Genomic DNA, 115,343 nt, shown 5'->3' with positions numbered 1-115,343 from the left:
ATTTTTTTCAGAGTATCCTCTAGATCATCAGAATCTATGGGTTTAACCAGATAATCTATAGCCTCATGCTTTAAGGCTTTTATCGCATATTCATTGTAGGCAGTAGTAATAACAATAGCAAACTCGGTATTATAGAGTTTGTCCAAAAACTGAAATCCGTCCATTGTCGGCATCTGAATATCAAGAAACAAACAATCTGGAGTGTTGGAGTTGAGATAGGTAATAGCTTCGTGAGGATCAGAAAACGTTTCCACAACCTGTATCTGGTCGCTAAAATTATTTAACTCCCAAGACAAGCTTTGAATAGCTTTAGGCTCATCGTCTACAATTACTGCTTTAATCATCGTATTTCAAATATACTAATAACTCCAACAAGCCTAGCTAAGCAGATGTATAGATTGTTGGGTTTATTGTGTAGAAAGTAAGGCGATTGCCTTTTTGGCTCGTGCCATTTATACATTTTTTTGAGCCATTTATACATCCGCATAAATATATAGTATATGGTTTTAGATATTTGTAATAATAGTGCTGACCTTAACATAAAATATAGAGTGATCGTGGGGATTCACTTTAAGTTAGATTAAATGCTATTAATCACAAAAGTCAGGGTTGATCTCTGACTTTTTACTAACTCTAGAATTTCAACTGAAAAGTGTTTTTTAAATAGTTTTAGTTAGTTTAGTTAATTATTAGGGAAAAGAGAACCGACTTCGGTTCTCTTTTATTTTTTGAACTCACCAAGCCATTTTTATAAAGGCAAAAATCTAGAAAAAATCTAAGCTGGTCGCGGTTTTCATGTGCTTTTTCTTACGCTAATTTCGTTTTGTTTAACGTTTGTTAAATTATTGAAAATCAGTAATTTATATGAATTTGAAATAAAAAATGAGTTTGCTACAAATCTTAAATTTTGTTAAAAACTTGTTGACAATGTTCATAACTAAGTCTTTCATTATTAGAGACATTTTTCAATCTTTGTTAGTCCCAAATCACACGAAAATTTACATCCATTTTTTAACATTTAATGAAGAAGATATGTCTCAACAGGTAGAACCAATTTTGCAAGAAAACAAAGACCGATTTGTAATTTTTCCAATCCAACATCATGATATTTGGGAATGGTACAAAAAGTCTGAGGCAAGTTTTTGGACTGCAGAAGAGATAGATCTTCATCAAGATTTGACAGATTGGGCAACTAAGCTAAATGATGATGAGCGTTATTTCATTAAACACATTTTAGCATTTTTTGCTGCTAGTGATGGTATTGTAAATGAAAACTTAGCCGAGAATTTCGTAAATGAAGTTCAATATAGTGAGGCAAAGTTCTTCTATGGATTCCAGATTATGATGGAAAACATCCACAGTGAGACCTATTCTTTGCTTATTGATACTTATGTGAAGGATGAAAAAGAAAAGGATACTTTATTCAATGCCATTGAGAATTTCCCAGCGATTAAGAAAAAAGCAGATTGGGCTTTAAAATGGATAGATTCTCCAAGCTTTGCTGAGCGCCTTATTGCTTTTGCAGCTGTAGAAGGAATTTTCTTTTCAGGAGCATTTTGCTCAATTTTCTGGTTGAAGAAGCGTGGTTTAATGCCAGGATTAACCTTCTCTAATGAATTAATCTCAAGAGACGAAGGTGTGCATTGCGATTTTGCTGTGCATTTGCATAACAACCACCTGGTAAACAAAGTACCAAAAGAACGTATCAGAGAGATTATTGTTGACGCCCTTAATATAGAACGCGAGTTCATTACCGAATCCCTTCCTGTTAGTTTAATAGGAATGAACGCAAACCTAATGACGCAGTATTTAGAATTTGTTACCGATCGTCTTTTAGGCGAATTGGGTTGCGAAAAAGAATACAATACGGCTAATCCATTTGATTTTATGGACATGATATCGCTTCAAGGAAAAACCAACTTCTTTGAAAAGCGTGTGTCCGAATATCAAAAAGCAGGAGTCCTAAACAAAGAGGAAGAAGAAGACAAGTTCAGCTTCGACGCCGATTTCTAGGAGTCCATTCAACATTAATTAATCCAGAATAATAATTCGAAGTTGTCTTACAGACAGCCTCGCAGAATCTAACTAACTAATTTTCCGAAGGTGTATCGGAAACTAAAAAACTAAGTAAAGTATGTATGTAGTAAAAAGAGACGGTCGCAAAGAACCAATGATGTTCGACAAGATCACCTCAAGGGTGAGAAAATTATGCTATGGATTGAACGAGCTAGTAGATCCAGTAAAAGTAGCAATGCGTGTAATAGAAGGGTTATACGATGGTGTAACCACTAGCGAATTAGATAATCTTGCAGCAGAAATTGCAGCAACGATGACCACAGCGCATCCAGATTATGCAAAGCTAGCAGCACGTATTTCGGTCTCAAACCTACATAAGAATACCAAGAAAACTTTCTCAGAAGTAATGGAAGATTTATATACCTATGTAAATCCTCGTACTGGCAAAAAAGCACCGTTGCTATCTGATGAAGTCTATAAAGTCATTATGGATAATAAGGAGAAACTAGACTCTACTATTATCTATAACCGTGACTTCGGATACGATTATTTTGGATTCAAAACTTTAGAACGTTCATACTTATTGAAACTTAATGGACAAATTGCTGAACGACCACAGCACATGCTCATGAGAGTTTCTGTAGGAATTCATTTAGACGATATCGATGCGGCAGTGGAGACTTACGAACTCATGTCCAAAAAATACTTTACTCACGCGACACCAACTTTATTTAACTCAGGTACACCAAAACCACAAATGTCTTCTTGTTTCTTACTAACAATGAAAGAAGATAGTATTGATGGTATTTATGATACATTAAAACAAACTGCTAAGATTTCGCAATCTGCAGGAGGAATAGGATTATCTATTCACAACATTAGAGCAACAGGAAGTTATATCGCAGGTACCAATGGAACATCCAATGGTATTGTGCCAATGCTCAGAGTATTCAACGATACAGCGAGATATGTAGACCAAGGAGGAGGGAAGCGTAAAGGAAGCTTTGCCATATACCTAGAGACTTGGCATGCAGATATTTTTGATTTCTTAGACCTTAAGAAAAACCATGGTAAAGAAGAAATGCGTGCACGCGATTTATTCTATGCAATGTGGATTTCGGATTTATTCATGAAACGTGTACAGGAAGATGGCGAGTGGACCTTAATGTGTCCTAATGAATGCCCTGGATTGGCTGATACACATAGCGAAGAGTTTGAAGCCTTGTATACAAAGTATGAAGCTGAAGGAAAAGGAAGAAAGAAGATCAAAGCAAGAGAATTATGGGAGAAAATCCTTGAATCTCAAATAGAAACAGGAACACCTTATATGCTGTATAAAGATGCAGCAAACCGTAAGTCTAACCAAAAGAATCTCGGAACCATTAAGTCTTCGAACTTATGTACTGAGATTATGGAGTACACATCTCCAGATGAAGTAGCGGTTTGTAACCTAGCATCAATTGCGTTACCAATGTTCGTTAAGAATGGCGCGTTTGATCACAAGGAGTTATTCCGAATTACTAAGCGTGTGACTAAGAACCTTAACAAGGTTATCGATAGAAACTACTATCCAGTAAAAGAAGCAGAAAATTCTAACTTCCGTCACAGGCCAATAGGACTTGGCGTACAAGGTTTAGCAGATACATTCATTAAGCTGAGATTACCATTTACAAGTGATGAAGCCAAAGCGCTTAACCAAGATATTTTCGAGACCCTATACTTTGCAGCTGTAACGGCTTCTATGGAAGAAGCAAAAGCAGATGGAGCATACCAAACATATAAAGGTTCACCTATTAGCAAAGGAGAGTTCCAACACAACCTTTGGGGAATTAAAGACGAAGAATTGAGTGGTAATTGGGACTGGGCAAAGCTGCGTAAAGATGTAAAGAAACACGGAGTGCGTAACTCGCTATTAGTGGCGCCAATGCCAACCGCATCAACGTCTCAAATCCTAGGAAATAATGAGTGTTTTGAGCCTTATACATCAAACATTTATACAAGACGTGTACTTTCAGGTGAGTTTATTGTAGTAAACAAGCACTTACTAGAAGACTTAGTACAACTTGGATTATGGAACGAAGGCTTAAAGCAAGATATCATGAGAGCTAATGGTTCTATTCAGAATATAGACATCATTCCTCAAGATATAAAAGAGCTTTACAAGACTGTTTGGGAACTAAGTATGAAAGACATTATAGATATGTCTCGCCATAGAGGATATTTCATTGACCAATCCCAGTCACTTAACCTATTTATGGAAGGTGCTACTATGGCCAAGCTTACATCAATGCATTTCTATGCATGGAAGAGTGGCTTAAAAACAGGAATGTATTATCTACGTACTAAGAGTGCTGTAGATGCAATTAAGTTCACCTTAGATACCAAGAAAAAAGAACAACCAGTTGCTGAAACTGTTGAGGTAGACGAAACCGTTATTGCTCAACAACGTCAGCAAGCAGCTAAGAACGCAGAGAAATTTGCTAAGCAACAACAACAGGAATCTGTTGAAGTAGAACCAATGTCGGCAGAAGAAATGAAAGCCCTAATTGCTCAGGCTAAAGAAGCTGAAGGCGATGATTGCTTGATGTGTGGTTCTTAAATTTTTTTAAGTGTAATTTTAAAAGCCCGGCTCGTAGAGCTGGGCTTTTTTTATAGTGAAGACCTATAGAAAAACTTTAATAAATTACTCAATTTTTATTCCGTTGTAGTCTTTAAATCTTCCAGTAATCAACCAGCCGCCAAAATCTTCTGAAACTGCCATGAGCAGTGTGTTTTCACCTTTCTTAAGGTTTAAATAAACACTGTCAAAAAGCCCAACGGTACCCAAATAACGATAGTCTCTGGAGCGCCATCTGTTAGTGCCTTTGTAGATAGGATTTCCATTTAAAATTGCAATGACACGATCGCTATATCCAAACTCAAATAACTTGGTTTGGTCCCTGTCAGAATTTATAGTGATTTTGGCAAAAACCGTGTTACCTTTAGAACCATCTCGCAGGACAATCTTTTTAGAAATATTGGCAGCTGTACCTTCTTCAACAGTAATAGTACCTTGCCAAGTTCTGGAGTTTATTAAAGAATCAATCTTAGAAGGAACATTCACTAAGGTTTCTTCAAACTTATTGGAAATCTCCCAACTATTTACCAAACCTTCAATAGCTTCACGTTCAATAGGACTGAAGTCAACTAGTGTGGATGTAGTGTCATCAACCTTAACATTTGCGATATGAAAACCAGATTGGTTACCACCTCTAATAATTACTTGACCTTCCTGAGGAGGAAAGAATAAGTTCCAAGATAGGTTAGGGGTTTCAGAATAATCTAAAAATACCTGCGCTTTATTCTCATTAACAACAATCTTTACATGCGTCCAATCGTCGTATTTATAGTTATAAGGAAACGAATATTTTGGTCCAAAATACAATTGCCATGGTGTAATTCCATTGGTCAGAGCCGCCGCTTGGTTAGCATCTGGTTTTCCAGGCAAATGAGGTCTTATATACCATTGCTCGCTGTCTAGCCCTTTAGCCCTAAAATACACACCTGGAAACGCTTGTGTTTCTTTCAGGAAAATATCAAACTCTATTGTGCCATTTTTGAACGTTCTGTTTTTCAACGTCATGGCGCCAGCTTGTAAGTAGATAGCATCTTGTCCTTTGTAGTTTTCGAGAACATAAGATCTAGCATTAATAGTCCAATGCGTCGTGTCAATAGGAATACTATTTTGCGAAATGCTAAACTGAAATACTAATAGTAAAACTAATGATGGTAATGTGTATATAATTTTCATGTCCGTTTTGTTTGATGAGTATAAAGCTCAATGATAATGTTCTAATTGGCGAAACAAGTTGGTTCAAAACTGTTCAATGTTGTACAAATCACAATTTTTAGAGACTTTTGTTTAATATCATGAAGACATACAAAGAATACGAACTGGTTCAGGAGTGCCTAAGAGAAATCGAAGCGAAATTAGGTTGGGGCTCTGCTACACAATGGCATAGCGATGTGTTTGTTGAACTTAGCGAAGCGATTCAAAAAGAAACTAATGTGCTTTTGAGCCCTACGACATTAAAGCGCGTTTGGGGGAAAGTTAATTACGACAGTGCACCGAGCATTAGCACCTTAAATACTCTGGCTCAATTTGCTGGCTATTTGAATTGGAGAGCATTCAAGAACAAATCGAATACCGATGAGGTCAATGAACCTGAAGATAAATCTGGAAAAGGACAAACAAAGGTGTTTGTATATGCATCCATAATTGCGGTGCTTTTTATTTCGTTGTTTTCCGTGATTGGAAGCATTACCGATAAGAACAAAGACTTTGACTTCTCTAAGATGGAATTTGAAAGCAGACCGATTGCTAAGGGTTTGCCGAATTCTGTTGTCTTCGATTTAGATTTAAAAGGAGTAGATTCCGATAGTATATATATACAGCAGTATTGGGATGTTACTAAAACCATCAAACTGAAACGGAATCAATCACAAGCAACAGGACAATATTATTTTCCGGGTTACTTTAGAGCGAAGCTATTAGTTGATGGCGACATTAAGAAAGAGCATGACTTGTTTATAAAAAGTGAAGGCTGGCTTGGCACGATAGATTATAGTCCTATTCCAAAGTATTTTGATGAAAGCAATATTAAAAGTGAAAGCTTAAAACTTTCTGACGAAGCTATAACTGAAATTGCGTCGAGTGAAAAGCCATTGGTCTCTACGTTTCATCTCGTAGATGAATTTGATCATCTTTCAGCAGATAATTTTGTATTAAAAACGGCTTTTAAAAACGTGTATAATGACAAATGGGCTGTTTGTGAAACTTCGAGAGTTGTAATATTAGGGACTAAAGGCGCTATGATTGTTCCGTTTTCAATTCCAGGTTGTGTTTCAGAACTAAGAGTCCTATTGAATGATGTGTTTTTGAAAGGTAAAGAACACGATCTATCAGCTTTTGGTGTTGAGCTATCGGATTTCAAGGATATTGAGATTCATGTAGAAAACAAGAATGTAAAGGTCTCAGTTGATGACGAAGTAATTTTTATGAAGCGTTATAACGAATCTATTGGTAAGGTTGTTGGTGTTCGGTACCGGTTTTTGGGTGCTGGTGAAGTTGATTATATAAAGCTGATGGATTTAAACGACAAGATGCTTATAGATACTGACTTCAACTAGTTACCTCTCGAATGCACTCGAGGAGACAAAAGTGCAGCAACACGTCTAATTAGAAATGGTAACCTTTCTTTTTGCCTCATTTCCTAGAGCATCTACAACTGTGATATAATGTTCGCCCACACTAGGTAGAACAGCCATATCATGAATATCCTTAGTACTTCCTAGATATCGATCATCCAAGTACCAATAGACAGTCGTTTCGGGTTTGGAGTGTGCCAGTTTTAGAACAAGCTCATTCGTAGTGCCGTCTAAATCTTTAGGTAAAAAGATGTTGCTACTTTCCTTAGGATAGATAAAAGCTAGATTAGTAGTTTCTTCTGGACTGCAATCCATCCTAAACTTTGGCAACGGTTGATAAAACGGATTTTTGGTTTTGTAATAATGTGCCATCAAAGGCGGAAGCACAAACCATGACTTTTGATGTATACTATTCATAGATTCGCAAGACGTGTTCACGCGATACTGGCCACTAATATCCAAATGCACCAAGACATGATAAGGACAAGGTTTGGTCTTTAAACCACTTTGCTGAATGTATTTCGATTCGGAAGCATCACAATTTGGAGATGCTCTGTAGCCACTCAATGCACAAATACTAACTTCTTGCATTTCGTCATAAGGTTTACTGAACCACTCACTATTTGGGAGTAAATCAAAAACATCAAATAGTATAGGCGCAGCAGTTTGTACACCAACCAATCCAGGACGTCCTTCGCCATCAGCATTTCCAACCCAAACGCCAACGGTATAGTCTTTTGTAGTGCCAATAGCCCAAGCATCTCTAAACCCAAAGCTGGTTCCTGTTTTCCAGGCTATCTGCTTGGAGCCATCATAAAACTCCCAATTATCTTCCCCTTCAGGGCGATTTACTTCTTTCAGGCTTTCGAAGGTGAGGTAAATTGAAGCAGCATCAAATAGTGGTTTTTCTTGCGTTTTGTTGCCAAGATCTATACGTTCGGAAGCAATAAGTTTTGGCTCACAGAATTCATTAGTATAGTATTCGCTAGAGGTTTCACTAAAATGATTTAAGGTTGAAGACATTGCAGAGTAGCTTTTGCATAAGTCCCATAGATTACTTTCGGCACCACCGAGAATGAGTGACAAACCGTAATGATTTGCATTTTTCGTAATGTCTTTGAGTTGAAGTTTTTTGAGGTAATGGTGAAAACGATCCAGACCAAATCGTTGAAGCATCCGTACAGAGGGCACATTCAGTGAACGCGATAATGCTTTACTGGCTGGTATAGCACCATCAAATTCTTTATTGAAATTTTCTGGAGCATAGCTGCCAAATTGCGTTGGTACGTCTGGCACCAAAGTATTAGGTAAAATATCTCCAGCATCAAGCATAGCAGTATATAAGAAAGGCTTCAGAATACTGCCAGTACTTCTAGGTTTATTAATAATGTCCACATGATTTTGATGTGCTTTATCTGTTGGGGAATTACCAATATAGGTAAGCACTTCTTTGGTGTTGTTATCTAAAACTAAAACGGCAATGTTGTAAATTTCATTTTGCTTCAGAAGGTTGTAGTGATTTTGAACAATGGTATTGGCTTGATGTTGTAATTGTTTATCTACAGTGGTCTGTACGTAGTTGCCACGATTTGTCTTAGCAATTCTTTGTAATAGGTGAGGTGCTATCTGAGGCAAAGGATAAGGCTTTTGAGGAAGACTCTCTACGATAGACAAATCGTAAGTTAGCGAATCGATGATTCCTTTGGCGAGCAACTTGCTCAATAATCGGTCTCGTTTCTTTAAAAGCCGCTCCTGATTTTTACCAGGATAAATAAGACTTGGTGCATTTGGCAGTACAGCCAATGTAGCACTTTCTGCCCAAGACAAATCATTGGGATGCCTGTTGAAATAGCGCCAGGACGCAGCATCTAGCCCAACGACATTGCCACCAAAAGGTGCATTACTAGCGTAGAATGCCAATATATCTTCTTTTGATTCTCTAAACTCTAATCGAGTAGCAAGAACTATTTCCTTCGCTTTTTCCAGGTAGGTTCTAGATTGTCCTTTTCTAGATAGTCTGATAACTTGCTGGGTAAGTGTGCTACCACCACGTTTTACACTACCAGAACTAAGATTTTGTTTCAGTGCTTTGAATATGGATATTGGGTTAAAGCCAGGATGCTTGTAAAAGTATTCATCTTCAAAATGGACAATACATTGCCTGAATTTTTCTGGAATACTGTCATTGTGCGGAAAACGCCATTGCCCATCATTAGCAATCAAAGCACCTAAAAGTTCATCATTATTACTCGTAATGACAGTAGCCGTTGGATCTTTAAAAAGTTGTTTGGGTAAACAGAAATAATAGGCAATCAAAAGTACAGCTATAACAGCCGACTTTACCTTATTGCGCTTTATGTAGTTTATAATCTTTTTCAACGGTTAAATTCGTACTCTCGTTCCACCTTGCAAATCCTAACATTGTAGTACTTGTACCATTCAGTGATGCCTCTGTGCTGAGCTTCTCTATGCTCCGCATTACGTTTCCAATGTTCTATGGCTTCAAGAGATTCCCAATAACAGATGGTTATACCAACATCACTTCTTGCGCTATCCATACTAATAAAACCCGGTTGTTGTTTTGAGAGTTCTGCCATACGTTGTGCCATGGCATTATACACTTCGCTAGGTTTTACTAATGTCGATGTGAATATTACTGCGTAATACGGTTTGAAATCAGTATTCATATTTATTTTTCTACGGTTATCCATTGTCCTTTTCCTCTAACTAGGAACTCATTATCATACATAGCTTCAGCCTGAACTCCTGGGAGGTAATATGTTCCTAAATAGGCAGCATTGAGCATTACATTAAAGGTTCTGTCATCACCAGGTTTACCTTTCTTTCTTAAGTCGAAATAAAAGTTTACACGATCGTCTCTGATATCTGTATATCTGGCTTGACTAGTGGTACTACTTCCAAAATCTGTAAATCGTGTGTTCACAATTTCCCAACCCGATGGGAATATTTGAGTGAGTGCGACATCATTAACATTTTCATACTTCAAATTAGAGACCTTTACAGTAGCAACAAAATCCTGTCCTTGTTGTAATTTACGGATGTCAATGTTGTTTCCTTGCAAATCTTTGTAGACTACAGATACACTAAGACCTCTTTGTTCGCTCACTTCTTTACCTAGAGCCAGTTTTCCAGAGTTAAGCACTCTAACAAACACAACGTTATTCTCTTGATTGGTAATACTTATGGTATTCTTTCCGTTGTTTACCGTCAAGTCTCGTTGCGCAATAGCACTTTGGGTATCGATAGTTTGGGATTGTCCATCATTAGTGAATTGAATCTTTAAAGCTTTTCCACCATTAGCATTTACCATTTTTGCCATAGCCAAAAGACTATAAGCAGTGGTCTGTGTGCTCATCCATCGACTACTTGATAATTCCTTAGCAATGGTTTTAGCCATCTCTCGGGAGCGATTATCTTTAGTAATGACCATGGTTTCTAGTGCCATTGCTCTATTTCTGTTTACGGAACCATAGGTGTAATAATTAGATCTAGGGGGTTCGAACTCAATATTTGCTGTAGCCGCAATTGCATCACTAGCTTCTTTTTGTCCAGCTAAAGCATAAGCTGCAGCCAATCGCCATTTGGCTTCGTTGGAGATTTCGGAGAATTCTCGTAGTCTGTTCATTGATGCTAAGTCTGGACTACCTGCCAAGGCAAGAGTATACAAACGATAGGCTTGCGCTAAATCTGAATTGTAATGGCGATAACTAGGACGCCATTGCCTTGAGACTTCTTTCTGATAACGAATCCAGTTGCTTTTAAAGGTCAGTGGTAATACAAAGCCTTTTTTCTCAGCTTCAATCATAAAATGTCCAGCATAACTTGTTCCCCAATCATTGGCACTGTGCTCTCCAATCCAATAACTCATTCCACCATTTGGTCTTTGGAAATTACCTAGACGCTTTATGCCATTTTCAATATTAGATTGGATTTCTTTCTTCTTATCGAAAGGCAAATCAAAAATATCTGCTAGGAATAATTGCGGGAACACACTCGATGTGGTTTGCTCCACACAACCATGGGGATATCGAATCAAATACTGTAGACGACGAGAAAAATCCATCGGTGGCATGGTAGAAAACTCTATAGTTGCAGAATTAGTACCATCCACACCAAATGTATCAAAAGAGAACTCCTGGGTTGCGTTAGGCTCTAACGTAATTTCATGAACTTTTGAAGTATAAGGATTTGGGTTAACTACATCTAGCTCTACTTTATATTTTGAAGTTTCACCATGTCCTTTTGCTATGACTTCTACTGTATTAATGCCTTTAGCTTTGCTGACATCGAGTTCGAAGAACGCCATTTTTTCATCAGGTTTAGCAAAATTTAATCGTTGAGAAGAGTTACCGACTACAGAAATACCGTCGCTCATTTTTAAGCTGATGTCTACATTTTTAATGTTGTTTTTAGTAGCAAAGACCGTTACAGGCAGTGTTACTTTTTCACCTGGGCTTAACTTACGAGGTAAAGTCGCCAATACCATCAACGGTTTATTGACTTTTACAGTTTTGTCTGTGCTTCCATAGGCTTCTGCTCCAACGTTACCTGCAACCACCATAGTTCTTACAGAACCAATGTAGTTAGGCATTTTTATCTTGTGAGTTTTACTATTGCCAGGACTTATTGAGAAAGGACCTAAGAACTTCACTACAGGTTTAAAGCGATTGGCTTTTTTGTTTTTACCACCTGCTGCGCTGCCATCACCACCAATTGCAAAGACCTGGTCAATACTTCCGCCATAAGCTCCAATGACATCATCGTAGATGTCCCAAGTTTTTACACCTAGGGCTTCACGCTTATAAAACTCATCCCAAGCATTTGGTGTCTTAAATCTGGTAAGATCCAGCAATCCTTCTTCAACCATGGCAATAGTGTAGGTCATGGCTTTGTTGTTTTTTTCAGAAACTGTTACTTCAAACTCCTGTTCTGGCCTTAATTCATTAGGCATTTGTATTTCAGGTTCTAGCTTGGTTACAGGGTCTTCAACCATAATAGGAATAACACCATATAGGCGTATTGGTAAATCATTTGCCGTAATCGCATGAGGTTGTAGCAATGAAATATTCGCAAATACATTTGGAGCCATTTCAGAAGTAATAGGAATGGTAACTTTAGTTTCACCTGGAACTGTTTTTACCCATTGTTGCTGTAAGATTTCGGTGCCGTTTTCAATACTTACTAAGGCTCGTCCTTCGCTGCCAGAAGGGAACGTTAATACCGCATTATCTCCTACATTGTATTGCTCTTTATCTGCAGAGAATATCAGCATTTTAGCATTTTCCTGATTCTGATTAGAAGCGTTTTGCCACCAGTTTCTGTAGAAATAGGCAATACGTCCTGTCGCATGACCACTCTTTGGATCGACAACTCTGATGAGGTAACGACCACGTTCGTTTTCTGGAATATTAATTGTGAAACTTGTTTTGCCTTTGCCGTTGGTATTCAACGTCATGTTTTTGTAAGGCTTATGATATGAATTAGCTACGTATGATGCTAAATTATCGTATGAAGAATTCCACCACCAACGCCAATTGATTTTGTAAACCTTTACCTCGAGCCCATCTCGTTTTATAGGCTTTCCTTGAGGGTCAACAACTACAATATCGAATGTTTGATCTTCATTAGTGAAGAATGAACCATAGGCTCTACCTTTAGGGGACTTGAGACCGACAAAAGCATCATAAGGTGCATAGGTTTTTGAGAATGCATCCATCGAGAAATCACCTCCATTTTCAAAAGCTCTTACCAAGAATTGTGCATTCAATAACCCCGGTGCACTTTTTCCAATACTGAGTTGTTTGTTGATTTTGGCTAAACCATCTTCATTGACATTGCCTTCGAAAATGATAGTCTCTTCAGTTTGAAATTTTCTCGCAGGATCACGGAAGACATAATTTTTGTAATCTTTAAAACCTTTATAAGAGTTGCTAAACTTAGCTTTGATTTCCGTCTTAACGTTTTTAGCAGGCGCACCATGAAGCCATTTTACATCCAAATCACCTTGAAACGGTTTGTTGCCCGATAGAATGTCTTCGTCGAAATCGAATTTTATTTTTAAGCGATTAGGCTTTACGGTTTCAACTTTGAGGGCTTTGTAGAACTTAGCGCCACCAACAGAAATCTTAGCATTCCAATTCCCTGTTTTACTTTCTGTAGAAGTAGGGACAGAGAAGGTATATAGATTGTTGAGGTTATCTGGTGTTACTTTTTTATAGGCTAGTTTTCCATTTGGGTCTGTGATTTCAAGTTTTATAGGATGCCCTTTAGGTAATTTGTTACCACTGTCATTCAGCATAAAGGATAAGTGCAATGTATCACCTGGTCTCCAGACACCTCTTTCGCCATAAATATATCCTTTAAGACCGCGTTGCAAACGATGACCAGAAACGTCGAACTTACTTAAGGATAATGACTTGCCATCTCTAAGCTTAATATATGTGGCATTTTCACCTTTGGTAACTACAGCAAAGGCTGCACGATTATTAGTTTGCAGTTGTGCTAAACCATCGGTATCTGTTTTAGCAGACGTTAGTTCTTGCTGTTGGTAATTGTAAAGCCTGATTGTAGCATTACTTTCTGGATTAGTATTTAAGATATTGGTTACAGCAAAGTAATAATCCTTATTGGCACCATGCTTTACAATAACACCAAGGTTAGACGATAATAGATTTTGCGATACTATTTTGTTTTCGTTGAAATAGGCCTGATGGCATGGGTTATCTCGTTGTCTCCAGTTATAATATCTGTTGCGTCTATAATTGTAAGTAAGATTATCCCAATACTCTTCTTCTCTTATGTCATCTTCTTCAGGTGTTGTTTCAGCATAATCATTGTAATCATCTTCATAATAGTCTTCTTCGTAATAATCCTCATTATCTTCAGAATTGGTAATGTTTGGATTGCTCTCGCAATTGTATAGTGAGTAAGCTTTTTTATAGCTTAATTCTACGCGATAAATAGACCCTGGATTTGCTTTAAAATATTTGGAAAGATCTATACCGTAAGATTTCCACTTTCCATTATTTTCTGCTTCGGTTTGTAATTGTATTGTTTGTTTGGCAATACGACGACCAACTCTTCGAATTTCGTGACGATTGTTACTATTTAGATCATTTTCCTGTAGAAATTGAAGCACATTGTTTTCGAATATTTTTATGATTCTGACATCTACAGCACTAAGATTTACGGCTTCAAAATTGAAAGTAAGCTCTTTGGAGTTTGGTAAAATAACACCACTGTTTAAGAGTCTTACCTGAGGTTTTATATCTTCAAAAGTGATAAGTTCTGAAAAAGGGTTTCTTAGTTTATAGTCATCAGTATTCTTGATGCCTTGAAAGACATCTACCTGAATGTTCCCAACTAATTTATTGCTAGGATAGACATTAAGTACATTACCCACTACAACAAATCTTGGATTTTGACTGTTTTGAATAGTGACCAATCCATCAAAGTTTTGTTGAGGTTTTATAGGGTCTGAAAAGTTGATGCTCAGCAATTGCTCTGGAAATTGTACAACATCGACCTTTGTTATCGTGAAGTTGTTTTTGCCAGGGATAACGATTTCATTTTCACCAGAATGATCTGCATCAATAGGTTTGCCATCCCAAACCACTTTAATTTTTGAATCTTCTACAAGACGATGTATGCTGTCTATTTTAAAACCAAAATTTCTCTCATAAGTTGCAGATTCATCCCATACCAGATTAAGTTCCTTTCCATCTTGAGTGACTTTAACTAGCTTTTTGGCATCTCCAAGTTTTATAACATCAGCAGATTTTATAGTTGCGCCAATGTATTGCCATTCTTTAGAATAGGACTGCAAACTGTTAGTCACAATATTGAAGTTTGGCGTTATGGTTTTGAATTGAAACGTATAGTTTTTGAATTCTGAAGGAATGTCGTTATAGATCTTCCCGAGCTTTACAGTCACAGTATATTCTGTATCTGAATCTAATGACTCATCTGGTATAAAATGTAGCTTACGCTTGCCTTTAGTGATAAGTTTACCAGAAACATGTGGCTTTATGGATAGAATATTGTCGTCAATTTCTTGATCGAGTTCCCAACCCGCTACACTATTGGCTAAATTTACTTCTATTGGTGCTGTAACAGAGACTTGTCCTGAAGTTGTGTAGCTAATGAAATCTTTGAATCGGAAAAGATTATCTGTTTCTGTGTCTTTCTTTTTGCACGAAGCGGCTAAAGCAATGATGAGTGCTAAAACCAAAAATTTCTTGATTTGCATAGGGTTGATGGATTTAAAATGAACTTAGATTTAAAAGAAAGGTAGGTCTTTTCTTGTTAAATAGATACGTCCAGTTTTTTGGGTTCAGATTTTGGGTTGATGTTAAATTGTTCTTAAAGTTCTAGAGTGTTGACATCATCTTTTTTAGCAGCTTTATCAACACGTTCTATGCCTGACTTTTCAAAAGCACTAGGATGCTCTAAAATACCAAGTTGAGAGTCTGGATTTTCATCAGTATTGAACGCTAGCTTTATGATTATAAAAGCGATGATAAAAACAATGACTATTCCAATTAACCAATACATAATCTAGACTAAAACCCTCGTTCTTGTTGAATGGTTTCATAGGCTTGCTGCACTTGCCTAAACTTCTCTTCGGCACCATCTTGATGTTCTTTCCCAAGATGTGCAACTTTATCTGGATGATATTTTTTAGCCATTTTTCTATACGCACGCTTCACTTCATCATCTGTAGCGGACTTGGAAATTTCAAGAATTTTATAGGCTTGCTCTCTGCTGTTGTAGAACATGGCTTTGATGCTTTCAAAATCTTTGTTGCTAATTCCTAAGTATCCAGATATAGTATAGATCTGCTTAATCTCACTCTCTGCAACGACTTCATCAGCCTTGGCAATTCCAAATAAGAAGTGCATAAGTTGCAATCGAGATGGATGGTCCATCATATCTCTAATCTGCAAACACACTTGACGCGTTGAAATATTCTGTTTGCTTATGTTTTTGAATAGCTTAAAGGCATTGTTAGCACGTTCCTTACCATACATGTTTGTAAACTGTCGGCGTACAAAATCTAACTCTCTTTGATCCTGTTTGCCATCCGCTTTTATAACTATAGATGCCAAGATTAGAAGACTCACTTCAAAATCTCCAGAACGTGTCTGAGCTCTTTGCCGTTGTGTTCTGGTTCGTTGAGTTGTTCTGTGCTGTGGTCTTCTTTTGGTTCGTTGAGAGTAATCACTCTCTCCCAAAAGCGGATTATTTTGACTAGATGCCATGGCATCTACAACACTTCCAATTGCTAAACCAATAATGGCTCCAATTGGTCCTCCAAAAGACCATCCTATCGATGCGCCAATCCACTTAGAAATACTCATGTAAGCTATAGATTTTATTTATGACCAAATATAATATTTGTAAGGCGATAAAAACCAAGATTTGTTACACAATTGGTATCTTTGCAATTCATTAAAAAGAAATTAATTTAAATAAGAGATATGTATCCAGCAGAATTAGTAAAACCAATGCGCGAAGATTTAACCAATATTGGTTTTGAAGAATTACATACAACAGAAGCAGTAGATGCAGCAATAGCGAAAACGGGTACTACATTAGTGGTTGTAAATTCGGTTTGTGGTTGTGCAGCAGCAAATGCTAGACCAGGAGCCAGATTGAGTTTGCAAAATGCAAAGCATCCAGATCATTTAGTTACTGTTTTTGCAGGTGTAGACAAAGAAGCTACAGATAAAGCAAGAGAATATATGATTCCTTTTCCGCCAAGCTCACCAAGCATGGCATTGTTTAAGGATGGAGAATTAGTACACATGTTGGAGCGTCACCACATTGAAGGACGTCCTGCTGAAATGATTGCAGAGAATCTTATGGACGCTTATAACGATCATTGCTAAGAAGAGAAGATTTTTAAATATTTAAACCACGCTTTTGCAGCGTGGTTTTTTGTTTTGTGGCGCAACCATTTTTGTTGATTTGCATCTTATGAATATATCGTTAAAAATATTCGCCTTGAGAAATACTATTATTTGTTTATTGACTCTTATAGCGTTGACATCTTGTGACTACTATTATGGATATAATTTAAACGTTACTAATGCAACGGATGATGACCTTTTGGTACAGGTTTATAGATTAAATGAAGAAGAAGATTATGAGTTAATTGAAGAGGTTTTGATATTGCCAGAGTTGAAAAGTGAAATAGTTTATTTAGGTGGAGGCAATTGTGGAAAATGTTGTCCAGTAGATCCGTTTAGTTATGATTTTTTCTCTGAGCATTGGAGAATTGACAGTCTTTCTGTGCTTAAAAATAGCATACCAATTGATTATGAATACATTAATAAAATCTCTAATTGGGATTTTAGCACAGAATGTCAGACAGGAATTTATGAAATTGAAATTTTAAACTCTGATTTCGAATAAGCTTTTCTAAATTTGCTTCATGCAAAAGCTATTAGCCTACCCTTTGACTGTACTTTATTTCTTATGCTTCGGATTGACCTTAGTTGTTTTTCATCCGATTCAGTGGTTTTGCAAAAACGTTTTTGGGTACAAAGCACATAAAATAAGTGTTGACTGGTTACAGTTTTTTATCATGCGCAGTCTTAATGTTTTGGGTACTCGGTTTTCGTTTCAGAATGAATTCAAAATAGATACAGATAAACCTTTGATTATGGTGTCTAATCATCAGAGTATGTACGATATTCCACCATTGATTTGGTACATGCGAAAGCATCACCCAAAGTTTATTAGTAAGATAGAATTGGGTAAAGGCATACCAAGTGTGTCTTACAATTTGAGACATGGAGGCTCCGCATTAATCGATAGAAAGAACCCTGTTCAATCCATAAAGGCGATAGAAGAGTTTGGAGAACGCGTTAAGACCAATAATTGGGCAGCAGTTATTTTTCCTGAAGGAACCAGAAGCAGGACTGGCGTTCCGAAGCCTTTCAAGAAAAAGGGATTGATAACCTTATTTGAATCTGTACCCAATGCGTTGATTGTTCCGATAACTGTAAATAATTCATGGAAGACCTTGCGTTATGGAAAGTTTCCGATGGGAATAGGAGCACATTTAAAGTTCACAGTTCACAAGCCTTTGGAAATTGATTTAGAAAACAAAGAAGGATTAATACAACAGATTGAAAGCACAATAACAGAAGCAATTATTAATGAGTGATTCTAAGCTAATAGAGACTACAAAAGATTTTGTAAAAACTACTTTAGAAAATGCTGAAGGCGGACACGATTGGTTTCATGTACTTCGTGTTTATAACAATACGATGCTGATTGCTAAAACTGAAAATGTAGACGCAACTGTTGTTGCTCTCGCTGCGCTATTGCATGATATTGCTGATTCTAAATTTCATGATGGAGATGAAGCAATTGGCCCAATGAAAGCACGCGAGTTTTTGTTTTCTCAAAACGTAGATTCTACTGTTATTGAGCATGTGGTAAAAATTATTGAAAACATATCTTTTAGTAAGTCTCTAGATAAAAAAAACCAATGGACTTCAGATGAATTGAAAGTGGTTCAGGATGCAGATCGTTTGGATGCTCTAGGTGCAATTGGTATTGCCAGAGCATTTAACTATGGAGGTTTCAAAAACAGGAAAATGTTCGACCCTGGAATTCCTCCTAACCTAAATATGACAAAGGAAGAATATAAAAAATCGACTGCGCCAACCATCAATCATTTTTATGAAAAGCTATTGCTCCTGAAATCAAAGATGAATACCAAAACTGGTAAAAAAATAGCTGAACAACGTCATAAGTATATGGAGGAGTATTTGGAACAGTTTTATGCCGAATGGGATGGGAAACGATAACTATTCATATAAGGTTTTGGAAGGCATTCCACAACAAGATGCTCTTCAAGATTTAAAAAATATTTATACATCTATTTTTGAAGATGCCGATCTTCATTTTTTTGAAGAACGACTCAACACTAAGCAGAACGTTCTTATTGTATTAGCTTATGATGGAACGAATCTAATTGGTTTCAAGATTGGGTATCGCTATGATGAGTATACTTTTTATAGCTGGGTTGGAGGCGTGAGAGAATCTCATAGGCAAAAAGGAATTGGACAGTATCTGGCAGAGCTTCAGGAAGAAAAGGCGAGAGAGCAAGGTTACACTAAATTAAGAACAAAGTCCATGAATCGATTCAAGCCAATGATAATTTTGAACTTGAAGAGAGGCTTTGATATCATCTCAGTTTATACCAACGAAAAAGAACAAACCAAGATTATCTTCGAAAAGGATATAACATAAAAGAGCAGCCATTTGGCTGCTCTTTCTATATAGAATATAAATGTTTCTTACTGTCTGTAAGTGTATGTTGCAGTGTAGATGCTAGTTGAATTGTCCATTACATCAGTAGCTGTAACTGAAGCTGAAGTTGGATAATCATCAGCATTGTAAACATAGTCAAAGTTTACAGTATGCGTAGTTACATTATCAGCATCTTTAATTGTGATCATGCTTGGATTGTTAGCTGGCAACAACATTCTAGCTTGAACCAATTGAGGGTTCTGAACATCTGAGCTAAAGTTTAACTCAATGTTGTCTAAAGCATCTATAATCCCAGCAGCATCTAAAGTATAGAAGTAAGGATTTGGCTTGTTGTCATAAGAAATCTCAGCAGTATAAACTACTGTAGTATATGAGTTTGTATTCCAGTCGTATTCTTCGTCTAAAAGTGTAAGTTGTACTGGGTTTCCATTGTTATCGTATTGAGTAACTTCTCCAAACTCGAAAGCATCTTGAGGTGTGTCATATAATTCTAAAACATTAAGGTTGTCACCACCACCAGTAATGTTAGATAATGCGCCATTATCGTATATGAATAAGTTTGTGTCTACACCATCAGTAACACTAGTTACTTTACCATCTGTATCGTAAGTTACGTTTATAGTTGTATTTTCAGCTGGATCTTGAGCAGATACTACAGTAATACTTTCAATAAATCTTTGGATTTCAGTTGGAGGATCTGAAGGATCATTTGACGAGTCGTCACTACTACAACTAAAAGAAAATAAAGTGATTAATCCAAGGATAAACGGGGTGAGGTTGAATTTCATAAAAATTTGTATTTGAATAAATTAAATTGATTAAAGAGCCGCAAATATAGAAATTTCGTACAATAATCAAAACAGTTTCATTTGCCCATTTTTGTATTGCTCATGAAGCTCAGTATTTAATTTTGGCATGGACTTATTTTTGAAGTATTTAAGCCTTGCCAATCGCATTAAACTATTAATTTGTTCTGCAATTTTTCCTTCGCCTCGCATGCGAGTGCCAAATCGACTATCGTTAAGGTTTCCGTTGTGACAGCTTTCAATTTGATGAAGGACTTTATCTGCTCGTTCGGGGAGTTTCTTTTTAATCCAGTCGGTAAAAATTTCACCTATTGCTCCATTAAGTCTTACAATAGTATGCGCAATCGATGAGGCGCCAACTTCTGAAACTGCTTTTGCTAAAGGGAGTATTTCATGACTGTTTATTGAGGGTATTATAGGAGCGAGCATCACATTAACTGGGATTCCATTTTTGCTTAAAGACTCAACGGTTTGCAAACGTCTTTTTATAGTTGCAGTTCTAGGTTCCAAGATACGTCTTGTGTCTTCTTTTAGAGAAGTAATAGAGACATTGACACTTATAAGTTGGTCTTTTGTGAGTTCTGTTAAAACATCTAGGTCCCGAAGTATCAAGGCGTTTTTTGTAATAATACTAACAGGATGTTTGAATTTGAGAAACACCTCAAGACATTGCCTTGTTAGTTCAAACTTTTTTTCCGCAGGTTGATAGCAATCTGTATTTCCGGAAAGTACAATAGGGCAGGCTTTCCAGCTTTTCTTTTTGAGTAAAGTCTCTAATAACTTGGCAGCATCTTTTTTAATAAGAATTCTACGTTCAAAATCTAGACCAGCACTATAGCCCCAATACTCGTGACTATTCCTTGCATAACAATAGATGCAACCATGTTCGCAGCCTTGATAAGGATTCATGGAGTACATCATCCCGATGTCTGGGCTTGTCACTTTATTGACTATGGTTTTTGGGAATACTTCTAAGTACAGTGTTTTGTTATGCTCGGCTAGGTCACCTTCGCGCTCACAATATTCTAGAAAATCATCTCGTATTTCGTGACTGTGTTCAAAGAATCGATTATGAACATTTTGCTGAGCGCCACGGCCTTTTATGGTAGATTTGTTTAACATATTTGTAATTTATTGTAAAATTACAAATAAAATTAATCAAATGTGAAACAATAATTTTGTGTTATTAACAAATTAGAATATTAGAACTTCAAATATTACAGAAACGACTATAATGACAACAATAACCAATACTGTCAATAGGTATATTCTAGCCATCTTTTTTTCATCACTGAAGTTACCAATTGGGTTAGATTCAATATTGGCAAATATCTGATTATCAATTAAGATTTTATCAACTCTTTGAGAGTCTGAATCTAGCAAAAAATATTTTTCACTATTATCCTCAGATGTAATACAATAGTATTTAATTCCCTGCTTTTCCAGCTCAGATTCAAAAACAATTTTGTCTTTAAAAGGAATATAAAGTTTATAGTGATTTTGGTATTTTATTTCAAAATTCTTGTCCAATAATTAGATTATTTCCCAGGAAAATCAGCCTTGCGTTTTTCTAAGAATGCAGAAGTACCTTCTTTGAAATCTTCAGTCCCAAAGCAGTTTCCAAATTCTTTGATTTCTACATCAAAACCGTTGACTCCATCTTTGTAGTTAGCATTTACAGCTTTAATTGCTGCACCAATAGCCACAGATGAATTTCGCATAATCTTGCCCGCAATTTTGTAGCACAATGGCAACAATTCCTCTTGAGAGGTAACATGGTTTACAAGCCCATAATTAAGTGCTTGGTTAGCATCAATCATACCAGCTGTCATAACCATTTCCATAGCTCTGCCTTTCCCTACAAGCTGTGGCAAACGTTGTGTGCCGCCATAACCAGGGATAACGCCTAGAGATACTTCTGGCAATCCCATTCTTGCATTATCGCTAGCCACTCTAAAGTGGGCAGACATGGCTAATTCTAATCCACCTCCAAGTGCAAAACCATTTACTGCAGCAATTACAGGCGTCGATAGATTTTCAACAAAATCAAATAAAACGTTTTGACCATTAGCTGCTAATTGCTCACCTTCAGGAACAGAAAAATCTGCAAATTCACTGATGTCAGCACCAGCTACAAATGCTTTTTCACCACTACCAGTAATGACAATAACTTTGGTATCTGGATCATTGTTTTCAGCTTCAAAAGCATCGTGAAGCTCATTAATAGTTTCCTGATTTAAGGCATTTAATTTATCTGGTCTATTGATAGTTATGGTACAGATTCCATCACGGAAATCCGTTAAGATGTTTTTATACGACATGAGATTGTTGATTTATTCTTTTGGGAAAGACACCGTAAATGTGGTACCTTCTCCAAATTCTGATGTAAAGGTAATACTTCCGTCATAAGTTTCCACAATGTTTTTTACCATCGCTAGACCTAATCCCATTCCACTGGTTTTGGTTGTAAACTTAGGTTCAAACACTTTGGGCTTGTTTTCTTCGGTAATCCCAGCACCATTATCTTCAACGATAATTTTTACTAATTCATTGTCTAAAAGAACAGAAACATCAACCCTTGGACTTTGATGATCATTAGGAATAGCTTGGATACCATTCTTAACAAGGTTAGTGACTACTCGGATAAGTTGTGTTCTGTCGAACTTGGCGATGATTTCTTTTTCGTCACAATTGAAAGAGATGAAAGATTCATTAAAAATGTCTAAAGCAAGTCGCGTGATTTCAACAACATTGAGCATTTCGTTTTGTTGTGCAGGCATTTTAGCAAAGTTTGAAAATGCAGATGCTATGGAGCTCATGGTATCAATTTGTTGAATAAGCGTTTTAGAATATTCATCTACTTTTTGATGAATATTTGGATCTTCCGGATCAAACTTTCTTTGGAAACTCTGTACGCTCAATCGCATTGGTGTCAATGGGTTTTTGATCTCATGCGCAACTTGTTTTGCCATTTCTCGCCAGGCTTGTTCACGTTCGCTAGTAGCTAATTTTACAGCACTCTCTTCAAGCTCATCGATCATGCTATTATACGATTCAATAAGTGCTGAAATTTCTTCACTGGTTTCTCCAACTTCAATCTTTTCATTACGTCTCTCGAGGCGTGTTGCTTTAATTCTATCGCCTATAGATTGAATCGATTTGGTTATATATTTTGAAAGGAAATAAGCCAGAACAACGGCAATAATCAACATCAATATGTAGGCGTAGCCCAAACGTTCTAGAAATTCATTCAACTCTTTTGCCAGAAAATCATCATTCTCTAAATAGGGAAGGTTTACTATTGCCAAATTCTTAGACTTGTTATCAAGCAAATAACTATATGAGGATTGAAAGGTTTCGTTATCTTCCTGTCGCTTGTTTACAAAACGGTGTTCGGCAGTATGAGAAAGGGTGTTTAGTATTTCGGCATCGATACATTTCTCAGCGAGCTCTGGTTTCAAGTTAGCTTCAGAAGTGATAAGCAAAGCACCATCGAGATCATATAGAATAATCGGAAGGTTGTGGATATTTGCAACTTCGAAGATTTTTTCCTTAAAAATTAAAGGGACTTTTTCAGTCTCAATAGGATAAGTCGTTTCATCTAAAACAAAACCAAGATGTGTTTTTATGTTTTGCTCCTTACGTTCTAGACGTTGTTTATGGTAATCTTGTGTCTCTTCACTATACTGATATATAGCTACAGCTGCAATAAGTACGGAAGCCAATAGTATGAGCACTATCATGGCTATAAAGATGCGTACGCGAAGGGACAATTTTTTTAATTTCATCTAGAAAACTAAGATTGTTCTAAATATAGCAATAATCAAACCAAACATATAAATTCCATTGTTCAAAAAATTAAACCCCAAAAAGAGATCTTGGAATTTGACTTTTGGAATTTCTTATTTACTCATGCATTTGGGTTTTTCTCTCTAATCCTTTTATAGAGTTTGAACCCAAGCATCAATAAAATACCAAGGACTATAATTCCGATAACACCAAAAATCCAATTGATAGCATTCTTTAAAATAACCAGAAATACAACTGCAAATAGTATGAATGTGGCGCCTTCATTCCATATTCTCATAAAGTTTGAAGAGACTTTTACAGTATCTTTTTGTAGTTGTTTGAAATATTGGTGGGTTTTAAAGTGATATATAATGAGTAACAGTACAAAAGTCAATTTCACGTGCATCCAACCTTGCTCCAGCCAAGAGGGGATAAGAATAATCAACCAGATGGCAAATAGTGTAGCTAGTATTGCCGAAGGCCAGGTAATGATGTACCATAGTCGTTTTGCCATAAGCTTAAGTTGATCTCCAAGGATTTCCTTATCTGGAGATGGTTTGTGAAACGCTTCGATTTGATATACAAATAGCCTTGGTATGTAAAATAGCCCAGCAAACCATGTGATTACAAAGATGAGGTGCAGCGCTTTTATATAATTGTAGTATTCCATTTAGTCCTTAACAAAAAGATAGTTTAAGTTTTTACTATTGAAGGCATTATTAAATGCTTTGATTTCTTCATCAACAAGCTTATCGAAAGCATTTAGCTGTTCATTTATTTTTTTGGTCAAATCATTTTTTACAGCAATGTCTTGATCTGTTGGTGGAAAATCTCCCATAGATACCAATGAGTTCAAATGTCCCAGTTTGTTGGTCAATCGTATTGGGAAATTCAATGGATCTTGACGGCTTTTATTTTTAGTTTGATAAAGCGCTTCTTCAATTTCGGTGAATTGTTCTTTTAAGGTTTTCGCCTTATCCAATAAATCTTTTACGGAATCGTCTCTCTTGTATTGCGTTTGAAACGCAGACAGTTGCTTATTAATATTCCTGATTTTTTTGATGGACTTATGTGCTTTATCCATGGTAGTATTGACATCTTTTACAAAAGCAAATTGTTTTTGCATGCCTTCAAGAGAGCTTTCTGCTCTTGGGTCAGCCAGAATATTGAAGTCTTGTGAAAGCGTTTCACCATTAATATTTAAAACAACTTTATAGGTTCCTGGAATTGCCCTAGGACCATTCAAGCTTGCCCACCAAAGGATCATTCCTTTGAGACGTTCTGCACCTTTGTACGTCATATTCCAGACAAATTGATTCGATCCTTTTTTGACTGTAAGTTTGTTTTCCTTTTTGTTTTTTGTGTTGAATGATTGAATAGTATCTCCTTTGGAATCAAAATAGGTTAATGATATTTCATCTTTTTCATCATAATCTTTGAGGTAGAAATAGGTCATTACGCCGTTAGGGTGATTGGTTCCAGCAGTTTTACTGCCTTTTCTACTTCCACCTCTCATTCTGTAAGAGTCTTTTGGTTTAAATAAGATATGAGCATCTTTTTTAGCGTCATACAATTGATGAATAAGCGTCAAATCATCAATAACCCAAACACTCCTTCCTTGAGTAGCCACAACCAGGTTATTATTTTTAAGGGTTAAATCCGTAATGGGTACAATTGGTAAATTTAACTGAAACGATTCCCAGTTTTTACCATCATCAAATGATACATACATACCTGTTTCTGTTCCTGCATACAGAAGGCCTTTACGCTTAGGGTCTTCTCTCAATGCTCTTGTAAAATGTTCCGCATTAATACCATTAGTGATTTTTGTCCAGGACTTGCCATAATCAGTAGTTTTATAGAGGTAAGGTGCGAAGTCGCCAGTCTTATACTTTGTTCCAGCGATATAGCATGTGCCAGCATCAAAAGCACTTGGTTCTATGCTATTTATCATGATCCATTCTGGCATTCCTTTTGGTGTAATGTTTTCCCAGGTTTGTCCTCCGTCTTTTGTAATATGAACTAAACCATCATCACTTCCAACCCATAACAAACCTTCTTGCAAAGGTGATTCTTGAGCTGCAAATATGGTACAGTAGTATTCTACAGAAGTGTTGTCCTGAGTTATTGGGCCGCCAGATGATTTTAGTTTCTCAGGATCATTTCGTGTCAAGTCTGGACTGATAATTTCCCAGGATTGCCCTTCATTTTCAGTAACATGCACATGCTGAGAAAATGTGTATAATCGATCGGGATTGTGCTTAGAGAAAATAATAGGGAAATTCCACTGGAAACGATACTTCATGCCTTCTGCACCATGACCCATCGGGTTGTCTGGCCAAACATTTATAGCACGAACAGTTCCTTTTTTATGATTAACTCTGGTCAGATATCCATCATAGCTTCCGCCATATACTATGTCATTATCTTCTGGATCTACAGCAATATGAGCAGATTCACCACCTGCAGTGCTTTCCCAATCGTCTTCATCAATTTGAAAACCATTAGTTCTATGAGGAATTCTTATAGTTGAATTGTCTTGCTGAGCGACATATATACGATAAGGAAAATGATCATCAGTAGTTACTCTATAAAACTGTGAGGTTGGTTGATTGTGGTAAGTGCTCCAGGTTTCGCCTCCATCATAAGTTACTTGAGCGCCACCATCGTCACCAATAACCATACGATCTGGATTTTCTGGAGCAATCCAAAGATCATGGTGGTCTCCATGAGGTGCATTATGCGTGCTGAATGTTTTTCCACCATCTGTACTTTTGTGATATCTTACATTGAGTACGTAGACCTTGTCAATATTTTTAGTGTCAGCATAGACTCTAGTATAATACCATGCACGTTGTCTTAGCTTACGTTCACTATTTACTTGTGTCCATGTTTCACCACCATCATCACTTCTGTACAAGCCGCCTTTGTCTTGGTTTTCGACCATTGCCCAAACGCGTTGGTTATTTACTGGAGATACTGTTACACCAATAATACCTAACGTATCTGTTGGGAAGCCTTTGTTTTTTGAAATCTCTTTCCAAGTTTCTCCTTCATCTGTACTTTTCCAGAGGGCAGAACCAACACCTCCAGAGCTTAGACTATATGGCGTCCGTTGAACACGCCATGTAGAAGCGTAAATGATTCTAGGGTTTGTAGGGTCAATAATCAAATCTACGACTCCAGATTGGTCGTTTGAGAACAATATTTTTTTCCAAGTGTTTCCACCGTCTGTACTTTTATAAAGACCTCTATCATTCGTTGGTTTATATATGTTGCCTAAAACACCTGCATACACTGTATTGTAGTCAGTAGGATGAATAGCAATCCTTGGTACATGTCTAGAGTTTTTCAAACCAGATTCTGTCCAAGTCTTTCCAGCATCGACGCTTTTCCAAATTCCATAACCAGAAGACACATTGCCGCGAACCGTTTTTTCGCCACCGCCAACATAGATGACATTAGGGTCACTTTTGGCAACAGCTATTGCACCAATACTTCCACCAAAAAAGCCATCGGAAATATTTTCCCATTCTCTACCGCCATTTGTGGTTTTCCAAATACCACCTCCTGTGGCTCCAAAATAAAATAGATTTGGTTGGTTTGGTACTCCAGTAACGGCGGCACTTCGACCACCTCTAAAAGGACCAACTAATCTATATTCTAAGGCTGAATACAGTTCTTTATCAAAATTTTGAGCAGTACTTTCTAGGTTGAAAAGAGATAGGACAATAAGAACAGTGAGAGAAAACGATAATCTCATAGTGATTTTTTTGAATTGGTTATGAAGCTTAAAAATACTAATAAATTACAGGAGATTAATCTGATCGTTTGTTTAAAGCTCTTGTAAAACCTCTGAGGTTGCCCATTCGTTAATCCAATTTGAAAGCAAATTCACAAAAGGTTGATCGTCATTCAAACATGGTACTACAAAGAAGTCGTTACCACCAACCTCGTGGAATAGTTCTTTTCCTTCCATGGCTATTTCTTCGAGTGTTTCCAAACAATCACTAACAAATGCTGGAGTCACTATTGCCATATTTTTTACACCATCCAAGCCTAATCGTTCTATGGTTCTATCAGTATATGGTTGCAGCCAAGGATCAAACCCCAAACGAGATTGGAAACTTGTTGAGTAGCTGCCCTCTTTTAGTTGAAGTTGTTCGGCAACGAGTCTAGTAACCTCATAGCATTGATGGCGATAGCAAAACTCGTGCGCTTTGGAAGGTGTTGCACAGCAACTACCATCTATCTTACAATGCGATTTGGTGACATCGCGTTTCCGGATATGTCGTTCTGGGACACCATGGTAAGAAAACAGTAAATGGTCGATGTCCCTATCTTTTAAAGATGCAGCGATAGAATCGCTTAGTACTTTGATGTAATCAGATTTGTTGTAAAAAGCAGGAACGGATTCTATGTTTAGATTTGGAAAATGTTCTTTTCTTATATCTTCAGCTAGTACTAAAATCGTTTCCGTAGTAGCCATTGCAAATTGAGGATAGAGTGGAAACAGTAAGACGTCTTCAACACCTTTGTCCGCTAACTCTTGCAATCCTTTTTTTATCGTCATGCTACCATAACGCATTGCTAAGGCAATCGGTGCATCAACTTGTTCTTGAATTTTGCTTTTCAGGTTTTCAGAAATAACGATAAGTGGAGAACCTTCTTCCCACCAAATTTTCTGATAAGCTTCAGCCGATTTTTTTGGACGTGTATTCAATATGATACCTCTGACTATAAAACTGCGTAACCAGTAAGGAACATCAATAACACGTTCGTCCATTAAAAACTCATCCAAATATTTTTTTACATCTTTTGGATTTGGGCTATCTGGTGAGCCCAGATTCACTAATAAAATTCCTTTTCTTTTCATTTAGATTAGTTCAATGACATCAAATATTTTTTGGGTGTAGTGCCGTATTTCTTTTTGAAAGCTGAAATAAAATGACTGGCAGTGCTATAGCCCACTTTTAATCCAACTTCGTTAACATTGTGTTTGCCACCTTCGAGAAGTTTTCTGGCTACTTCCATTTTGTAATCAAAAAGGAAACTATAGACTGAATCGCCATAGATTTGTTTAAAGCCTTCCTTTAGCTTTTTCAAACTCAAATCGATTTCATCTGCCAATTCTTGAAGACTTGGTGGTTCTACCATACGTGCTATGATAATATCTTTGGCCTTCCTAATTTTTATGACGTTAGATTCATCAACCAAAAAAGGACACTGCTCAATATCAGCTTCTTTATTCTTATTGAAAAATAAGCTCAGGAGCTCATAAACTTTTCCTTTAGTATATAGATGCTGAACAGAAGGATTGAGGTTGTAGTTAATGATTTGATTAAGAACAATAGTCATCGATGGTGTTATCTTGGCATCTGAATAGTACTTCTTGTCCTTATTATCATCACTCAAAAAGGTAATATAGTTGGCTTCTTGCGAAAACAATCCATGAAATTTTTCAATAGAAATTAATGCAGACACCAACCAAGTTTTTGGCTTTGCGTCCAAATGGATAGGGAGTTCTCGTTGAGGATTATAAAGCAACAAGGATTGTTCTTCGGCAATTCCGAATGTGTAATTTCCATTATTGAATTGAAAATCTATACTGCCTCTGAGGCAAAAATGGAACTGAATGAAACGACTATCAATGTGTCGTTCAAGCGTTTGAACAGCATTGGATTGATTCTGAAAGGTGAGCACTAAAAAACCATCTTCGATAGCAATTTCGTTGAAAGACCCTTTAGCGATACTTTTTTCTAACAAATTTTTGAGATTTTATAATTTCTTATTTAGAATGATTCCAAACAAAATCATTCTAAAAGCGCAATTTTGCTGTAAAAATACCGCATTTTTTTGATTTAGGTCAAAAAAGCATTCGAAATACCGCAAACGATATTTAAAGTTCTTCTAGCGTTATTTTTTAATAAAGAAGCCTTATATTTTTGTTTGCTGAAAATTGCTACCCTATTGATGCAGTCTTATAACATATCTAAAAGTAACTCGTTCTATGCGATTGGCTTAAGCTATAAAAAAGCCGATGCCGAAGTTAGAGGCCATTTTAGTTTGGATAATGATGCTAAAGCGCAGCTAATAGAGCAGGCGAAAAGTGATGGCATAGAGAGTCTGTTGGTCACTTCTACATGTAACAGAACTGAGATTTATGGTTTTGCGCAACATCCCTTTCAGCTTATAAAGCTTCTATGTGACAACACTAAAGGTACTGTTGAAGCATTTCAGAAAGTCGCTTATGTTTATAAGAATAAGGATGCAATTTCTCACATGTTTAGAGTTGGTTCTGGTCTCGATAGTCAGATATTGGGAGATTTCGAAATCATAAGCCAGCTGAAAACGAGTGCAAGAGTTTCAAAAAAAGAAGGATTATTGAATCCATTTTTAGAACGCTTGATAAATGCCGTGATTCAAGCTAGCAAGCGAATAAAAACTGAAACCGAAATTTCTTCTGGCGCGACATCTGTTTCTTTTGCTTCTGTACAATACATTATGAATACAGTTGAAAAGGTTTCAGAAAAAAACATTTTACTTTTTGGAACAGGAAAGATTGGTAGAAATACTTGCGAAAATTTAGTAAAACATACCAAAAACAAGCATATAACACTTATCAATAGAACGAAAGATAAAGCTGAAGCAATTGCCGGAAAGTTTAATCTTGTGGTTAAAGACCATGTTGAGTTAAAAGAAGAAGTAAACACTTCAGATATTATTATAGTTGCTACTGGAGCTAATAAGCCAACAATAGATAAGTCGTTATTCAATTCTGATAAGAAGCATTTGATTTTGGATCTTTCGATTCCTAAAAATGTGCACAATAATGTAGAGGAGCTAGATAATGTAACGTTAGTTCACTTGGATCATTTATCTCAAATTACGGATGAAACCGTTGAGAAAAGAAAAGCACATATTCCATTAGCAGAGCGTATTATTGAAGAGGTGAAGCTAGAATTCAACACGTGGTTAGAGACTAGAAAATTTGCTCCAACAATAAAAGCACTTAAGCATAAGCTTCAGGATTTTGCTTCTACTGAATTGGAAGCACAGCGCAAAAAACATACAGACTTTAACGAAACACAAGCAGAAGTCATTAGCAATAATATTATTCAAAAGATTACCAATCATTTCGCACATCACCTAAAGGATGATAGTTCTACTGATGAAAGTCTAGAGCTTATAAAAAAGGTGTTTCAGCTAGAAACTTCAGCATCCAATGTCTAAGATCATTCGTATTGGCACACGCGATAGTGAACTCGCACTATGGCAAGCAAAAACCGTTCAACAAAACTTAGAGCGTTTAGGCTATAAAACTGAATTAGTTCCTGTAAAATCAACTGGAGATATCGTCTTGGATAAACCTTTGTACGAATTGGGAATTACAGGGATTTTTACAAGAACTCTAGATATAGCAATGCTCAATAATGATATTGATATTGCTGTTCACTCTCTAAAAGATGTTCCAACAGTATTGCCAAAAGGGATTGTACAAGCTGCAGTTCTAAAGCGTGGAAATGTCAATGATATCTTAGTATTCAAAAATAACGAGGAGTTTTTATCTCAACGAGATGCAGTTATTGCTACAGGAAGCTTAAGACGAAGAGCACAATGGCTGAATCGTTACCCTACACACCGTACGGAAGATTTAAGAGGAAATGTGAATACGCGCCTCCAAAAGCTTGAAGATAATGAACATTGGAATGGCGCTATATTCGCTGCTGCTGGTTTGGGTCGTATAGGATTGACTCCAAAGAATACTGTAAAGCTAGATTGGATGGTTCCGGCACCAGCACAAGGTGCGGTTGTAATTACAGCCTTGGAAGAAGATAAAGAAATGCTGACTGTTTGTGCTGAAATAAATCATCAAGAAACTGAGATTTGTACAACAATAGAGCGTAAATTCCTAAACCTACTTGAGGGAGGATGTACAGCTCCAATAGGTGCATTAGCCTATATAAAGAATGATGAGGTCAATTTTAAAGGTGTCCTACTGAGTAATGATGGTTCTAAGAAAATAGAGGTTAATAAGGTAGCCAAAGTAGGAGAACATCATGATATCGCTAACTTTTGCGCAAGTTATGTTATAGAGCGAGGCGGTAAGCGTTTAATGGATACTTTCATAAGAGAGAAGAAAACGACCAATGTATATTCTACTAAGCTTTTAACAGAAGCACAGAGACAGCTTTTTAATGAAACTATTGGAGCCGAAAGCTCTGATTTTATTAAGATAACACTCAATAGAATTAAAGCAAGTATCCTTAAAGCACCACACGATAATGTAGTTATTACAAGCAAAAATGGTGTTGAGGCTATTACATCTATTGTTCCAAAAGAAGAATTAAAGTTTAAGAAGATTTATTGTGTAGGAAGGCGAACAAAAAAACTTATTGAGCAAAAAATAGGACCTGTTACTCATGTGGAGAGGAATGCTAAGCGATTAGCGGAATATTTGGTTGAGAATATAGAAGGTGGTAGTGTTACGTATTTTTGTAGCAATTTGAGATTAGATGATTTGCCAAATATCCTTTCTCAAAACAATATTAATGTCAATGAAGTTGAAGCATATCAGACACGTTTCGATGCCCTTAAAATTGAGCATGAAATAGATGGTGCTTTATTTTACAGCCCATCGACTGTTCAAAGTTTTGTCTCTCGAAACAGAGCAAAAGGAATAGCTTTTTGTATTGGAGAAAGTACGGCGAAAGCAGCAAGGCAATACTTTACTAATGTAGAGATAGCTAAAGTACCTACTGTAGAAAGCGTTATAGAACTGGTTAATGATTATTACATAAAATGATGATTAAAAACGATTTATTTTTAAAAGCATTAAGAGGAGAAACTGTTGATAGGCCACCTGTGTGGATGATGCGCCAAGCTGGGCGATATCTACCTGAGTTTATGGCTATCCGCGAGAAGTATGATTTTTTCACAAGATGTAGAACTCCAGAGTTAGCCAGTGAAATTACAGTACAGCCGATACGTCGTTATGGAATGGATGCTGCAATTTTGTTCTCGGATATCTTAGTGATTCCTCAAGCAATGAACATTGAGGTAGAGATGAAGCCAAACTTTGGGCCATACCTGCCTAACCCGGTGAGGACTCAGAAAGATGTAGACAATGTAGTGGTCCCAGATGTTACTGTCGAACTCGACTATGTCTACCAAGCCATAAAAGCCACTAAAGAATTACTAAATAACGAAATTCCACTAATAGGATTTGCAGGGTCACCCTGGACTATACTATGCTATTGCGTACAAGGGCAAGGCAGCAAAAACTTTGATAAGGCAAAAGCATTTTGTTTTACCAACCCTGTAGCAGCACATCAATTACTTCAAAAGATAACAGATACAACAATTGCGTATTTAAAGGAGAAAGTTAAGGCTGGAGTTAATGCAGTTCAGATTTTTGATTCTTGGGGAGGAATGTTGTCACCAACCGATTATCAAGAGTTTTCCTGGCAATATATTAATCAAATTATTGAGGCTTTAAAAGATTATGCTCCTGTTATTGCTTTTGGAAAAGGATGTTGGTTTGCACTTCATGAAATGTCTAAGTCCAATGCGTCTGCACTAGGTATAGACTGGACGTGTACTGCCAGAAACGCCAGATATCTTACTGGAGGAAATATAACACTACAAGGGAATTTTGATCCATCTCGTCTGTTATCACCACCAGATGAGATTAAAAGAATGGTTCACCAAATGATTAACGAGTTTGGTAAAGACAGATATATTGTGAACCTAGGTCATGGTATTTTACCAAACATTCCTGTAGATAATGCCAAGGCATTTATAGATGCTGTAAAAGAGTATAAGGCTTAGTCCAGATAGTAGATATATCCAAAATTTAACCAGACAAGCCAATCATTAGCTTTATTTGAAGGGAGCTGATGGTCTAGACCATCTATAAGGTTATTGCCATAATATTGCCACCTGAGGTCTAGCATTAAATCCGATAAAATAGTAAGCTTGTAGCGTACGCCAATACTACCAACTACAGACCAAGTACTGCCGCCTTCAGGATTAATTGATCCTGGTTCCCAGAACGAATAGAAGTTATTTGGGTTCTGAATATTCATATCTCCATATCTTGTTGAAGCCGAAGGATTGTAATTCACATAGTGCGCTCCAAGGCTCACAAAAGGTGCAAAAGAATACATTCCTGCCTGGAAAGCTCTAATACTTTTTGGGAAATATTCTAGCTGCATACCAATATCGAGATTTTGCGCTTCACCAGAATGCTGCCTTAAACGCTCAGCATTTTCACTTGTTCTGGCCTCGTCTACCCATCTCCCAAAATGATCTAGTCTTGTTTTGTTCCAGGAGATTTCGCTACGAATTTTAAAGTGATCATTCCAATATGTATCTGTTGAGTAACAATTACAATCGGCTCTATAAGCAAAGTTTATATAATGAATGATCCCGATCCCAATACCAGTATTACCTGCATTGGTCTCAAAATCTCTACGAACTCCAAAATCTGACTGAAAAGCAACAGGTCCAGCAATGACGCCAATTTCGTGAGAAAACCCTAATTGAGAATAACCAGTGTTAAAACTTAAAGCAGCAATAACAATGAAAATCAACTTTTTAGTATGGTGCGCCATATGGTCTTTTTTTGAGGCGATTAGTGAACAAATATAAAAATTATCGATAAAATACAAAAAAAATACGCTGAAATGCATATAATTAATTTATCTTACAGATATCGTTCAAATGCATAAAAATCAGATTAAACGAATTTTAATTTAAAAAATCACCTCTTTATTTTATACATTTTAGTATAAATTAAATTTAATGAGAATATCGAAAAAAAGATATGGCATTTTTAAAGATAATGTATCTTTGTGCCGCACAATTAATAATAATTTAATACATGAAAAATAATATTGAGGCTTTTCTAGACCTTGTAAAACAGAAAAATGCTCACGAACCTGAGTTTTTACAAGCGGTTCATGAGGTCGCAGAAACGGTAATTCCATTTATTGAAGAGAATCCAAAGTATCAAGACAAGATGTTGTTGGAGCGTATGGTAGAACCAGAGCGAACAATCATTTTTAGAGTGCCTTGGATTGATGATAATGGTAACACTCAAGTCAATAGAGGTTTTAGAGTAGAGTTCAACTCTGCCATTGGACCTTATAAAGGAGGATTAAGATTCCATCCTTCGGTGAACTTAAGTATCCTTAAGTTTCTAGGATTTGAGCAAGTTTTCAAAAACTCTCTTACTACGCTTCCAATGGGTGGCGGAAAAGGAGGGTCGGATTTTAACCCAAAAGGGAAGTCTGATAATGAAGTGATGCGTTTTTGTCAATCATTCATGACAGAATTGTTTAGACATATTGGCCCTAATACTGATGTGCCTGCTGGAGATATTGGTGTTGGAGGAAGAGAAATAGGGTATATGTTTGGTCAATACAAACGCCTTCAAAATGAATTTACAGGTGTATTAACAGGAAAAGGCCTTACTTATGGAGGTTCATTAATAAGACCTGAAGCAACAGGATATGGAGCTGTATATTTTGCGAAAAACATGCTAGCTACTAAAGGCGACTCTTTTGAAGGGAAAACAGTAGTGATTTCTGGTTCTGGTAATGTTGCACAATTTGCATGTGAGAAGGCTACACAGCTTGGAGCAAAAGTTGTAACCTTATCCGATTCTTCTGGATATATCCATGATGCCGATGGTATTGATGCTGATAAACTTGCATTTGTAATGGAATTGAAGAATGTAAAACGAGGGAGAATACATGAGTATGTAGATCAATATCCAAATGCTACATTCCATAAAGGAGAGAGACCTTGGTCTGTGAATTGCGATATAGCGATGCCTTGCGCAACTCAAAACGAACTCGATAAAGAAGAAGCTAAGCAATTAATTGCAAACAATGTAATAGCTGTATCTGAAGGTGCTAACATGCCAACAACACCAGAAGCAATTACAGAATTCCAAAATGCTAGAGTTTTATTCTCACCTGGTAAGGCATCTAATGCAGGTGGTGTAGCAACTTCTGGTTTAGAGATGAGCCAAAATTCTTTACGACTTAATTGGAGTAGAGAAGAGGTTGACGAAAAGTTGAATACGATAATGAATGATATTCACGCTGCTTGTGTAGAATATGGATCTGAAGCAGATGGCTATGTAGATTACGTTAAAGGAGCAAATATAGCTGGTTTTGTCAAAGTTGCCGATGCAATGCTGGCTCAAGGAGTTGTATAATTTTCTCTATTAATATAGATTAAAGGCTTTCATAAAAACATGAAAGCCTTTTTTGTATATGATTAATCCGTTTTTCTCGTTATAACAATATATATTTGACACATCACAAATTGTGCTATGCTAAGAAAGATTACATTATTTATTACTGCCTTTACCATAACTTTTTCTACACTAGCTCAAGATTTTTCAAATTTATGGGAAGGACATTTTTCATATTTTGATATAGTTGACTTAACGCGAAGTGAGACTAAGCTTTACGCTGCAGCTGAAAATGCTATTTTTAGTTACGATTTTAATACTAATGAGATAGAAACTTTAACCACAGTTGAAGGACTTTCGGGAAGTGATATTTCAACAATATTGTTTAGCGATACATTTAACACCTTAATAATTGGCTATGAAAGTGGTTTGATTGAATTATATTTTGAATCGGATCAAGATTTATTATCTGTAGTCGATATTTTAGATAAACCCACAATTTCGCCGGAAAATAAGAGAATAAATCACTTCAATGAACATGAAGGCTTTATATATATTTCAACAAACTTTGGAGTCTCTGTTTATGATTTACAGAGGTTAGAGTTTGGAGATTCATACTTTTTAGGAAATGGAGGGGCTCAGATTACGGTCGAGCAAACGACTATATTTAATGACGCCATTTATGCTGCTTGTAGAAATGGTAACGGTATGAAAAAAGGCGCATTGGATAATCCTAACTTGATTGATTTTCAAGAATGGCAAAACTTAGTGCCAGGAAATTATGTTGCTGTAGAAAGTGTAGGTAATAGTTTGCTATCTATAAGATTGAGTAAAGATTTTTTTAATATAGAAAATGATGTTTTTTCGTTAATATCTACATTTAATACCCTACCTGTACACACGTCTACATTCAATGATCAACTAGTAGTTACAGAAGATAACTTAGTTTCAGTATTTGATGAGAACGCAAATGAATTATTTAATATAAATGCTCCCGAAGATTTAGACATTGAGTTTACATCATCTGTAGTTTTTGGTAACGAAATATATATAGGGACTAATAATCAGGGAGTGTTGAAGTTCACTACTGATAATCTATTGGAGTTTGAAGAAATAAGACCCGAAGGGCCATTGATGAATAATGCTTTTAAGATTGATGCTCAAAATGATAAGGTTTGGGTAACTTATGGAGATTTTAATGTGTTTTTCGATCCAGCTCCTGTAAGAAGACGAGGTTTAAGTTATAGAGTAGATGAGCAGTGGATTAATATTCCTTATGATAGTTTGTTCACTGCAAGAAATCTATGCTATATAGCAGTAAATCCATTTAATGATAGTCAAGTGTTTATAAGCTCATTTATTGATGGAATTGTGGAGTTAGAAAACGAAAACCCAGTAATTCTTTATAATTCAGAGAATAGTGGTTTGGATCCTTTGCTCCCAACTCTACTTCAGGAGAGAGTAGGAGGCTTGAAGTTTGACAGGAATGGGTTATTATGGTCAGTGTCTGCTTTCGTAAGAGAGCCTTTAAAATCGTATGATCCCGCAAGCGGACAATGGCAATCTTATGAATTGTCTGAAATCATACCAGATATTAATCAAATAGGGAATGTATTTGATGATGGAGAACTAGGTTTTGCAGACATTGATATTGATGAAAATGGAACAAAATGGATAGGATCCTTTTTTAATGGGTTAATAGGATTTAATGAAAATTTAGGAGGCGTTGTAATGAACAATGTTAATACACCAGATCAAAATATGCCTACAACCAAGGTACGAGCTCTGGCTGTTGACCAGAGGAACCAAATATGGATAGGAACAGATTTTGGACTGAGAGTTCTTTTTAATACGGCAAACTTTTTTGATAACCCAAATCCAACTGTAAGCGAAATTATAATACTTGAAGATGGAATTCCTAAGGAGTTATTAGATGATCAATTTATTACAGATATTAAGGTAGATGGTTCTAATAATAAATGGATTGGGACTTTATCTTCAGGGATATTTTATTTGTCTTCCGATGGTCAAGAAACTATTTATCATTTCACTAAGGATAATTCACCTTTACCATCAAACCAGATTAAAGATATATCAATCGATAACTCTAATGGTGAAGTATTTATAGCTACTTCAAAAGGATTGTTGTCATTCACAGCGGGAGGATCTAAGCCAGAAGAAACATTAGGAGATGCTTATGTCTATCCTAACCCTGTTCGCCCCGAATATAATATACTAGGTTTTGGTAATCTGAATGATATAAACAAAGGCGTAAAAATCCAAGGACTTACAGAAAATGTCAATGTAAAGATCACAGACATTGAAGGGAATTTAGTTGCCGAGGCGCAATCTGGAATTAACCTCAGAAATTCTAAAGCTAATTACAATTTTGCTATAGATGGCGGTACAGGAATATGGAATGGCAAAAACCTAAGAGGAAATATAGTTGCAACTGGTGTTTACCTCATTCTTATTTCTGATTTAGATTCTTTTGAAACAAAAACACTTAAGCTTTTAATAGTTAGATAATAGTCATGTTTATTAAGAACAACATCATTGTACTCTCCAAAATAAAGTATAGTGAAAGTGACTTGATTATTAAAGCGTATTCCAGAGAACAAGGAATAATAAGCTACATCCTAAAAGGCATTCTAAAACAAAAAAAAGGCAAGTTAAGAGCGTCTCATTTTCAGCTATTATCCCAGCTAGCAGTAGAGTCTAACCATAAACCCAATAGACAGCTACAAAGCATTAAAGATGCTCGCCTTAATTATTTTTATAAATCTATTCATACTAATGTTTTTAAGGCTTCAATCATTATATTTTTAAGTGAGATGCTATCTTCTGTCATTAAAGAGGAAGAGCCCAATGAAGCACTGTACGATTTTCTGGTTACATCATTTCAATGGTTTGACCATCAAGATGAGTTTGCAAATTTCCATCTCCTTTTTTTAGTTAAACTCACTAAGTATCTAGGATGTTATCCAGATGTTTCTAATATAGAAGCTCCTTTTTTTAGTATGAGTAAAGGTGTTTTTACAGATGAAGAACAAGACGTTTATTCTATTTCAGATAATAATTTAACAATTCTAAAACAGCTACTAGGCACAAATTTTGAGGCTATTAATTCAATTCAATTAAGCGCACAGCAAAGACAATCTTTTTTAAATATGTTTTTACTTTATTTTGAGTTACATTTGGGCGATTTTAAAAAACCAAAATCTTTGGAGGTGTTTAAACAGGTTTTTAGTTGATTTTGAATAAAAAAAATAGCAGTTTTTTACTACTCTTCTTTTTCTTTACTAGTTTTCTTTTCTCGCAAAACATACAGGTATTAGAAAGAGAAACCAATGCACCTATTTCTGGAGTTACATTATACAACTTTAACAAGAGTAAAACAGCAATTACCAATATAAATGGCGAGGTAAAAATTGATGTTTTTTCAGATGACGAAGTAATATATTTTCAGAATCTATTATACGAGAAAATATCATTAAGTAAGTCTGAAATACTAGGAGCTAATAATATTGTTTACCTTGATTTAGAAGTTAAAGGGCTTGATCAGGTTGTTATTTCGGCATCAAAATTTAGACAAGACAAAAGAGACGTACCTCAAAGAATAGTGAGTTTAGGATCGGAAGCAATCCAGTTTATCAATCCACAAACAAGCGCAGATGCTTTGGTAGGTACAGGAAATGTTTTTGTGCAAAAAAGCCAATTGGGAGGCGGTAGCCCAATTATTAGAGGCTTTTCAACAAATAGATTACTTATTACTGTAGATGGAGTGCGAATGAACAATGCTATTTTTAGAGGTGGAAACCTTCAAAATGTAATATCAATAGACCCATTTGCAATTCAGAACACAGAGATTACACTAGGTTCTGGTTCCGTGGTATATGGTAGTGATGCTATTGGAGGTGTGATGAGTTTTTATACCAAACGTCCTCAATTGTCTTACAGAGATTCGATATATTTTAATGGAAGTGCAACACTTAGATATGCATCGGCTAATCAAGAAAAAACAGAGCATGTCGATATAAATTTAGGATTCAAAAAGTGGGCATTTCTATCTAGTATTAGCTACACTGATTTTGATGATCTTAGAATGGGGAAGCATGGGCCGGACGAATATCTAAGAACAGAATATGTCTCTAGAGTTAATGGTGAAGATGTTATTGTTGAAAACTCAGATCCACTGATTCAAAACCCTACAGGATATAATCAAATCAACCTTATGCAAAAGGTTAGGTACGAACCATCAGATAACCTTAACTTCGATCTAGGACTTTATTATTCTACAACTTCAGACTACCCTAGATATGATAGATTAATAAGATATACTGATGATGTATTGAGTTCTGCAGAATGGGAATATGGTCCACAACGATGGTTTATGGGTAATTTGCAAGTTACTAAATTGAGTAGTAGGTCTAATCTGTATGATAAGATTCAAGCAACTGTTGCCTATCAAAACTTTCAAGAAAGCAGAAGCGATAGAGACTTTCAGTCAGATATAAGAGTAAATACTGAAGAGAAGGTAGATGCATTATCATTCAATTTAGATTTAGAAAAAGAACTAAGCCCAAGAACAAATTTGTTTTATGGTGTTGAGTACATATATAATTTAGTTTCATCATCTGGGTCAGAGTTTAATATAGTGTCAAATACAAGTGAGAGTGCAGTTTCCAGATATCCAGATGGAGCTAATTGGCAGTCGATAGCATTATACTCGAGTATTAAATATAAACCGAACCCAAAGTTTGTATTCCAGTCGGGATTAAGGTTTAACCATATTATCTCTAAAGCAGATTTTACTGAGAATAATCAATTTCTAAATCTACCTTTTAGTAGAACAAAGCTCAATACAGGAGCACTTACAGGTACAGCTGGGTTAACATGGATACCAAGTGAGACCATGCAATGGAAGCTCAACGCATCAACAGCATTTAGAGCGCCAAATATTGATGATATAGGAAAAGTATTTGATTCTGAACCTGGATCAGTAGTTGTGCCAAATAATGATTTAAAACCAGAATATGCTTATGGAGGTGAGCTGGGATTAAGGCTCAACTTCAATGACGTATTTATTGTTGATATGTCTTCATATTACACATTTCTAAATAATGCTCTGATAAGAAGAGACTTTACTTTGAATGGAGAATCTGAAATACTCTATAATGGAGAATTAAGTAATGTGCAAGCTATACAAAATGCTTCAAAAGCATGGATATATGGTTTTGAAGCAGGAATACAGTGGAACATTAACAAATCACTTAAGTTAACCTCTCAATACAATTTTATAGGCGGAACAGAAGAGGATGACAATAATATAGAAGTTCCTGTAAGACATGTAGCGCCAGCTTTTGGGAATACACATTTGGTGTGGCAATGGAAATGTCTTGTCATAGACGCTTTTGCAGATTATAATGGAGAGTTGTCTTTCGACCAACTGGCACCTTCAGAAGTAAGTAAAGCTTACCTCTATGCATTAGATGAAAACGGGAACCCTTATTCACCTTCTTGGTATACCCTAAACCTTAGAACCAAATATCAATTCAATTCAGAGTTTTCAGTAAACCTAGGCTTAGAAAACATAACAGACCAACGTTATAGAACTTACTCTTCGGGAATTGCAGCAGCAGGGAGAAACCTCATTATTTCTGCGAACTATAAATTTTAGAAATCACTATCTTTTTTTTGATTTTTTTTAGAAGCTTTCTAAGACATCTTTTTATTTTTGGAATAGTAATTGTAATCCATGCTATTAAACAATAAAATGTAATTAAATAAGTTACATTTGCAATTACCAAAGCGATATGAAGAAGAGACTACTTATTGTCATACTATTATTAGGCTTCCTAAACTCTTTTGCTCAAGAAAATTCTGCATTTCAAGATGGAGAATGGTTCAAGTTCAAAATGAGTTATAGTGGATTCTTAAAAGCAGGAAATGCAACCCTTAGCATTAAGGAAAAATCCTTGGATGGTAAGCAAGTTTACCATGTTGTAGGAAAAGGGTGGACTACTGGTGCTATTAAGTGGTTTTTTAAAGTGAAGGATAGATACGAAAGCTATTTCGATAAGCAGACTGGGTTGCCTTATAAGTTTATTAGAAAAATTGATGAAGGCGGTCACACAAAAGATATCGAAATAAAGTTTGATCAGGAGAATAACAAAGCCTATGTAAACAACAAAAAACATAAAACGAATACCGTCATCACCACAGAAAAAGATGTGCAAGATATGGTATCTGCCTTCTATTATCTGCGAAACAATTACGACACAAGCAGTATCAAAAAGAATGATATGGTATCTCTAAATATGTTTTTTGATGAAGAAAACTATAACTTTAAGCTCAAGTTTTTAGGAAGAGAAACGATAAAAACTGAATTTGGTAAGATAAAGACTTTGAAGTTTAGACCATACGTTATGGCAGGAAGAGTTTTTAAAGAGCAAGAAAGTCTAACGTTATGGGTGAGTGCAGATAATAACAAAATACCATTGAAGATTAAAGCGGATTTAGCAGTAGGATCATTGAGAGCAGATCTCGTAGGGTTCAAAGGCTTAAAGCATTCGCTTCCTATAATTTTCGATTAGAGCTAAAAAATGACCGACCAAAACAACTACGAATTACTAGTAAAACAGCTTAAAGAAAAGTATGCTAAAATAGATCAGGATACAGAAGATCACCTCTTAGGTCTATTATATAGCAAACCAATTACCTATTGGGATTACATCCAAACAGATGCCTTACTAAACCTTCAAATCCAAAGAACAACTTTGCCAGATGAGATGGTTTTTATAACCTATCATCAAATCAATGAGTTGATTTTTAAGATGATTCTATGGGAAATAGAGCAAGTAGCAGATAATAAAGATCTCGATGTTCAGTTTTTTGAAGCCAGAATAATGCGCATAAGTCGCTATTTTGATATGCTTACTACTTCTTTCAACATTATGAGAGAAGGAATGGAAGTAGAACAATACATGAAATTTAGGTATACCCTTACGCCAGCCAGTGGGTTTCAAAGTGCACAATATAGACTGATAGAATTTGCATCAACAGAACTTATTAATCTAATTGATTATAGATTTAGAGCAACAATAGATAGAGACACACCATATACACATGCGTTCGAGCACTTGTATTGGCAAGCAGCAGGTAAGGATCATAGCACTGGGAAAAAGTCGACACTTTTAGTTAATTTCGAATCTAGATATAAGGATGAATTCCTGAGGTTTATGGAAACCTATAATACCAAAAATCTCTGGACTCGCTTCAAAGAATTACCAGAAAAAGATCAGCAAGATCCAGATTTGGTAAAGGCCATGAGGCACTATGATTATACTGTCAACGTTACTTGGGTAATGGCGCATTATAACGCAGCAAAGCATTACATAGAAAGTGGTATTGGAGATGGAGAAGCAACAGGAGGCAGCGATTGGAAAAAATACATGCATCCTAGATATCAAAGAAGAATATTTTTTCCAGATCTATGGACAGAAGAAGAACTGGAAAATTGGGGAAAAGATGTTTAATAGCAACTAACAAATCAAAATTGAAAAAATTAGCAATCCTTATTTGTCTAAGTGTTGTTTTGACAAATTGTAAAAAGGATAAAGAGTTAGAATTAGAAGAGGTCACAGTAGAAGTTGCAGAACCAGAGGTTAAAGAATTTGGCTTTAACCTGAATGATTTTGTGGTTAAAAAAGATACGATCAGAAAAGGCGATAGTTTCGGAGAAATTTTGGAACGAAACCAAATAGGCTATCCTAAGATTTTTCAAATAGCCGAAAAAGCAAAAGACTCTTTCGATATAAGCAGGCAATTACAAGTAGGTAAACCATATACCTTACTTTGCTCTAAGGATAGTCTAGAACAAGCAAGATGTTTTATCTATCAACCGAACTTAGAAGAGTACGTTGTTATTAATTTTGAAGACTCTATTCATGCTTATACTAGTAGAAAGCCTATTAAATATGTAGAAAAAGTAGCCACTGGAGTAATTGAAAAAGGAAGTGGAATCTCTGTGCTTATGGAAAAGAAAGGACTAAGCCAGAAATTAGCTTTTAAAATGGCAGATGAGATCTATGCCTGGACTATAGATTTTAGAAGACTACAAGAAGGTGATAAGTTCAAAGTTATCTATACAGACAAGTATATTGACGATTCGGTTTACACAGGAATTCATGATATAAAAGCAGTCTATTTTGAACATAAAAACGAACCGTTCTATGCATTCGAATTCGAAACAGATTCAGTAAAAGGGATTAGAGATTATTTTAACGAAGAAGCTAAAAACCTTAGAAGAGCCTTCTTGAAAGCACCAGTTCAGTTTAGTAGAATTTCCTCTCGTTATAACCTAAAGAGACGTATTGCCTATTATGGCTACAAAGTAAGACCGCACAAAGGAACCGACTTTGCAGCACCTGTTGGTACACCAATATTAGCAACAGCTAATGGAACAGTAACTGAGTCTACAAGAAGAGGAGGTAATGGAAAGTATGTAAAGATTAGGCACAACGCTACCTATAGTACCCAATACCTTCACATGAGTAGGAGAGCAGTGAAGAGAGGAGACTACGTAAAACAAGGTGATGTTATTGGTTATGTTGGAATGACAGGAAATACAGGAGGCCCACATGTATGCTATCGTTTTTGGAAAAATGGAAGACAAGTAGATCCATTCAAACAAAAATTACCTGAAGCAGAACCAATATCAGATAGTCTTAAAGCCAGATACTTGGAATTTATAAAACCTATAAAAACTCGATTAGATAGTATTAGCTTTCCAGATCAACCTACCATTACAGACAATCCAGACGATAATATTATTCTCTAACACCATTTTTATGGCACTAAAAGCTACCAATCCAACGCTTACCAAATCTTGGCAAACGCTATCATCTTATCATGATCTAATAAAGGATAAGCATTTAAAGGAATTCTTCAAAGAAGATGAAAGCAGGGCAGATAAGCTTACCATAAAATGGCAAGATTTCTATATAGATTTTTCAAAGAATAGAATAGATTCTGAAGGATTAAACCTTTTGGTTAATCTTGCAAATGAAATGCAATTGAAAGATGCTATCGAGAAGTATTTTTCGGGAGGTGTAATCAATCAAACAGAAGGTAGAGCAGTATTGCACACAGCACTAAGAGCCCCTGAAAGCACAGAAGTTTTAGTAGATGGAGAAAACATAGTTCCCGGGATTTTCGAAGTAAAACGAAAGATCAAAACATTTACCGATGCAATTGTTTCGGGAGAACAAAAAACCTTTACTGGACAACAATTTACGGATGTTGTAAATATTGGAATAGGAGGATCGGACTTAGGTCCTGCGATGGTAGTAGATTCGCTTCAGTTCTACAAAAACCATCTCAATACACATTTTGTAAGTAATGTCGATGGAGACCATTTTAATGAAGTTATTAAAAGCTTAAACCCAGAGACTACACTATTTGTAATCGTATCCAAAACTTTCACAACACAAGAAACCTTGTCTAATGCAAACTCGATAAGAGAGTGGTTTCTAAAACATCTACCAAAAGAAGCAGTTGCAGATCACTTTGTAGCAGTCTCAACCAACATTGATAAGGTAAAAGAATTTGGGATTAATGAAGAGAATATTTTTCCAATGTGGAATTGGGTTGGTGGACGTTTCTCATTGTGGAGTGCAGTGGGACTATCCATTAGTTTAGCAGTAGGCTACAATAATTTCGAAGATTTGCTAAGTGGTGCTCACAAAATGGATGAACATTTTAAGAATGAAGATTTCAATAGTAACATTCCAGTTATAGCTGCATTGTTGAGTGTGTGGTACAACAATTTTTTTAATGCAGAAAGCCAAGCTGTAATTCCATATACGCAATACCTCAATCAATTTGCTACGTATTTACAGCAAGGTATTATGGAAAGTAATGGCAAAGGTGTTGATAGATCAGGAAACCCAGTAGACTACCAAACAGGGACTATTATTTGGGGCGAACCCGGAACCAATTCCCAGCATGCCTTTTTTCAATTAATACATCAAGGGACTAAACTTATTCCAGCTGATTTTATTGGGTTTGCCAAATCACTTCATGGAAATCAGGACCATCAAGATAAACTGATTTCAAACTTTATTGCGCAAACTGAAGCATTAATGAATGGAAAAACAGAAGCGCAAGTTGTCGAAGAATTAAAATCAGATGAAAAAGAAGAAAATGAGATAGCTTTGCTAAAGCCCTTCAAAGTATTTCAAGGAAATAAACCAACTACATCTATTTTTATAGATAAGCTCACCCCAGAAAGCTTAGGAAAATTGATAGCCTTATATGAACACAAAATATTTGTTGAAGGCATTATCTGGAATATTTACAGTTATGATCAGTTTGGAGTAGAGCTAGGAAAACAACTTGCAAAGACGATATTCGACGAAATGCACAATAAAAACGATATTGTGAATCATGATACTTCCACGTCAAATCTTTTAGAACATTACAAAAGTTTAAGAGGATAGCCTTAGAATTGCTGATAAATAAAGGAAAAATCTAAAAATCAGCAAAAACCACCTTGGCTATTAACAATGTAATGTTATCAATTCTTAACGTTCTGTTAATGAACAAAGCTTTATAAAACGTACATTTGCCAAGAAATTAAACCAATTTAAAACATGAAAAAAATTACTCAATTTTTATCTGTAGTGATGGTGATGTTGTTTACAACAGTAGCTATTGCGCAAAGTGAAGTGAAAGGTGTGGTAATCGATGGTGATTTAAATGCACCACTACCTGGAGCTAATGTCCTTGAAAAAGGAACTACAAATGGAACAACTACTGATTTTGATGGAAACTTTACGTTAAGAACCCAGGCATCTTCAGGTGAGATCGTAATCTCTTACGTTGGTTATGGTTCTGTAACTATAGCTTTCAACGGAGATCAAGATTTAGGAAACATTACATTAAATCCTGACAATACATTAGACGAGATTGTTATTATTGGTTCTGGTGTAATCGATTTAGCTGAAGACAGACAAACTCCTGTAGCCGTATCTACAATTAAGAGATCCGAAATCCAGGCAAGAGGTGTTGGTAACGTTGAAGTAGGTGAAATCATTAAGTTCACGCCTTCAGTATTTGTATCACCTGGTGGTGGTGGTTTTGGTGACAGTGCTCTATTTGTTAGAGGATTTGATGACACCAATACAGCTGTATTATTAAACGGTCAGCCTATCAACTCTCAAGAAGATGGTAGAATATTCTGGTCTAACTGGCAAGGTGTAGCTGACATTGCAAATGCTGTTCAGGTACAACGTGGTTTAGGTTCTTCTAAACTTGCAATTTCTTCAGTTGGTGGTACTGTGAATATCGTAATGAAAGCAGCCGATAAAAACAGAGGTGGTTCTGTAAGATTTTTAGCAGGTAACGATAGTTATTTCAAAACAACAGCAGAATATAACACAGGTGTTAACGATAAAGGATGGGCTTTTTCATTTTTATTAGACCATTGGCAAGCGCACAGAAGCTGGGCTAGAGGTACTTTTGGTCAAGGTCAAAACTATTTCTTTTCAGTTGGATACAAGCCAAACGAAAGACATAACTTCAACTTCTTAATTACAGGTGCACCTCAATTCCACGGACAAAGATGGTCGCAATCAGAAGAAACTATCGCTAGAGATCCAAAGTTTAACCAACACTGGGGTTATACTAACGATGGAATAGATTCAGAAAGAAGAAACTTCTACCATAAACCAGTAATGAACCTTAACTGGGACTGGACAATCAATGAAAGATCTAACCTATCAAGTGTACTATATGCTTCTTGGGGACGTGGTGGAGGAACTGGTCCTAGAGGAAATAGAATTAGAACTGATGATGGACAATTAGATTTCGCTGCTATTGAAGCATCAAATGCAGCAATCGGAGTTGGAGGTTTTGATAGTGATGAGACAGGTTACATTAGAAGAGCTTCTATGAATAACCACTCTTGGTATGGATTAGTTTCTAACTTCAACCATAACTTCAATGAAAACTTAACATTTAATGTTGGTACTGATATTAGAATCTACAGAGGTGATCACTTTAGACAAGTGGCTGACTTCCATGGCTTAACAGGATGGGCAGAAGATGGTGTTACTGTAACGGCTTCTTATGAGGCAGATCCATGGAAAGCACTTTTTGATTTTGCTGATGAAAGTGAAAGAATCGATTACGATTATTCTGAAACAATTAATTATCAAGGAGTATTCTCTCAATTAGAATATTCTAATGATAAAATTTCAGTATTCTTCCAAGGAGCAGTGTCTAATCAATCTTTCCAGAGAGAAGGAAGACATATCTCTTACTCTGGAGATGATTTAGGTAAATCAGAAAAACTTAATAAGGTTGGATATAATCTTAAAGGTGGAGCAAGTTATACTATCGATGAAAATAACAAAGTATTCTTCAATGCTGGTTACTATTCAAGACAACCTTACCTAGATAATGTATTTAGTAACATTAGACGTTCAAATGATTTAGTTAACCCAGAAGTTGATAATGAAGATATCACTGGATTTGAAGCTGGTTATGAATTCAAGATATGTGAAAACTTCACGGGAATTTTCAACTTCTACCATACTAAATGGGAAAATAGAGTACAAGCTGCTGGTGGAGGTGTTAATGATAACGGAACACCAAATGATCCATCTGATGACTTTAACTCTACTACATTCCAAAGAGGTGTAAACCAAACGCACGTTGGTGCAGAATTCGATTTCATCTATCGCCCAACAAACTGGCTTAGAGTTAATGGTTTCATTTCTGCAGGTAGCTGGAAATTTAACGGAGAAAGTAGCTTTGATGAATTTGATGATGATACAGGAGAGTTAGTAAACTCTGCAACAGGAATCAATAGAGAAGGTATTAGTGTTCCTGGAATTGCTCAGTCTACTATGGGTCTTTCTGCAAGAGCAAATATTGTTAAGTCTTTATCAATTGATGGTAATGTGAAGTATTACGGAAATAACTACCGTCATGACGGAGGAGCTCTTCAAACTATGAATGTTGGAAAGGTTGATGCTTTTACATTAGCTGATTTTGGATTAACTTATGATTTCGAATTAGGAGAAAATACTATCTCATTAAGAGGTAACGTATTTAATGCCTTCAATGAAATTACAATAAGCAACTCTGATAGATTTGGATTTTTTAACACAGATGGTAGAACATACAACGTAAGCTTACGTTATAGCTTCTAATCACTTAAAGAATATAATTCTAAAAAAAGCCTTTCGTAATGAAAGGCTTTTTTTATTTCCACTCTAGTGTTTCCATAATATGTTTTATATCATTCTTTAGATATACTGCGGCAGGATATATTGAATCATAATTCGGTTTGGCATAAAAATATAAAGAGCCGCTAACAAAATGATTTATGCTATCTGTAGCATAAAACTGGGACTGAGAGGCAGCATTACCACCGACCTCATAGAACATCCCAAAAACTCTTTTCTCTGGATTAATAAAAGGTTGTTCTGATATCTCATCAGCTTTTATAGTATGTTTCTGAGTAAGATTTTGAGCATCAGTTATAAGCTTAATAAGATTATCTTCGGATACTTTTTTGTAAGTAAGATATATGGTGCCTTTTAACGCAGGATATTCGACATCTATTCCAAATGAACCATTATCTCTATCAAACTTTATATTCTTGATAGATTTTGCCAATTTGTTTTTTCCAAAAGAAAAAGGAATATCCATCTTAGTTTTTTGATATTCTGCATTAGGATATTCTAACCTTAGCATGGCACTTGGCTTAGGTTTAGGGTCATCAGCACATGATAATACTGACGCAGCCAATAAAGGGAAAATTAATTTTCGCATTAGGACAAGATAGTAAACTTAAGTTGTTTAATACGCTTCTTTTCAAGAGCCTCAATAGTAAAAACGTAATTTTTAAAATTTATTTTACTGCCTATTCTCGGAAAGGTTCCAGAAATTTCCAATACAAAACCAGCAATAGTCTCAGCTTCTCCTTTGTTAGACTCAAAAACGGATTCATCTTCAATCTGAATAATTCTGTAGAAATCTTTGAGCTGTGTTTTACCTTCAAAGCTGTAATTGTTGTCATCAATCTTTGTGAAAATGATATCATCATCGTCAAACTCGTCACTAATATCACCAACAATTTCTTCAATAACATCTTCAAGAGAAATGATTCCCGAAGTACCACCATACTCATCAACAACGATAGCTAAATGTACTTTTTTGGTCTGAAATTCAACCATAAGATCATCGAGCTTTTTATTTTCTGGAACAAAGAAAGGCTCTCTTATGAGTTCTTTCCATTTGAACTGGTTTTTGTTTATATGAGGCAGTAAATCTTTTGCATACAAAACACCAACGATAGAATCTATACTGTCTTTGTAAACAGGAATCCTTGAATAACCATGCTTTACAATTTCGGATATTATCTTGTTATAATCATCCTCAATATCTAAAGCAAAAATATCCATTCTTGGACGCATCACTTGCTTAGTATCTGTATTTCCAAAGGACACAATACCTTCAAGGATTTTTTGTTCCTCTTCCGTAGTTTCATCACTATCTGTAAGTTCCAAAGCTTGAGACAATTGATCTACACTTAGATTGGACTTTTGCTTACCCAATCTGCGCTCTATGCCCACAGTAATATAGCGCATTGGGAGACTTAACGGAGAAAATAAAGTGTCTAGAACTTTTAAAGGTCTAGCCATAAAAGATGAGAACTTTACTTTATTTCTACTAGCATATATTTTTGGAAGAATTTCACCGAATAGTAAAATTAGAAATGTGGCTAATACCACTTCTACTAAAAACCGAACCCATCCGCTCTCTATATCATAAAATAAAAACTCACCCAAATAAGCAAAGAGCAAAACAATGGCAATATTGATGAAATTATTTGCAACTAAGATTGTTGCCAATAGCTTTTTGGGATTTGCTAGAAGACGGTTAACAATCTCCATTGCTGTAGATTCTCTCTCTAAACCATCATCTATGTCCGATCGTGTCAATGAAAATAAGGCAACTTCGGCACCAGAAATCATTGCAGAACATAATAATAGTACTGCAAGCAAAATTGTACTAGTGATAACCGATGTGTTAACGCCTATGAGAGAAATTAATAATAAACTCGGCTCAGGATCCAATAGTTAGCTAATTGGTTAAACTTTAGAATGGAAGATCATCCGGTTCATCAGCAATATTTGACTCAACACTCGAAACTGGATTTGGTTGCGATTGAGTAGGTTGTTGAGGTTGCTGAGCACGTTGAGACTCCGATTCACCTTTTGTAGTTAAGAATGTAAAATCTGTACATTGAATTTCGGTAGAATAACGATCTTGACCCTTGTCGTCTTGCCATTTTCTAGTCTTAATTTTACCTTCTATATAAACTCTATCCCCTTTAGTAAGATACTTTTCACAAATCTCAGCAGCTTTATTTCTTACTACGATATTATGCCATTCGGTATTAGAAACACGTTCGTTAGTCTGCTTGTTGGTATATGTTTCATTAGTGGCTAATGGGAAACGCCCAACACAACCACCACCTTCAAAATAGTGTAACTTCACTTCATCTCCTAAATGACCAATAAGCATAACTTTATTTAATGTACCTGACATAGTTTAAATTTTAAGAAACAAAAATAAATCTTTTGCATCTACTAATAAAGATAATAAAAAATAAAACACTCAATTGAAGTTAAAACTATCCAAAAAGTTACTTATTAAAATAGAGGTAGGGAATGTTTTTAATTTTGAAATTGGTACAGCAGCATCACCAAGATTGTCGGTTTCTATAATCCAAAACTTAGTGTACAAATGCTGGTGAGACAGCTTATGAACAATAGGATTGTTATTATAGACAGAAACACTCTTTAGCTGTAAGTCATAATTTGCCTTGAACACAGCATGAAGTGCAAGGTCCTTAACTTCTTCTTCAGATTCAATTAGAGGGAATTGATACAGATTTTGCCAAATACCTTTCGAAGTTCTTTCTTCAAAATAAGTTTTTCCATCAGATGATATAAAGACCAAAAAATTGAAATGCTTTTTAGTAATACGTGTTTTTTTAAGTTTTACTGGCAGCATTTCTATCTGTTTATTCTTTAAAGCCAAACAACTGCTATTCAATGGACATATTTCGCAGTTTGGGTTTCTTGGCTTGCATTGCCTTGCTCCAAACTCCATTATGGCTTGGTTATGATCTCCAGGGTTTTCATGATCTATCAATTCAGTAGCAAGAGCTTTAAAGGATTTAATTCCTTCAGAACTATTGATTGGTGTTTCAATACCAAAGTATCTCGATAAAATTCTATAAACATTACCATCAACCACAGCATTAGGTAAATTAAAACAAATAGAAGCTATTGCGCTGGCTGTGTAGTCCCCAACACCTTTCAATGCTTTTAGATCTTTATAATTGTCTGGGAAAACACCATTCAACTCTTCGGAGATGTATTTTGCAGTATAGTGAAGGTTACGTGCTCTAGAATAATAACCTAAGCCTTGCCAAAGCTTTAAAACTTCAGATTCCTTGGCCGCAGCTAGAAGGTGAACAGTGGGATACTTATTTACAAAAGCTTCATAATAAGGTAAACCCTGCTTAATTTGGGTCTGCTGCAATATTATTTCTGAGAGCCATATGTAATACGGATTTTTTGTTTTCCTCCAAGGGAGTTCTCTCTTGTTTGTTGAATACCAGTCACTTAAAATTTCACTAAAATTCATTTATAAGCTCAATTTGAAGCAAAAATAATCCTTTATCAGGTTAAATTTTAATTAATTACACTTGAAAAATTGAAATTAAATTACATATATTTGCATCCCTTATAATTAATAGTTAACCCTAAAATTAATAACAATGACAAAAGCAGATTTAGTGGCTAAGATTTCAGATAAATTAGGAATTGAGAAAGGTGATGTTCAAGCCACAGTTGAGACATTTATGGAAGAAGTAAAAACATCTTTAGTAAGCGGAGATAACGTTTATTTGAGAGGTTTTGGAAGTTTTATTATAAAGACAAGAGCTGAGAAGACAGGAAGAAATATTTCTAAGAATACAACAATAAAAATTCCTGCACACAATATTCCTGCATTTAAGCCTGCTAAAGTTTTTGTAGAAGGAGTAAAAACAAATGTTGAAGTTAACTAACAAGACTTTAACTAATATTAACCGAATTAAAGTATAATTTATGCCAAGTGGTAAAAAAAGAAAAAGGCACAAGGTAGCGACGCACAAGCGTAAAAAAAGAAGACGCGCTAATCGTCACAAAAAAAACAAATAAATTGAAAAAGTAGTTGTTTTAACTACTTTTTCGGTTTTTAAAAAACGTTCTTTGATATAGAATCTGTAGCTAATGATTACCACCTTGGGTAAGCGCTATAGATTTGCTGGATTTTTAATCCTGTGTCAAAAAGTAATAATCCATCTATTGCATTATTGCGATGGATATAAATTAACATTATGGATAAAGAATTGATTATTCGATCGAGTTCTGATATTGTTGATTTTGCCTTATTAAAAGATGGAAAACTTATAGAATTGCACAAAGATGAAGAAGACAACAACTTCTCTGTTGGTGATATTTTTATCGCTAAAGTTAGAAAAGTTGTACCAGGTCTTAATGCTGCATTTGTTAATGTAGGATACGAGAAAGATGCATTTTTGCATTATCACGATTTGGGACCACAACTCTCTTCACTTTTAAAATTCGTAAAACGTGTAAGCACAGGAAAACTAAGAGATTACTCTCTAAAAAGTTTCCAATTTGAGAAAGATATTGATAAACATGGAGCAATAGCTAATGTGTTAAAATCAAATCAATCCATTTTAGTACAAGTCGTAAAAGAACCCATATCTACAAAAGGACCTCGAATAAGTTCAGAGTTGTCCATTGCAGGTAGATATATAGTATTGGTTCCATTTTCCGATCGTATTTCAATTTCGCAGAAAATTGAATCGAAGGAAGAAAAAGATCGCTTAAAGCGATTGGTAAAAAGTATTACACCAAAAGGGTTTGGTGTTATTGTACGTACAGTAGCCGAAGATAAAAAAGTTGCTGAGTTAGATAAAGACTTACAAACATTGCTAAAACGATGGAATGCAATGTGTAAGAAACTCTATAGAGCACATCATCCTACAAAAGTCTTGGGAGAGATGAACAAAGCTTCATCGATCTTGAGAGATATTTTTAACGATTCCTTTTCGAGTATTATAGTAGATGATGAAGCTTTGTACGAACAAGTAAAAGACTATGTGCATCAAATTGCGCCTAAAAAAGAGAACATTGTAAAATTTTACAAAAATGGTGTTCCAGTTTTCGAAAAATTTGGAATAGAACGCCAGATTAAAACCTCTTTTGGTCGAACAGTTTCTATGGCAAAAGGAGCCTATTTGGTAATAGAACATACCGAAGCCCTACATGTCGTAGATGTAAATAGTGGTAACAGATCTAACAAAGAAAAAAACCAAGAGGATACAGCTCTAGAAGTAAACTTAATTTCTGCAACAGAAATAGCTCGTCAATTGCGCTTGCGTGATATGGGCGGAATCATAGTTGTAGATTTTATAGATATGAATAAAGCTGAAAATCGAAGGACCTTGTACAATCATCTTCGAGAAGAGATGAAAGACGACAAGGCCAAACACAAGATACTACCACCAAGTAAGTTTGGTTTGGTACAAATAACCAGACAACGTGTAAGACCAGAGCGCAATATTAAAACCAAAGAAGAAAATCCTAATGGATCAGGTGAAGTAGAAGCACCAATTGTATTAGTGCAAAAAATTACCAATGATTTAGAAAGAATTTTCAAAAGAGACTATAAAAAGGTAACCCTAAATGCACACCCTTTTATAGCTGCCTTTTTAACAAAAGGTTTCCCATCGGTACGTACTAAATGGTTTATGGAACACAAAAAGTGGGTAAAAGTTTTACCAAGAGATGCTTACACATATCTTGAATATCATTTTTTTGATAAAAATGGCAATAAAATCAAATAATATCCAAAAAAACCCTTTCAATGCAATTGAAAGGGTTTTTTGTTTTTAAAAAGCAACGTTATAACCAACACATTGCTTTTCCTTAAAATAACTAACTATAACTAAAAAAAATTAACAATAATGTTAGCCAATACAATAAGTAATGCACTAACAATAAGACTAATTATGAGAAGTCGATTTGGTTGCATGTAATTGTTCTTCATTGGTTCCATACCTAAGTTATCTATTTTAAAAGCTCCAGACCAATGACAATCCGGAGCTTTATTTCCCTATTTGGAGCGTTATTGATTAATAGCAATGTAAAATTCGTTATAAAAACAATATCAAACAATACGTAAGATTACGTATTTTTTAGCGGGTCACTTAACCTTTTTGTAAGAAAAAGCTCCAGATATAAAATCCGGAGCTTCACTCGTTCCCCTAAGAACTAATTAATTGCTAAGTTATTAATGAAAAACCCTTTAATAACTACGTAAAATTCGGCATAAAAGAAACACGACACAATACGTAAACCTACGTATTTTTTAAAGTAAAAAAATTAAAATGCTGATAATCAATTAATTATAAAAACTCTTGATTTTCTTTTGTCCAAACTAACAAGCTATTTTGCTTGTGGCTAAGTCCTAACTTCTTGATAATGTTGCTTTTATGCTTCTCAACGGTTCTAGAAGAAATTGAAAATGCTAGACCTATTTCTGCTGCAGTTTTGTTTTCTGAGATAAGTTTTAAGACTTTTTTCTCGGTAGGAGTTAATTTATTTAATTCGGAAGGAGGGTTTTTAGATTCTAGGCTAGAAATCAGTTCTGGGCTAAAATATGGCTTACCGTTTATTACAGAAGCGATACAGTTTTCTATTTCTGTAAGTGCAAATTCCTTTAAGACATAACCAAAAATATTTAATGCTTTGGCCTCATTATAAAGCTTCTCATCTTTTTCAAATGTGATAACGATGATTTTAGTTGCGTATTGACGCTCTTTACAAATTTTAGCAATCTGTATACCAGTGTAATGCGGCATTTGAATATCCAAGATTGCGATGTCTGGCTTTATGGACTCTATAAAATTCAAAGCCGACTTTCCATCACTTGCACAGGCTTCAATGGCATAGTCACGTTCCAAAAGAAACTCTCGCAGTCCTTTCAAAATTAGGGGATGATCATCTGCAATAATAATAGAGGGTTGCATTGCTATTAATTAGTTTTTGGGATTTACTAAGTTACTATTAATTAAAATATCACAATTTCAGATACAAGTACTTCTTCTCATAATCAATGATTGCCTTTCCCTTTTTAAGGATATCTGCACCGATAATACCATCAACAGGATTAGAATTATGATTTACTAATCCAGTATTTACATGAGTAAGATTAAATAGGATAAGTACCACCCTATCTTTTTTCCACTTCCCAATCTTTACTTTATTTTGCTTAGAGATTTGAGTTTGCATGTTAGAATCGCCAGCACCTACTGCTCTTATTTCAGAATCCTTAACCTTCAAATTAAAAGTGTCTATAGCTTCAAAACCAACACAAGAGCTAGAAGCACCTGTGTCCAATATAAACAGCCCTTTTCTACCATTTATTCTTGCAATGATCTCAAAATGATTTGTTTTTGTAAGGTGCAGTTTAACCTTAGTATAACCTTTAGACAAAAGATAATCCTGTAAAGTATCCATAGTGAGTATTTGTACAAATATAATGTTATAAATCAATTATTTTTGTGCCATGATTATAACAGATACTCACACCCATTTATATTCGGAGGCTTTTAATGAGGATAGGACAGAAATGATACAAAGAGCTATAGATAGTGGTGTTTCAAGATTCTTTATTCCTGCAATCGATTCTTCATATACAGAATCAATGTTAAAATTGGAGGAAGATTTCCCAGATAATGTAAACTTGATGATGGGCTTACACCCAACAAGTGTAAAGCCAGATACTTATAAAGAAGAATTGCAATTAGTATACGAGTGGTTTTCAAAAAGAAAGTTCTGTGCAGTTGGCGAAATAGGGATTGATCTATATTGGGATAAAAGTACTCTGGCAATTCAGCAAGAGGCATTTAAGATTCAAATTGAATTAGCAAAAAAATATGGCCTACCAATTGTGATTCATTGCCGAGAAGCTTTTGATGAAATCTTTGAAGTTTTAGATGACGTTAATGATGAAAAACTATTCGGAATTTTTCACTGTTTCACAGGAAACGAACAGCAGGCTGAGCGAGCAATATCCTATAATATGAAACTGGGAATAGGTGGAGTAGTCACTTTTAAGAATGGTAAAATAGATCAGTTTATTAATACTATAGACTTAAAACATATTGTGTTAGAAACAGATTCACCATATTTAGCACCAAAACCCTATAGAGGAAAACGTAACGAAAGTGCATATATAGTTTATGTTCTCGAAAAATTATCAGAACTTTATCAAATGCCAAAAGAAGAGATTGCAAGCATTACAACCCAGAATGCTTCTGAAGTATTCAATACTATTAATCAATGATTCCTAAAATACTCCTTATATATACAGGCGGAACTATAGGTATGGTCAAAGACCCAGATACTGCCGCTTTAAAAGCATTCGATTTCAAAACATTACTAGAGCGGATTCCTGAGTTAAAGCTTCTCGACTGTGATATCGATACTATCTCGTTTGATGATCCTATAGATTCTTCAAACATGAACCCAAAATATTGGAAGCAGATTGCAACAATTATAGAGGATAATTACAATGCTTTTGATGGTTTCGTTGTTTTACACGGAAGTGATACGATGAGCTATTCGGCTTCAGCATTGAGTTTTATGTTAGAAAATTTAGCAAAGCCAGTCATATTCACAGGATCACAATTGCCAATTGGAGACCTGAGAACAGATGCTAAAGAAAATCTGATAACATCAATACAAATGGCTTCACTTCAGCATTATGGGAAACCAATGATTAAGGAGGTAGGATTATATTTTGAATATAAATTATACAGAGGTAATAGAACGACAAAGATTAATGCCGAACATTTTGAAGCTTTCGAATCATTAAACTATCCGCATTTAGCAGAATCTGGTGTCCACTTAAATGTGAATAAAGAGGCATTGTTTAAACCCAATACCAGAAAGAAACTGATCATAAGAAAAGAGTTAGACGACAACATAGCTATCCTTAAACTCTTCCCAGGAATAACAGAGTCTGTATTAAAGAGTTTTTTTTCAAATCCAGAACTCAAAGGCGTTATATTAGAAACTTATGGCGCGGGCAATTGCACCACTGAAGCATGGTTTTTGAACATGCTCAAGGAAGCCGTACAAAAAGGAATACACATTATTAATGTAACACAATGCTCAGGAGGTAGTGTTATTATGGGTCAATACGACACTAGCACAAAATTAAAATCGATAGGTATTATTTCTGGAAAAGACATTACAACAGAAGCAGCTACAGCAAAACTTATGTATATGCTTGGAGAAAAAATTCAAGCTAAATCCTTCAAAACCATATTCGAAACTTCCCTTAGAGGAGAAATGACTTAAATTCCCTAGGTATTCGTTTTTAGAATTAAAGTTTTTTTTGTTATTTGACGCACTGTTTTTTTGAACAGTCAAAACTAGAGAGGTGGCCGAGTGGTCGAAGGCGCACGCCTGGAAAGTGTGTATACGTCAAAAGCGTATCGAGGGTTCGAATCCCTTCCTCTCTGCTAAAGAAAACATGTGAAAAGGGTACGATTTTTGTGCTAGTAATGCTAAGCTACCAGAACACTAATAAAGCCTAGCGATGAGCGTTAAATTTTAACTTTTGGTAACATTTTTTTTTTATCTTTAACACTTTAACTAATAAAATTAAGATTAAGAACAATGAAAAGATTATTTTCTATCCTAGCCATTGTAGGATGCATGGCTTTCGGAACAGCTAATGTTAATGCTACAACAGCATCAATGGCTACTACAACGACAACAGTAATTCAAGAAGAAGCTCCGGCTGAAGATCTAGGATTCCATCAAGAGTTGAAGAAACGTTTTATTGAAGGAGGTCCTGGCTTCATGGGTATTGTATTACTTTGTTTAATTCTTGGTTTAGCCATTGCTATCGAAAGAATTATCTTTTTAAACTTATCTACAACTAACTCTAAGAAATTAATTGCTAATGTAGAAGATGCTTTAGCTTCAGGAGGTGTAGAAGCTGCTAAGGAAGTTTGTAGAAATACTAAAGGTCCTGTTGCTTCTATTTTCTATCAAGGATTAGACAGAGCAGATGAGGATATCGATGCTGCAGAAAAAGCAGTAGTAGCCTATGGAGGCGTACAAATGGGACAATTAGAGAAGAATGTTTCTTGGATCTCATTATTTATCGCCTTAGCACCAATGTTAGGGTTCATGGGAACAGTAATTGGTATGATCCAGGCATTCGATAAAATTGAAGCAGCTGGTGATATGCAGCCTTCTCTTGTAGCTGGTGGTATTAAAGTAGCACTTCTTACAACGGTATTTGGTCTGATTGTTGCTATTATATTACAGATATTCTACAACTACATTATTGCAAAAATTGATAGCATTGTTAATGATATGGAAGATGCTTCAATCTCATTAATGGACTTGTTAGTAAAGCACAAGAAGTAATAACCTAATAATATAGTTACACTATGAATTCACAAAAAATATTAACCATAGTAGCTTTAATTATTGGTGTTATTTCAATTATACTACTAGGTATGATTATAAGCATGGGCGATACCGCTATTAAAGATGCTTTTGCCGGTGGTGAGTCAACAGGCTCTGTTGATCCACTAATGAATGTAGCCTATGTAGTACTTGGATTAGCAGTAGTTTTCACAGTAGTTTTTACACTAAAAAATATTGCTACTAACCCAGCGGCTTTAAAAAGCACACTAAGAAGCGTTGTCGTTTTCGGTGTTCTTGCTGCTATAGCCTATGTAATGGCTCAAGGTGTTGAAACACCAATGAAAGACGGCGAAGTATTGTCTGCGTCAGGATCTAAATTAGTAGGAACAGGATTGTACTTGTTCTACTTTTTAGCTGTTGTTGCTCTAGGATCAATGCTTTTATTTGGCGTTAAAAAAATGATCAGTAAATAATATAAGGTATGGCAAAAAGAGCAGCACCAGAAGTAAATGCAGGCTCAATGGCTGACATAGCTTTCTTACTCCTTATCTTCTTCCTAGTTACTACAACTATTGAAAAAGATAAAGGGATTTTGAGAAGTTTGCCACCTATTGAACCACCTAATGACGACGAGGTCGTTATTAAGGAAAAGAACTTATTTATAGTACTATTAAATAGAAACGATCAATTACTTGTAGAAGATGATCCTATGGAGATTAAAGATCTTAGACAAGCAGCTATTGAGTTTTTAGATAATGGTGGAGATGGCTCATGTAATTACTGTCAAGGTAAGAGAGATGAGGCGTCGTCTGATAATCCTGATAAAGCAATTATATCCATGCAACACGATAGAGAGACATCTTATGGAAAATATATTTCTGTACAGAACGAGCTCGTTGCGGCATATAATTTCTTAAGAAATAGAGAAGCTAAGCGACTCTATGGGAAATTCTACCCAGGAGAAGATGACGTGTACAATGCAATGTTAGCACAGAAGGAGAAAAATCAGTTTAAGAAAGATGAGGAACTTAACGGACGAATTGAAGAAATTAAGAAGATGTATCCTTTAAAACTTTCTGAAGCTGAACCTAAGAAGAATTAAATCTACAATTAGTTATGTCAAAATTTAAAAATAAAAAGAAAGGCGAACTACCAGCTATATCTACAGCATCTTTACCAGATATTGTATTTATGTTGTTATTCTTCTTTATGGTTGCAACCGTAATGCGTGACAATACTTTATTGATAAAAAATTCATTACCTAATGCGAATCAGGTAGAGAAGCTTAAAAAAGATAGAACAACGTTCATATACATCGGAGAACCTGCAGATAGATTCAACGGTAAATATGGTACAGAAGCAAGAGTTCAAATCAATGATAAGTTTTCTAGCTTAGAAGGCATAGGTCTAGCAGTACAAGAGTATGTTACTGGTCTTAATGAAGAATTTAAAGACAAGTTTGTCGTTGCACTGAAGGTTGATAAAGAAGCAAATGCTGGTTTAGTTTCTGATGTGAAACAGGAACTAAGAAAAGCTAATGCACTTAAGATAATGTATGTTACTGGAGAAGGCGAAGTAGAAGAATAGCCTTCCCAAATCAATTGTTATAGTTCTTAATTGATTTATATAAACAAAGCGTTATGATGGTAATAAATCATGACGCTTTGTTATTTTTATAAAATATGAGAGTCCTTACCTTAATATTTGTATTTCTTATTTCTATTCAGAATATATCTGGTCAAACAGACACAGATAGTACTGCAGTAGATAACAAATATAGAGAAGACCAGTTTTACATATCTACGACTTATAATCTATTGGGGAATAAACCTAGTGGTGTATCTCAACGTGGATTCTCAACAGGATTTCATTTAGGCTTTATAAGAGATATGCCTATTAACGAAAGACGAAATTTTGCCATAGGTCTTGGAATAGGAGTGTCTTCGAACTCTTACAATAACAATATTCTAGTGTCCGAAGATAATCAAGGTGTTAATTACACTTTGATTGATGATACTGATGCATCCTTCTCGCGAAACAAACTAACAACCTATTTGATAGAAGTTCCCTTGGAGTTTCGATGGCGAACTTCTACAAGTACAGTGTATAAGTTTTGGAGGATATATACAGGATTTAAGTTTGGCTATGTTGTTTACAATACTACCAAATTTAGAGGAAGTCTAGGTAATATTGATACTTCAGGAATTAGTGATGTCAATAGAATTCAATACGGTATTACACTAAGCGCAGGATATTCAACATTCAATTTTCATCTGTATTATAGCTTGAATAATATTTTCAAAGATGAAGCAAAGCTTAATGATCAAACTATCGGAATCAATGCTGTTAAAATAGGGTTGATCGTCTATATACTATAACCAAAACTGCAACAGTAGAAGCTGAGGAATAAACCCAACAGCAAACCCAATAATCAATTCAGGAAAAGTATGTGCTTTGAGATGCAATCGCGATGTAGCGATAGCTCCCAAAATAATGGCCATGAGTGCTATGGTACCATTGATGTTTACTTTAAAATGAATGCCAACTGCCAAAGCAAACATGAAGAATCCAGATGCTGCTATCATATGTATACTAGCCTTTACTTTCAGCATCGCTAGAATCAAGCAGGATAGAGACGAGAAAAGAATTCCAATAAAAAAGTAATAGAGTTCTATAATTTCATCTGGCGGCAATACTCTTTTTACGATTAACAGCGCGATGACACAATTAAGAAGCAAAGGAATAATACGTTCTTTAGTAGTCTTCAAATAAATGGTGTCTACTTTATTTATAGTCTTCAACATATAAAAGAGTAAAATAGGGAGTATAATCGTTAGAATACTTACAGAGAATAGCTTAGCATTTTGTAAAGGATCTGGGATGAAACGTGGCGTTTTGTGAAAGTAAAACATAACACCAAGAACAGGCATTATTAGCGGATGGAAAATAAATGATATGGCTTTTAGGATATGATTGGTCATATCTTTTTTCGTAATCTCGCCACAGGGATATCGAGCTGTTCTCTATATTTTGCAACCGTACGTCTAGCTATAGGATATCCTTTTTCTTTTAAAATAGTAGCTAGCTTTTCGTCCGTTAGAGGCTTTTTCTTGTCTTCGTCTTCAATAACGGTTTCCAGTATCTTTTTGATCTCTCTTGTGGAAACATCTTCACCTTGGTCATTCTTCATGGATTCAGAAAAGAACTCCTTAATAAGTTTAGTACCATAAGGTGTGTCTACATATTTACTATTGGCAACACGAGACACCGTAGAAACATCCATATCGATTTCATCGGCGATATCCTTAAGAATCATTGGTCTTAACTTACGCTCATCACCAGAAAGGAAATAGTCTTTTTGATAATGCATTATAGCACTCATCGTTACAAAAAGCGTTTGTTGTCTCTGTTTTATAGCTTCTATAAACCATTTTGCAGCATCAAGCTTTTGCTTAATAAACAACACAGCATCTTTTTGCGATTTAGACTTATCCTTTGATTCTTTGTAGCCTTTGAGCATATTGTTGTACTCTCTGGATACGTGAAGCTCAGGAGCATTTCTACCATTTAAAGTTAGCTCTAATTCACCATCAACAATCTTTATTGCGAAATCTGGAACGATATGTTCAACAATTTTGTTATTCCCAGCATAAGATCCACCTGGCTTGGGATTCAAACGTTCAATTTCCTCGATAGCATCCTTAAGCTGAATTTCAGAAACGTCAAACTTATGAAGTAACTTTTGATAGTGCTTTTTAGTAAACTGATCGAAAGCTTTATCGATAATAGCTATAGCTAGCTCAACATCTGGAGTTTTAGTTTTACGATGCAGTTGAATACTCAAACACTCTTGAAGGTTACGCGCACCAACTCCCGAAGGGTCTAATTGATGAACTACCTTTAAAACGTTTTCAATCTCATCTTCAGTAGTATAAACATTTTGAGTAAAAGCCAGATCGTCCATAATATCACTCAAGGAACGACGTATGTAGCCACTCTCATCAACACTGCCAACTAAGAAGTTAGCAATATCTTCTTCATTTTCAGAAAGACGAAAGGTGTTTAACTGATTTATGAGATGTTGCGTAAAAGACATTCCAGCCGCATATGGCACACTCTTTTCCTCATCATCACTACTGTAATTATTCGCTTGCGTTCTGTAATCTGGAATCTCATCATCACTTAGATAATCATCCACATTAATATCTTCGGCATCGATAGTTTCACTATCGTTATACTCGTCATTAGAGTTATCGAAATCGTCAAAACCATCCTCTGATGCATCTTTCTCTTTACCACTTTCTAAGGCAGGATTCTCTTCCAATTCTTGTTTTAAACGTTGCTCAAAAGCTTGCGTAGGCAATTGTATCAGTTTCATTAACTGAATTTGCTGAGGTGACAGCTTTTGAGAAAGTTTGAATTGTAAATACTGCTTTAACATAGGTTAAATCTCAATGACTAATTAAAGATAGTAAATAGAAACAGAATATATTAGAACTCTGCATTTTGAGGCGTTCTTGGATAAGGGATTACATCTCTAATGTTGCTCATACCAGTCGCAAACATTACCAAACGCTCTAGACCCAGTCCAAATCCAGAATGTACAGCTGTACCATATTTTCTTAGGTCTAGATACCACCATAATTCTTCTTCCGGAATATCTAACGCTGCCATTTTCTCTTTTAGTACCTCCAGACGTTCTTCACGTTGAGAGCCTCCAATGATTTCTCCAATCCCTGGAAACAAAATATCCATGGCTCTAACCGTTTTCCCATCTTCGTTTAAGCGCATGTAAAACGCCTTAATGTTTGCAGGATAATCAAATAAGATTACTGGACATTTAAAGTGTTTTTCTACTAAGAAACGCTCATGCTCACTCTGTAGATCAGCACCCCATTCTTCTATGATATAGTCGAATTTCTTTTTCTTGTTTGGTTTACTATTGCGTAAAATGTCAATAGCTTCCGTATAGCTTACGCGTTTGAAATGATTGTCTACTACAAACTTCAATTTCTCAATCAATCCCATTGGACTGCGTTGTGCTTGAGGTAATTTTTCTTCCTCTTTTGCTAAGCGTTCATCCAAAAACTCTAAATCTTCTTTATTATGTTCTAAAACATAGCTAATCACAGATTTCATGAAGTCTTCAGCTAAGTCCATGTTTCCTGCTAAATCCATAAAGGCAACTTCTGGCTCTATCATCCAGAATTCAGCCAAGTGACGACTCGTATTAGAATTCTCTGCTCTAAACGTCGGGCCAAAGGTATAGACCTTACCAAGAGACATAGCATAAGTCTCTGCTTCTAATTGACCAGAAACCGTTAAGTTGGTTTCTTTTCCAAAGAAATCTTCTTTATAATCTACTTCACCCTCCTCTGTAAGTGGTGGGTTTTTTGGATCTAATGTAGATACTCTAAACATTTCACCAGCACCTTCTGCATCACTGCCAGTTATAAAAGGTGTGTGCATATAATAGAACCCATTGTCATTAAAATACTTGTGTATTGCAAACGACAAAGAAGAGCGCAAACGCATTACGGCACTAAAGGTGTTGGTGCGAGTTCTTAAGTGAGCATTATCACGTAAAAATTCAAACGTATGCTTCTTAGGTTGAATAGGATACTCTTTAGGGTCAGAGTCTCCTAGAATTTCAATGTCATTAACTTGAATTTCAACTTTCTGACCTTTACCTTGGCTTTCAACCAACGCTCCTTTTATATGCACCGCAGCACCAGTAGTGATACGCTTAAGAATAGATTCGTCTGTATTTTCAAAATCTACAACACACTGAATATTATTAATCGTAGAACCATCATTTAGAGCAATAAAACGATCTGCTCTAAACGTTCTTACCCAACCTTTCACCTCAACTTCTTGCAAGCTGATATCATCCGATAATAATTGTGCGACTGTACGACTTGTCATAGTTCAAAAAATTTAAAGTGCAAAGATAAAAAAAGACCAATGCTTTAAAACTTAAATCACTAAAAACAATACTAATAAAATAATGGATTACAGCGCAAGATTTATCCCTATTCTTCCTCGTCTTCAGAAATGTCTTCAACAGCCTCAGGAATAATTTGAATCGCAGGCTTACGAAGTACTTCTTTATTGGCAATGCTTCTTTCCAATGATAGTAATAGCGAAGGCAATAAGAGTAAGTTGGACAACATTGCAAATAATAGTGTGGCAGATACCAAAGCACCCAAAGCTACCGTACCACCAAAACTTGAAATGGTAAACACGGAGAATCCAAAGAATAATACAATGGACGTATAGAACATACTCACACCAGTTTCGCGTAATGCTGCGTAAACAGACTTTCTAATTTTCCAGTGGTTAGCCTGAAGTTCTTGTCTGTATTTTGCTAAAAAGTGAATGGTGTCATCCACAGAAATACCAAAAGCAATACTAAAGACTAATATGGTCGAAGGTTTTATTGGTACACCAAGATAACCCATCAGTCCTGCAGTAACTAGTAGTGGCAATAAGTTAGGAATTAACGATACTACAATCATTCTCACAGACCTAAACATATATGCCATAAATAGCGATATAAGGAATATAGCTAGTGACAGTGAAATAATAAGATTATTTACTAAATAAGTCGTTCCTTTTTGGAAGACTAACGCTTTACCAGTTACTGTAACATCGTAACGCTCTTTTGGGAATACTTTTTCAATCTTATCATTGATATTCTCTTCGATACGTTTCATACGATCCGTACCAATGTCTTTCATGAAAGTGGTAATCCTAGCATAACGGCCAGTACTGTCCACAAAGTTTTTCAAAAGGTCAACATCTGAAGAAGACTTCTTTATGTATGAAGAGATAAATAAATTTTCCTGACTGGTTGGAAGCTGATAGTATTTCGGATTGCCATTAGTATATGCTTGCTTAGCATACTTTACCAAACTCACTACGGAGACAGGTCTAGATAGCTCTGGAGTCTCAGTGATGAGGTCTTCAAGTTGGTTCATACGCTTGAGCGTAGCGAGCTTCATTACACCTTTTTTACGCTTGGTATCAACCATGATTTCTAATGGCATGATACCATTGAACTCTTCTTCAAAAAAGCGAATGTCTTTAAAGAATTGTTTCTCCTTAGGCATGTCTTCGATAAGACTTCCGGAGATAATAATCTTATTAATGCCAATCATACTAGCCATTAGTAATACCACAGCAGTAGCATAGATGGTAATACGTTTGTGCCTTACCATACGCTCCATCCAATTTACAAAACCACCAATCCAGCGTTTGTTTAAATGCTCAAGGTGGCGTGCTTTTGGATAAGGTAAAAAGGTGTATATGATAGGAATAATAAGTAAGCATAGTATGAATATTGCCAGAATACTCAACGATGCCACAATACCAAACTCTTTGAGCAACTTACTTTGAGTCAATATAAATGTTGCAAAACCGGAAGCCGTAGTAACATTGGTCATTAAGGTTGCATTACCAATTTTGGTGATAACGCGCTGTAATGATTTTACCTTATTTCCATGAGACTTTACTTCGTGTTGATATTTATTGATCAGGAAGATACAATTTGGTATTCCTATCACAATAATTAAAGGTGGAATTAGAGCCGTTAAAACAGTGATTTCATACTTCAAGAGACCAAGAATTCCAAAGGTCCACATCACGCCAACACACACAACTATGAGCGATATAAATGTGGCTCTAAACGATCTGAAGAATAAGAAAAATATAAGTGACGTCACTAATAATGCGGCACCAATAAACCAGCTAATTTCTTCAACAATTACTTGTGAGTTAAGTGTTCTGATGTAAGGCATTCCAGAGACTTTAACATCGAGGTTGCTCTCAGTTCTAAAGTCATTTATCTTATTTTCTAAGGTGTTGAGGATGAAATCTTTTCGGGCTGGAGTATTGACAATATCCTTCCTAAGATAAATAGCTGTGCGTACTGTCTTGGTTTCAGGATTAAATAAGAAATTGTCGTAAAAAGGGTATTTTTTAAATAATTCTTCCTGAAGCGTATTGATCTGCTCAATTGAAGTTATAGAGTCCTTGATAAAAGGTTCAATGTCAAACCGTTCTTCCTTAGTGTTCTTTACAAGTTTTTGTAAATCCTTAATGGATAATACAGTTTCAACTTCATCATAAGCCTTAAAATCATTAGACAAACGATTCCATGCATTGATCTTTTCAACCGTAAATAAAGAAGAATCTTTTACGCCTATAACGATGAGGTTGCCTTCTTCACCAAATACATCCAGAAAATTATTATAGGTAAGGTTTACCTCATGATCATCCGGAAGCATATTTGCTTCGGTATAGGTAAAACGCATGTGTTTCCATTGATAACTCCAAAAAACAGTGGCTAAAATCACAAAGATTAGGATAGTAATCTTGTTGCGAAGAATTAATCTTGCAACTGCTTCCCAAAAGCCTGTAGTTAAGAGTTTGAACATTAGCGTTATTAAAGAGGCGCAAAGGTAGAAAAAACCTAAGGATTAGCTCAATAAATTAACGTATTATAATGAAAGATTAAAGGTGAACTTAAATGCGACGTTATCTTCAAAATTTGGGAGATAGTAACTGCCATATCTATAGGCGAAGCTCAGTCCAAAACCGAACACAAGTTTGTTGATTTCTATACCAGATTCTGAATAAAGCTGATCAAGGGTATTGAATAGTATACCTTGATGACGCTCTTGATTTGCCATATCGCCAAGTGCATGTCGAGTGATGAGTACTAATTGTGGTTTGAACCATTCCGATATTTTGAAAGGCTTCAGATAGTGTTTGAATTGTAGCGTGGCAAATCTATCAGAGAAGAACTCATTAAAATACATGGTTTCAAAACTGTTGAGCCCAGCTACAGAAAAACGTTGTAATATGGTTTCTTTTGTGATGTTGTTTGGATACGCATGATACAGATGCGTAAGTGGTGTGTCTCCATTGGCAAATCCTGCCGTGAGTGTAATGTTCGACCTCGAAGTATTGCCGTGCGTCATTTCGTAAATGGTTCTGAAATCAAATTTTGAAAAGTTGAAATCACTACCCAAAATGTCTGCAAAACTCTTAGTGTATTGAAGTGTAAATTTAGGAAACCCATTTTTAGTCTCGACTAAAACATCGTCTTTGAACTCGTAATTACTAAATGGACTCCATTGCAAACTTACCCTCGCTAGGCTGAGATCAAAGCTATTGAAGTTCAGACCGTTTAGTGCAAAATTATACGTGTACGTTGGGTTTACTTTACTTAAGGAAAACTGGGTTTCTGAAAGTAAATGTTTAGAGATTTGATGCTCTAATCCTATGGTTTTGGTAATATGCCTATGGAACAAATCAATGTTTAGCAATCGGGGTTCAAAAAAAGTAAAGAAGCGTTTATCCGTTAAAAACTTGGAGCTTCCCGTTTCTTGAAGATCATCCGTGTACGAAATATTAATCCAGGTATTGCGCTTAGGATTTACCCTAAGCCCACCAGAAATACTGTACTTGTCCTTATCGTCTTTAAAACCATAAACCCAATAACCGCTAATTCTATAACGCTCAGAAAAATTTTTGTTGGTAGTACCTCCAAGCCCTGTTCGAAGTCCTTCAAACTGATTGTACTTTATGAGATATCGAAGGTCGATATCAAAGTATCGAGTAGGGAAGTAGCCATTACCAAGATAACTTAAGAACTCAGCTTTTTTTATGGAATCCTGAGCAACTCTTGTAGAATCTTTGGAATTGGGATTAGTTTGCGAATGTGCACATAGGCTAAACAATAAGAATAATAATGCACAACGAAAAATCATTAAATGTGTGAGGGTTTTTGGTTAGCAAGAAAAAAGCGACTTAATGTCGCTTAAAATTATACAGTCATAATTTCCTTTTCCTTTAGGCTAAGCATATCATCAACTTTACTAACGTACTTATTGGTTAAATCTTGTACATCAACTTCAGCATTGCTTTTTACATCCTCGGAAGCATCTTCAACCTTCTTAATATCGTTATTGGCATCTTTTCGGGCATTTCTAACACCAACTTTTGCATCTTCAGCTTCAGCTTTAGCTTGTTTGGCTAAATCTCTACGACGTTCCTCTGTTAAAGGCGGTACATTAATGATGATAGATTCCCCATTGTTCATAGGATTGAATCCAAGGTTTGCTAGCATAATTCCTCTTTCAATTTCTTGAAGCATAGATTTTTCCCATGGTTGTACCGTAATGGTACGACCATCTGGAGTATTGACATTTGCAACCTGATTCAACGGAGTCTGAGAGCCATAATAATCAACCATTACACTACCCAACATAGCTGGACTTGCTTTACCAGCTCTAATATTGGACAATTGCTTCTCTAAATGCTTTACAGCATTATCCATTGCTTCTTTTGCAGTGTCTAATATAAATTGAATCTCTTCGTTCATTGTTTTAGTGTTTTAATTGATGCTCATCAAAATGTAAGCCAAATTTACAAATTCACTTTAGTTCCTATGTTTTCACCAGAAACCACCTTTAGTAGGTTGCCCTTTTTGTTCATATCGAAAACAATAATAGGCAGTTCATTTTCTTGACTTAGGGTGAAGGCTGTAGTATCCATAACTTTTAATCCTTGTTTAAGGACATCATCAAAAGAAATATGGTCAAACTTTACAGCTTCTTTGTTTTTTTCTGGGTCATCATTGTAAATACCATCTACACGAGTACCTTTTAGAATAACATCTGCTTTTATTTCAATAGCGCGTAAAACAGCAGCAGAATCTGTTGTAAAATAAGGGTTACCTGTACCACCACCAAAAATAACAACGCGTCCTTTTTCGAGATGTCTCACCGCTTTTCGCATAATGAAAGGCTCTGCAACTTCATCGATATGAATGGCAGATTGTAACCTCGTTGGGATACCTGAATCTTCTAAAGCACCTTGTAGGGCTAATCCATTAATAACGGTAGCCAACATTCCCATGTGATCTCCTTGAACTCTATCCATGCCATTGCTTGCGCCAGCAACACCTCTAAAGATGTTTCCACCACCGATGACTATTGCAACTTCAACACCTAAGTCTGTTATGGCTTTAACGTCTTCTGCATACTCTGCTAAACGCGTTGGATCAATACCATATTGTCTGCTTCCCATTAAAGCTTCACCTGATAGTTTTAGAAGTATTCTTTTGTATTTCATAAATGCTTTTGAAAGTTTAGCAAAACTAATCAAATATTGGAATCTTTAAAAGTGAAAATGATGAGAATAAAAAAAGCGCTTCGGTTACCGAAGCGCTTTTTTATGGTATTATATTTTGAATAGATTAACCTAAAGCAACACGCTTAAAGTCAACTACAGCAACATCACCAATTGACTTAACGTAATCAGCAACGCTTACTTTACTATCTTTAATGAAAGCTTGGTTTACTAAAGTGTTGTCTTTAAAGAAACGCTTTAATTTACCTTTAGCGATATTGTCTAACATAGCTTCTGGCTTACCTTCTGCACGTAATTGATCTTTAGCAATCTCAATTTCTTTTTCAACGATAGATGCATCTACACCTTCTTCGTTTAATGCAATAGGGTTCATTGCAGCAGCTTGCATAGCAACATCTTTAGCAACTACATCAGCACCATCAGCAGCAGCTGATAAACCAACTAAAGTAGCAATTTTGTTACCTGCGTGGATGTAAGATCCAACGAAAGGTGCTTCAACTTTTTCAAAAGCATTGATGTCTAGTTTTTCACCAATAACACCAGTTTGCTCAATTAATTTGTCAGCAACAGTCATTCCTCCAAAATCAGCAGCTAAAAACTCTTCTTTAGAGTTAAAGTTCAATGCTAATTCTGCCATATCGTGTGCTAATTTTACAAAGCTTTCGTTTTTACCAACGAAATCAGTTTCACAACCTAATACGATAGCCACACCAACAGTGTTACCTGCGTTTACTTTAGTAATTGCAGCACCTTCAGTAGACTCTCTGTCTGCTCTCTTAGCAGCAACCTTTTGACCTTTTTTACGTAAGATCTCAATCGCTTTATCAAAATCACCTCCAGCTTCTACTAAAGCTTTCTTGCAGTCCATCATTCCTGCACCTGTGGTTTTTCTTAGTTTGTTAACTTCTGCAGCAGTTATTTTTACTGTAGATTCCATATGATTTAAAAATTTAAAAAAGTCGTTTAAAACACTTCAACATTGAACCGCATTAAACGACTTATCAGTGTTGTGTTATTGTTATTTATTCTTCTTCTTGAGCTGCTACTGGTTCAGCTGGAGCAGCTGCTTTAGCTGGAGCTTTATCTGCTTTTGCAGCATCTTTCTCTGCACGCTCAGATTTACGCTCTGCTAATCCATCAGCTATTGCTGAGCTTACAATAGATAAGATTTTATCTATAGATTTAGAAGCATCGTCATTTGCAGGGATTAAATAATCAACCTGACGTGGATCAGAGTTGGTATCAACCATTGCAAAGATTGGAATGTTTAATTTTTGAGCTTCTTTAATTGCAATATGCTCACGCTTAATATCTACTACGAACAATGCACCAGGTAAACGTGTCATGTCACTAATAGAACCTAAGTTCTTTTCTAATTTAGCACGTTGACGGTCTACTTGTAAACGTTCTTTCTTAGATAGTGAGTTGAATGTTCCATCTTTCTTCATACGATCGATAGCAGCCATTTTCTTAACGGCTTTTCTAATCGTTACAAAGTTTGTTAACATTCCACCTGGCCAACGCTCAGTGATGTAAGGCATGTTTACAGCACCTGCTTTTTCAGCAACGATGTCTTTAGCTTGCTTTTTTGTAGCAACAAATAAGATTTTCTTTCCAGAAGCAGCAATTTTGTGAAGTGCTTGAGCAGTTTCATTGATTTTTGCTGCAGTCTTGTAAAGATTAATAATATGGATGCCATTACGCTCCATATAGATGTAAGGAGCCATGTTTGGATCCCATTTTCTGGTAAGGTGTCCAAAGTGTACACCTGCTTCAAGTAAGTCTTTAACTTCTACTTTTTCCATTTTTGTAATAGTTTACGTTCTTTAATTAGCAATGCTTAAGTGGTCATTTTTTGTTCGCCTTAAGCATTTAGATGCTAAACTAAATTTTGAGTTATTAATTGATAATGGCCAAATGTATTTGGCAATGATATTAACGCTTAGAGAACTGGAATTTCTTACGAGCTTTCTTCTGACCGAATTTCTTACGCTCTACCATTCTTGGGTCTCTAGTTAATAATCCTTCTGGCTTCAGGATACTTCTGTTTTCTTCATCAATTTCGCACATTGCGCGAGAAATTGCTAAACGTACAGCTTCAGCCTGACCTGTAATACCACCTCCATGTACATTTACAGTAATATCAAAGTTGCCATCATTGTTAGTCAAGGCTAAAGGTTGATTAACTTTATACTGCAATGGAGCAGTAGTAAAGTAATCTGCCAAGTCTTTTTTGTTTACCGTGATGTTACCTTTTCCTTTAGCAACATACACACGAGCAACAGCCGTCTTTCTACGGCCAATTTTGTGAATTACTTCCATTAGTTAAATTCGTTTAAATTAATCGTCTTTGGTTGTTGAGCTTCGTGTTTGTGCTCAGTACCAGCGACTACTGTTAAATTACGGAATAGCTCAGCACCTAATTTGTTTTTAGGGAGCATTCCTTTTACTGATCTCTCTACTAATCTTGTCGGATCTTTCTCGAACATTTCAGTAGCAGATAAACTTCTTTGACCACCTGGATATCCTGTATGACGCACGTAAGTTTTGTCAGTCCATTTCTTTCCAGTTAAGTTGATCTTCTCTGCATTAACAACAATTACGTTATCTCCGCAATCAACGTGTGGTGTGAAGTTTGGCTTGTGCTTACCTCTTAAAAGTTTTGCAACTTTAGATGCTAAGCGACCAAGAGTTTGTCCATCAGCGTCAACCAAAACCCACTCCTTGTTTACAGTGGCTTTGTTGGCAGAAACTGTTTTGTAGCTTAATGTATCCACACTTAATAATTTTACTTTCCTGTCTTACAGACAGATTTGATTAAACATTCCTCTCTAAAAAAGAGTTTGCAAATTTACGATAAATACTGTGATTACCAAATAGTATAGCCTACTATTTTCAAACAATTTTAAGGTGTAGAAATGCTATAGTCAAAATTTAGCGAAATGCGTTAATTTTTTATTAATGCGCATTGAAAACTGTAACAGTCGGTTTAGCTTTAAGTCTTTACAACCGTAAAGACTAAATCAATGCAATCAATCAAAAACTGTATATGGCTTTTTGCCATAATCTTTTCGGCTCAATTATACGCTCAGGATTCAATCATTCCTAGGCGATCTTACACAACTAAAGCGATAATAGGAGAACCACCAAGCATTGATGGTATTTTGGATGACAAAGCATGGGATTTGGTAGAGTGGACCTCGGATTATGTAGAATTTGAACCCGATGTTGGTACACCACCATCCGAGCAAACCAAGATGAAAATATTATACGATGACAAAAACCTATATCTCGCTTTCAGATGCTATCAAGCTGATCCTGCAACCATAGAAAAACGTATGGGAAGGCGTGATGATTTCCCAGGAGATTGGGTTGAAGTCAACATAGATAGTTATAATGATGATAGAACAGCCTTCTCGTTTACAGCCTCTGCTTCTGGAGTGAAGGGCGATGAATTTGTTTCTAATAATGGCAATAATTGGGATAGTAGTTGGAATCCTATTTGGTATATGGATACCAACATAGATGATGAAGGTTGGACAGCAGAGATGAGAATACCGTTAAGTCAATTGCGTTTTGGAAATGAACAAGAACAGGTTTGGGGATTGCAATCCACAAGACGTTATTTTAATAATGAAGAACGATCTACATGGCAACCACTTGAAGCCAATCCACCAGGATGGGTTAGTGAGTTTGGTGAATTAAGAGGGTTAATTGGGTTAACACCTCAAAAACAATTAGAAATTCAGCCTTATACAGTTGCCCAATTAGACACTTACGAAGCCGAAACTGGCAATCCGTTTAGAGATGGAACCGATACCAAACTTACAGGTGGATTGGATGCAAAGATTGGAATTACCAATGATCTTACGGTAGATTTAACCATCAATCCAGATTTTGGTCAGGTTGATGCAGATCCTGGAGCTATAGCGCTAGATGGGTTTGAAATCTTCTTTCAAGAGCGACGTCCATTTTTTGTTGAGAATAAGAATGTATTCGATTTTAGAGTCGGTGGTGGTGCAGATAATTTATTCTTCTCTAGAAGAATTGGGAGAACACCTCAAGGGTTTACCAGTGCAGATGGTAGTGTTGGTGAGTATGAAGATATTCCGAATTTCACGACCATACTTGGAGCAGCTAAGTTTAGTGGAAAAACAAAAAACGGTTGGGCTATTGGTCTTTTAGAGAGCATTACCTCAAAAGAATATGGACAAGTGCGACTTGACACTCGTGGTGATGTGTTGAATAACCTTCCGGAAGTTGGTACGCCTCGAGAAGAACTCGTAGAACCATTCACGAATTATTTAGTCGCTAGAACTCAGAAAGATTTTAACGACAGAAACTCTTATATAGGCGCAATTTTTACGGCAACGAATAGGAAGATAGAAGACAACGTAAGCTTTCTTAGAAAGAGTGCTTATACAGGAGGAGTAGATTTTAGACACAATTGGAAAGAGAGAACATATTATATTTTGGGGAATTTCAATTTTAGTACAGTTAATGGTAGTAAAGAGGCAATCGAAATTACGCAAAGATCATTAACGCATTTATTTCAACGAACAGATGCAAGTCATGTTGATGTTGATCCTAATAGAACATCTTTAACGGGTTCTGGAGGACGATTAGAGTTTGGTAAAGGTGGAGGAGGTAATTGGCGTTATACTTTTGGTGGTAACTGGAAGTCTCCAGAATTTGAGTTGAACGATATAGGATTTTTGAGGCAAGCTGATATCATATCACAATATTTTAATGTAAGGCGATTATTCAACAAACCTACAAGTTGGTATCGACGCGCTAGTTTACGGTTTGAGCAGTTTACACAATTTGATTTTGAAGGGAATTACAATCGTATTCAATACGAGATCAATGGAAACATAAATTACAAGAACAATTGGTGGACCGATTTTGGAGCTGCTCATAAACCAAGAATTTATACCAATACAATACTTCGAGGAGGTCCTAGATGGCGTTGGAGTGAAGAGAACTTTTGGTTTCTGTTTTCAGGAACTGACCAGCGTAAAAAGTTTAGTATGACACTAGGTTATGTGGACTCTAGAGCCAAGCAGAATAATTTTTCGGTACAGCGATACGAGATGAGGTTTAGATATCAACCGATTAATTCATTGAGTATGTCGCTCAATTTTCAATATGAAGAAAATCCGAACAAAACACAGTATGTTACTGAAACAGATTTTGCAGGGACACCAAGATACATTATGGGAGAAATCGATAATGAAAGCCTTAGTGCTACGCTAAGGGTAAACTACAATATCAATCCTAACCTCACAATTCAATATTACGGACAACCATTCATATTCAAAGCAAGTTACTCTAACTTCAATTTTGTAAACAACCCTATTGCTAAAGATTTAAGCGAAAGAGTAACATGGTACGATGACAATCAGATATCTTTTAGTGATGATGTGTATTCTGTGGACGAAAATCAAGATAGTGTTATAGACTACCAATTCAGTAATCCAGACTTTGCTTTCGTACAATTTAGATCCAATCTTGTTGCACGTTGGGAATACATTCCTGGCTCAGAAATATTCTTAGTCTGGTCTCAAGGAATCACAGGACTTGGAGATGTCAATAACAGCTTTGGTGATATTATCAACAATCAAATTTTTGGTGTAAAACCTGAAAACACATTCCTTATTAAGGCTACCTATCGTTTCGTACTCTAAAGTGCTATCGGACTCTTGCTTGTAATTCAGAAATGATATTAGAGTATTTTCTAAGGACACGATCCCATTCTCTAAACAACTGATCGCTTTTGACGCTCGTCAGAGGAAAGCCAGATTGTTCGCTGACTAATTTCACCTTAAAAACGGTTGGTTCGTCATTAGTTTGCTTTACAATGACACGAGTTCTTATTGAATTTTGAAGAAATGATTGTAGCGACCAAGCAGTACGTACATACCCAGTTTCCTTGTCGGTCATTTCAATAACATCAAAGTGAGATAACACTATTTGATTGATAAGTCGCCAAGCTTTGTCTTTAGAGGTGTTGTTACAAACCAATTCAATATCTACATTGGCAATATCTGTTTGAATAGACGCATTGAAGGCATCGTCTGGTCTTAGTTCTAGATAATAAGACTTAGGAGGTCTAGGCATGTTTTTTTTGTTGCAGAATTCTATTTTTTCGGATAAGAATCCTGTTTTCTTTACAATAACAGTGATGCAGTCTTTAGATGGTACTACAAGTTCCATACTTCCTTTGCCTAGAAGCTTTCCGTTGACATATATTTCGGCATCAGATTCTGAACAGCCAAAATCTATTTTCTTTTTTCCTGGAATGGGTGTTGATGTATTTTCTATTGAAGCATATCCTGAATTGAGCCCAAGACATAGGCATAAAATGAGGGTAAAAATGTTGCGGGTCATGATTAATAGAGTTATGATTAGATAACACAAATTATTAACTCTATATGGCGTTTGAAATACCTAGTTGTAGGTAGATGCTAAGAGAGGTTTTTTAGAGCATAGTTCACTAGACCTGTGTTGGTTTTTATACCCAATTTCTTATGAATATTTTTTCGATGCGTATCAATGGTATACTTACTAAGCTTTAGTTGATTTGCCATTTGAATTGATGTGCGCCCTTTGGCAAGGAGTCCCAAGATTTCCTTTTCGCGTCTAGTAAGGATGGCTTTGATTTCAATTTGCTCTTTATTGAACCAATCTTTAATATCCTTAGGAAGATTATCGCTAAAAAAGTATTCATCTTTTACAAGCGTATGTATAGCATTGACGAGCTCTGATTTTTCTACATTTTTCGTCACGTAGCCTTTAGCACCAGCATCGAGCATTTCTATAACATCAGCTGTCTGATCATACATACTCAAGGCTAAGACTTTAATTTTTGGATAGTCTTTAGTAAGTTCTTTAGTCAATGAAATTCCATCCAAAACAGGCATTCTAATGTCTGTAATGATGACATTGGGTTCAATATCTCTTTCTAATAGTTTCAGAACTTCTAAACCATTATTAGCTTCAGCAATAACATCGATGTCAATTTCTTTCAAAAGAATGGATTTTATTCCATCGATAAACAATTGGTGATCGTCTGCTATGAGGATATTAATTTTCATAATGGAATGTTTAGAATTACAGTAGTTCCATTACCTTCAGAAGCATCTATGACCAATTCTGCATTGATCTTTTCTGCTCGTTTTTCAATATTAGTAAGCCCCATTCCTGAGCGTTGCTTTTTTATATCAAAACCTTTCCCATTGTCTTCAACAATGATATTGAGGGTGTTGTCATCTTCAGAGAACTGCACAACAGCTTCAGTTGCATTAGCATGTTTTATGATGTTGGTCAACAACTCTTGAATAATCCTAAATATCTGAATCTCTAACGTATTCTCTATTCGGTTTTTCACATCTACATTAATGACTTTGATATCAATTTTCTTGGTGTCAGAAATTTGTTTTGCAATACTTTTGGTTGAAGGAATTAGCCCTTTATTGATGTGCGCGCCAAAGTTTTTATTCTTAGAAATGTTTCGTATTTCGGTATACGTATCACCCATTAATGATTTCAACTTTGTGTAGAAGTTTGAAAACTCTTCTTTCTCATCATAGCTTTCCAGATACAATTTTAGCGTGGCGACTTTACTACCCAGATTATCATGAAGATCAGCAGCCATTTTCGTACGTTCTTGCTCTTGCGCATCTAAGATGGCATCAATACCTTCTAACTCTTGAGACTTGAGTAATTGATTAAAATTTTGCTCTTGTATCGTTAAATTTTGCTCCATGATGATACGCTTGCGCTTGGTATTTTTGAAGAGCATATACAAGCCAAAAATTGCAGCGACCAACGCTACCAATGTTCCGAATAATAGATTTCGATTCTGTCTACGTTTATAGTTTGCCTCTAAGTTATCGGTCTGGAGTTGAAGGATTTCCTTTTCCTTTTTTTCGGTTTCGTATTTAGTTTGAATATCCAATATGGTGTTCTGGTTTTCAGCACTCAATAAACTATCATTAAGTTGCTTTGCTTTTTCCGAATATTCTAAGGCTTTTGGGTAGTTGTTCTGTCCCTTATAGCTTTTGGATAGATTAGTATACAGAGTACTTAGCTGCTTGCCTTTCACAACCGGTTTAGCTTCTTCTAGTAGTGTAATAGCTTTATTATAGTCTTCTTTTTTAAGATGTACATAGCCTAAGTTACTTTTAGTAATTTCAATCCCTTTGGTAAGATTCAATTCTGTTTTTAGTTGCAAAGCATCTTCAAGATAAGCTTCAGATTTTTCAATATCACTTTCTAAATAAATATTACCAAGATTGTTATAGATAAGGGATAAAGACCGTTTGTCGTTTACAGATTTGGCAACAGCTTCGGCATTATTGTAATAACCAATAGCTCTAAGCGTATCTCCTTTTTTGAAATACTGAGTCGCTAAATTGGGAAGCGTAATTAACTGAAACGGAATAAGCTTGTTCTTATTGAAAACAGTCAGGGCCTTTTCACTATATTCAATGGCTTTGTCGTAGTTGTCTAATTCTGCAAAAGCACTAGAAATATTGCTATAGCACTTAGCAGCATTGAGCTCATCATTGGTGTCTTCAAAATACGAAGCACTTTCAGTAAGTATTTTAATTGTGTTTTCGTAGTTGCCCTGACGTAATTGAATGGCACCCAAACTTATATTAATAATAGCTGCACGTTGATCGTCATTATTCTCTTTGAGAATTGTTTTAGCAGCTTCAAAATAGTGCGAAGCCGAATCCAATTGAGCTGTAAAAAAATGAAAACGCCCTAGCTGGTTATTGGTTTCAGCGAGAATAGAATCGTTCTCCTTGTATTTAAACGCTTCATAAGCAAATGCCTTACCTTTATTGAGATCGATACGTTCATGAAGATTCGCTAAAATTAGGTTCAGCTTAGCTTTCTCAAACCTATCAGTAGTACTTTGAAGTAATGTTGAAAGACTATCAATTTTTTCTTGTTGCGCACATACAACAGAGGTTGCTAATAGAAATATATAAGCAAATCTTTTCATTCTCGATTAATAGCTAATTGTTCCTTAAAGTTAAGGATTTTAAAGTTCATTATTTGCAGTACTTAGTTATTGCAACTCGCACAGCAACCACAGGATGATGTGATTTCTGTATCTAGTTTCCTGGAATATGTTTGTATTTCTTGCAGGAACACTGTTGTGTTAGATGCACCTTGTATTCTACGTTTTAAGTCTGTTAGATAAGTATTGCTCAAGCAATTTGAAGCTTTTATATGTTGAAGCGCATAGCCAATCGTAGTATCCATCCATTCCCAGCCATAGCCTTCGTAAGCACCAAGTTCAAGGCCGTAAACCAGTTTTCCTAGACCAAATAGTGAATGGCAATTGATGGCTCCTCCAGAACTTTTAAGCCCTTCTTCAAAGACATAAAACACTTTATGTCCTGCAAAATCAAATGTGAAGGCAGTAAGTGGCGCATTCTTCTTTTTATTATAGATGAATGTATAGGTATGAGAGGTATGACCTGGATACCAATCGTGCACACCAGATGAAGAAGCAGTTGTACTTACTTGAGTGATATTAGCATTATAAGTATAGCTTGGATATTGTGCTATACCTGTGACATTGTTGGCAGCGTAGACATTGGCAATTCCCCATTTGTAGCCACAAGGTGTGCTACAACTACGGCAAGATAGTGTGATAGAAAACTCTTCACCGTTCTGTAAAGAAGAAATGTCTTTATTGAATCGCCAAGTAATATCGTAAGTGCCTACACAATTACTAGATCTGTAGGTTCTATTGAAAGCAATACTACCACCATATTGGTCAGCGCGAACCGTAGCATTAAAATCGTTTGTGCGTTTTTGAACAATGTCTTTTAGCCCAATACTTTGAGCATTAATGAATCCAGTAAATAGGATAGAGAAAGCAAGAGAGGTAAAAAATGATTTCATGATTAAAGCTTTTGTAACAAAGCTATTATCAGACTAGTAAGTATCAAATACCTACAATTAGGTATATGAATTGGAAGTAGGTAGGGATAATTTTATTCAAACAAAAGCTATTAATTATGAAACCCCTTAAGTACATTCTACTCCTTGGTATTGTGATACTTTTTAACTGTGATGAACTTAAAGATGCATTACCAAACGAAATAGACATCACGACGACGTATGTAAACACAATTAACGTATCGACACCCTTGATAAGCGGAGATCCTGAAGCCGATGTTTCTTTTCAGGATGCAGCTGCTTTCGATTTTTTAAATAATCCAGACGTAGCAGAATATGTTGGCACACCAGAGCAAATAAAAGCTATACAAATTCTTAATATACAATACGAATACAAGAATTTTAGTGGTAATGTTGATGCCGAATCTTTGAACAGTTTTTTTGCCATAGCAACGGCATTTATGGCTGTAGATACGTTTCCTGTAGCCAATACCAACTTTGCAGAATCCGATGCCTTTGGAACACTATTTACCGTGACAGGTGACTTTAGTAATGTTAACGAGTTTATATCTGAATCTAAAGTTTTCTCCAGTGTCTATGGAGGAACGTCAACGCACAATCCTGCCGATTTTAGTGTGGAAATGACCATTACAGTTAGGCTCACACTCGAAGTAAATCCAGATGATTTATAAAAACCATAGCTATGAAAACAAAATTATTCTTGCTATTAATGCTATTTGGGATTTCTTTTTTTGGTTGTGACGAATTAGAAGAATTACTTGAAGAAGAAATAGAAGTACAATCTACTTTCATTACCGAACTGGAAATCAATGTGCCCAATGGTGCTACACCAGAACAGGCGATGGAGTTTGAGTCAAACTTTGGGTTTTGGGATTTTACTGAAGATCCCAATGTGGTTGATTTTTTAGGAGACCCAGATGAGATTACAAAAATAGAGATTAATAGTGTACGCTATTTCTATAAAGATGTTGTAGGCAATCCAGATGCTTTTGTAGAAGGCGATATCATTTTTGCTATTGGTCAATCTGCAGAAGAATTTGAGGCTGTAGTCACCAATTTAGCACAAGCAGATTTTAATAATACGCTTTTTACTCTTGAAGGCGATTTTAGTCAGGTAAATGCTGCAATGACACAATTTAGATCTGTTGGGTTTTTGTATAAAGGCTCAGTGTCCGATAACCCTGTGAGCTTTATCACTGATGTTTCTATTACTGTTACTGTAACCATAAAACCAGATTTGGACAATATTAACTAAAACACCTAATTATGAAATTATTAAACTACCTTTTTGTTTTTGTGTTTATCCTGCCTTTGTTTATTGATTGCGAGGACGATGAAATGGATGACGAACCAGAACGCACTACAGTACTTGTGACCTTACAAAATAATGCTGGAGGGTTTGGTGCTGGGGGATGCTTCCCAACTGAAGATTCAGTGACCTTCATTGTCTCATACAGAGATATTTCTGTAGATGCGGATATTACAGGAGGAGGTCAAGGCTTTATAAATGTTCTGGTAGAAGATAACGAAAGTATCAACGTAATTGTGCAACGTACAAGTGACGATGTAGTTCTTGGGAATGCCAATGTCAATGTGAGGACTGAAAGCAGGCCAGGACCAGAAGATGCTGCGAGGCGAATAATTTATTGTGAACCTTTTGAAATTCAGTTTGAGAATTTTTAGAGAAACTTTTCTTTAATTGTTTTCCAACTGTTTTTGTTGATGCAATATGTCCAAATGGATGCAGTAGAATGTAGTAGATGCTTTTTGGAATCAATGATGCGTTGAGCTCCAATTTTCTCAGCGGCCTTTTGTGAACGTAAGTTGGTGTCATCGATATACAGAACTACATCTTCAATAAATTGAAAAGCATGATCGATCATCAATACTTTCATAGCCTTGTTGTATTTGCCGCCCCAATGCGCTCTGGATAAAAATGACCAACCAATTTCGATGGCGTTATCAGCTCCATCTATGGATTTATATCTCGAGCTTCCAATAATGGTGTTGTTGGATTTGTCGATAACTACTAATGCACCTTTAGATTGAATAGACTCTTCGAAGAACGCAGAGAAGTCTTCTTTTTTATAACGATTTGGACAAGGGTGTTGTTCCCAAATTAGAGGGTCTTTAGCAACAGTATAAAGCGCATCATAGTCCTCTTTATATAAAGGTCTTAGGATTATTAAACCATCTTCTAATGTTGGTTGTAGGTTCATATATCTGAAAGAATGCATTTAACTCAAAATATGTGGTATAAATTATTTACTAATAAACCAATGGCAATGAGTATTAGAAAAAATGCATGACTCTTTCGTAAAGTAAGATTGCCCTTTACAAGCTTAATTCCATAAAAAATATTTACAATACTTAAAAGCACATTAATTAATAAAACCCAATCAGGGAACACAAAAGGGACTAAACTATCAGTGTAATGATATTTATAATAAAGGTCAGCCATGTGATATATCCAAAAAAGAGATAAGGCTATCTGAATAAAACCTAGTGTTAATCGAGTGTTTTTCAAATAAAGTCGTTTAAGCCTGCCTTAAGATCTTCTCCATTTTTCTGCCTCTAGCCAATTCATCAATCAGCTTTTCCATACGCCTGCATTGCTTATACACGTCAAATTCATCCTCTATCTCTTCAATGCGATAACCACAAACGACGCCTTTAATCAAGTGTGCGTTTGGATGTATTTTTGCTTCTTGAAAAAATGTTCCAAAAGTAGCTTTCTCTTCAATTAGCGCTTGAAGTTTGTCATCATCATAACCAGTCAACCATTCTATAACTTGGTTGAGTTCTTCTTTTGTTCTACCATTTTTCTCCAATCTATTAAGGTAAAGAGGATAAATGGATCCAAATATCATATTGGCAACCTGTTCATTTTTTTCTGGTGTGACTTTCATTTTTATTTTGATTTAATTGTAGCTATAGCTTTGATATATTAATGCGCCTCTAACCAATTATCACCTGTGTCCATATCGACGTCTAAAGGCACAGCCAGCTCATAGGCACTTTCCATTTCAGTTTTAATAAGTTGTTTCACTTTATCAAGTTCTGGCTTGTAAGCATCAAATACCAATTCATCATGAACTTGTAACAGCATTTTGGTTTTATAATCGCCTTCACTCAACTTCTTATGAATGTTGATCATGGCAAGTTTAATAATATCTGCCGCGCTTCCTTGTATTGGTGCATTCACAGCATTTCGCTCTGCGGCACCTCTAACCACAGCATTACGAGAGTTAATATCTTTAAGATAACGACGTCTACCTAAAACGGTTTGTACATAACCATTGTCTCTTGCAAAATCGACCTGCTCGCTCATAAAGTTGCGTAGCTTAGGATAAGTCGCATAATATGTGTCGATAAGCTCTTTGGCTTCACTACGCGATAAATCGGTTTGGTTACTCAGTCCAAATGCTGAGACACCATAGATGATTCCAAAGTTAACCGTTTTGGCATTGCTACGCTGTTCTCTGGTCACTTCGTCAATGGGGACATTAAAGACCTTGGCTGCCGTAGACGCATGAATATCTTCACCTTTTTTAAAGGCATCAATCATGGTGTCTTCTTCACTCAAAGCAGCAATAATTCGTAATTCTATTTGAGAATAATCCGCAGCAAGCAACGTATGGTTTTCATCTCTTGGGATAAATGCTTTACGAACTTGACGACCACGTTCTGTTCGTATCGGAATGTTTTGAAGGTTAGGGTTATTACTTGCCAAACGTCCTGTTGCAGCAACCGCTTGCATGTAGTCTGTATGAACACGTCCTGTTTGTTCTAAGACTTGTGTTGGTAGGGCGTCAACATAAGTGCTTTTAAGTTTCGATAAGCCTCTAAAGTCTAGGATATTCTGAATGATTTCATGATCCTTTGCCAAATAACTCAATACATCTTCTGCAGTGGAGTATTGACCTGTTTTGGTCTTTTTGGGTTTATCGACAAGTTTTAGTTTTTCAAATAGGATCACACCCAATTGTCTTGGCGATGCAATATTGAACTCTTCACCTGCCTTTTCGTAGATTTTTGCTTCAAGGGTTTTAATATCGTTACCAAGTTCTTCTGAAAGGGATTTAAGAAACGCTTCATCGAGATTAATGCCTTCTAACTCCATATCGGCTAAAACTCTTAATAATGGCACTTCTATATCATCAAATAAGGTTTGGGTATTGGCTTCGCCAAGCTCACCTTGAAAATGCTCTTTGAGTTGCAATGTGATGTCGGCATCTTCTACAGCATATTCGGTTTGCTTATCTAATGGCACTTGTCGCATAGACAATTGATTCTTCCCTTTTTTGCCTATTAAAGTTTCAATGGAAATAGGTGTATAGTTGAGGTACGTTTCTGCAAGCACATCCATATTGTGGCGCATATCTGGATTAATAAGGTAATGTGCCAACATCGTATCGAATAGCTTTCCTTTAACGTTGATGTTGTACTTAGCAAGTACCTTAACATCATACTTTAAGTTTTGACCGATTTTTTCAATGGTTTCACTTTCAAAGAAAGGTCGTAATTCTTCAATTAGAGTCTGCGCTACGTTTCTATCTTCTGGAAATGGAAGATAGAAGCCTTTACCGGCTTCCCAAGAGAATGCAATCCCAACAAGCTCTGCTGTAATGGGGTCAATTCCTGTGGTTTCAGTATCAAAACAAACACTAGTTTGGTTCATAAGTTGCTCCATGAAAAGCTTCTTGGATAACTCTGTGTTTATAAACTGATAGAAGTGCGATGAGGTGTCGGCAGTTTTTCTGGTATATTCTGAAGTGGCTTCAGTAGTGCTTTGATCGTCACCACCGAATAATGAAAACTGTCCTGCACCAGCAGTTGAGGTTTTCTTTGGAGTGGCTTTAGCGGCTTCTGGTTGAGCAGTTGTGGCACCATTTTCTGGAGCTGCAAATGTTTTCAAGAAGTTGTCAGTCAATCGTCTGAACTCTAACTCCTGAAATATATTTTTAACGCCTTCAATGTCTGGATCACACATTTCGAAATCTGCCTCATCAAATTCTACTGGGACGTCCAACATTATCGTTGCCAATTCTTTTGAAAGTATGCCCAATTCGGCATTGGCTTCAACCTTCTCCTTCATTTTACCTTTGAGTTCGTGTGTATTGGCAAGAAGTCCTTCCATGCTACCATAAAGACCAATGAACTTTTTAGCTGTTTTTTCTCCAACACCTGGTAATCCTGGAATATTATCGACAGAATCTCCCATCATGCCAAGAAAGTCTATCACTTGCTCTGGGCGTTCAACTTCAAATTTTGCCTGTACTTCAGGGATTCCCCAAGTTTCATAACCACCGCCAAAAACTGGACGGTACATAAAAATGTTTTCACTTACTAACTGAGCAAAATCCTTATCCGGAGTAACCATATAGGTTTGATAGCCTTGCTTTTCGGCTTTCTTTGCTAGTGTACCAATAATATCGTCTGCCTCATAACCTTCTTTGACCATGATTGGTATATTCATAGCTTTAAGGATTTGTTCTATGTAAGGGACAGCAATTTTAATAGCCTCTGGAGTTTCGTCTCTGTTAGCTTTATATTCTGTAAACATTTCGGTTCTGGCTACACTTCCGCCTTTATCGAAGCATACTGCTAAATGGTCTGGTCGCTCTCTTTTTATAACATCTAATAGCGAGTTGGTAAACCCTAAAATAGCTGATGTATCTGTTCCTTTGGAATTGATTCGTGGATTTTTGATGAATGCGTAATAACCACGAAAAATAAGGGCATAAGCATCGACAAGAAAAAGACGTTTTTGGTCTGACATAATTTGTATTGTTGAAGACTATAAAACTACAAAACAAAACTATAGTAAAAAAAGAAAGTCGCTCCCTACAAACGACTTTCTAACAAAACTTAATTGAGTAAAAATACTTCAATTAATAGCTAAGCTTAATTTGTCTTTACGACCTTAACCGTAGTGTATATTTTTCCTTCGTTTTCTAAAGCCGATAAACGAGCTTCGATACTTTCTAACTGTTTTAGTTGTTTTTTGAGCAATTCATTTTCATGTTTTAGATCTTCTACTTTGGTGTTTAATTCTTTAATAGCTTGCACAGCGACAGGAATTAAGCTTTCGTAGTTTACGGACCATAAATCTTCTGTGTCATTTTTTGGCTTATAAACTGCTTCAGGAATAATGTCTATAAGTTCTTGAGCGATAAAACCAATATTGTTTTTGAAATTGTTGGCGTCTAAAACTAAATTTCCATTTTCAAAAGTTGCATTATGTTGGTTGTAACGCTTAGGGGTAACTTTCAGCAATTCATCTAAGCCATAGTTCAATGTTTCTTGATTTTGCTTCACTCTACCATCACTATAAGTTACCCAAGCGTTAGCGCGTCCTTGGCCGACTGACGCAGTAGTGTTATTGGGAAGTTCTAAAGCATAGGTTGGTGCATTATCATTAATACCAACTCGACCGTCACCTCTTATATGAATAATATTACCTGTTCCCGTATGATTTAGATTGAAGCGACTTTCAGATGCGGTGTTGTCCGCTCTTCCAAACATAAGCCAAGTATTATTGGTTTCAACTGAATTATTAAAACGAATACGAGCGCCATCATTAACTTGAGTTTCGGTCAATTCGATATGAGATATTGTGGCTCCACTGTTGCGAACTACTTCAAACTGTGCGTTTGAACGAAGGATTTCATTATCCATTTCACCATAAATAAAAGATGAAGTACTACTGTCGGAGTTGTCAATGACCAGTTTATTGTTTCCTGTTAAGGATCGGCCTGCTGAGGTTCCAATGAATATATTTGAAGAGCCATCCATATTCTCACCTGCAGTATGTCCTATAACAACATTATCATCCCCACTTGAAAGGTTTTCGGCAGCTTGCTCTCCTAGAATAGTATTCCCGTCTCCAGAAGTAAGATTAGTTAAGGAGCCTAACCCTAGCGTAGTATTATCAGCACCATTAACAAGAGACGTAAGACTCACAGTACCTACGGCTGTATTGTCTATTCCTGTGGTTAGGGCTAAACCGGTATTTCGACCAATTAAGACATTCCTAGTTCCTACTGTGACAGCATTACCTGCATTTTCGCCTAACCAAACAGATTGTAATTGAGTCGTTTCGATTTGCCCTTTTGAAGTGATGCGCACTTTTTCAACATTATTAGTTCTGATAGACAAGTCTTGATTGTCGGTTGTGCCAATAAAATTTGTTGAAGGATTAGTGCCTGCATTTCCTGTTGTGGTCCAATCATTTCCAGTACCATCTTGTAAAGAGGCTAGATTTAAGGTTTGTGTGGCGACACCATCATCTTCAAGTGAGATATTTAAAGTAGTTCCTGTTAGGGATAGCACGTCGATAGTTTGGTCATCAGTATCTGTATCGGTAAATACTGATGGTGCATCTACGAAACTGATTTGGCCATTACCATCCGTAGATAATATTTGATTATTGGAACCATCATTAATTGGGAGCGCATATCCAGTGGTTGAAGGGTTATTTACCTGAAACTCACCATTGGTGCGAAGGATATTGTTATCGAACTCGCCATAAATCAATGGGACTGCATTACTGGCATTGGCTTCAGCAAAACTTGTATAGTTATCTATAATTAGTCTATTGCTACCAGTATGGTAAGCACCAGCAAAATTACCAATAGCAATATTTTGGCTTCCAGAAGATATAGTATTTAGTGAGTGTCCGCCAATTCCTATATTCCAGCTACCTGTGGTGTTAGATTCTAGAACTCGGTTACCAACTGCTAAATTGTCTGTTCCTGTTGTATTGCCCATCAAGGTCTGATGACCAACTGCAGTGCATCGTATACAATCTGAAGCATTTTCTAATGATTGCGTTCCTATAGCTGTTATGTTAGAGTTTCCAGAGTAATTGGCTAGCGCGTTGTAGCCAACTGCTACACTAGGAACTGAACCCGTAAATGATGATAATGTGTTATATCCTATGGCGACTGATCTACTTCCCACTTGTGAGCTAGACATTGCATTTCTGCCTACTACTACATTAAAGTCACCTTGAGCATTAATTTCTAAGGCACTTGCACCAATAGCTACATTGCTCTCTGCAGCAAAAGTAGATACGAAAAAGCCCCCCATTGCTAAATGCCCTACAGCAGTATTATATGAAGAGTTAACATTGTTGACCCCTCTTAAAGCATAGTAACCAACGGCAGTATTCTGACTTGCCCTGTTAGATTCGTATGCTCTATAACCAATGGCCGTGTTTTCTTCACCAACAGTATTGACGTTCATTGAAAAATATCCTATTCCAACATTTTTGTTATCACTACTATTATCTCCAGCTCCAGCATTAAAACCTAAAAAAAGAGAAGAATAGTTTTGCGTACCATCATTGTCTGATTTACCGTCAGTTAAATCATTAATTTCTTGTGCACCAGATAGGGACGATAGATCTAGTGTTTGTGTCGCAGCGCCATCATCCTCTAAAGAAATCTCTAGTGTATTGCCATTTAAGTTTAGCACATCAATAGTTTGGTCGTCTGTATCTGTAAAAATAGATGAAGCATCTACAAAGCTTACTTGTCCTAAACCATTAGTTGCCATTATTTGGTTGTTTGAACCGTCGGTTTCTGGCATTAGATAGCGATTTCCTGTTCCTATACCTAGAGAAGTTCTTCCAAGGAAATACCCAGCATAACCATTTGCTGATCGTGAATCTGAGTATATTCCATATTCTATTCCGCCTGATGAGGTGATGGGGATTACAGATCGAATACCATAGGTATTTGCCGTGCCAGTTTCAAACCTTGCTATATCCACATCGACATCATCGATTACATTATACAGAGAGAGTGCTGACTGTGATGATGGAGTAAATGTAGAATTCATTCTAATTTCTACGGCATTACCTTGTTGAGAATCATGGGTTACATAAATGGCCTCGCCATTGTTTGCGTTACTGCCAATTCGTATTTGTCTTGTGTCTGAGAGTGAGTTTATTGACAAATTATATTGTGTAGGAGTAGTTAATCCTAGACTTAGCTCACCATCGTTTTGCATTCTAAATGCTTCAGTTCCATTAGCTGAATAAGCTGTAATGGTGCTGGCTGGGCTAAAAAATCCTGTATCTGGATCTGTAAATCGGATACTTGGATCGGCTATAGTTCCATTATCGAATTGGATTTCGTTAATACGATTGTCACCATCAGGATCTAAAAAATAGTTGGTGTCATCCCAATCAATGATGTCATCACTAATGTATAATTGGTTGTTTGTTCCTGGATTATTTCCTATGTAAACATTACCAGTTTGTCGTTCTATATCTGGACCCACATCTGTCCAATCATCGTCAATGACTGAAGATAAATTAACACTATTGCCGTCAGCTATGCTCAAAGTAGTACCACTCAGATTTAGTGTTTGGTCGTCGGTATCTTGATCAACAGCCGAAATTAAAGTACCAGTAGCACTTATGCCTCGCACATATTGTCCAAGAGGCAAGACTTGGTTACTCAGGGCAAAATCGGAACCATCATAAGTTGTATTTGTGTCTGTAAATACTGAAGAGGCATCAACAAAATTGAGCTGGCCAGTTCCGTCTGTTGCCAAAACCTGATTGTTTGTGCCATCAGCTATTGGCATACTATAGCGGTTGGCTACTGTACTTCCTAACTGCAATTCGCCATTGACCCTGAGGATATTGTTATCAAATTCGCCATAAAGTAATGCATTGTTGGCATTCGCATTTGTGTTGTCGATATACAGTTTATGACTACCTGTTTCATTTTCTCCAGCGCGATAGCCAAGAAAAACATTTGCATTTCCTAGAATATTAGAAAAGCCAGCTCTATATCCTACAGCAGTATTTTGGTCACCACTAGAGTTGTTGAGTAACGAATTGGCTCCCAAGGCTAAATTATTTATACCAGTCGTATTATTGGAAAGTGCTTGGCTTCCAAAGGCACTATTCAAAACACCATTTGTATTGGAACGTAATGCTTGGCTTCCAAAAGCTGTATTAAAATTCCCTACTAAGTTACTTGTTAATGATTGATAACCTACAGCACTATTGTTATTGCCACTAGAGCTGGAACGCAATACTTGATAGCCAATTCCAACATTTCTGTTAAGAGCGTTATTATCTGAAAATCCGGCTTCAGTTCCTAGAAAAACTGATGAGTTCCCAGAGTCAGTTTTTCCATCTAATAAGTCGTTTATTTCTCGGGCACCAACTATTGAAATCCAGTTAGTAGTGCCATTGTCCCAATAATAAAATCCTTTGGTAGGTGTACCGTTTCCGGTGATAAAAATCAACATACCATCTTGATCTACAGTTGGGTTTGTAGACGGAAAATTATCTATTCTAGGGATAAGAATACCATCTGCATTACTTGGGTTGGTTAAACTAGTTGCAGTGATATCTAATGATGCTTTAGGGTCAGTGTTACCAATACCAACTTGAGAGGAAATTGATAAAGAATACAATAATATTAACGCGCATGAGAATAAAAGCCGTTTCATGATGTAGAGATTTTTTAGGCTTTTGGCGTAAGCCTAGTAATTAATAGCTAATCCAAGTTAACTCCTAATGCTCTGACGGTCATGACGTTTTTAGCGAGTATAAAGGTTTTTTTAGTGAATGAAAAGATTGTGTAAAAATGCTCGATTAAGTGTAGCCTAGCTTTATTCTCAAATTGGTTTTCTGAGAAGCACTCAGCGGAATATCAGTATCATAGACTTTTATTTTGTTCTTCTCTATGCTCTGAATATAATAGATGTTTACGACGTAAGAACGATGTACTTTCACGAACAGTTCATTGTTTAGTTGCTCATAAGTATGCTTTAAAGTGTGTGGCAATAGATACTCTTTAGCTTTGGTTACAACATAGCAATAATTGTCAAAAGCTTTGAGATAAAGAATATCCTTTTGATTGATTCTGAAATATTTTCCTGAACTTTTTATTAAAATAAAATCACCTTGGTCTTTGGAATAGTTATGCCAAGCCAATTCAATATTGCTCCTGAGACCTGCTTCTGTAAAGGGTTTTACGATATAACCTAGAGGATTGGTGTTTTTTACACGATCTACAGTTTCAGGGTCAGTTTGTGAGGTGAGGTATAGGTATGGCGTAAAAATCGTATCTAACTCTTGTGCTAATTGAATACCATCTTTATGGCCTTCTAACTGAATATCAATAAGGACTAAATCGGGATTGAGACTTTTTATAGATTGTATAGCGTCTTCAAAATTGTCTGAATCACCAATAACTCTAAAACCAGCTTTTCTCAAAGCGGTTTCGATAGTAGCACTGATGAGCGGTTCATCCTCTACAATGAATATGCTGATGTTATTAGGCAAAGATTCAATTTTTCGCAACATACCTTTAAAAGAGGTTAATCATATATTTTTTTAGCAAACAGGTTCATTTTTTTAGTGAGTTACTAGGCCATTGCTTGAAATCTTTTCATGCGTAACAAAGCAGTAGTACCATCATTGTTAGGGATAAAATCCAGCTGCGCTTTTAGCTTTTTGGACAATGCCTTGATTAGCTTAAGACCAAATGAAGATTCTTTTACTTCATTTGGCATACCGATGCCATTGTCACTTACCTTCAATACCAATTCATCATCTTCTTGCTTAAACTCTATCGCCATTTTACTTGTTTCAGTAATGTCTGTGAAAGCGTGTTTTATGACATTGGTGATAAGCTCGTTAAGGATAAGCCCTAGCGGTGTAATCGTTTCAATATCCAACACTTTAGGCTCTATATCTAAGTTATAGGAAATAGGTTCTTTTTTGAATTGATGACTTTCGATAATATCCTTTGTAAGATCTTCGATATACTCTTTCGTATTTATGCCCACCAAATCATCCTTACTGTATAGTTTTTGATGGATCAAGACCATAGAACGCACTCTGTTTTCTGCTTCTTTTATGGCAATTTGGGCTTCTTTGTCTTCTACATTTTCAGATTGAAGGTAGAGCAGTGAGGATACAATTTGAAAGCTGTTTTTTACACGATGATGTATTTCTTTTAGCAGCACATTTTTTTCATCGAGAGTAGTTTCAAGAAGTTGTTTTTGTTTTTCTAGTTGGGTTTTCTTTTTACTGTTTTTAAACAAAAGAAGACCAATAGCAGCACAAGCAATAAGACCTCCAATAGCAATGATAGAAAATAGTCTTTTTTGCTGTTTGTTTTTTTCGTTTTCTATGGAAACAACTTTCAATTGGGTTTCTTTACGTTCGGTTTCGTATTTTACTTCAAAGTCAGCAAATTTTTCTACCGTTTCTACTCTACGCACAGAATCCTGCAATAGTTTTCTATACTCTAAAACTTTAAAGGCATTTTCGTAATCCCCAAGGTACTCGTATGCATCTTCTAAGTTCACGAGATTTAATATTCTATCATAGGTATTGACGAAAGCATAGTTTTCATCTGCATATTTTTTTAACAGCGGTACAATCTCTTGATAACGCCCTTTTTGTAACAGGGCTTCAGCCAAAGAAGTTATAATCACGTGATGTGTGCTTGAGTCTTCGGTTACATCTGGGGCATCCAATATTTTCTTTAACTCAACAATATGTTCGTCGGTTTCTTCAAAAGATAGAATTGATGATAAAGAAGTATGCTGCTCAGGAAACTTGAAATCATTTTTTTTGAAATAGTATTTCCTAAGCCTAGAAGCGTAATCAGCATGCTTTTTATAATTTTTAGTAACCTTGTAATGATAGGCTACTTTGGCTAGTATAAAACCTCTATTCGGATGATTTTTAATGGTATCCGTGCTAGCTACAGCCTTTTCTAAATAATCGTCTCGTTTTTCAAAATGACCTAATAAGCCTTCTATTTGCGCCTTACGTTCATAGATAACGTGCAACAATTTACTAAGTTGAAGATTGTCTTCAATGGTTTTTTCAGCTCTCTGGACATAATACAACGCAGAATCTGGCATGGCTCTGTCTATATAATGATAGGAAAGTAATTGATTATACTTGAATAAGAAAATAGGAACTTTATACTGTTCGGCAAGTTTCAAGCCTTCAAACTGAAGGGATTTTGCTTTCATAGGCGTACCAGCTCTGTGTGCCAGACTAGCATAATCATCTAGAAGATTTATTCTAATGTAATCGTTGTCTTTGTAAAGGGAATCCAGACGATTATAGATTTTAATACTTTCCCCTACGGATTTCCTGAAGAGCATTTTAGATAATTTGTTGATGTCTTTATCTTCGACAATGTTTTTAATATTCTCTTTGGAAGAGAACAGGCTGTCGATATAATTTTTGTCAATGTTTTGACAATATCCATCTGCACCTAAAAGAAGGATTAGGCAAACTAAAAAAGAAAGGGGTTGTCTCATTTAATTCAATATTATAATTTGAAAAAAATGTAGGGATAGTTATAAAGATAATAAAAGTTCTTTCAAGCATTAAAGAGTGAACAGTAATTTGTAATTTTCAACCTTTAAAAAGTAATAATGAAAAGAATCTCATTAGCCATACATGGAGGTGCAGGGACACTGGTAAAAGGAATGATGACAGCCGAATTGGAAGTTCAATATAAAGCCGCTTTAAAGCTTGCCTTAGATGAAGGCTATAAAGTTTTGGAGCAAGGCGGTACTGCTATAGAAGCTGTTGAGGTTTCTGTGAAATTGCTAGAAGATTCACATTTATTCAACGCAGGAAGAGGAAGCGTTTTTACTGCGGATGAAACTCACGAAATGGATGCCTCGATAATGGATGGCAAAACCCTAAATGCTGGAGCGGTTTCACTAATAAGCAATATTAAAAACCCTGTTTCTTTGGCTCGTGATGTTATGGAAAATAGTGAACATGTGTTTTTGGCTGGTGAAGGTGCAATGAAGTTTGCAAAAGATCAAGGTTATGAACTTAAACCAACGGATTATTTCTATGATGAGTTTAGACACAAACAATGGTTAGAGATAAAAGATACTGACAGTTTTCAACTAGATCATTCTGTAAAAAAGGATTCTAAATTTGGTACTGTTGGAGCAGTGGCTTGCGATGTTAATGGAAATATCGCTGCAGCTACGTCTACTGGTGGGATGACAAATAAGCGTTATGGTAGAGTAGGAGATAGTCCAATGATTGGAGCAGGAAATTATGCAAACAACAACACCTGTGCAGTAAGCTGTACGGGTAGTGGCGAATATTTTATTAGAGGGGTTGTAGCATATGATGTGTCTTGCTTAATGGAGCATAAAGACCTGTCTTTACTAGATGCTGCTAATGACGTCATCAATAAGCGTATCCTTGAAATCAATGGCGATGGAGGACTCATCGCTGTTGACGCAAAAGGTAATATAGCAATGCCTTTTAATACAGAAGGGATGTATCGTGCATGTAAATCTTCAACAGGAGAAGAAGAAATTTCTATCTATAAAGAATGATTGTAAAATCCTTAGGACAAACCAGCTTTACGGAGTTAATGGAATGCTTTTTGGAGGCATTTCAGAACTACTTTGTAAAGATGCCAACAGATTATGACTACTACAAGAAACGTTGGCAGGCAGCTATGGTTGATTACAACCTGTCTTATGGAATGTTTGAAGGTGATAAATTAGTCGGATTTATTATCAATGCCATAGATCAGCGAGATGCTCATCGTATAGCTTTCAATACAGGAACAGGCGTGATTCCTGCATATAGAGGTAAAAAGATTGTAAAGGAAATTTACGATTATGCTATACCAGATCTCAAAAATCATGGCATTACTAAGTGTAGTCTAGAGGTGATTACAGATAATGTTATCGCAATCAATTCCTATAGAAGTATTGGGTTTCAAAAGACCAAGTATTACAAATGCTTTAACGGAACACTAAAGAGTAATAAACGAGACTTTAATCTAAAGGAAGTGAATTACGATCAAATAGATTGGAGTACGCTTCCAAACCAAGAACTGTATTCGTGGGATAATCATAGACATTGCTTAAGCAAAGGGGATTACAGATATTTTCAAGTTTTAGAAGACAATAAAGAGATTGCTTTTTTTGTCATCAATCCAGAGATCAATTATGTAGCCCAATTAGATGTTTTAGCTGAAGCGGAATCGTATTGGGATATACTATTTTCTTCAATACATTACATTTCTGAAACCATTAAAATTAATAATGTCGACGATAGGCTCAAGACCAAAATTGAAGCATTAGAAAATGCTGGTCTAGAGAATTCGATAGATCAATTTGAAATGGAATTACTTTTTTAATTAAATAAAAGGAGCTTCGACAGGAAGCACTTGCACTTTCTTTTTCTTTATGTTGAAACGATCACCGTTTGCCAGTACATGAACCTTTAAATTGGTCAAAGACATTGGTGTGCCTTCTTCAAGAATCTTTTCGTTATTGTGTTTTAACTTTCTTGGGTCAAAAATAATGACCATTCCAGAACCGATAACTTGCATGTCTCCATCTTTGATGATCAAGCCAGTATCTTCAGCCAAACCAATTCCAATCAGTTTTGGGAATTTAGCAACAGCTTCACTAACACGACCAAATCGTCCACGTTGAATAAAGTGTGTGTCAATAATCAATTCAGGGATTAAGGCGAGTCCTTTATACATATCAACTGCACCTTTTACAAAAGCTTCCGTAGCGCTTCCACCAGCAATCATACGTTTAGCCATGGCCATGGCACCTGCGCTTGTTCCGGCAATTACGAAACCTTCTTCGTTACTGTAACGCTCAGCAAGGATGGTATGTATTGTTGTGCCTCCAATTTTATTAGTGATTTTTGATTGATCACCACCAGAGAACATTACACAATCACAAGATTTTATTAGGTCAATAGAAGATTGTTTTTCCGAATCTTCTCTACTTCTAATATCTAATACAGTAATATCTTCACACCCCAGTTTTGAAAATGCAGTAATATAGCTTTGTCCTACTTCAACAGGGATACTTGAAGCTGTAGGAATAACCACAATTTTAGCATCAATTCCACCTGCTTCTTTAACGACATGATATAATATACCTTCATCTATAAATTCTAAGGTATACATTTCATTGTCTTCAATACCTTTATCTTCATTACCACCAATCGGAATCAATGTTCCTTTCGCTTTCGTCATATGTCTTTTCAAAATTTAATATTGGGGCAAAATTACGTTAATTTTTTAATTGAAATTCTCTATATTTATAATCTTTCACGCTAAATAACCAACACTATGGAGATAAGAAGTATAAACGCCATGAGAGGACCAAATTACTGGTCCGTAAGACGACACAAGCTAATCGTAATGGTCTTAGACCTTCAAGAGATGGAGGAAAGACCTTCAGACAAAATAGAAGGGTTCTATGAACGCTTAACAACAATGTTCCCTACCATGTATGAGCATCGTTGCTCTGTTGGTGAACCTGGAGGGTTTTTTCAGCGTGTCAAGAGAGGAACCTGGATGGGTCATATCATTGAGCATATTGCTCTAGAGCTACAAACATTAGCTGGCATGGATGTTGGCTTTGGAAGAACTCGAGGATATGGTGAGTATGGCGTTTATAATGTAGTCTTTGCCTATATGGAAGAATCTGTAGGACGCTACACTGCAAAAGCAGCTGTAAGAATCTGTGAAGCTTTAATAGCAGGTGAAGAATATGATATGACTGAAGACATCCAGCATATGAGAGAACTTCGCGAAGCAGATCGCCTTGGGCCAAGTACGGGTTCAATTGTAGCTGAAGCAGAAGCAAGAGGTATTCCTTGGATTCGATTAAATAAGTATTCGTTATGTCAACTTGGTTATGGAGCAAATCAAAAGCGTATTCAAGCCACAGTAACTAGTGAAACTAGTAGTATTGGTGTAGAATTGGCTTGTGATAAAGAAGACACAAAATATTTGCTAGAACAAGCTGAAGTTGAAGTGCCAAGAGGTGATATTATTCGTCGTGAGCGAAGTTTAGAAGAAGCTTGTGACTATGTTGGTTTTCCTCTTGTAATCAAACCGATTGATGGTAATCATGGTCGTGGTATCACTGTAGATATTCAAAACTATGATGATGCCTTAGTTGCGTTTAGAGCTGCTAAGGAAAGCTCACGAAGTGGAGTTATTATCGTAGAAAAATTCATTAAAGGAGAAGATTATAGATTATTAGTAATTAATAATAAGTTAGTTGCTGCTGCACTGCGTTCTCCAGCACATGTGGTTGGAGATGGAAAGTCTACTGTTCAAGAGTTAATAGATGAAGTAAATAGTGATCCACGTAGAGGTTATGGTCATGAAAAAGTATTGACACAAATAACTACTAACGAACTCACCAAAACCATTATTAAAGATGCTGGCTATACCTTAGATTCAGTTTTAGCTGATGGCGAAAAATTAGTTTTAAAAGACACAGCAAATCTTAGTACTGGTGGTACTGCAGAAGATGTAACAGATATTGTACATCCTGCAAACGTCAGTATGGCCGAGCGCATTTCTAAGATTATTGACTTAGATATTTGTGGGATCGATGTGATGACTACAGATATTACTAAGCCACTTTCTGAAACAGGAGGCGCCGTGCTCGAAGTTAACGCTGGCCCAGGTTTTAGAATGCACCTTGCACCAACAGTTGGATTACCACGAAATGTAGCTGCTCCAGTTATAGATAAACTGTTCCCGCAAAAAGGAGATACAGGTAGAATACCTATTGTAGCGATTACAGGAACTAACGGTAAAACTACAACATCCCGATTGATGGCACATATTGCTAAAATGAAAGGATATCGTGTAGGATATACCACAAGCGATGGTGTATACATTCAAAACAGATTATTAATGACAGGCGACTGTACAGGACCATCTAGTGCTGAATTTGTGTTGAAAGATCCTACAGTGAATTTTGCTGTTCTAGAGTGTGCTAGAGGAGGTCTGTTAAGAGCAGGTTTAGGATTTAAGAAGTGTGATGTTGCCATAGTTACTAACGTTGCGGCTGACCATTTAGGGTTGAAAGGTATTCATACAGTTGAGCAATTGGCAAGAGTAAAAGGTGTAGTCCCTGAAACTGTATTGCCAGATGGCTATGCGATTTTGAATGCTGATGACGACTTAGTTTATGGAATGCGCCGAGATGTAGATTGTAATGTTGCATTGTTCTCTATGGATGAAAATAACCCTAGGATAAAAGCTTTGCAACGTCTTAATGGGATTACAGCAGTGTATGAGAATGGTTTTGTAACTATCTGTAGAGGTGAATGGAAAATGCGTTTAATGCGTGCTGAAAATATCCCATTGACTTATGGAGGCAAAGCAAAGTTCATGATACAAAACGTACTGGCTGCTGTGCTAGCCGCGCATGTACAAGGTATTAGTATTGAGGATATGAAAGCCGCTTTAGAGACCTTTATTCCATCTGCATCACAAACTCCAGGACGATTGAACTTATTTAAGTTCAATGACTTTACTATTCTGTTAGACTATGCCCATAATCCTGCAGGAATGAGAGCACTTCAAAAGTTTACAGATGAATTGGATGCCACTGTTAAAGTTGGAATTATTGCAGGAATTGGAGACAGGCGTGTAGAAGACAATAATGAAATGGGAAGGATTGCTGCTGAAATGTTTGATGAGATCATAATTAGACAAGACAAACGCCTTAGAGGAAAGACAGAAGAGGAACTGATTAAGATGCTTAATGATGGTATTATTTCTAAAGATCCGAATAAGAAAACTACTGTTATTCCTTCTGAAAAAGAAGCCATTACCTATGCTGTTAAGAATGCGGTAAAAGGATCACTCATTATTTTATGTAGTGATGTTATTCCTGATGCCTTAGAACTAGTGAAAGAGTTTAAAGAGAAAGAGGCCAAAGGTGAATTGGCATTTTCAGAATAAATTATAAATAGTATAAATAAAAAACCCGAAGCAATTGCTTCGGGTTTTTTGATATCTCGTTGTTGTGATTAGCAAAGCTTAATCGTCTTCACTTTAATTTGAAGACTTTTTTTATAAGCTTTAATGCTAATAATTTCGTTACTCTTCTTGTGATTTAATTTGATTAACTGATGCTTTATTTTAGCATTTAAAGTAGAGCTCTCAGAAGCAGTAGCTTCTTTTTTAGGAGTTACTTCAGCAGTTTTTTCAGGTTGAGTTGAAACCACAGTAGTACCTTCTTGAGCCATTCCTAGTACAGGTAAGGCTAATAAAAACATTATGATTACTACTTTTTTCATTTTAACTAACAGTTGTTTGTGTTTCAATTCGACATCAAAGAAACATCACAACCAAGGCTATCTCATAAAAAATGGATAAATGTGACCGATTTTAGATAAAATGCACAGCTAAACCAAAAACATCGACGAACTGCACTATTGGTTTTAAACAATTGTAAATCAATTATTTACAATCACAAAAAAAGACGAAAAACCTTACTTTATCGATGAAATGCAAGGGCATTCGATAAAAAGCATACAGATTAGAAACTTAAGTCTTAATGTAGAAATCAGACTTGATATTTTCATTTTTCCCATCATGGTATTTGGTTATGCTGAAGTGCTCATGAATAGAATAAGAGCCAGTTTCACCCTGTTTATTGACAGCTATATACCCAACCTGAAAATTTTTATAGTTGCTATTAGGCTTGTTTACAATTCGCCCAATGGCTTCTTCGCAAGCTTGTTGAGGTGATCTTCCTTGTCGCATTAATTCAACAACCAAAAAACTTCCAACAGTCTTTACGACTTCTTCACCGAGACCAGTAGCAGTACAAGCACCAATTTCATTATCTACAAATAAACCGGAACCAATAATTGGAGAGTCACCAACACGTCCTCCCATCTTATAAGCCAAACCACTGGTTGTACACGCACCGGAAATGTTCCCGTTTTTATCCATAGCCAACATGCCTATAGTATCATGATTTTCGATATTGATAATAGGTTTGTATTCTGATTCTACTTTCCATTTTTCCCAAGCTTTTTTAGAAGCTTCGGTAAGTAGATCTTCAGGTTCAAAACCACTAGAAATAGCAAATTGTTTTGCGCCTTCGCCAGCAAGCATTACATGTGGTGTGTCTTCCATAACTTTTCTGGCAACAGATACAGCATGGGTTATGTTTTGTAGATAAACGACCGAACCACAATTACCGTTCATATCCATGATGCATGCATCCAAAGTAACATTGCCATCACGATCTGGAAATCCGCCTTTACCAACTGTTTGATTATTCTCGTTGATCTCTTCAACCATACAACCTTGCTCCACAGCGTCCAAAGCATTACCTCCATTTTGTAATACGTCCCAAGCTTTTGCTGTAGCTTCCATCACATTCCAGGTAGCGATAACCAATGGTAGGGAAGCTCTTATTGGTGTTGAAGCAATAGCTTCATGAGTATTTTCTTCCGAAGACTCATCTTTACAAGACAATGCAGTTCCAGCTAAAGCTATACCCACACCAGACACTGAAGCTTTTTTTATAAAATGTCGTCTTTTCATTAAAAAGGTTATTTGAGATTGAGAAAAAGATCAATTAATAGTCTACACCTTGTTTGTCTAAAACTGTTTTAGTTCTAAATGCATAAAACAATAAATAAACAAAACAAGCAACAGCAATCCAATATGAAGATTGAATGCTAAACACATCTGCAAGCTTTCCTTGAACAGGTGGAATAATAGCACCACCTAGAATCATCATAATTAAAAAGGCAGAACCTTGCGAGGTATATTTTCCAAGGCCAGCAATACTCAATGTAAAAATACATGGCCACATAATAGAACAGAATAAACCACCAGATAAGAAAGCGAACAATGCAACATTACCAGATGTGAATAACCCTATTAGCATGCCTAAAATCCCTAAAGTACTAAATACTTTAAGAGTTTTTACAGGTCTGTCTTTAGCCATAAAGAACCCTCCGACTTGAGTTGCCACACAAATACAGAAAATAAGAATTTCGTTTGTAGAATAACTTCCATAATTAACTGCTAAAATAACGCCAAAAGCAATATAAGGAACGATAATCAGTAGTGCTTTTTTAAGTCCTTTACTAGGATTGAAAACTGTAATTGCACCAACCCAACGACCAATCATTAATCCTCCCCAATATAAAGATATATATGGCGCAATTCCAGCGTCATTTAAAGCAGGTAATCCTAATGGATTTAAATTTTTAGCCTCATCTGAAACAAATTTTAATAACTCACCTAAATTACTTTGTATGGTAACCTCAACACCAACATATGTAAAGATAGCTAACATGCCCAAAACTAATTGTGGATACCTCATTGCTCCCCAGTCATCAGGTTTTTTCTTAGCTTTATTTAGAGCAAAAAATAAAAGACCTATTATAATAAATAATGACATCAATAATACAAATAATCTCTTGGGATCTAAAGCTTTATTGATTTCTTCAATCCTTTCTTTTTGCACTGTTGTCATATCATCTGTTATAGTCTCTAGCCCAAAATAAGTGGAAAAGATATATGCAAAGAGACCCAAAGTTATTACTGTCATAACAAGCAATAAATTTCTAGCTTTATTACTAGGCTCAAAAACACTATGCGATTTTAATGATGGTAACTTTTTTGAAAAATAAAACAAAGCTGCAGCCAATAAGAATGATACTCCAACTCCAATATAAAGTGCTTGAATGGTACCAAGTTTAATTTCATTATTTTTTATCATAACAGTAAGTTCCTCACCTGTGGGAGGAGTAGATCCAAAAATGATAAGTGCTATTAAGATTGGACCTATCATTGTTCCGAAAGAGTTGATACCTCCAGCCAAATTAAGACGATGTGAGCCTGTCTTAGGGTCACCAAGTGCTATAGCAAATGGATTGGCAGCAGTTTGTTGTAATGAAAACCCTAATCCAACAATAAATAAAGCAATAAGTACAAGGTAAAATACACCTGTTTGTCCTTGTTCTGCACCAGCAGTAGCAGGATACATCACAAAGGCACCGATTGCGGATAAGAGTAAACCGTAAACGATTCCATTCTTGTAACCCCAATTATTTAGGATGTCTTTTTTTATAGAACCAGACATAATAAAGAGTAGCAATGCACCAATGTAATAAGCCCCATAAAATGCAAAATCTACTAATTGCGATTGAAACTGATCAATGTTGAAATAGGTTTTGCAAAATGGTATGAAAACACCATTTGAAGCCGCTATAAATCCCCAGAAAAAGAATACAGTGACTAAGGTTGCTAAGGCAGATTTGTTATTTTGATTTGTCATCGTTAGTTAGTTTAGCGTTCAAGATAGGTTATTATTATTTAACTGAAATTTCATCAACAAAGATCCAACTACGTCCATCGTGTTTATAGCCTAAGTGCCATTCTGGAAGTTTTCCTAATTTCTTGGCAACGATTTTTATATATCGATATGATTTTCCTCTAGGAACAGGAATAAAATAAGTTTTGTAAATCATTGTACTATCAGATTCCTTGGCAGCGTTAATAATCCAGTTGTGTTTTTCAAAAGATTTAAATGCTTTGCCATCATTAGAAACATAGCACTCGACTTCTGTAGGTAAAAATATCCATGAACGTTGATCTTGCAAGAAATTAACAGTAACCTCATTAATTGGCTTTTGCTTGCCTAAATCTACAATAGCTATAACATCCTCATCAAAATAACCTTGCCAAGTGCCTGTTCTAAAATCTTCAGTACCTCTTATACCATCAATTAGAGCATCATTACCACCAGCATTGTATTGATTTGCATATTTGGTTTCGAGTGTAATACTCACATTTGGATCTATTTTATAGAACTTGGTTTCAATAGTGGCACTTTGATTTCCAGATTCGTCAGTGGCATAAACTTTCAATAAAGAAGGTTCAGAAATGGTGAAAGGTTCACTATATAATTTGAATTCAGAATCATCGAGACTATAGAAAATTTCAGTTTCAGAATTCACAATTCCCAAGGTTACTTCAGTTTCACCTTTAAAAGCTACATCGCCTTTAGCAATAAACGGAGCAGGAACAATAAGATGTTCTGTGATCTCAGTTTTTGGTACTTGTCGATCTCTGCTTCCCCAAACGGCTGGGTTATCGTTCATGTAGAACTCCAAACTTCCACCTTGCATAATTTCCTCATGGGTGATATAGGTTCTATCTAGCTTTTCGCCATTGAGATACACATATTCTATGTATTTATTGGTGTCATTTAAATCATAAGTTTGTACTGTAAATTGATTGCCATTTTCAAGATTGAAAGTTGCCTTTTCCATTAGAGGCGTTCCAATGATATATTGGTTACTTCCTGGTGTTACAGGATAGAACCCAATAGATGAAAATACATACCAAGCACTCATTTGACCACAATCTTCATTTCCAGAAATTCCATCAGGTGCATTTTTGTATAATTCGGTAAGAATTTGATGTACTTTTTCCATGGTCTTATGAGGTTTGCCAACAAAATTATAGAGATAAGCCATGTGATGACTAGGTTCATTACCATGTGCATACTGACCTATTAATCCTGTGATATCTGCCTGATTTCGGCCAGAAGTTTCAGCACTAGCTGTAAACAATTTATCCAAATGTGCTTCAAGTTTATCCTTTCCGCCAAGTAGTTTTATAAATCCTGAAATATCCTGAGGCACATAGTAACTGTATTGCCATGAATTGGCTTCAGTATAATTAAAATTCACTTCGTAAGGATCGAAAGGTGCAAACCAAGTATTACGAAAACGCCCTCTCATAAACTGAGTTTCCGGATCGAAAATATTCTTGTAGTATTGCGCTCTTTCAGAATACGTTTTATAATCTTCTTCTTTTCCCATGGCTTTCGCCATTTGTGCAATCGTCCAATCGTCGTAAGCATACTCAAGAGTTTTGGATACAGATTCACTTTCATGCTCAACAGGAATATAACCTAGCGCCTTGTAGGATTCTAAACCTAGATGATCTCTTGTTGCAGAATGCTTCATAGCTTCAAGAGCTTTCTCAGCATCATAACCGTCAATGCCTTTCAAATAAGCATCTGCAATTACGGGAACTGCGTGGTAACCAATCATACAACCTGTATAGCAACCTGACAAATCCCAAATTGGCATAATGCCACCTTCATCGTATTTGGCTAAAAATGTATTGATGAAATCGTTCGTGCGTTCTTCTTCAATAATTGTATATAAAGGATGTGCAGCTCGGTACGTATCCCATAGTGAAAATACAGTATAGTAATCGAAATCAGCACTATGAATTTTCAAATCCATACCTCTATAACGGCCATCAACATCTTGGTAACGATTTGGCGCTAGCATAGTGTGATAGAGTGATGTATAAAAATTGACTTTATAATCTTGATTTGGACTTTCTATGACGATTTTTTCAAGTTGTTGCTCCCAAAGATTTTGAGCCTCTTGTTTGACGTCGTCAAATGTTTTATTCCCAATTTCAGCTTCTAAATTTTGTTTTGCACCAGCTTCATCTACTGCACTAATCCCAATTTTTACAAACACAGGATCATTGCTTGGGTTATCAAATAATAATGCAGCTTTAGTGCTGAGGAACTTATAATTTTTCGATATAGGTTCGCCATCTTCCACATAAGTTATATCCTTAATTGGTTTGGAAAATGTAATGTGATAAAATAAATGCTGATCAGTAGCCCAAGCTTTTGAATCTCTAAATCCCTTCAAGTTAAAACTGTCTACATATTGAATTTTATGGTGTAGTAATTCATCGCGATGCTCTAAATCTAGAATCAAGTATTGATTTTCTGCTGAAGGATATTGATATTTATGAATTCCGCTTCTTAAGGAAACAGTTAATTCTACATCAATATTTGTTGAGTCTAAGTGCACTTTATAGTAACCAGGCTCTGCAATTTCATTGTCATGAGAAAAATGATCGCGATACCCTTTTTTGCCATCAGCACCATTGTTGAAATTAACTTCATTGGTTGGCATTAAGAGAATATCACCATAATCTGAAACACCTGTACCGCTGAGATGCGTATGCGAAAAACCATAAATGTATTCATCAGAATAGTGATACCCAGAGCAACCATCCCAACCATCTAGTCGAGTATCTGGACTCAATTGCATCATCCCAAAAGGCATTGTTGCACCAGGATAGGTGTGTCCATGACCACCTGTACCAATAAAAGGATTTACATAAGAAATTAACGGATTATCTTTTTTAGCGACTTCGATTTTTGGGTCGTCTTTGCAACTGAATAAAAGGATAAGGATTAAAACAGAGAGAAGGCTAGGTTTCATTAAAAATAGATTGCTAATTTTAAAGCATCTAATATACTAAAATGCCAATCAAGAAAATAGTACCAACTTTCCTTTTAGCTCTATTGTGGTTGAGTTGTGCTGATAAACCTGTTGAGGTGTCTGAACCTCAAATCATTCCGAATCCAGATAGTGTATTATTAGCGAACAATGAGTTTGTTTTGAATAATAAAACAAGCATAAGTTATGGAAATGAGTTCGCAACATCTGCAAAGTTTTTAGAAGCTTTTATTGAAGAAGGGAGTAATATCCAGTTTGTAGAAGGAAGAGGTAGAAATGAAATTAGGTTTGAAACAGATGAGGCTTTGGATAATATTGAAGGCTATACACTAGAGATTTCAGATAAAACAATTCTTATAAAGGCTAAAACAGATCAAGGCGCATTTTACGCGGTTCAGAGCCTTAGGCAATTACTTCCACCTGAATTCGAAAATGGGAGTTATGATAAAGAGCAGGTAGCTATACAATGTTTATCTGTGAAAGATGCACCTCAATTTCAGTATAGAGGGATGCACTTAGATGTTGGGAGACATATGTATTCGGTTGAGTTTGTCAAAAAGTATATTGATGCCTTAGCAATGTTGAAGATGAATACCTTTCACTGGCATCTTACAGAAGATCAAGGTTGGCGCATAGAAATAAAGAAATATCCAAAGCTACAAGAAATAGCTGCCTATAGAGATGAAACTTTGGTAGGACATTACAACGATCAACCACATCAGTTTGATGGGAAACGCTATGGAGGGTATTACACCCAAGAAGAGATTAAAGATATAGTGGATTATGCACAAAAACGATTTGTGACTATTATTCCAGAAATAGAAATGCCAGGGCATAGTCAGGCAGCTATAGCAGCGTATCCAGAATTAGGTTGTTCAGGTGAACAAGTAAAAGTCGCTACAAAATGGGGCGTTTTTGAAGAAGTATATTGTCCAAGTGAGAAGACGTTCAAATTTTTGGAAGATGTGATTGACGAAGTCGTTGAATTATTTCCAGGGAAATACATTCATATAGGTGGTGATGAAACACCCAAAACACGCTGGAAAAACTGCGATTCGTGTCAGGAAATGATAAAAGAAAAAGGATTGAAGGATGAACATGGCTTGCAAAGCTATTTCATAGAGCGAATGGAGAAATATATTAATACTAAGGGAAAACAAATCATTGGTTGGGATGAAATTTTGGAAGGAGGTTTAGCGCCAAATGCAACTGTTATGAGTTGGCGTGGCACTGGAGGTGCCATTGCTGCTGCCAAGCAGCATCATAACGTTGTTATGACGCCAACCTCGCATTGTTACTTCGATTATTACCAATCAGAAAATGAAGACGAACCCCTTGCCATAGGAGGGTTTTTACCATTAGAGAAAGTATATAGCTTCAACCCAATCCCAGATGAATTAACAGAAGAAGAATCACAATACGTATTGGGTGCTCAAGGCAATATTTGGACAGAGTATATGCCTACAGAAGACAAGGTAGAATATATGGCATTTCCGAGGATGCTTGCTATGAGCGAAGTAGTATGGTCAAAACCCGAACAAAGAAACTATGAGGATTTTGTGAATAGAGTTGAGAATTTCCACAAACGATTAGATGCTCTGGATATTAATTATGCAAATCATTTATATGAAATTAATGGACAATTGAAAACGGGTAATGGACAAATAAGCTATCAATTGGAAACTTTGACTAAAGGAAAAGAGATTCGTTTTACTTTAGATGGTTCTGGTCCAGATAATACTTCGACAGTTTATACAGGTCCAATACCAATTTCAGAAAGTAAAACTATAAAAGCTGCTGTGTTTAAAGCAGATAAAAAGTTAGGTGCAACATTTTCACAGAAGATTAGATATCACAAAGCAGTTGGCGCTAAAATCACGATTGATTCAGAACCACACAAAGCCTATTCCGGGAGTGGCGCTGAAGGACTAATTAATGGAATTTCTGGAAGTGATAAGCGTTATGGCGACAAAGAATGGTTAGGGTTTTGGGGAGAAGATATTTCTATTCAAATCGAATTTAATGAACCAATTGATGTCCAAACGGTTTCAACCCGATTCCATAATGGACAGGGTCAATGGATTTATGCCCCAAAAAATATTGGAGTGTCTTTTTACGATTCAGATGATGTGTCAATTGTAGTGAAGCAAGTTCCACAGAATGGATTAATATCTTATATCAGCTTGGATGCTGGAATAGATGAAAAAGCAAAAGGGATAACTAAAATTGTTATCTGGGTTGAAAACTACGGAACCATTCCAGAAGGTAAACAAGGTGCAGGCAACAAAGCTTGGACTTTTATTGATGAAATTATTGTGAATTGATTGTAAAATGTGATTCAGTTTGAACACTGAGCGAAGTCGAAGTGTATTTCGGAATCTATAAAAAATTAATAATAACTGAAAGATTCCTGCTTTCGCAGGAATGACAAATCATGAAACTCGAAGTTTGTGCCAATTCATATCAATCTGCCAAAAATGCTCAAGAAGCAGGAGCACAGCGTATTGAGTTATGTCAGAACTTAGTAATTGGAGGCATTACACCAACTGACGAGCTACTCAAAAAAGCAATTCAAGAGTTAGATATAGAAACTTTTGTGTTGATACGACCAAGAGGAGGTGATTTTTGTTATTCTGAAACAGAATTCAATACAATGAGAAATAGTATTGAGCTCTGTAAATCATTAGGTCATGCAGGAATTGTCTCTGGCGTTTTGAATGAAGATAACACTCTTGATATTAAAAGAACCAAAGCATTGGTTGAATTGTCCAGACCTTTACAGTTTACATTTCATCGCGCTTTTGATGAAGTTCCAAATCCACTTGAAACCATGGAGCAGTTAATTGATCTAGGAGTTGAACGTATACTCACTTCTGGGCAGGAGCATAAGGCAGAAGAAGGGTTTAAACTACTCAAAGAATTGAAAGAACGCGCCAAAGGTAGAATCATAATCATGCCAGGAAGCGGTATTAATCCAGCGAATGCCAAGTTGTTTAAAAAAGCAGGATTTTCCGAAATTCATGCTTCTGCTTCTAAACCAATAGATAATAATCAGACAGTATCTGATCTTGCAACCATTAAAGCCATCTTAGATGAGATATAGTTTTACCTTTCTTTGTTTACTAGTATGCTTGTCTTGTCAACCAAAATACGATGTACCACAAACTTTAGAGTTACACAATAATTGGGAGTTTAGACAAGTTGGTGATTCGGTATGGCATTCGGCAACAGTTCCTGGTAACGTGTTTTCAGATTTGTTGGATCATCAACTTATTGAAAACCCATTTATTGGCAACAACGAGGAAAAAGTACAATGGGTTTCCGAAACAGATTGGGAGTACAAAACCACTTTTGATGTAGATGAAGAAACACTTCAAAAGAAACATTTAGAATTGAATTTTGAAGGGCTAGACACCTATGCATCTGTGTATCTTAATGATAGTTTGATTTTGAAGTCTAACAATGCTTTCAGGGCTTTTGAAGTTGATGTAAAGCCACTTTTGAAAGCATCTAATGAACTCAGAATTCTATTTGAACATACTTCAAAATATGAAGCAGCAGCAAAATCAAAACTACCCTACGAACTTCCTGAAGGCAACCGCATTTTTACCAGAAAAGCACAATTTCAGTATGGATGGGATTGGGGACCAAAACTAAACACTTCGGGAATTTGGCGACCAATTAAGCTGATTAGTTGGAATGATTACAGGCTTAAAGACTTAAAAATTAGTCATGGTTATTTAGATGATTCGCTAATAAACCTAGGCCTTGATTTTCGTTTGCTGAAAAATGACATTTGGGGAGTGGACAGGGATTTAACTTTTGAGGTTTATGTTAATGACAGTCTTTATCAGGTAAGTGAGGATTCATTTAAGGCATATAGGCAATTCATACCTATACTCATAAAAAATCCAAAACTTTGGTGGCCACATAATTTAGGAGAGCAATACTTATATGATTTCAAAATAGTAGTAAAAAAGGATAAAAGGATATATGATTCAATTTCAGTCAAAAAGGGTTTAAGAAATGTTGAACTCGTTACAGAAAAAGATAGCCTCGGTGAATCCTTCTATTTCAAAGTCAATGGTGTCCCTGTATATGCTAAAGGAGCAAACTATATTCCACAGCATAGCTTTCAAAATAAAGTTACTGAACAACATTATGAGAAGCTCTTAAATGATGTTGTAGATGCCAACATGAACATGCTCAGAGTATGGGGAGGAGGTATTTATGAAAGTGATAAATTCTACGAACTCTGTGATGAAAAAGGTATTATGGTATGGCAAGACTTTATGTTTGCTTGTGCCATGTACCCTGGAGATGAAGCATTTTTAGATAATGTTCGGCAAGAGGCAGTTGAGAATATAAAACGACTTCGTAAGCATCCATCAATAGTATTGTGGTGTGGTAATAACGAAAACTCCGAAGGCTGGCATCGATGGGGCTGGCAAGCTAATAGAAGCAATGATGAAAAAGAAGAAATCTGGAATAACTATCTCAAAGTGTTTTATTTTATCTTGCCACAAACAGTATCAGAATTGACCAATGTACCGTATTGGGAGTCGTCTCCAAAATATGGTCGTGGCAATCCACAGTACAAGTTCGAAGGCGATGCGCACGATTGGTGGGTGTGGCACGATGGTTATCCGTTTGAACATTTTGAAGAGCATGTGCCGCGTTTCATGAGTGAGTTTGGGTTTCAGGCATTTCCTAGTTATGAAGCCATACGATTTATCAATCAATCAGACTCCATTGATATTGATTCTGAAGGCTTTAAAAATCATCAGAAACACCATAGAGGATTCCAGCTTATTAGAGAATACATGGAGCGCGATTTTCCAGTTCCTAATGAGCCTGAAGACTATGTATATATGAGTCAATTGGTGCAAGCTCATGGTATCACAAAAGGTATTGAAGCACACCGTCGCGCCAAGCCTTACAACATGGGAACATTGTATTGGCAACTCAATGATTGTTGGCCAGCAGTTTCGTGGTCGAGTATAGATCATTTTGGAAATTGGAAAGCACTGCACTATAAAGCCAAACGAAGTTTTGAAGATGTATTTGTTTCGAATACTATTGAAGACCACATTATTGAGGTATTTGCTATCAATGATGGAGTCGAGGCTATTGAAAGTAGTCTGGAACTTGAAATCAGAACTTTTGAAGGCGATTCCATTTGGAGTATAAGCAAGGACTTTAAATCTGAACTATTGTCTAACACTAAGGCTTATAGAATAGATTTTTCTGGGACACAGTCTGAGTTCAAAAAAGATAAAGCAGTTTTAATAACTAAGTTTAATGGCCAAACCCGATGCGATTACTTTGTAAAACCAAAAGATTTAAAGCTAGCACAAGCGCCAATTCAAAAAATAGTAACTAAAACTAAAGATGGTTTTCTAGTAGAACTCACAAGCACCACATTACAAAAAGATGTGTTTTTACATACAGATTCAAAAGGGCATTTCTCCGATAACTTTTTCGATTTGCTACCTAACGAAATAAAAACGATAGAATTTTTAACTCAAGATGAAGAAATCCCAATTATTAAGTTAAAATCCCTTAACAATTTTATAAGATAACTACGTTTTGTTATTAATATCTTTACAAAAAATTGATAGATGGTTCGTTGGATTATATTCCTACTTATTTTTGGAGTTATAGATTTTTATGCTTTCCAAGCTTTTAAGACAGTTGCTAGAAATAATTATCTCAACATTTTATATTGGGTTTTAACCCTTTTAGTTATTGGAAATTTTGTGTATCACTTTTATGGTTTAAATAGGAGTGATTTTGGTACTTCACATGGTTACGCTTTTGCATTCCTTATTGCACTCCTCGTACCGAAGATGATTATACTTGTCTTTATGTTTGGTGAAGACATCATAAGAATTCCACAAGCTATTTACAGGTATTTTACAGAAGGTAGAAGTGCTGAAGGTAACTATATGCCATCGCGTAGAAAGTTTGTAAGCCAGATAGCACTTGGTTTGGCGGCAATTCCTTTTGCTTCGATTCTATACGGAATTTATAGAGGTAAGTACAACTTTAAAGTACTAAAATACACGCTTCATTACAAAGATTTACCAGACGCCTTTGATGGATTCAAATTGACTCAGATAAGTGATATACATTCAGGGAGTTTTGATAACCCTTCAAAGGTCGAGTATGCTATAGACCTCATTAATGAACAACAAAGTGATGTTATCTTGTTTACTGGTGATATGGTAAATAATATTGCGGAAGAAATGGTGCCATATAAAACCATGTTCTCTAAGCTTAATGCTAAAGATGGATTGTATTCAGTCTTAGGTAATCATGACTATGGGGATTATGTGCGTTGGGAATCTACTGAAGCTAAAGCCAAGAATTTAGATGATCTAAAAACCATTCAAAAAGAAATTGGTTTTGATTTATTGCTGAATGAAAGTCGTTTTATAGAGCGCAATGGAGAACGTATTGCCATAGTTGGTGTAGAGAATTGGGGAGCTGGAGGCTTTAAGAAAGCTGGTGATTTGAAGAAGGCTTCTTCTAATGTTAATGCTGAAGATTTCAAGATTTTGTTGAGCCACGATCCGTCGCATTGGGAACGAGAGGTTATTCAGGATGACTACCATTATCACCTTACCTTGAGTGGGCATACACATGGTATGCAGTTTGGTATCGAAATACCTGGATGGTTCAAGTGGAGCCCTGTAAAATGGCGCTACAAATACTGGGCAGGAATCTATGAAGAGTTGGGACAGTTCATTAATGTAAACAGAGGCTTTGGGTATTTGGCGTTTCCAGGACGTGTTGGGATATGGCCAGAAATTACCGTTATAGAGCTTAAAAAGGGTGAAAAAATAGCTTAATACGCTGAAAATACTATATTTGTAATGGTACATTTGACTCAAAACTTCAACGTCATGTCAAAATTTGGGGAATTAATAGATGTGGATATTCCAGTTCTGCTCGATTTCTTTACGGAATGGAACGAACAATCTACGGCTATGCATCCTGTATTAAGAGATGTTGCAGCTGCACTTGGCGATAAAGCTAAGGTCATTAAAATCGATGTTGATAAGAACAAAGAATTGGCCGAAGCACTTCGTGTAAAAGGCTTGCCAACGCTGATTATTTATAAGAATGGCGAAATGAAATGGCGCCACAGCGGAGAGCAAGATGCTAATACGCTTATAGGTATTATACAGGAATATATCTAGACTTCTATAGCTTTAAAACTATAGCCTTCTTTACTATAGTATTCTAACACTTTTGGTAACGCAAACTCTAAATTGTCTTTTGCTTTTAGGCTATCGTGAAATACAACAATACTTCCAGATGTTGCATTAGATATTACATTCTCTAAACATTGTATCTCGCTTACCTCTTTACTCCAATCGAAAGAGAGGACATCCCACATCATGATTTTGTAGCCTAACTTTTGAAGCTTTCTACCTTGCTTGGGCTTCAACTTTCCATAAGGAGGGCGGAAGAGTGAAGTAGTTTTTGAATTTGAACTAAAAATCGTCTTTGTGTGTTCAACATCTTCAAGATATGTTGAGGTTTTTACTTTCCAACCTTTAAGATGGTTGAATGTATGATTGCCAATAGCGTGTCCTTCATCAATTAATTTCTTAAAGATATCAGGATGCTTTTCAACATTATTACCAATGCAAAAAAAAGTAGCTTTAGCATTGTATGCTTTGAGCGTGTCCATAACCCATTCGGTAACTTCCGGAGTAGGACCATCATCAAAAGTGAGATAAATTGTCTTTTGATGTTTGGATGGAATATCCCAAACATAACTGGGAAATAAGGACTTAACAACTTTTGGAGTCTTGGCAGGTGTTAAGTCCATAGTTTATTCTTCTGCGTCTAGTAATGAATCGAGATCAAGACTATCAGACTCTAGTTCTTTTAGTAGATCTCTAGGGTCTGGTTGCTGTTCTTCTTCACCCATAAAATGATCAAACAGCTTAAGATAATCATTGAATTTCTTGGTTTCACTAAGCACAAAATCTTCATCTTGGTAGATAACCAATATATCCACTAAGCTACGATAGCGTTCAATGTCTGTTACGATCTCTTCAATATGCTTGTTCTGATTTTCTATAGATAGCTCACTAAAATATACTAAGCGCTCTTGGTACTTCTTGGTAACATCTTTATAGAGTTGTCTTCCTTTTTCGACTTTACCTATTTCATAATAAGCACTTATATAAGGCTCAAGAAGTGTGTAGTATCCAAACTTATCTACAGGCATTTTTTGCATTGCCAAGTCTGCAATGGTTTCAGCCTTATCAAGTTTGTCCTCATTGATAAGCTGCTCCATAAGACGTGCTAAATTTCCTCTGTAGGTAATTCCGTTTTTACGAGTTTCAACATCATGGTAAATATCTGCACCACTATTTCCCCAATCCCATGACATCACTTGGTCGTACATAAGGTCACTATCTACACGACCCATATCAAATGGATTAGCTCTATCGATTTTAGTTTTAATAGGAACCAATTTATAGCACATTCCGTCTAGTTGTAGATAGTCTTTCATCCAGATGTAATCATCTTCTCCAAATGCGCCACCAGTAAAATATATAGGGCGCTCCCAATTATTGTTGGCAACAACATCTAGCATCAGTAATCTATTCTTATATAATCCACTTTCACCAATTCTCAAGTCTATGTAAGGCACAATTTCATCTGCATCTTTTTCCTTAACAATACCACTTTTTAGAACTTGTTGCTTGTTTACAGGAACTCTGATGTTTTTCGTTGGGAAGTAGTTGGTATTCAACAATTGGTTTGGATAACCCTTAGTACTCTCTCCACGTTGCTGCAGTATGAATCTCAGTTTAGTTTTTGGGTCTTCACTAGAGACAAAATTCATGAATGCTTTAATATCTAACGTATCTTGCGAAACTTCCTTGCTAATCTCTCTATACATAATATAATCTCTGGAGCCATACTTGTATTTATCGTGAGTCAATTGTGATGGAATAGGGTCACTTTCGTAAGCTTGGCGTTTCATCTGGTCGATGTACCAATCTGTTTGGAATAAGCTCGTATTCACTACTCTTACATCTGTTCGGACACCTTCAATTTCTTGCAAATACCATAAAGGGAAAGAATCATTATCTCCAATACTGAACAGTATTGCATTTGGTGCACAGGATTCGAGA

General features: G+C 36.0%; 92 protein-coding genes and 1 tRNA gene (2 of these 93 cut by a window edge). 42 read left to right on the top strand and 51 right to left on the bottom strand.

What is annotated here, in order from left to right:
* On the bottom strand, positions 1 to 344 hold the 5' portion of the coding sequence (locus NCE97_RS00695; protein WP_353776943.1) for a LytR/AlgR family response regulator transcription factor. The gene continues 391 nt to the left of window position 1, outside the view; only the first 344 of its 735 coding nucleotides appear in the window; its start codon is at positions 342 to 344; its stop codon lies off the left edge, out of view.
* A 688-nt stretch (positions 345 to 1,032) separates the two neighbouring features.
* Between NCE97_RS00695 and NCE97_RS00690 the strand changes: the two genes are divergently transcribed.
* Positions 1,033 to 2,013 (top strand): ribonucleotide-diphosphate reductase subunit beta, encoded by a 981-nt coding sequence (locus NCE97_RS00690; protein WP_353777476.1) that lies wholly within the window; start codon positions 1,033 to 1,035, stop codon positions 2,011 to 2,013.
* A gap of 121 nt (positions 2,014 to 2,134) precedes the next feature.
* Entirely contained in the window at positions 2,135 to 4,615 is a 2,481-nt protein-coding gene (locus tag NCE97_RS00685; protein ID WP_353776942.1) for a ribonucleoside-diphosphate reductase subunit alpha, read from the top strand.
* Between the two features lie 84 nt (positions 4,616 to 4,699).
* Here the strand turns inward: NCE97_RS00685 and NCE97_RS00680 are convergent, their stop codons facing one another.
* Entirely contained in the window at positions 4,700 to 5,806 is a 1,107-nt protein-coding gene (locus NCE97_RS00680) for a hypothetical protein (protein WP_353776941.1), read from the bottom strand.
* 119 nt (positions 5,807 to 5,925) lie between these two features.
* Between NCE97_RS00680 and NCE97_RS00675 the strand changes: the two genes are divergently transcribed.
* Positions 5,926 to 7,185 carry a hypothetical protein gene (locus NCE97_RS00675; protein ID WP_353776940.1) on the top strand — a complete coding sequence of 420 codons (1,260 nt, stop codon included), beginning with the start codon at positions 5,926 to 5,928 and terminating at the stop codon, positions 7,183 to 7,185.
* A gap of 45 nt (positions 7,186 to 7,230) precedes the next feature.
* On the opposite strand, the gene pbpC is transcribed toward NCE97_RS00675, so the two are convergent.
* The 5 genes from pbpC to NCE97_RS00650 form a co-directional block, all read right to left on the bottom strand.
* Complete coding sequence (gene pbpC / locus NCE97_RS00670; RefSeq protein ID WP_353776939.1) at positions 7,231 to 9,582, bottom strand: penicillin-binding protein 1C; 2,352 nt, start codon at positions 9,580 to 9,582, stop codon at positions 7,231 to 7,233.
* Positions 9,579 to 9,890 (bottom strand): antibiotic biosynthesis monooxygenase family protein, encoded by a 312-nt coding sequence (locus NCE97_RS00665; RefSeq protein WP_353776938.1) that lies wholly within the window; start codon positions 9,888 to 9,890, stop codon positions 9,579 to 9,581. Before NCE97_RS00665 ends, pbpC begins: the two co-directional genes overlap by 4 nt.
* Before the next feature lie 2 nt (positions 9,891 to 9,892).
* Positions 9,893 to 15,472 carry an alpha-2-macroglobulin family protein gene (locus tag NCE97_RS00660; protein ID WP_353776937.1) on the bottom strand — a complete coding sequence of 1,860 codons (5,580 nt, stop codon included), beginning with the start codon at positions 15,470 to 15,472 and terminating at the stop codon, positions 9,893 to 9,895.
* A gap of 113 nt (positions 15,473 to 15,585) precedes the next feature.
* A complete protein-coding gene (locus NCE97_RS00655; protein ID WP_353776936.1) occupies positions 15,586 to 15,777 on the bottom strand; it encodes a hypothetical protein in 192 nt (63 codons plus the stop codon).
* A gap of 8 nt (positions 15,778 to 15,785) precedes the next feature.
* Entirely contained in the window at positions 15,786 to 16,583 is a 798-nt protein-coding gene (locus NCE97_RS00650) for a TerB family tellurite resistance protein (RefSeq protein ID WP_353776935.1), read from the bottom strand.
* 120 nt (positions 16,584 to 16,703) lie between these two features.
* Between NCE97_RS00650 and NCE97_RS00645 the strand changes: the two genes are divergently transcribed.
* From NCE97_RS00645 to NCE97_RS00625, 5 genes are all read left to right on the top strand, one after another.
* Positions 16,704 to 17,114 (top strand): BrxA/BrxB family bacilliredoxin, encoded by a 411-nt coding sequence (locus NCE97_RS00645; RefSeq protein ID WP_353776934.1) that lies wholly within the window; start codon positions 16,704 to 16,706, stop codon positions 17,112 to 17,114.
* Positions 17,115 to 17,202: 88 nt separating this feature from the next.
* On the top strand, positions 17,203 to 17,640 hold the full coding sequence (locus NCE97_RS00640; RefSeq protein ID WP_353776933.1) for a hypothetical protein: 438 nt from the start codon (positions 17,203 to 17,205) through the stop codon (positions 17,638 to 17,640).
* A gap of 19 nt (positions 17,641 to 17,659) precedes the next feature.
* Complete coding sequence (locus NCE97_RS00635; RefSeq protein WP_353776932.1) at positions 17,660 to 18,397, top strand: lysophospholipid acyltransferase family protein; 738 nt, start codon at positions 17,660 to 17,662, stop codon at positions 18,395 to 18,397.
* Positions 18,390 to 19,046, top strand: coding sequence for an HD domain-containing protein (locus NCE97_RS00630; protein WP_353776931.1), 657 nt, complete (start codon positions 18,390 to 18,392; stop codon positions 19,044 to 19,046). Before NCE97_RS00635 ends, NCE97_RS00630 begins: the two co-directional genes overlap by 8 nt.
* Positions 19,033 to 19,491, top strand: a complete 459-nt coding sequence (locus NCE97_RS00625; RefSeq protein WP_353776930.1) for a GNAT family N-acetyltransferase — start codon at positions 19,033 to 19,035, stop codon at positions 19,489 to 19,491. Before NCE97_RS00630 ends, NCE97_RS00625 begins: the two co-directional genes overlap by 14 nt.
* Positions 19,492 to 19,538: 47 nt before the next feature.
* Here NCE97_RS00625 and NCE97_RS00620 read toward each other — a convergent pair whose 3' ends face one another.
* From NCE97_RS00620 to NCE97_RS00580, 9 genes are all read right to left on the bottom strand, one after another.
* Positions 19,539 to 20,300: a hypothetical protein gene (locus tag NCE97_RS00620; RefSeq protein WP_353776929.1), complete on the bottom strand. Its 762-nt coding sequence runs from the start codon at positions 20,298 to 20,300 to the stop codon at positions 19,539 to 19,541.
* A 66-nt stretch (positions 20,301 to 20,366) separates the two neighbouring features.
* Complete coding sequence (locus tag NCE97_RS00615) at positions 20,367 to 21,440, bottom strand: PA0069 family radical SAM protein (protein WP_353776928.1); 1,074 nt, start codon at positions 21,438 to 21,440, stop codon at positions 20,367 to 20,369.
* A gap of 72 nt (positions 21,441 to 21,512) precedes the next feature.
* Positions 21,513 to 21,701, bottom strand: a complete 189-nt coding sequence (locus tag NCE97_RS00610; RefSeq protein WP_353776927.1) for a hypothetical protein — start codon at positions 21,699 to 21,701, stop codon at positions 21,513 to 21,515.
* A 155-nt stretch (positions 21,702 to 21,856) separates the two neighbouring features.
* Complete coding sequence (locus NCE97_RS00605) at positions 21,857 to 22,639, bottom strand: enoyl-CoA hydratase/isomerase family protein (protein WP_353776926.1); 783 nt, start codon at positions 22,637 to 22,639, stop codon at positions 21,857 to 21,859.
* A 12-nt stretch (positions 22,640 to 22,651) separates the two neighbouring features.
* Entirely contained in the window at positions 22,652 to 24,106 is a 1,455-nt protein-coding gene (locus NCE97_RS00600) for a sensor histidine kinase (protein WP_353776925.1), read from the bottom strand.
* A gap of 122 nt (positions 24,107 to 24,228) precedes the next feature.
* A complete protein-coding gene (locus tag NCE97_RS00595) occupies positions 24,229 to 24,777 on the bottom strand; it encodes a CopD family protein (protein ID WP_353776924.1) in 549 nt (182 codons plus the stop codon).
* A complete protein-coding gene (locus tag NCE97_RS00590) occupies positions 24,778 to 27,870 on the bottom strand; it encodes a VPS10 domain-containing protein (RefSeq protein ID WP_353776923.1) in 3,093 nt (1,030 codons plus the stop codon).
* Positions 27,871 to 27,942: 72 nt separating this feature from the next.
* A complete protein-coding gene (hemH, locus tag NCE97_RS00585) occupies positions 27,943 to 28,983 on the bottom strand; it encodes a ferrochelatase (protein WP_353776922.1) in 1,041 nt (346 codons plus the stop codon).
* 5 nt (positions 28,984 to 28,988) lie between these two features.
* A complete protein-coding gene (locus tag NCE97_RS00580) occupies positions 28,989 to 29,873 on the bottom strand; it encodes an AraC family transcriptional regulator (RefSeq protein ID WP_353776921.1) in 885 nt (294 codons plus the stop codon).
* Between the two features lie 207 nt (positions 29,874 to 30,080).
* On the opposite strand from NCE97_RS00580, the gene hemA reads away from it, so the two are divergent.
* Genes hemA through hemE form a run of 3 tightly spaced genes read left to right on the top strand, consistent with a single transcriptional unit; the run spans position 30,081 to position 33,938 of the window.
* Entirely contained in the window at positions 30,081 to 31,340 is a 1,260-nt protein-coding gene (hemA, locus tag NCE97_RS00575; protein WP_353776920.1) for a glutamyl-tRNA reductase, read from the top strand.
* Positions 31,333 to 32,913: a hydroxymethylbilane synthase gene (hemC, locus tag NCE97_RS00570; RefSeq protein ID WP_353776919.1), complete on the top strand. Its 1,581-nt coding sequence runs from the start codon at positions 31,333 to 31,335 to the stop codon at positions 32,911 to 32,913. Before hemA ends, hemC begins: the two co-directional genes overlap by 8 nt.
* Positions 32,913 to 33,938, top strand: a complete 1,026-nt coding sequence (gene hemE, locus NCE97_RS00565) for a uroporphyrinogen decarboxylase (RefSeq protein ID WP_353776918.1) — start codon at positions 32,913 to 32,915, stop codon at positions 33,936 to 33,938. Before hemC ends, hemE begins: the two co-directional genes overlap by 1 nt.
* Here hemE and NCE97_RS00560 read toward each other — a convergent pair.
* Positions 33,935 to 34,723: a THC0290_0291 family protein gene (locus tag NCE97_RS00560; RefSeq protein ID WP_353776917.1), complete on the bottom strand. Its 789-nt coding sequence runs from the start codon at positions 34,721 to 34,723 to the stop codon at positions 33,935 to 33,937. The two genes, hemE and NCE97_RS00560, sit on opposite strands and share 4 nt — an antisense overlap.
* 269 nt (positions 34,724 to 34,992) lie before the next feature.
* Here NCE97_RS00560 and gdhA point away from each other — a divergent pair, with 269 nt between their 5' ends.
* The 9 genes from gdhA (at position 34,993) to NCE97_RS00515 (ending at position 49,535) form a co-directional block, all read left to right on the top strand.
* A complete protein-coding gene (gene gdhA / locus NCE97_RS00555; RefSeq protein WP_353776916.1) occupies positions 34,993 to 36,336 on the top strand; it encodes an NADP-specific glutamate dehydrogenase in 1,344 nt (447 codons plus the stop codon).
* Between the two features lie 117 nt (positions 36,337 to 36,453).
* Positions 36,454 to 38,844 (top strand): type IX secretion system anionic LPS delivery protein PorZ, encoded by a 2,391-nt coding sequence (porZ, locus tag NCE97_RS00550; protein ID WP_353776915.1) that lies wholly within the window; start codon positions 36,454 to 36,456, stop codon positions 38,842 to 38,844.
* Between the two features lie 5 nt (positions 38,845 to 38,849).
* Entirely contained in the window at positions 38,850 to 39,569 is a 720-nt protein-coding gene (gene recO, locus NCE97_RS00545) for a DNA repair protein RecO (RefSeq protein ID WP_353776914.1), read from the top strand.
* Positions 39,570 to 39,571: 2 nt separating this feature from the next.
* A complete protein-coding gene (locus NCE97_RS00540; protein WP_353777475.1) occupies positions 39,572 to 41,995 on the top strand; it encodes a TonB-dependent receptor plug domain-containing protein in 2,424 nt (807 codons plus the stop codon).
* 136 nt (positions 41,996 to 42,131) lie between these two features.
* Positions 42,132 to 42,911 (top strand): DUF3108 domain-containing protein, encoded by a 780-nt coding sequence (locus NCE97_RS00535; RefSeq protein ID WP_353776913.1) that lies wholly within the window; start codon positions 42,132 to 42,134, stop codon positions 42,909 to 42,911.
* A 9-nt stretch (positions 42,912 to 42,920) separates the two neighbouring features.
* Positions 42,921 to 43,853, top strand: a complete 933-nt coding sequence (locus NCE97_RS00530; protein ID WP_353776912.1) for a tryptophan 2,3-dioxygenase family protein — start codon at positions 42,921 to 42,923, stop codon at positions 43,851 to 43,853.
* 20 nt (positions 43,854 to 43,873) lie between these two features.
* Positions 43,874 to 45,157 carry a peptidoglycan DD-metalloendopeptidase family protein gene (locus NCE97_RS00525; protein WP_353776911.1) on the top strand — a complete coding sequence of 428 codons (1,284 nt, stop codon included), beginning with the start codon at positions 43,874 to 43,876 and terminating at the stop codon, positions 45,155 to 45,157.
* A gap of 10 nt (positions 45,158 to 45,167) precedes the next feature.
* The gene (gene pgi, locus NCE97_RS00520) at positions 45,168 to 46,817 is read left to right on the top strand and encodes a glucose-6-phosphate isomerase (protein ID WP_353776910.1); all 1,650 of its coding nucleotides are present in this window, start codon (positions 45,168 to 45,170) and stop codon (positions 46,815 to 46,817) included.
* Positions 46,818 to 46,970: 153 nt separating this feature from the next.
* Positions 46,971 to 49,535, top strand: coding sequence for a TonB-dependent receptor (locus NCE97_RS00515; RefSeq protein ID WP_353776909.1), 2,565 nt, complete (start codon positions 46,971 to 46,973; stop codon positions 49,533 to 49,535).
* A 52-nt stretch (positions 49,536 to 49,587) separates the two neighbouring features.
* Here NCE97_RS00515 and gldD read toward each other — a convergent pair whose 3' ends face one another.
* The 4 genes from gldD to mutY form a co-directional block, all read right to left on the bottom strand.
* Positions 49,588 to 50,160: a gliding motility lipoprotein GldD gene (gene gldD, locus NCE97_RS00510; protein WP_353776908.1), complete on the bottom strand. Its 573-nt coding sequence runs from the start codon at positions 50,158 to 50,160 to the stop codon at positions 49,588 to 49,590.
* Entirely contained in the window at positions 50,160 to 51,467 is a 1,308-nt protein-coding gene (locus tag NCE97_RS00505; protein ID WP_353776907.1) for a gliding motility-associated protein GldE, read from the bottom strand. The genes gldD and NCE97_RS00505 overlap by 1 nt, the downstream gene beginning before the upstream one ends.
* Positions 51,468 to 51,489: 22 nt before the next feature.
* Positions 51,490 to 51,942 carry a single-stranded DNA-binding protein gene (locus NCE97_RS00500; RefSeq protein ID WP_353776906.1) on the bottom strand — a complete coding sequence of 151 codons (453 nt, stop codon included), beginning with the start codon at positions 51,940 to 51,942 and terminating at the stop codon, positions 51,490 to 51,492.
* A gap of 69 nt (positions 51,943 to 52,011) precedes the next feature.
* A complete protein-coding gene (gene mutY, locus NCE97_RS00495) occupies positions 52,012 to 53,049 on the bottom strand; it encodes an A/G-specific adenine glycosylase (RefSeq protein WP_353776905.1) in 1,038 nt (345 codons plus the stop codon).
* A 133-nt stretch (positions 53,050 to 53,182) separates the two neighbouring features.
* Here mutY and NCE97_RS00490 point away from each other — a divergent pair, with 133 nt between their 5' ends.
* Both NCE97_RS00490 and NCE97_RS00485 read left to right on the top strand, forming a co-directional pair.
* Positions 53,183 to 53,473: an HU family DNA-binding protein gene (locus tag NCE97_RS00490; protein WP_353776904.1), complete on the top strand. Its 291-nt coding sequence runs from the start codon at positions 53,183 to 53,185 to the stop codon at positions 53,471 to 53,473.
* Between the two features lie 312 nt (positions 53,474 to 53,785).
* A complete protein-coding gene (locus NCE97_RS00485; protein ID WP_353776903.1) occupies positions 53,786 to 55,324 on the top strand; it encodes an Rne/Rng family ribonuclease in 1,539 nt (512 codons plus the stop codon).
* 561 nt (positions 55,325 to 55,885) lie between these two features.
* Here the strand turns inward: NCE97_RS00485 and NCE97_RS00480 are convergent.
* Together NCE97_RS00480 and NCE97_RS00475 are read right to left on the bottom strand one after the other, a co-directional pair.
* Complete coding sequence (locus tag NCE97_RS00480; RefSeq protein ID WP_353776902.1) at positions 55,886 to 56,509, bottom strand: response regulator; 624 nt, start codon at positions 56,507 to 56,509, stop codon at positions 55,886 to 55,888.
* 49 nt (positions 56,510 to 56,558) lie between these two features.
* Positions 56,559 to 56,999, bottom strand: coding sequence for a retropepsin-like aspartic protease family protein (locus NCE97_RS00475; protein ID WP_353776901.1), 441 nt, complete (start codon positions 56,997 to 56,999; stop codon positions 56,559 to 56,561).
* 49 nt (positions 57,000 to 57,048) lie between these two features.
* On the opposite strand from NCE97_RS00475, the gene NCE97_RS00470 reads away from it, so the two are divergent.
* The 8 genes from NCE97_RS00470 (at position 57,049) to NCE97_RS00435 (ending at position 62,311) form a co-directional block, all read left to right on the top strand.
* Entirely contained in the window at positions 57,049 to 57,828 is a 780-nt protein-coding gene (locus NCE97_RS00470; RefSeq protein WP_353776900.1) for a TatD family hydrolase, read from the top strand.
* Positions 57,825 to 58,847 carry an asparaginase gene (locus NCE97_RS00465; protein WP_353776899.1) on the top strand — a complete coding sequence of 341 codons (1,023 nt, stop codon included), beginning with the start codon at positions 57,825 to 57,827 and terminating at the stop codon, positions 58,845 to 58,847. Before NCE97_RS00470 ends, NCE97_RS00465 begins: the two co-directional genes overlap by 4 nt.
* Before the next feature lie 76 nt (positions 58,848 to 58,923).
* Positions 58,924 to 59,011, top strand: a tRNA-Ser gene (locus tag NCE97_RS00460).
* A 157-nt stretch (positions 59,012 to 59,168) separates the two neighbouring features.
* Positions 59,169 to 59,930, top strand: a complete 762-nt coding sequence (locus NCE97_RS00455; RefSeq protein WP_353776898.1) for a MotA/TolQ/ExbB proton channel family protein — start codon at positions 59,169 to 59,171, stop codon at positions 59,928 to 59,930.
* A 23-nt stretch (positions 59,931 to 59,953) separates the two neighbouring features.
* Positions 59,954 to 60,406, top strand: coding sequence for a hypothetical protein (locus NCE97_RS00450; RefSeq protein ID WP_353776897.1), 453 nt, complete (start codon positions 59,954 to 59,956; stop codon positions 60,404 to 60,406).
* Between the two features lie 8 nt (positions 60,407 to 60,414).
* A complete protein-coding gene (locus NCE97_RS00445; RefSeq protein WP_353776896.1) occupies positions 60,415 to 61,035 on the top strand; it encodes an ExbD/TolR family protein in 621 nt (206 codons plus the stop codon).
* 14 nt (positions 61,036 to 61,049) lie between these two features.
* The gene (locus tag NCE97_RS00440; RefSeq protein ID WP_353776895.1) at positions 61,050 to 61,520 is read left to right on the top strand and encodes an ExbD/TolR family protein; all 471 of its coding nucleotides are present in this window, start codon (positions 61,050 to 61,052) and stop codon (positions 61,518 to 61,520) included.
* Positions 61,521 to 61,615: 95 nt separating this feature from the next.
* Entirely contained in the window at positions 61,616 to 62,311 is a 696-nt protein-coding gene (locus tag NCE97_RS00435; RefSeq protein WP_353776894.1) for a porin family protein, read from the top strand.
* Here NCE97_RS00435 and NCE97_RS00430 read toward each other — a convergent pair.
* The 11 genes from NCE97_RS00430 to rplM form a co-directional block, all read right to left on the bottom strand.
* Complete coding sequence (locus tag NCE97_RS00430; protein ID WP_353776893.1) at positions 62,306 to 62,914, bottom strand: hypothetical protein; 609 nt, start codon at positions 62,912 to 62,914, stop codon at positions 62,306 to 62,308. The genes NCE97_RS00435 and NCE97_RS00430 overlap by 6 nt on opposite strands.
* A complete protein-coding gene (gene rpoN / locus NCE97_RS00425) occupies positions 62,911 to 64,374 on the bottom strand; it encodes an RNA polymerase factor sigma-54 (RefSeq protein ID WP_353776892.1) in 1,464 nt (487 codons plus the stop codon). Before rpoN ends, NCE97_RS00430 begins: the two co-directional genes overlap by 4 nt.
* Before the next feature lie 50 nt (positions 64,375 to 64,424).
* Complete coding sequence (gene asnS / locus NCE97_RS00420; RefSeq protein ID WP_353776891.1) at positions 64,425 to 65,858, bottom strand: asparagine--tRNA ligase; 1,434 nt, start codon at positions 65,856 to 65,858, stop codon at positions 64,425 to 64,427.
* A gap of 107 nt (positions 65,859 to 65,965) precedes the next feature.
* A complete protein-coding gene (locus NCE97_RS00415) occupies positions 65,966 to 68,371 on the bottom strand; it encodes an efflux RND transporter permease subunit (protein WP_353776890.1) in 2,406 nt (801 codons plus the stop codon).
* A 63-nt stretch (positions 68,372 to 68,434) separates the two neighbouring features.
* Entirely contained in the window at positions 68,435 to 69,709 is a 1,275-nt protein-coding gene (locus tag NCE97_RS00410) for a DUF5686 family C-terminal domain-containing protein (RefSeq protein WP_353776889.1), read from the bottom strand.
* Positions 69,710 to 69,765: 56 nt separating this feature from the next.
* Positions 69,766 to 70,323 carry a ribosome recycling factor gene (gene frr, locus NCE97_RS00405; protein WP_353776888.1) on the bottom strand — a complete coding sequence of 186 codons (558 nt, stop codon included), beginning with the start codon at positions 70,321 to 70,323 and terminating at the stop codon, positions 69,766 to 69,768.
* 44 nt (positions 70,324 to 70,367) lie between these two features.
* A complete protein-coding gene (pyrH, locus tag NCE97_RS00400) occupies positions 70,368 to 71,075 on the bottom strand; it encodes a UMP kinase (protein WP_353776887.1) in 708 nt (235 codons plus the stop codon).
* A gap of 124 nt (positions 71,076 to 71,199) precedes the next feature.
* The gene (tsf, locus tag NCE97_RS00395) at positions 71,200 to 72,030 is read right to left on the bottom strand and encodes a translation elongation factor Ts (RefSeq protein ID WP_353776886.1); all 831 of its coding nucleotides are present in this window, start codon (positions 72,028 to 72,030) and stop codon (positions 71,200 to 71,202) included.
* A gap of 85 nt (positions 72,031 to 72,115) precedes the next feature.
* A complete protein-coding gene (gene rpsB / locus NCE97_RS00390) occupies positions 72,116 to 72,898 on the bottom strand; it encodes a 30S ribosomal protein S2 (protein WP_353776885.1) in 783 nt (260 codons plus the stop codon).
* A 130-nt stretch (positions 72,899 to 73,028) separates the two neighbouring features.
* Positions 73,029 to 73,415 (bottom strand): 30S ribosomal protein S9, encoded by a 387-nt coding sequence (rpsI, locus tag NCE97_RS00385; protein WP_353776884.1) that lies wholly within the window; start codon positions 73,413 to 73,415, stop codon positions 73,029 to 73,031.
* The gene (rplM, locus tag NCE97_RS00380) at positions 73,415 to 73,870 is read right to left on the bottom strand and encodes a 50S ribosomal protein L13 (protein ID WP_353776883.1); all 456 of its coding nucleotides are present in this window, start codon (positions 73,868 to 73,870) and stop codon (positions 73,415 to 73,417) included. The genes rpsI and rplM overlap by 1 nt, the downstream gene beginning before the upstream one ends.
* A 249-nt stretch (positions 73,871 to 74,119) precedes the next feature.
* Between rplM and NCE97_RS00375 the strand changes: the two genes are divergently transcribed.
* Positions 74,120 to 76,780, top strand: coding sequence for a DUF5916 domain-containing protein (locus tag NCE97_RS00375; protein WP_353776882.1), 2,661 nt, complete (start codon positions 74,120 to 74,122; stop codon positions 76,778 to 76,780).
* A gap of 4 nt (positions 76,781 to 76,784) precedes the next feature.
* Here the strand turns inward: NCE97_RS00375 and NCE97_RS00370 are convergent, their stop codons facing one another.
* The 4 genes from NCE97_RS00370 to NCE97_RS00355 all read right to left on the bottom strand — a co-directional run bounded on the left by NCE97_RS00370 (position 76,785) and on the right by NCE97_RS00355 (position 81,020).
* Positions 76,785 to 77,483: a hypothetical protein gene (locus NCE97_RS00370; RefSeq protein ID WP_353776881.1), complete on the bottom strand. Its 699-nt coding sequence runs from the start codon at positions 77,481 to 77,483 to the stop codon at positions 76,785 to 76,787.
* A 77-nt stretch (positions 77,484 to 77,560) separates the two neighbouring features.
* Positions 77,561 to 78,190 carry a response regulator gene (locus tag NCE97_RS00365; protein WP_353776880.1) on the bottom strand — a complete coding sequence of 210 codons (630 nt, stop codon included), beginning with the start codon at positions 78,188 to 78,190 and terminating at the stop codon, positions 77,561 to 77,563.
* Positions 78,187 to 80,109: a tetratricopeptide repeat-containing sensor histidine kinase gene (locus NCE97_RS00360; RefSeq protein WP_353776879.1), complete on the bottom strand. Its 1,923-nt coding sequence runs from the start codon at positions 80,107 to 80,109 to the stop codon at positions 78,187 to 78,189. The genes NCE97_RS00365 and NCE97_RS00360 overlap by 4 nt, the downstream gene beginning before the upstream one ends.
* A gap of 62 nt (positions 80,110 to 80,171) precedes the next feature.
* Complete coding sequence (locus NCE97_RS00355; protein WP_353776878.1) at positions 80,172 to 81,020, bottom strand: hypothetical protein; 849 nt, start codon at positions 81,018 to 81,020, stop codon at positions 80,172 to 80,174.
* Between the two features lie 116 nt (positions 81,021 to 81,136).
* Here NCE97_RS00355 and NCE97_RS00350 point away from each other — a divergent pair, with 116 nt between their 5' ends.
* The 3 genes from NCE97_RS00350 to NCE97_RS00340 are packed head-to-tail and all read left to right on the top strand — an operon-like array spanning position 81,137 to position 82,721.
* Complete coding sequence (locus NCE97_RS00350; RefSeq protein WP_353776877.1) at positions 81,137 to 81,709, top strand: hypothetical protein; 573 nt, start codon at positions 81,137 to 81,139, stop codon at positions 81,707 to 81,709.
* 11 nt (positions 81,710 to 81,720) lie between these two features.
* Complete coding sequence (locus NCE97_RS00345) at positions 81,721 to 82,293, top strand: hypothetical protein (protein WP_353776876.1); 573 nt, start codon at positions 81,721 to 81,723, stop codon at positions 82,291 to 82,293.
* Positions 82,294 to 82,304: 11 nt separating this feature from the next.
* On the top strand, positions 82,305 to 82,721 hold the full coding sequence (locus tag NCE97_RS00340; RefSeq protein WP_353776875.1) for a hypothetical protein: 417 nt from the start codon (positions 82,305 to 82,307) through the stop codon (positions 82,719 to 82,721).
* Here NCE97_RS00340 and NCE97_RS00335 read toward each other — a convergent pair.
* The 6 genes from NCE97_RS00335 to NCE97_RS00310 form a co-directional block, all read right to left on the bottom strand.
* Positions 82,718 to 83,275, bottom strand: a complete 558-nt coding sequence (locus NCE97_RS00335; RefSeq protein ID WP_353776874.1) for a GNAT family N-acetyltransferase — start codon at positions 83,273 to 83,275, stop codon at positions 82,718 to 82,720. The two genes, NCE97_RS00340 and NCE97_RS00335, sit on opposite strands and share 4 nt — an antisense overlap.
* Positions 83,276 to 83,575: 300 nt before the next feature.
* Positions 83,576 to 83,947: a DUF2200 domain-containing protein gene (locus NCE97_RS00330; protein ID WP_353776873.1), complete on the bottom strand. Its 372-nt coding sequence runs from the start codon at positions 83,945 to 83,947 to the stop codon at positions 83,576 to 83,578.
* Positions 83,948 to 83,985: 38 nt separating this feature from the next.
* The gene (gene polA, locus NCE97_RS00325; RefSeq protein WP_353776872.1) at positions 83,986 to 86,820 is read right to left on the bottom strand and encodes a DNA polymerase I; all 2,835 of its coding nucleotides are present in this window, start codon (positions 86,818 to 86,820) and stop codon (positions 83,986 to 83,988) included.
* 125 nt (positions 86,821 to 86,945) lie between these two features.
* Positions 86,946 to 91,517, bottom strand: a complete 4,572-nt coding sequence (locus tag NCE97_RS00320; protein ID WP_353776871.1) for a phage tail-like protein — start codon at positions 91,515 to 91,517, stop codon at positions 86,946 to 86,948.
* Positions 91,518 to 91,662: 145 nt separating this feature from the next.
* The gene (locus tag NCE97_RS00315; protein ID WP_353776870.1) at positions 91,663 to 92,376 is read right to left on the bottom strand and encodes a LytR/AlgR family response regulator transcription factor; all 714 of its coding nucleotides are present in this window, start codon (positions 92,374 to 92,376) and stop codon (positions 91,663 to 91,665) included.
* A 62-nt stretch (positions 92,377 to 92,438) separates the two neighbouring features.
* Positions 92,439 to 94,358 (bottom strand): tetratricopeptide repeat-containing sensor histidine kinase, encoded by a 1,920-nt coding sequence (locus NCE97_RS00310; RefSeq protein ID WP_353776869.1) that lies wholly within the window; start codon positions 94,356 to 94,358, stop codon positions 92,439 to 92,441.
* A 117-nt stretch (positions 94,359 to 94,475) separates the two neighbouring features.
* Between NCE97_RS00310 and NCE97_RS00305 the strand changes: the two genes are divergently transcribed.
* Together NCE97_RS00305 and NCE97_RS00300 are read left to right on the top strand one after the other, a co-directional pair.
* The gene (locus NCE97_RS00305) at positions 94,476 to 95,408 is read left to right on the top strand and encodes an isoaspartyl peptidase/L-asparaginase family protein (RefSeq protein ID WP_353776868.1); all 933 of its coding nucleotides are present in this window, start codon (positions 94,476 to 94,478) and stop codon (positions 95,406 to 95,408) included.
* Positions 95,405 to 96,223 carry a GNAT family N-acetyltransferase gene (locus tag NCE97_RS00300; RefSeq protein ID WP_353776867.1) on the top strand — a complete coding sequence of 273 codons (819 nt, stop codon included), beginning with the start codon at positions 95,405 to 95,407 and terminating at the stop codon, positions 96,221 to 96,223. The genes NCE97_RS00305 and NCE97_RS00300 overlap by 4 nt, the downstream gene beginning before the upstream one ends.
* Here NCE97_RS00300 and NCE97_RS00295 read toward each other — a convergent pair whose 3' ends face one another.
* Positions 96,224 to 97,084 (bottom strand): cyanophycinase, encoded by an 861-nt coding sequence (locus tag NCE97_RS00295; RefSeq protein WP_353776866.1) that lies wholly within the window; start codon positions 97,082 to 97,084, stop codon positions 96,224 to 96,226. It lies immediately after the preceding gene.
* Positions 97,085 to 97,180: 96 nt separating this feature from the next.
* On the opposite strand from NCE97_RS00295, the gene cphA reads away from it, so the two are divergent.
* On the top strand, positions 97,181 to 99,823 hold the full coding sequence (cphA, locus tag NCE97_RS00290; RefSeq protein WP_353776865.1) for a cyanophycin synthetase: 2,643 nt from the start codon (positions 97,181 to 97,183) through the stop codon (positions 99,821 to 99,823).
* A 68-nt stretch (positions 99,824 to 99,891) separates the two neighbouring features.
* On the opposite strand, the gene NCE97_RS00285 is transcribed toward cphA, so the two are convergent.
* From NCE97_RS00285 to NCE97_RS00270, 4 genes are all read right to left on the bottom strand, one after another.
* Positions 99,892 to 100,161, bottom strand: coding sequence for a hypothetical protein (locus NCE97_RS00285; protein ID WP_353776864.1), 270 nt, complete (start codon positions 100,159 to 100,161; stop codon positions 99,892 to 99,894).
* 250 nt (positions 100,162 to 100,411) lie between these two features.
* Positions 100,412 to 101,422, bottom strand: a complete 1,011-nt coding sequence (locus NCE97_RS00280; protein ID WP_353776863.1) for an isoaspartyl peptidase/L-asparaginase family protein — start codon at positions 101,420 to 101,422, stop codon at positions 100,412 to 100,414.
* Positions 101,423 to 101,456: 34 nt separating this feature from the next.
* Positions 101,457 to 103,169, bottom strand: coding sequence for an MFS transporter (locus NCE97_RS00275; RefSeq protein WP_353776862.1), 1,713 nt, complete (start codon positions 103,167 to 103,169; stop codon positions 101,457 to 101,459).
* 34 nt (positions 103,170 to 103,203) lie between these two features.
* Entirely contained in the window at positions 103,204 to 106,161 is a 2,958-nt protein-coding gene (locus NCE97_RS00270) for a GH92 family glycosyl hydrolase (protein ID WP_353776861.1), read from the bottom strand.
* A gap of 41 nt (positions 106,162 to 106,202) precedes the next feature.
* Between NCE97_RS00270 and NCE97_RS00265 the strand changes: the two genes are divergently transcribed.
* The 5 genes from NCE97_RS00265 (at position 106,203) to NCE97_RS00245 (ending at position 113,384) form a co-directional block, all read left to right on the top strand.
* Complete coding sequence (locus NCE97_RS00265; protein WP_353776860.1) at positions 106,203 to 108,503, top strand: beta-N-acetylhexosaminidase; 2,301 nt, start codon at positions 106,203 to 106,205, stop codon at positions 108,501 to 108,503.
* 110 nt (positions 108,504 to 108,613) lie between these two features.
* Entirely contained in the window at positions 108,614 to 109,282 is a 669-nt protein-coding gene (locus NCE97_RS00260) for a copper homeostasis protein CutC (protein ID WP_353776859.1), read from the top strand.
* Positions 109,272 to 111,761, top strand: a complete 2,490-nt coding sequence (locus tag NCE97_RS00255) for a beta-mannosidase (RefSeq protein WP_353776858.1) — start codon at positions 109,272 to 109,274, stop codon at positions 111,759 to 111,761. The genes NCE97_RS00260 and NCE97_RS00255 overlap by 11 nt, the downstream gene beginning before the upstream one ends.
* A gap of 39 nt (positions 111,762 to 111,800) precedes the next feature.
* Entirely contained in the window at positions 111,801 to 113,033 is a 1,233-nt protein-coding gene (locus NCE97_RS00250; protein WP_353776857.1) for a metallophosphoesterase, read from the top strand.
* Between the two features lie 24 nt (positions 113,034 to 113,057).
* Positions 113,058 to 113,384, top strand: a complete 327-nt coding sequence (locus NCE97_RS00245; RefSeq protein WP_353776856.1) for a thioredoxin family protein — start codon at positions 113,058 to 113,060, stop codon at positions 113,382 to 113,384.
* Here NCE97_RS00245 and NCE97_RS00240 read toward each other — a convergent pair.
* On the bottom strand, positions 113,381 to 114,022 hold the full coding sequence (locus NCE97_RS00240) for a polysaccharide deacetylase family protein (RefSeq protein WP_353776855.1): 642 nt from the start codon (positions 114,020 to 114,022) through the stop codon (positions 113,381 to 113,383). The genes NCE97_RS00245 and NCE97_RS00240 overlap by 4 nt on opposite strands.
* Before the next feature lie 3 nt (positions 114,023 to 114,025).
* Positions 114,026 to 115,343: the 3' end of a glycosyltransferase family 117 protein gene (locus tag NCE97_RS00235; protein ID WP_353776854.1), read on the bottom strand. It continues 2,087 nt past the right edge of the window; 1,318 of the gene's 3,405 nt are visible here — the last part of the coding sequence; its start codon lies off the right edge, out of view; the stop codon is at positions 114,026 to 114,028.

The organism is Winogradskyella sp. 3972H.M.0a.05, assembly GCF_040493455.1.
GTDB lineage: Bacteria > Bacteroidota > Bacteroidia > Flavobacteriales > Flavobacteriaceae > Microcosmobacter.
The sequence above is the reverse complement of the archived record's forward strand: the minus strand, read 5'-3'. Positions and strand labels throughout refer to the sequence as shown.

Excerpts from the sequence above, each read along its gene's own strand:
- NCE97_RS00250 (WP_353776857.1), top strand. The coding sequence starts at position 111,801 with ATGGTTCGTTGGATTATATTCCTACTTATTTTTGGAGTTATAGATTTT.
- asnS (WP_353776891.1), bottom strand. The coding sequence starts at position 65,858 with ATGACAAGTCGTACAGTCGCACAATTATTATCGGATGATATCAGCTTG.
- NCE97_RS00630 (WP_353776931.1), top strand. The coding sequence starts at position 18,390 with ATGAGTGATTCTAAGCTAATAGAGACTACAAAAGATTTTGTAAAAACT.
- mutY (WP_353776905.1), bottom strand. The coding sequence starts at position 53,049 with ATGAATTTTAGTGAAATTTTAAGTGACTGGTATTCAACAAACAAGAGA.
- NCE97_RS00475 (WP_353776901.1), bottom strand. The coding sequence starts at position 56,999 with ATGGATACTTTACAGGATTATCTTTTGTCTAAAGGTTATACTAAGGTT.
- NCE97_RS00255 (WP_353776858.1), top strand. The coding sequence starts at position 109,272 with ATGAGATATAGTTTTACCTTTCTTTGTTTACTAGTATGCTTGTCTTGT.
- NCE97_RS00490 (WP_353776904.1), top strand. The coding sequence starts at position 53,183 with ATGACAAAAGCAGATTTAGTGGCTAAGATTTCAGATAAATTAGGAATT.
- polA (WP_353776872.1), bottom strand. The coding sequence starts at position 86,820 with ATGTCAGACCAAAAACGTCTTTTTCTTGTCGATGCTTATGCCCTTATT.
- NCE97_RS00620 (WP_353776929.1), bottom strand. The coding sequence starts at position 20,300 with ATGAAATTCAACCTCACCCCGTTTATCCTTGGATTAATCACTTTATTT.
- NCE97_RS00375 (WP_353776882.1), top strand. The coding sequence starts at position 74,120 with ATGCAATCAATCAAAAACTGTATATGGCTTTTTGCCATAATCTTTTCG.
- NCE97_RS00515 (WP_353776909.1), top strand. The coding sequence starts at position 46,971 with ATGAAAAAAATTACTCAATTTTTATCTGTAGTGATGGTGATGTTGTTT.
- NCE97_RS00500 (WP_353776906.1), bottom strand. The coding sequence starts at position 51,942 with ATGTCAGGTACATTAAATAAAGTTATGCTTATTGGTCATTTAGGAGAT.
- NCE97_RS00240 (WP_353776855.1), bottom strand. The coding sequence starts at position 114,022 with ATGGACTTAACACCTGCCAAGACTCCAAAAGTTGTTAAGTCCTTATTT.
- recO (WP_353776914.1), top strand. The coding sequence starts at position 38,850 with ATGTTTATTAAGAACAACATCATTGTACTCTCCAAAATAAAGTATAGT.
- NCE97_RS00660 (WP_353776937.1), bottom strand. The coding sequence starts at position 15,472 with ATGCAAATCAAGAAATTTTTGGTTTTAGCACTCATCATTGCTTTAGCC.
- NCE97_RS00410 (WP_353776889.1), bottom strand. The coding sequence starts at position 69,709 with ATGATTTTTCGTTGTGCATTATTATTCTTATTGTTTAGCCTATGTGCA.
- NCE97_RS00345 (WP_353776876.1), top strand. The coding sequence starts at position 81,721 with ATGAAAACAAAATTATTCTTGCTATTAATGCTATTTGGGATTTCTTTT.
- NCE97_RS00330 (WP_353776873.1), bottom strand. The coding sequence starts at position 83,947 with ATGAAAGTCACACCAGAAAAAAATGAACAGGTTGCCAATATGATATTT.
- NCE97_RS00340 (WP_353776875.1), top strand. The coding sequence starts at position 82,305 with ATGAAATTATTAAACTACCTTTTTGTTTTTGTGTTTATCCTGCCTTTG.
- NCE97_RS00315 (WP_353776870.1), bottom strand. The coding sequence starts at position 92,376 with ATGTTGCGAAAAATTGAATCTTTGCCTAATAACATCAGCATATTCATT.
- NCE97_RS00645 (WP_353776934.1), top strand. The coding sequence starts at position 16,704 with ATGTATCCAGCAGAATTAGTAAAACCAATGCGCGAAGATTTAACCAAT.
- NCE97_RS00675 (WP_353776940.1), top strand. The coding sequence starts at position 5,926 with ATGAAGACATACAAAGAATACGAACTGGTTCAGGAGTGCCTAAGAGAA.
- NCE97_RS00535 (WP_353776913.1), top strand. The coding sequence starts at position 42,132 with ATGAAGAAGAGACTACTTATTGTCATACTATTATTAGGCTTCCTAAAC.
- NCE97_RS00480 (WP_353776902.1), bottom strand. The coding sequence starts at position 56,509 with ATGCAACCCTCTATTATTATTGCAGATGATCATCCCCTAATTTTGAAA.
- NCE97_RS00635 (WP_353776932.1), top strand. The coding sequence starts at position 17,660 with ATGCAAAAGCTATTAGCCTACCCTTTGACTGTACTTTATTTCTTATGC.
- NCE97_RS00285 (WP_353776864.1), bottom strand. The coding sequence starts at position 100,161 with ATGAAAAAAGTAGTAATCATAATGTTTTTATTAGCCTTACCTGTACTA.
- NCE97_RS00440 (WP_353776895.1), top strand. The coding sequence starts at position 61,050 with ATGTCAAAATTTAAAAATAAAAAGAAAGGCGAACTACCAGCTATATCT.
- NCE97_RS00605 (WP_353776926.1), bottom strand. The coding sequence starts at position 22,639 with ATGTCGTATAAAAACATCTTAACGGATTTCCGTGATGGAATCTGTACC.
- NCE97_RS00305 (WP_353776868.1), top strand. The coding sequence starts at position 94,476 with ATGAAAAGAATCTCATTAGCCATACATGGAGGTGCAGGGACACTGGTA.
- NCE97_RS00280 (WP_353776863.1), bottom strand. The coding sequence starts at position 101,422 with ATGAAAAGACGACATTTTATAAAAAAAGCTTCAGTGTCTGGTGTGGGT.
- rpsI (WP_353776884.1), bottom strand. The coding sequence starts at position 73,415 with ATGGAAGTAATTCACAAAATTGGCCGTAGAAAGACGGCTGTTGCTCGT.
- NCE97_RS00350 (WP_353776877.1), top strand. The coding sequence starts at position 81,137 with ATGAAACCCCTTAAGTACATTCTACTCCTTGGTATTGTGATACTTTTT.
- NCE97_RS00450 (WP_353776897.1), top strand. The coding sequence starts at position 59,954 with ATGAATTCACAAAAAATATTAACCATAGTAGCTTTAATTATTGGTGTT.
- rpoN (WP_353776892.1), bottom strand. The coding sequence starts at position 64,374 with ATGTTAAAGCAGTATTTACAATTCAAACTTTCTCAAAAGCTGTCACCT.
- NCE97_RS00270 (WP_353776861.1), bottom strand. The coding sequence starts at position 106,161 with ATGAAACCTAGCCTTCTCTCTGTTTTAATCCTTATCCTTTTATTCAGT.
- NCE97_RS00530 (WP_353776912.1), top strand. The coding sequence starts at position 42,921 with ATGACCGACCAAAACAACTACGAATTACTAGTAAAACAGCTTAAAGAA.
- NCE97_RS00295 (WP_353776866.1), bottom strand. The coding sequence starts at position 97,084 with ATGACGAAAGCGAAAGGAACATTGATTCCGATTGGTGGTAATGAAGAT.
- NCE97_RS00560 (WP_353776917.1), bottom strand. The coding sequence starts at position 34,723 with ATGGCGCACCATACTAAAAAGTTGATTTTCATTGTTATTGCTGCTTTA.
- NCE97_RS00600 (WP_353776925.1), bottom strand. The coding sequence starts at position 24,106 with ATGAAATTAAAAAAATTGTCCCTTCGCGTACGCATCTTTATAGCCATG.
- NCE97_RS00370 (WP_353776881.1), bottom strand. The coding sequence starts at position 77,483 with ATGACCCGCAACATTTTTACCCTCATTTTATGCCTATGTCTTGGGCTC.
- hemC (WP_353776919.1), top strand. The coding sequence starts at position 31,333 with ATGTCTAAGATCATTCGTATTGGCACACGCGATAGTGAACTCGCACTA.
- rpsB (WP_353776885.1), bottom strand. The coding sequence starts at position 72,898 with ATGGAAAAAGTAGAAGTTAAAGACTTACTTGAAGCAGGTGTACACTTT.
- porZ (WP_353776915.1), top strand. The coding sequence starts at position 36,454 with ATGCTAAGAAAGATTACATTATTTATTACTGCCTTTACCATAACTTTT.
- NCE97_RS00435 (WP_353776894.1), top strand. The coding sequence starts at position 61,616 with ATGAGAGTCCTTACCTTAATATTTGTATTTCTTATTTCTATTCAGAAT.
- NCE97_RS00665 (WP_353776938.1), bottom strand. The coding sequence starts at position 9,890 with ATGAATACTGATTTCAAACCGTATTACGCAGTAATATTCACATCGACA.
- NCE97_RS00685 (WP_353776942.1), top strand. The coding sequence starts at position 2,135 with ATGTATGTAGTAAAAAGAGACGGTCGCAAAGAACCAATGATGTTCGAC.
- hemH (WP_353776922.1), bottom strand. The coding sequence starts at position 28,983 with ATGAAAAGAAAAGGAATTTTATTAGTGAATCTGGGCTCACCAGATAGC.
- frr (WP_353776888.1), bottom strand. The coding sequence starts at position 70,323 with ATGAACGAAGAGATTCAATTTATATTAGACACTGCAAAAGAAGCAATG.
- NCE97_RS00590 (WP_353776923.1), bottom strand. The coding sequence starts at position 27,870 with ATGAGATTATCGTTTTCTCTCACTGTTCTTATTGTCCTATCTCTTTTC.
- NCE97_RS00335 (WP_353776874.1), bottom strand. The coding sequence starts at position 83,275 with ATGCATTCTTTCAGATATATGAACCTACAACCAACATTAGAAGATGGT.
- cphA (WP_353776865.1), top strand. The coding sequence starts at position 97,181 with ATGGAGATAAGAAGTATAAACGCCATGAGAGGACCAAATTACTGGTCC.
- NCE97_RS00680 (WP_353776941.1), bottom strand. The coding sequence starts at position 5,806 with ATGAAAATTATATACACATTACCATCATTAGTTTTACTATTAGTATTT.
- NCE97_RS00595 (WP_353776924.1), bottom strand. The coding sequence starts at position 24,777 with ATGGAATACTACAATTATATAAAAGCGCTGCACCTCATCTTTGTAATC.
- hemE (WP_353776918.1), top strand. The coding sequence starts at position 32,913 with ATGATTAAAAACGATTTATTTTTAAAAGCATTAAGAGGAGAAACTGTT.
- pyrH (WP_353776887.1), bottom strand. The coding sequence starts at position 71,075 with ATGAAATACAAAAGAATACTTCTAAAACTATCAGGTGAAGCTTTAATG.
- NCE97_RS00470 (WP_353776900.1), top strand. The coding sequence starts at position 57,049 with ATGATTATAACAGATACTCACACCCATTTATATTCGGAGGCTTTTAAT.
- NCE97_RS00415 (WP_353776890.1), bottom strand. The coding sequence starts at position 68,371 with ATGTTCAAACTCTTAACTACAGGCTTTTGGGAAGCAGTTGCAAGATTA.
- NCE97_RS00365 (WP_353776880.1), bottom strand. The coding sequence starts at position 78,190 with ATGAAAATTAATATCCTCATAGCAGACGATCACCAATTGTTTATCGAT.
- NCE97_RS00355 (WP_353776878.1), bottom strand. The coding sequence starts at position 81,020 with ATGAAATCATTTTTTACCTCTCTTGCTTTCTCTATCCTATTTACTGGA.
- NCE97_RS00260 (WP_353776859.1), top strand. The coding sequence starts at position 108,614 with ATGAAACTCGAAGTTTGTGCCAATTCATATCAATCTGCCAAAAATGCT.
- NCE97_RS00455 (WP_353776898.1), top strand. The coding sequence starts at position 59,169 with ATGAAAAGATTATTTTCTATCCTAGCCATTGTAGGATGCATGGCTTTC.
- NCE97_RS00300 (WP_353776867.1), top strand. The coding sequence starts at position 95,405 with ATGATTGTAAAATCCTTAGGACAAACCAGCTTTACGGAGTTAATGGAA.
- NCE97_RS00650 (WP_353776935.1), bottom strand. The coding sequence starts at position 16,583 with ATGAGTATTTCTAAGTGGATTGGCGCATCGATAGGATGGTCTTTTGGA.
- NCE97_RS00275 (WP_353776862.1), bottom strand. The coding sequence starts at position 103,169 with ATGACAAATCAAAATAACAAATCTGCCTTAGCAACCTTAGTCACTGTA.
- NCE97_RS00465 (WP_353776899.1), top strand. The coding sequence starts at position 57,825 with ATGATTCCTAAAATACTCCTTATATATACAGGCGGAACTATAGGTATG.
- NCE97_RS00320 (WP_353776871.1), bottom strand. The coding sequence starts at position 91,517 with ATGAAACGGCTTTTATTCTCATGCGCGTTAATATTATTGTATTCTTTA.
- pgi (WP_353776910.1), top strand. The coding sequence starts at position 45,168 with ATGGCACTAAAAGCTACCAATCCAACGCTTACCAAATCTTGGCAAACG.
- NCE97_RS00485 (WP_353776903.1), top strand. The coding sequence starts at position 53,786 with ATGGATAAAGAATTGATTATTCGATCGAGTTCTGATATTGTTGATTTT.
- NCE97_RS00640 (WP_353776933.1), top strand. The coding sequence starts at position 17,203 with ATGAATATATCGTTAAAAATATTCGCCTTGAGAAATACTATTATTTGT.
- hemA (WP_353776920.1), top strand. The coding sequence starts at position 30,081 with ATGCAGTCTTATAACATATCTAAAAGTAACTCGTTCTATGCGATTGGC.
- NCE97_RS00615 (WP_353776928.1), bottom strand. The coding sequence starts at position 21,440 with ATGTTAAACAAATCTACCATAAAAGGCCGTGGCGCTCAGCAAAATGTT.
- NCE97_RS00625 (WP_353776930.1), top strand. The coding sequence starts at position 19,033 with ATGGGAAACGATAACTATTCATATAAGGTTTTGGAAGGCATTCCACAA.
- NCE97_RS00265 (WP_353776860.1), top strand. The coding sequence starts at position 106,203 with ATGCCAATCAAGAAAATAGTACCAACTTTCCTTTTAGCTCTATTGTGG.
- gdhA (WP_353776916.1), top strand. The coding sequence starts at position 34,993 with ATGAAAAATAATATTGAGGCTTTTCTAGACCTTGTAAAACAGAAAAAT.
- tsf (WP_353776886.1), bottom strand. The coding sequence starts at position 72,030 with ATGGAATCTACAGTAAAAATAACTGCTGCAGAAGTTAACAAACTAAGA.
- gldD (WP_353776908.1), bottom strand. The coding sequence starts at position 50,160 with ATGCGAAAATTAATTTTCCCTTTATTGGCTGCGTCAGTATTATCATGT.
- NCE97_RS00360 (WP_353776879.1), bottom strand. The coding sequence starts at position 80,109 with ATGAAAAGATTTGCTTATATATTTCTATTAGCAACCTCTGTTGTATGT.
- NCE97_RS00690 (WP_353777476.1), top strand. The coding sequence starts at position 1,033 with ATGTCTCAACAGGTAGAACCAATTTTGCAAGAAAACAAAGACCGATTT.
- NCE97_RS00655 (WP_353776936.1), bottom strand. The coding sequence starts at position 15,777 with ATGTATTGGTTAATTGGAATAGTCATTGTTTTTATCATCGCTTTTATA.
- NCE97_RS00430 (WP_353776893.1), bottom strand. The coding sequence starts at position 62,914 with ATGACCAATCATATCCTAAAAGCCATATCATTTATTTTCCATCCGCTA.
- NCE97_RS00310 (WP_353776869.1), bottom strand. The coding sequence starts at position 94,358 with ATGAGACAACCCCTTTCTTTTTTAGTTTGCCTAATCCTTCTTTTAGGT.
- NCE97_RS00245 (WP_353776856.1), top strand. The coding sequence starts at position 113,058 with ATGGTACATTTGACTCAAAACTTCAACGTCATGTCAAAATTTGGGGAA.
- NCE97_RS00445 (WP_353776896.1), top strand. The coding sequence starts at position 60,415 with ATGGCAAAAAGAGCAGCACCAGAAGTAAATGCAGGCTCAATGGCTGAC.